Annotated in this window: 97 protein-coding genes and 1 tRNA gene (1 of these 98 running past the window's edge); 56 read left to right on the top strand and 42 right to left on the bottom strand. The window is 64.9% G+C overall.

Annotated features, from left to right (window positions below; all coding sequences use genetic code 11):
- A protein-coding gene (rmuC, locus tag OA2633_RS12580) for a DNA recombination protein RmuC (protein ID WP_009802943.1) crosses the window boundary here: on the top strand, positions 1-350 show its 3' end. 1,138 nt of this gene lie to the left of the window's left edge; the window shows 350 of its 1,488 coding nt (coding positions 1,139-1,488); its start codon lies off the left edge, out of view; its stop codon occupies positions 348-350.
- Here the strand turns inward: rmuC and OA2633_RS12585 are convergent.
- Positions 347-1,252, bottom strand: coding sequence for an alpha/beta hydrolase (locus OA2633_RS12585; protein WP_009802944.1), 906 nt, complete (start codon positions 1,250-1,252; stop codon positions 347-349). The two genes, rmuC and OA2633_RS12585, sit on opposite strands and share 4 nt — an antisense overlap.
- A 125-nt stretch (positions 1,253-1,377) precedes the next feature.
- Between OA2633_RS12585 and def the strand changes: the two genes are divergently transcribed.
- Together def and OA2633_RS12595 are read left to right on the top strand one after the other, a co-directional pair.
- Entirely contained in the window at positions 1,378-1,905 is a 528-nt protein-coding gene (gene def / locus OA2633_RS12590) for a peptide deformylase (RefSeq protein WP_009802945.1), read from the top strand.
- Entirely contained in the window at positions 1,902-2,468 is a 567-nt protein-coding gene (locus OA2633_RS12595) for a hypothetical protein (protein WP_009802946.1), read from the top strand. The genes def and OA2633_RS12595 overlap by 4 nt, the downstream gene beginning before the upstream one ends.
- A 15-nt stretch (positions 2,469-2,483) precedes the next feature.
- Here OA2633_RS12595 and truA read toward each other — a convergent pair whose 3' ends face one another.
- The 3 genes from truA to OA2633_RS12610 all read right to left on the bottom strand — a co-directional run bounded on the left by truA (position 2,484) and on the right by OA2633_RS12610 (position 5,203).
- The gene (truA, locus tag OA2633_RS12600) at positions 2,484-3,245 is read right to left on the bottom strand and encodes a tRNA pseudouridine(38-40) synthase TruA (RefSeq protein ID WP_009802947.1); all 762 of its coding nucleotides are present in this window, start codon (positions 3,243-3,245) and stop codon (positions 2,484-2,486) included.
- 2 nt (positions 3,246-3,247) lie between these two features.
- Positions 3,248-4,177: a methionyl-tRNA formyltransferase gene (gene fmt, locus OA2633_RS12605; protein WP_009802948.1), complete on the bottom strand. Its 930-nt coding sequence runs from the start codon at positions 4,175-4,177 to the stop codon at positions 3,248-3,250.
- Between the two features lie 66 nt (positions 4,178-4,243).
- Positions 4,244-5,203, bottom strand: a complete 960-nt coding sequence (locus OA2633_RS12610) for an oxidoreductase (RefSeq protein WP_009802949.1) — start codon at positions 5,201-5,203, stop codon at positions 4,244-4,246.
- 126 nt (positions 5,204-5,329) lie between these two features.
- On the opposite strand from OA2633_RS12610, the gene OA2633_RS12615 reads away from it, so the two are divergent.
- From OA2633_RS12615 to OA2633_RS12625, 3 genes are all read left to right on the top strand, one after another.
- Complete coding sequence (locus OA2633_RS12615; RefSeq protein ID WP_009802950.1) at positions 5,330-5,701, top strand: Kazal-type serine protease inhibitor family protein; 372 nt, start codon at positions 5,330-5,332, stop codon at positions 5,699-5,701.
- Between the two features lie 71 nt (positions 5,702-5,772).
- Positions 5,773-6,273, top strand: a complete 501-nt coding sequence (locus tag OA2633_RS15565) for a peroxiredoxin (protein WP_009802951.1) — start codon at positions 5,773-5,775, stop codon at positions 6,271-6,273.
- Between the two features lie 92 nt (positions 6,274-6,365).
- Positions 6,366-7,175, top strand: a complete 810-nt coding sequence (locus OA2633_RS12625) for a glucose 1-dehydrogenase (protein WP_009802952.1) — start codon at positions 6,366-6,368, stop codon at positions 7,173-7,175.
- Positions 7,176-7,895: 720 nt separating this feature from the next.
- Here OA2633_RS12625 and OA2633_RS12630 read toward each other — a convergent pair.
- From OA2633_RS12630 to OA2633_RS12680, 11 genes are all read right to left on the bottom strand, one after another.
- A complete protein-coding gene (locus tag OA2633_RS12630; protein WP_009802953.1) occupies positions 7,896-9,605 on the bottom strand; it encodes an amidohydrolase in 1,710 nt (569 codons plus the stop codon).
- Positions 9,606-9,654: 49 nt separating this feature from the next.
- On the bottom strand, positions 9,655-10,227 hold the full coding sequence (locus OA2633_RS12635; protein WP_156776251.1) for a hypothetical protein: 573 nt from the start codon (positions 10,225-10,227) through the stop codon (positions 9,655-9,657).
- Positions 10,224-11,390 carry a succinyl-diaminopimelate desuccinylase gene (gene dapE / locus OA2633_RS12640; RefSeq protein ID WP_009802955.1) on the bottom strand — a complete coding sequence of 389 codons (1,167 nt, stop codon included), beginning with the start codon at positions 11,388-11,390 and terminating at the stop codon, positions 10,224-10,226. The genes OA2633_RS12635 and dapE overlap by 4 nt, the downstream gene beginning before the upstream one ends.
- Positions 11,391-11,448: 58 nt before the next feature.
- Positions 11,449-12,279 carry a 2,3,4,5-tetrahydropyridine-2,6-dicarboxylate N-succinyltransferase gene (gene dapD, locus OA2633_RS12645; RefSeq protein ID WP_009802956.1) on the bottom strand — a complete coding sequence of 277 codons (831 nt, stop codon included), beginning with the start codon at positions 12,277-12,279 and terminating at the stop codon, positions 11,449-11,451.
- On the bottom strand, positions 12,276-12,995 hold the full coding sequence (locus tag OA2633_RS12650) for a pyrimidine 5'-nucleotidase (protein ID WP_009802957.1): 720 nt from the start codon (positions 12,993-12,995) through the stop codon (positions 12,276-12,278). Before OA2633_RS12650 ends, dapD begins: the two co-directional genes overlap by 4 nt.
- A complete protein-coding gene (locus OA2633_RS12655; RefSeq protein WP_009802958.1) occupies positions 12,992-13,969 on the bottom strand; it encodes a DUF1036 domain-containing protein in 978 nt (325 codons plus the stop codon). Before OA2633_RS12655 ends, OA2633_RS12650 begins: the two co-directional genes overlap by 4 nt.
- Positions 13,970-14,011: 42 nt before the next feature.
- Complete coding sequence (gene yihA, locus OA2633_RS12660; RefSeq protein ID WP_009802959.1) at positions 14,012-14,590, bottom strand: ribosome biogenesis GTP-binding protein YihA/YsxC; 579 nt, start codon at positions 14,588-14,590, stop codon at positions 14,012-14,014.
- Between the two features lie 96 nt (positions 14,591-14,686).
- On the bottom strand, positions 14,687-16,705 hold the full coding sequence (gene yidC, locus OA2633_RS12665) for a membrane protein insertase YidC (protein ID WP_009802960.1): 2,019 nt from the start codon (positions 16,703-16,705) through the stop codon (positions 14,687-14,689).
- A gap of 15 nt (positions 16,706-16,720) precedes the next feature.
- Positions 16,721-17,116, bottom strand: coding sequence for a ribonuclease P protein component (gene rnpA / locus OA2633_RS16745; protein WP_009802961.1), 396 nt, complete (start codon positions 17,114-17,116; stop codon positions 16,721-16,723).
- A gap of 23 nt (positions 17,117-17,139) precedes the next feature.
- Positions 17,140-17,274: a 50S ribosomal protein L34 gene (gene rpmH / locus OA2633_RS12675; RefSeq protein ID WP_040612710.1), complete on the bottom strand. Its 135-nt coding sequence runs from the start codon at positions 17,272-17,274 to the stop codon at positions 17,140-17,142.
- Positions 17,275-17,411: 137 nt separating this feature from the next.
- Entirely contained in the window at positions 17,412-18,077 is a 666-nt protein-coding gene (locus OA2633_RS12680; protein WP_009802962.1) for a glutathione S-transferase family protein, read from the bottom strand.
- A gap of 244 nt (positions 18,078-18,321) precedes the next feature.
- Between OA2633_RS12680 and OA2633_RS12685 the strand changes: the two genes are divergently transcribed.
- The 3 genes from OA2633_RS12685 to OA2633_RS12695 are packed head-to-tail and all read left to right on the top strand — an operon-like array spanning position 18,322 to position 21,988.
- The gene (locus OA2633_RS12685; protein WP_009802963.1) at positions 18,322-19,077 is read left to right on the top strand and encodes a TVP38/TMEM64 family protein; all 756 of its coding nucleotides are present in this window, start codon (positions 18,322-18,324) and stop codon (positions 19,075-19,077) included.
- Entirely contained in the window at positions 19,074-20,495 is a 1,422-nt protein-coding gene (locus OA2633_RS12690; protein WP_009802964.1) for an NAD(P)/FAD-dependent oxidoreductase, read from the top strand. Before OA2633_RS12685 ends, OA2633_RS12690 begins: the two co-directional genes overlap by 4 nt.
- A gap of 26 nt (positions 20,496-20,521) precedes the next feature.
- Complete coding sequence (locus OA2633_RS12695) at positions 20,522-21,988, top strand: sensor histidine kinase (protein ID WP_009802965.1); 1,467 nt, start codon at positions 20,522-20,524, stop codon at positions 21,986-21,988.
- Between the two features lie 49 nt (positions 21,989-22,037).
- Here the strand turns inward: OA2633_RS12695 and OA2633_RS16180 are convergent, their stop codons facing one another.
- Together OA2633_RS16180 and OA2633_RS12700 are read right to left on the bottom strand one after the other, a co-directional pair.
- Complete coding sequence (locus tag OA2633_RS16180) at positions 22,038-22,208, bottom strand: hypothetical protein (protein ID WP_009802966.1); 171 nt, start codon at positions 22,206-22,208, stop codon at positions 22,038-22,040.
- 72 nt (positions 22,209-22,280) lie between these two features.
- Positions 22,281-22,466, bottom strand: a complete 186-nt coding sequence (locus tag OA2633_RS12700) for a hypothetical protein (protein WP_009802967.1) — start codon at positions 22,464-22,466, stop codon at positions 22,281-22,283.
- Between the two features lie 263 nt (positions 22,467-22,729).
- Between OA2633_RS12700 and OA2633_RS12705 the strand changes: the two genes are divergently transcribed.
- Positions 22,730-23,209 carry an N-acetyltransferase gene (locus tag OA2633_RS12705; RefSeq protein WP_009802968.1) on the top strand — a complete coding sequence of 160 codons (480 nt, stop codon included), beginning with the start codon at positions 22,730-22,732 and terminating at the stop codon, positions 23,207-23,209.
- Positions 23,206-24,675 (top strand): RimK family protein, encoded by a 1,470-nt coding sequence (locus tag OA2633_RS12710; RefSeq protein ID WP_009802969.1) that lies wholly within the window; start codon positions 23,206-23,208, stop codon positions 24,673-24,675. Before OA2633_RS12705 ends, OA2633_RS12710 begins: the two co-directional genes overlap by 4 nt.
- Positions 24,676-24,729: 54 nt before the next feature.
- Here OA2633_RS12710 and ggt read toward each other — a convergent pair whose 3' ends face one another.
- Together ggt and OA2633_RS12720 are read right to left on the bottom strand one after the other, a co-directional pair.
- A complete protein-coding gene (gene ggt / locus OA2633_RS12715) occupies positions 24,730-26,472 on the bottom strand; it encodes a gamma-glutamyltransferase (RefSeq protein ID WP_009802970.1) in 1,743 nt (580 codons plus the stop codon).
- Positions 26,473-26,516: 44 nt separating this feature from the next.
- Entirely contained in the window at positions 26,517-27,467 is a 951-nt protein-coding gene (locus tag OA2633_RS12720; RefSeq protein ID WP_083783276.1) for a LysR substrate-binding domain-containing protein, read from the bottom strand.
- 174 nt (positions 27,468-27,641) lie between these two features.
- On the opposite strand from OA2633_RS12720, the gene OA2633_RS12725 reads away from it, so the two are divergent.
- The 6 genes from OA2633_RS12725 (at position 27,642) to OA2633_RS12750 (ending at position 36,033) form a co-directional block, all read left to right on the top strand.
- Positions 27,642-30,062 (top strand): TonB-dependent siderophore receptor, encoded by a 2,421-nt coding sequence (locus tag OA2633_RS12725; RefSeq protein ID WP_009802972.1) that lies wholly within the window; start codon positions 27,642-27,644, stop codon positions 30,060-30,062.
- A gap of 151 nt (positions 30,063-30,213) precedes the next feature.
- Positions 30,214-31,254, top strand: coding sequence for a P1 family peptidase (locus tag OA2633_RS12730; RefSeq protein ID WP_241760710.1), 1,041 nt, complete (start codon positions 30,214-30,216; stop codon positions 31,252-31,254).
- Between the two features lie 171 nt (positions 31,255-31,425).
- Entirely contained in the window at positions 31,426-31,929 is a 504-nt protein-coding gene (locus OA2633_RS12735) for a hypothetical protein (RefSeq protein WP_009802974.1), read from the top strand.
- 25 nt (positions 31,930-31,954) lie between these two features.
- Complete coding sequence (locus OA2633_RS12740) at positions 31,955-33,952, top strand: TonB-dependent siderophore receptor (protein ID WP_009802975.1); 1,998 nt, start codon at positions 31,955-31,957, stop codon at positions 33,950-33,952.
- 136 nt (positions 33,953-34,088) lie between these two features.
- Entirely contained in the window at positions 34,089-35,783 is a 1,695-nt protein-coding gene (locus OA2633_RS12745; protein WP_009802976.1) for a methyl-accepting chemotaxis protein, read from the top strand.
- 173 nt (positions 35,784-35,956) lie between these two features.
- A tRNA-Arg gene (locus tag OA2633_RS12750) sits at positions 35,957-36,033 on the top strand.
- Between the two features lie 264 nt (positions 36,034-36,297).
- Here the strand turns inward: OA2633_RS12750 and OA2633_RS12755 are convergent.
- Positions 36,298-37,479 carry a DUF3089 domain-containing protein gene (locus OA2633_RS12755; protein WP_040612715.1) on the bottom strand — a complete coding sequence of 394 codons (1,182 nt, stop codon included), beginning with the start codon at positions 37,477-37,479 and terminating at the stop codon, positions 36,298-36,300.
- A 173-nt stretch (positions 37,480-37,652) separates the two neighbouring features.
- Here OA2633_RS12755 and OA2633_RS12760 point away from each other — a divergent pair, with 173 nt between their 5' ends.
- From OA2633_RS12760 to OA2633_RS12770, 3 genes are read left to right on the top strand one after another with little or no spacing between them, the layout of a single operon-like run.
- Positions 37,653-38,861, top strand: a complete 1,209-nt coding sequence (locus OA2633_RS12760) for an acetyl-CoA C-acyltransferase (protein ID WP_009802978.1) — start codon at positions 37,653-37,655, stop codon at positions 38,859-38,861.
- A gap of 19 nt (positions 38,862-38,880) precedes the next feature.
- Positions 38,881-40,077, top strand: a complete 1,197-nt coding sequence (locus OA2633_RS12765; protein ID WP_040613657.1) for an acyl-CoA dehydrogenase family protein — start codon at positions 38,881-38,883, stop codon at positions 40,075-40,077.
- Between the two features lie 2 nt (positions 40,078-40,079).
- Entirely contained in the window at positions 40,080-41,168 is a 1,089-nt protein-coding gene (locus tag OA2633_RS12770; protein WP_009802980.1) for an acyl-CoA dehydrogenase family protein, read from the top strand.
- A 20-nt stretch (positions 41,169-41,188) separates the two neighbouring features.
- On the opposite strand, the gene OA2633_RS12775 is transcribed toward OA2633_RS12770, so the two are convergent.
- From OA2633_RS12775 to OA2633_RS12790, 4 genes are all read right to left on the bottom strand, one after another.
- Positions 41,189-41,965, bottom strand: a complete 777-nt coding sequence (locus OA2633_RS12775) for an SDR family NAD(P)-dependent oxidoreductase (RefSeq protein WP_009802981.1) — start codon at positions 41,963-41,965, stop codon at positions 41,189-41,191.
- Between the two features lie 78 nt (positions 41,966-42,043).
- Positions 42,044-45,016 carry a TonB-dependent receptor domain-containing protein gene (locus OA2633_RS12780; RefSeq protein WP_009802982.1) on the bottom strand — a complete coding sequence of 991 codons (2,973 nt, stop codon included), beginning with the start codon at positions 45,014-45,016 and terminating at the stop codon, positions 42,044-42,046.
- 369 nt (positions 45,017-45,385) lie between these two features.
- Positions 45,386-46,612 carry a TetR/AcrR family transcriptional regulator gene (locus OA2633_RS12785; RefSeq protein WP_009802984.1) on the bottom strand — a complete coding sequence of 409 codons (1,227 nt, stop codon included), beginning with the start codon at positions 46,610-46,612 and terminating at the stop codon, positions 45,386-45,388.
- A 55-nt stretch (positions 46,613-46,667) separates the two neighbouring features.
- Complete coding sequence (locus tag OA2633_RS12790) at positions 46,668-48,386, bottom strand: class I adenylate-forming enzyme family protein (RefSeq protein WP_009802985.1); 1,719 nt, start codon at positions 48,384-48,386, stop codon at positions 46,668-46,670.
- Between the two features lie 158 nt (positions 48,387-48,544).
- Between OA2633_RS12790 and OA2633_RS12795 the strand changes: the two genes are divergently transcribed.
- The 10 genes from OA2633_RS12795 (at position 48,545) to OA2633_RS12840 (ending at position 61,526) form a co-directional block, all read left to right on the top strand.
- Positions 48,545-50,587, top strand: coding sequence for a 3-hydroxyacyl-CoA dehydrogenase NAD-binding domain-containing protein (locus tag OA2633_RS12795; RefSeq protein WP_009802986.1), 2,043 nt, complete (start codon positions 48,545-48,547; stop codon positions 50,585-50,587).
- A gap of 79 nt (positions 50,588-50,666) precedes the next feature.
- Positions 50,667-52,007 (top strand): MFS transporter, encoded by a 1,341-nt coding sequence (locus OA2633_RS12800; RefSeq protein ID WP_009802987.1) that lies wholly within the window; start codon positions 50,667-50,669, stop codon positions 52,005-52,007.
- 42 nt (positions 52,008-52,049) lie between these two features.
- Entirely contained in the window at positions 52,050-52,391 is a 342-nt protein-coding gene (locus OA2633_RS12805; protein ID WP_156776255.1) for a hypothetical protein, read from the top strand.
- 86 nt (positions 52,392-52,477) lie between these two features.
- A complete protein-coding gene (locus OA2633_RS12810) occupies positions 52,478-53,671 on the top strand; it encodes an efflux RND transporter periplasmic adaptor subunit (RefSeq protein WP_009802989.1) in 1,194 nt (397 codons plus the stop codon).
- On the top strand, positions 53,655-56,774 hold the full coding sequence (locus OA2633_RS12815) for an efflux RND transporter permease subunit (protein ID WP_009802990.1): 3,120 nt from the start codon (positions 53,655-53,657) through the stop codon (positions 56,772-56,774). Before OA2633_RS12810 ends, OA2633_RS12815 begins: the two co-directional genes overlap by 17 nt.
- Before the next feature lie 71 nt (positions 56,775-56,845).
- Positions 56,846-57,508, top strand: a complete 663-nt coding sequence (locus OA2633_RS15570) for a hypothetical protein (protein WP_009802991.1) — start codon at positions 56,846-56,848, stop codon at positions 57,506-57,508.
- Positions 57,505-58,431 (top strand): M23 family metallopeptidase, encoded by a 927-nt coding sequence (locus OA2633_RS12825; RefSeq protein ID WP_009802992.1) that lies wholly within the window; start codon positions 57,505-57,507, stop codon positions 58,429-58,431. The genes OA2633_RS15570 and OA2633_RS12825 overlap by 4 nt, the downstream gene beginning before the upstream one ends.
- A 307-nt stretch (positions 58,432-58,738) precedes the next feature.
- Positions 58,739-59,269: a hypothetical protein gene (locus OA2633_RS12830; RefSeq protein WP_009802993.1), complete on the top strand. Its 531-nt coding sequence runs from the start codon at positions 58,739-58,741 to the stop codon at positions 59,267-59,269.
- Between the two features lie 95 nt (positions 59,270-59,364).
- Positions 59,365-60,288, top strand: a complete 924-nt coding sequence (locus OA2633_RS12835) for an SDR family NAD(P)-dependent oxidoreductase (protein ID WP_009802994.1) — start codon at positions 59,365-59,367, stop codon at positions 60,286-60,288.
- Between the two features lie 35 nt (positions 60,289-60,323).
- The gene (locus tag OA2633_RS12840) at positions 60,324-61,526 is read left to right on the top strand and encodes an acetyl-CoA C-acyltransferase (RefSeq protein WP_009802995.1); all 1,203 of its coding nucleotides are present in this window, start codon (positions 60,324-60,326) and stop codon (positions 61,524-61,526) included.
- A 106-nt stretch (positions 61,527-61,632) separates the two neighbouring features.
- Here OA2633_RS12840 and phoB read toward each other — a convergent pair whose 3' ends face one another.
- The 6 genes from phoB to OA2633_RS12870 all read right to left on the bottom strand — a co-directional run bounded on the left by phoB (position 61,633) and on the right by OA2633_RS12870 (position 68,905).
- The gene (phoB, locus tag OA2633_RS12845) at positions 61,633-62,319 is read right to left on the bottom strand and encodes a phosphate regulon transcriptional regulator PhoB (protein WP_009802996.1); all 687 of its coding nucleotides are present in this window, start codon (positions 62,317-62,319) and stop codon (positions 61,633-61,635) included.
- A 15-nt stretch (positions 62,320-62,334) separates the two neighbouring features.
- Positions 62,335-63,042, bottom strand: a complete 708-nt coding sequence (gene phoU / locus OA2633_RS12850; RefSeq protein ID WP_009802997.1) for a phosphate signaling complex protein PhoU — start codon at positions 63,040-63,042, stop codon at positions 62,335-62,337.
- Between the two features lie 35 nt (positions 63,043-63,077).
- Positions 63,078-63,896: a phosphate ABC transporter ATP-binding protein PstB gene (gene pstB, locus OA2633_RS12855; RefSeq protein WP_156776257.1), complete on the bottom strand. Its 819-nt coding sequence runs from the start codon at positions 63,894-63,896 to the stop codon at positions 63,078-63,080.
- A gap of 10 nt (positions 63,897-63,906) precedes the next feature.
- A complete protein-coding gene (gene pstA, locus OA2633_RS12860; protein WP_009802999.1) occupies positions 63,907-65,652 on the bottom strand; it encodes a phosphate ABC transporter permease PstA in 1,746 nt (581 codons plus the stop codon).
- Positions 65,645-67,336, bottom strand: a complete 1,692-nt coding sequence (gene pstC / locus OA2633_RS12865) for a phosphate ABC transporter permease subunit PstC (protein ID WP_009803000.1) — start codon at positions 67,334-67,336, stop codon at positions 65,645-65,647. Before pstC ends, pstA begins: the two co-directional genes overlap by 8 nt.
- Before the next feature lie 135 nt (positions 67,337-67,471).
- Positions 67,472-68,905, bottom strand: coding sequence for a cell wall metabolism sensor histidine kinase WalK (locus OA2633_RS12870; RefSeq protein WP_241760712.1), 1,434 nt, complete (start codon positions 68,903-68,905; stop codon positions 67,472-67,474).
- A gap of 201 nt (positions 68,906-69,106) precedes the next feature.
- On the opposite strand from OA2633_RS12870, the gene OA2633_RS12875 reads away from it, so the two are divergent.
- The 5 genes from OA2633_RS12875 to OA2633_RS12895 all read left to right on the top strand — a co-directional run bounded on the left by OA2633_RS12875 (position 69,107) and on the right by OA2633_RS12895 (position 79,477).
- On the top strand, positions 69,107-70,489 hold the full coding sequence (locus OA2633_RS12875; RefSeq protein ID WP_162010996.1) for an efflux transporter outer membrane subunit: 1,383 nt from the start codon (positions 69,107-69,109) through the stop codon (positions 70,487-70,489).
- Between the two features lie 48 nt (positions 70,490-70,537).
- Entirely contained in the window at positions 70,538-71,815 is a 1,278-nt protein-coding gene (locus tag OA2633_RS12880; RefSeq protein WP_009803003.1) for an efflux RND transporter periplasmic adaptor subunit, read from the top strand.
- A gap of 21 nt (positions 71,816-71,836) precedes the next feature.
- The gene (locus tag OA2633_RS12885; protein ID WP_009803004.1) at positions 71,837-75,058 is read left to right on the top strand and encodes an efflux RND transporter permease subunit; all 3,222 of its coding nucleotides are present in this window, start codon (positions 71,837-71,839) and stop codon (positions 75,056-75,058) included.
- Between the two features lie 113 nt (positions 75,059-75,171).
- Positions 75,172-77,202: a M13 family metallopeptidase gene (locus OA2633_RS12890; RefSeq protein ID WP_009803005.1), complete on the top strand. Its 2,031-nt coding sequence runs from the start codon at positions 75,172-75,174 to the stop codon at positions 77,200-77,202.
- A gap of 181 nt (positions 77,203-77,383) precedes the next feature.
- Positions 77,384-79,477, top strand: coding sequence for a M13 family metallopeptidase (locus OA2633_RS12895; RefSeq protein WP_009803006.1), 2,094 nt, complete (start codon positions 77,384-77,386; stop codon positions 79,475-79,477).
- A gap of 69 nt (positions 79,478-79,546) precedes the next feature.
- On the opposite strand, the gene OA2633_RS12900 is transcribed toward OA2633_RS12895, so the two are convergent.
- Together OA2633_RS12900 and OA2633_RS12905 are read right to left on the bottom strand one after the other, a co-directional pair.
- Positions 79,547-80,329 carry a metallophosphoesterase gene (locus OA2633_RS12900; RefSeq protein ID WP_009803007.1) on the bottom strand — a complete coding sequence of 261 codons (783 nt, stop codon included), beginning with the start codon at positions 80,327-80,329 and terminating at the stop codon, positions 79,547-79,549.
- A complete protein-coding gene (locus tag OA2633_RS12905) occupies positions 80,326-81,219 on the bottom strand; it encodes a diacylglycerol kinase family protein (protein ID WP_009803008.1) in 894 nt (297 codons plus the stop codon). Before OA2633_RS12905 ends, OA2633_RS12900 begins: the two co-directional genes overlap by 4 nt.
- Positions 81,220-81,339: 120 nt before the next feature.
- Here OA2633_RS12905 and OA2633_RS12910 point away from each other — a divergent pair, with 120 nt between their 5' ends.
- Entirely contained in the window at positions 81,340-82,938 is a 1,599-nt protein-coding gene (locus OA2633_RS12910; protein WP_009803009.1) for an alkaline phosphatase, read from the top strand.
- Between the two features lie 76 nt (positions 82,939-83,014).
- Here the strand turns inward: OA2633_RS12910 and OA2633_RS12915 are convergent, their stop codons facing one another.
- A complete protein-coding gene (locus tag OA2633_RS12915) occupies positions 83,015-85,609 on the bottom strand; it encodes a bifunctional aspartate kinase/diaminopimelate decarboxylase (protein ID WP_009803010.1) in 2,595 nt (864 codons plus the stop codon).
- Positions 85,610-85,755: 146 nt separating this feature from the next.
- Here OA2633_RS12915 and OA2633_RS12920 point away from each other — a divergent pair, with 146 nt between their 5' ends.
- The 3 genes from OA2633_RS12920 (at position 85,756) to OA2633_RS12930 (ending at position 88,883) form a co-directional block, all read left to right on the top strand.
- Complete coding sequence (locus OA2633_RS12920) at positions 85,756-87,057, top strand: ectonucleotide pyrophosphatase/phosphodiesterase (RefSeq protein WP_009803011.1); 1,302 nt, start codon at positions 85,756-85,758, stop codon at positions 87,055-87,057.
- 104 nt (positions 87,058-87,161) lie between these two features.
- Entirely contained in the window at positions 87,162-87,377 is a 216-nt protein-coding gene (locus tag OA2633_RS12925; RefSeq protein WP_009803012.1) for a hypothetical protein, read from the top strand.
- 3 nt (positions 87,378-87,380) lie between these two features.
- Positions 87,381-88,883: an AMP nucleosidase gene (locus tag OA2633_RS12930; protein ID WP_009803013.1), complete on the top strand. Its 1,503-nt coding sequence runs from the start codon at positions 87,381-87,383 to the stop codon at positions 88,881-88,883.
- Between the two features lie 3 nt (positions 88,884-88,886).
- On the opposite strand, the gene OA2633_RS12935 is transcribed toward OA2633_RS12930, so the two are convergent.
- On the bottom strand, positions 88,887-90,947 hold the full coding sequence (locus tag OA2633_RS12935) for a bifunctional diguanylate cyclase/phosphodiesterase (protein ID WP_009803014.1): 2,061 nt from the start codon (positions 90,945-90,947) through the stop codon (positions 88,887-88,889).
- Positions 90,948-91,061: 114 nt separating this feature from the next.
- Between OA2633_RS12935 and OA2633_RS12940 the strand changes: the two genes are divergently transcribed.
- Genes OA2633_RS12940 through OA2633_RS12950 form a run of 3 tightly spaced genes read left to right on the top strand, consistent with a single transcriptional unit; the run spans position 91,062 to position 93,987 of the window.
- Positions 91,062-91,835, top strand: a complete 774-nt coding sequence (locus tag OA2633_RS12940; protein ID WP_009803015.1) for a tyrosine-protein phosphatase — start codon at positions 91,062-91,064, stop codon at positions 91,833-91,835.
- Positions 91,832-93,166, top strand: coding sequence for an aminodeoxychorismate synthase component I (gene pabB, locus OA2633_RS12945; protein WP_009803016.1), 1,335 nt, complete (start codon positions 91,832-91,834; stop codon positions 93,164-93,166). Before OA2633_RS12940 ends, pabB begins: the two co-directional genes overlap by 4 nt.
- Positions 93,163-93,987, top strand: coding sequence for an aminotransferase class IV (locus OA2633_RS12950; protein WP_009803017.1), 825 nt, complete (start codon positions 93,163-93,165; stop codon positions 93,985-93,987). Before pabB ends, OA2633_RS12950 begins: the two co-directional genes overlap by 4 nt.
- Here OA2633_RS12950 and OA2633_RS12955 read toward each other — a convergent pair.
- The 3 genes from OA2633_RS12955 to OA2633_RS12965 form a co-directional block, all read right to left on the bottom strand.
- Positions 93,984-94,520, bottom strand: a complete 537-nt coding sequence (locus OA2633_RS12955) for a TadE/TadG family type IV pilus assembly protein (RefSeq protein ID WP_009803018.1) — start codon at positions 94,518-94,520, stop codon at positions 93,984-93,986. The genes OA2633_RS12950 and OA2633_RS12955 overlap by 4 nt on opposite strands.
- Before the next feature lie 3 nt (positions 94,521-94,523).
- Positions 94,524-95,063, bottom strand: a complete 540-nt coding sequence (locus OA2633_RS12960) for a TadE/TadG family type IV pilus assembly protein (RefSeq protein ID WP_206740509.1) — start codon at positions 95,061-95,063, stop codon at positions 94,524-94,526.
- Positions 95,064-95,125: 62 nt separating this feature from the next.
- Positions 95,126-95,566: a pilus assembly protein N-terminal domain-containing protein gene (locus tag OA2633_RS12965; protein ID WP_009803020.1), complete on the bottom strand. Its 441-nt coding sequence runs from the start codon at positions 95,564-95,566 to the stop codon at positions 95,126-95,128.
- Between the two features lie 339 nt (positions 95,567-95,905).
- On the opposite strand from OA2633_RS12965, the gene OA2633_RS12970 reads away from it, so the two are divergent.
- The 10 genes from OA2633_RS12970 (at position 95,906) to OA2633_RS13015 (ending at position 105,689) form a co-directional block, all read left to right on the top strand.
- On the top strand, positions 95,906-96,115 hold the full coding sequence (locus OA2633_RS12970; protein ID WP_009803021.1) for a Flp family type IVb pilin: 210 nt from the start codon (positions 95,906-95,908) through the stop codon (positions 96,113-96,115).
- Positions 96,116-96,267: 152 nt separating this feature from the next.
- Positions 96,268-96,771 carry a prepilin peptidase gene (locus tag OA2633_RS12975; protein WP_040612724.1) on the top strand — a complete coding sequence of 168 codons (504 nt, stop codon included), beginning with the start codon at positions 96,268-96,270 and terminating at the stop codon, positions 96,769-96,771.
- Between the two features lie 96 nt (positions 96,772-96,867).
- Positions 96,868-97,674 (top strand): Flp pilus assembly protein CpaB, encoded by an 807-nt coding sequence (gene cpaB, locus OA2633_RS12980; protein ID WP_009803023.1) that lies wholly within the window; start codon positions 96,868-96,870, stop codon positions 97,672-97,674.
- Positions 97,674-99,263 carry a type II and III secretion system protein family protein gene (locus OA2633_RS12985; protein ID WP_009803024.1) on the top strand — a complete coding sequence of 530 codons (1,590 nt, stop codon included), beginning with the start codon at positions 97,674-97,676 and terminating at the stop codon, positions 99,261-99,263. Before cpaB ends, OA2633_RS12985 begins: the two co-directional genes overlap by 1 nt.
- A gap of 5 nt (positions 99,264-99,268) precedes the next feature.
- A complete protein-coding gene (locus OA2633_RS12990; protein ID WP_009803025.1) occupies positions 99,269-99,925 on the top strand; it encodes a CpaD family pilus assembly protein in 657 nt (218 codons plus the stop codon).
- A gap of 12 nt (positions 99,926-99,937) precedes the next feature.
- Positions 99,938-101,584 carry an AAA family ATPase gene (locus tag OA2633_RS12995; protein ID WP_009803026.1) on the top strand — a complete coding sequence of 549 codons (1,647 nt, stop codon included), beginning with the start codon at positions 99,938-99,940 and terminating at the stop codon, positions 101,582-101,584.
- Between the two features lie 9 nt (positions 101,585-101,593).
- Complete coding sequence (locus OA2633_RS13000; protein WP_009803027.1) at positions 101,594-103,132, top strand: CpaF family protein; 1,539 nt, start codon at positions 101,594-101,596, stop codon at positions 103,130-103,132.
- Positions 103,133-103,136: 4 nt separating this feature from the next.
- On the top strand, positions 103,137-104,132 hold the full coding sequence (locus tag OA2633_RS13005) for a type II secretion system F family protein (RefSeq protein ID WP_009803028.1): 996 nt from the start codon (positions 103,137-103,139) through the stop codon (positions 104,130-104,132).
- Positions 104,133-104,141: 9 nt separating this feature from the next.
- Positions 104,142-105,122 (top strand): type II secretion system F family protein, encoded by a 981-nt coding sequence (locus tag OA2633_RS13010; protein ID WP_009803029.1) that lies wholly within the window; start codon positions 104,142-104,144, stop codon positions 105,120-105,122.
- 69 nt (positions 105,123-105,191) lie between these two features.
- The gene (locus OA2633_RS13015) at positions 105,192-105,689 is read left to right on the top strand and encodes a hypothetical protein (RefSeq protein WP_009803030.1); all 498 of its coding nucleotides are present in this window, start codon (positions 105,192-105,194) and stop codon (positions 105,687-105,689) included.
- 10 nt (positions 105,690-105,699) lie between these two features.
- On the opposite strand, the gene OA2633_RS13020 is transcribed toward OA2633_RS13015, so the two are convergent.
- A complete protein-coding gene (locus OA2633_RS13020; RefSeq protein WP_040612726.1) occupies positions 105,700-106,533 on the bottom strand; it encodes a tetratricopeptide repeat protein in 834 nt (277 codons plus the stop codon).
- Between the two features lie 159 nt (positions 106,534-106,692).
- Between OA2633_RS13020 and OA2633_RS13025 the strand changes: the two genes are divergently transcribed.
- The 3 genes from OA2633_RS13025 to OA2633_RS13035 all read left to right on the top strand — a co-directional run bounded on the left by OA2633_RS13025 (position 106,693) and on the right by OA2633_RS13035 (position 109,963).
- Positions 106,693-108,063: a M17 family metallopeptidase gene (locus tag OA2633_RS13025; RefSeq protein ID WP_009803032.1), complete on the top strand. Its 1,371-nt coding sequence runs from the start codon at positions 106,693-106,695 to the stop codon at positions 108,061-108,063.
- 9 nt (positions 108,064-108,072) lie between these two features.
- Complete coding sequence (locus OA2633_RS13030) at positions 108,073-108,855, top strand: NlpC/P60 family protein (protein ID WP_009803033.1); 783 nt, start codon at positions 108,073-108,075, stop codon at positions 108,853-108,855.
- Positions 108,856-108,937: 82 nt separating this feature from the next.
- Positions 108,938-109,963, top strand: coding sequence for a sensor domain-containing diguanylate cyclase (locus OA2633_RS13035; RefSeq protein ID WP_009803034.1), 1,026 nt, complete (start codon positions 108,938-108,940; stop codon positions 109,961-109,963).
- Here the strand turns inward: OA2633_RS13035 and OA2633_RS13040 are convergent, their stop codons facing one another.
- Positions 109,964-110,968: an alpha/beta hydrolase family protein gene (locus OA2633_RS13040; protein WP_009803035.1), complete on the bottom strand. Its 1,005-nt coding sequence runs from the start codon at positions 110,966-110,968 to the stop codon at positions 109,964-109,966.
- A gap of 13 nt (positions 110,969-110,981) precedes the next feature.
- Positions 110,982-111,578: a recombination mediator RecR gene (recR, locus tag OA2633_RS13045; RefSeq protein WP_009803036.1), complete on the bottom strand. Its 597-nt coding sequence runs from the start codon at positions 111,576-111,578 to the stop codon at positions 110,982-110,984.
- 170 nt (positions 111,579-111,748) lie between these two features.
- Here recR and OA2633_RS13050 point away from each other — a divergent pair, with 170 nt between their 5' ends.
- Complete coding sequence (locus tag OA2633_RS13050; RefSeq protein ID WP_009803037.1) at positions 111,749-112,783, top strand: hypothetical protein; 1,035 nt, start codon at positions 111,749-111,751, stop codon at positions 112,781-112,783.
- Here OA2633_RS13050 and OA2633_RS13055 read toward each other — a convergent pair.
- On the bottom strand, positions 112,780-113,124 hold the full coding sequence (locus tag OA2633_RS13055; RefSeq protein ID WP_009803038.1) for a YbaB/EbfC family nucleoid-associated protein: 345 nt from the start codon (positions 113,122-113,124) through the stop codon (positions 112,780-112,782). The two genes, OA2633_RS13050 and OA2633_RS13055, sit on opposite strands and share 4 nt — an antisense overlap.
- Positions 113,121-114,881: a DNA polymerase III subunit gamma/tau gene (locus OA2633_RS13060; protein WP_009803039.1), complete on the bottom strand. Its 1,761-nt coding sequence runs from the start codon at positions 114,879-114,881 to the stop codon at positions 113,121-113,123. Before OA2633_RS13060 ends, OA2633_RS13055 begins: the two co-directional genes overlap by 4 nt.
- Positions 114,882-114,957: the final 76 nt, after the last annotated feature.

Consider the following 114,957-nt stretch of genomic DNA (forward strand, 5'->3'; position numbering starts at 1 on the left):
AGGCCAATGTGATCATCACCACGCCCGCCACGCTTCTGGCGCTGGCCAAGGCCGTCGCCTATGGCTTCCGGCAGGAGAAGCTGGAGCAGAACGCCCAGAAGGTCGCCGCCCTGGGCGATGAGCTGTTCACGCGCCTCAATACCTTCTCCGACCATCTGGGGCGTGTGGGGGCGGGCCTGAAATCGGCGACCGCCAATTACAACAAGGCGGTTGGCTCGTTTGACAGCCGGGTGCTGCCCAAGGCGCGCGACATGGCCCAGCTCAATGGCCAGATGAAGCAGATCGAGTCTCCGGCCCAGGTCGATGAAGCGCCAAGGCTCCTGACCGGCCCGGACGAGGAGAAGGCCTAGCCTTCGCTCTCTCCCTCGGCAGGCGGCTCCCCGCCTTCGATCAGATACCAGGGCGCTTCGCCATACTCATAGGGCGGCAGGGCGAACAGGGTGCGGAAGGCATCGAGCGCCGCCGGGTGGAAGATCGTGGAATGGCTCTCGGTGTCTGACCGGTCCACATGGGTCCAGTCGAGGCCTTCAGGCGCATCCTCGCGCAGCGCCGCCAGAAGCCGGTCGAGCCCGGCCTGCATGGTCCCGCCTTCATCGGCCATGGTCAGATAAAGATGGCGTTCGGCGTCATCGTGTTGCGCCAAGAGCGCCGGAGCGGCCTTGCCCGCGGCCTGATCATCCCACCACAGGGACGGGCTGACCGCGATATAGTCGGTGAAGCTCGATGGGGCGTGCAGGAAGGTGTCCGTGACGAACAGGCCCGCCAGGGACTCCCCGATCAGGGCGCGGCGATCCGAAACCGGGTAATGCGCCTCCACATAGGGGATCACTTGCCGGGTCAGGAAGGCGAGAAAGGCTTCCGATCCGCCCTGTTCGGGGAACTGGCTCTGATAGCGCGGGTCTTCCGCAGGACGGGTCAGGTCAAAGAGCCGGGTCCTGGTCTGTACGCCCACCAGCATGAAGGGCTCATACTGCCAGCTCAGCGCGCCCAGCTGGGCAAGGCCGGCCATGTGGACGAAGTCCTGATCCTGCCCGCCATCAACGAGATAGACGACGTTGATCGGCTCTTCGAGCTGATCGAGGAAAGGCGGGACCCAGATATTCACTTCGCGCTGATCATTCAGGCTCGGCGCATCGAGAACCACGCTTACGCCGATGGTCACAGGGCTTTCGGAGACCGGCTCTGGCGTCTGGGCGAAGAGGGGTGTCGAGGCGGTGAACGCCAAAGCGCAGGCGAGCAAGACGGTTTTCATGATATCCCCCCAGACTGGTGTTTGAGGCAGGCTATACGCTTTGCGCGCGGGTTCCAGTCTGATCGCGTCCATGCGCGCAGCGCGATGCGCTTGAACCAAACCCTTTGCGGGATTACCTATCAGGCATGGCTATTCGAGAGATACTCACCGTTCCCGATCCGCGTCTGAAGCTGGTGTCCAAGCCGGTCGACGCGGTGGACGACGCGCTTCGCGCCCTGATGGACGACATGGTCGAGACCATGTACGCCGCCGACGGCATTGGCCTGGCGGCGATCCAGGTGGGCGTGGACAAGCGCGTCATCGTCATGGACCTGTCGGACGAGCGCAATGATCCGCGCTATTACGTCAATCCGGTGATCACCCCGCTGACCGAAGACCTCAAACCCTATCAGGAAGGCTGCCTGTCGGTCCCGGATGTGTTTGACAGCGTCGAGCGGCCCAAGAAGGTGAAGGTCGAGTATCTCGACTATGACGGCGAGAAACGTGAAGAGATCGCCGAAGACCTGTTCGCGGTCTGCATCCAGCACGAGATGGATCACCTCGAAGGCGTGGTCTTCATCGACTATCTGTCGCGCCTGAAGCGGGATCGCGCGGTCAAGAAGGTCCAGAAGCTGGTCAAGCAGCGCGGCGCCCCGACGGAAGCGGCCGAGTGATCGGGTTTCGCTTCGCGCTTCTGAGCGCGCCGCTGGCTCTGGCCGCGTGTGCGCCGACCGCCCAGCCCGAACCGGATCTGTTCGAGCGCCTGAGCGCCTATTGCGGGCAGGCCCTTGAAGGCCGGGTCACCTCTGATGATCCGCGGGACGAAGCGTTCGCCACAGAGCGTTTGGTCATGCATGTGCGTACGTGCGGCGAGACGCAGATGCGTATCCCCTTCCATGTGGGCGAGGACCGCTCACGCACCTGGGTGATCACGCGCCTGCCCGAGGACGGGCTGCGGCTCAAGCATGATCACCGCCATGAGGACGGCTCTGAAGACGTGCTGACCCAGTATGGCGGCGACACCGACGGTCCGGCTGGCCCTGTGCGTGCGGACTTTCCCGCCGATGCCGAGAGCCAGGCCCTGTTCGAGCGCGAGAACATTCCCGCCTCGATGGCGAATGTCTGGTCGATCACGCTCGACGATGACAGCTTCACCTATGCGCTCGATCGCCCGAACCGGCATTTCGCGGTGGAGTTTGATCTGACCGAACCGGTCGAGACCCCGCCTGCGCCCTAGGGCGCGGAGTAGGGCTTACCCCTCCAGCTCGAACCCGTCCGGATACGCCACCAGCGACAGGTAGAGCCCGTCCGGCGGGGCGACAGGGCCGCAGCGGGAGCGGTCGGCGGCGTCAAGCGCCGCCTTGAAATCCTCCGGCGTCCATTTGCCCAGACCCACCTCGACCAGCGAGCCCACAATCGAGCGCACCTGACGGTGCAGGAAGCTGATCGCTTCCACCGTCACATGGATTTCTTCGCCGGAGTGGAACACCGCGATCTTGTCGAGCGATTTGACCGGGCTGTCGGCCTGACACTGGCTGTCGCGGAAGGTCGTGAAATCATGCGTGCCGACCAGATGCTGGGCGGCGGTGTGCATGGCCTCCACATCAAGCGGCTGATAGACGCGCCAGACCTGACCGCGGGTCAGGGTGAGGGGCGCGCGCCTTGCGTGCAGGCGGTAGATATAGCCGCGCCGGTGAGCCTTGAAGCGGGCGTGAAACTCGTCCGTGACGCGCACCGCCTCGACCACCGCAATGGGGTGGGGTTTGAGATGATGATTGATCGCGTCGCGCACCTTGTCGGCGGGGAGATCCTTTTCAAGATCCACATGGGCGACCTGACCGAGGGCATGGACGCCGGAATCGGTCCGCCCTGCGCCATAGACCTCGCGCGGGCCGCCATCGAGCTTGGCGGCGGCGGCTTCCAGCGCGCCCTGCACCGAGGGGCCATTGTCCTGCCGCTGCCAACCCACGAACGGGCCGCCATCATATTCGATGGTGAGCTTGTAGCGCGGCATGGCTAGGCCAGCACCGTGCCCTTGGGCACGTCCACGCCATTGAGGAAGGCCTTCGCGTCCATCACGCCCTTGCCCTCGCGCTGAAGGCGGACCAGGCGCACAGCGCCGCGCCCGCAGGCGATCAGAAGCGAGTCATCGAGCGCTTCGCCCGGCTCGCCTTCGCCGGCTTCCGGCTGGGCGAAGTGGACCTTCACCCGCACGGGCTTGTCGCCGGGCAGTTCAAAGTATGCGCCGGGGAAGGGGGAGAGGCCGCGGATATGGTCCGCCACCTCGCTGGCAGGTTTGGACCAGTTGATGCGCGCTTCCTCACGGGTGATCTTCTTGGCGTAGGTGACGCCCTCTTCGCTCTGGGGTGCGGCGTTGAGCGAGCCGCGCTCAAGCGCGGCGAGGGTGCGCGGCCATAAAAGCGCGCCCGTGCTCATCAGCCGGTCATGCAGGCTGGCGGCGGTGTCGGTCTCGGAAATGGGGACCACTTCGCTCATCAGCACGGGGCCGGTGTCGAGCCCGGCCTCCATCTGCATGATCTGCACGCCGGTCATCTCGTCGCCCGCCATGATGGCGCGCTGGATGGGCGCGGCCCCCCGCCAGCGCGGCAGCAGCGAGGCGTGCAGGTTCAGACAGCCAAGGCGCGGCGCGTCGAGCGCCTGCTGGGGCAGGATCTGGCCGTAGGCGACAACGCAGGCCGCATCGAGATCGAGGCTTTCAAACTGGGCGATGACGTCAGGATCACGAAAGCTCTCGGGCGTGTGGACGGTCAGCCCGAACTGCTCGGCGAGCTGATGGACCGGGGTCTTCACCAGAGTCTGGCCTCGTCCGCGCGGACGTTCGGGCTGGGTGTAGACCGCAACCACCTCATGACCCGCGCCGACAATCTCGGCGAGCGAGGCGGCGGCGAAATCCGGAGTTCCCATGAAGGCGAGGCGTAAGGTCATGGCGGAGCGTCTTGGTTGTTGGAGTCTGGGCTTGGACCTAAACCGAAGCGCGGCTCAGTGAAAGCCTCAGGCGGCCTTCAGCCCTGTAATCTCCTCGCTCAGCGTCCAGAGCGTCCTGGCCGTTTCGGCGTTGCGGATGTGCGGATGCACGCCGTAGAACGCGCCTTCGGGCGGGTTCGGGGCGGCGACGTTGCAATCCTCGCAATAGACGCCGCCGCGCGCATCCAGCAAAGGAGAGGTCGCGGCCCATAGCGTGGTCGATGCGCCTTCCTCCACCGTCTTGAAGACCGGGTTCAACACGCCGTTTTCATCAAACCATCCCAGGGCGCGCATTTCGGCCTCGGGCAGATCGCGCTGCAGTTCGGTCATGATCCCGCCCGGATGGACCGAGAACGCCTTCAGGCCGCGCGGCTCATACCGTCGGTTCAGCTCCAGCGCGAACAGGGCGTTCGCGCTCTTGGACCGGCCATAGGCGGGCCATTTCTCATAGTCCGCATCACGCCAGTTCCAGTCGTCCAGATTCACATCGCTGATGCGGTGGGCGAGAGAGGACAGCGCCACGACCCGCGCGCCCGGGCGCTTGAGCAGGAGATCGCAAATGCGCGCGAACAGGGCGAAATGCCCCAGATGATTGGTGGCGAACTGGCTTTCCCACCCTTTTGAATTGCGCCGCAGGGGCGTCGCCATGATCCCGGCGTTGTTGATGAGGATGTCGATGCCGTCCGGGGTGAGGTTCCTGAGCGCCTGGGCGCCTTCCGCGACGCTGTCAGGCTCCATCAGGTCCAGCTTGACGGTCTCGACCCCGAGCCCGTCCAGGGCGGCTTGCGCCTTGCCTTCAGAGCGTATGGTGACGATCACGCGCGCACCAGCGCTGACAAGGGCGCGGGTGGTTTCAAGTCCGATGCCCGAATAGCCTCCTGTGACGATGACGGTCTTGCCCTTCAGATCGGCCGCCGCGGCGACATCAGCGGCGGTGGAGCGGGCTCCAAACGGGCTGGGTACGGGATGTTGGCGATCATCGGACATTCAGGAACCTCCATGCAGACTGGGCGTTGCAGTGTTGCGCGAACAGGCGCTCGACGCCAGAGTTTGACGGACGCTGATCATGACAGGCGGGCACGGGACGCAAGCCGCAGCTTCAAGGGGACGCAGATGCGAATTTTCTTCATGGTTCTTGGAATGATGGTGCTGGGCGCCTGTAGCGCGACTTCTCCGGGCGATGCGCCGATCAATGGCGGCCCGGACAATGACTGGCGCGTGGTCGGCCTTGGGCAAGCCTGTGGCGGCATGGCCGGGATCATGTGCGAAGGCGAGCAGACCGGCGCCGCCTATTGCGCCTACGCCCCGACCGCCCAGTGCGGTGCGGCGGACCAGATGGGAACCTGCACCGCGCGCCCGCAAATGTGCACCCGGGAATACCGTCCGGTCTGCGGCTGTGACGGCCAGACTTACGGCAATGCCTGCACGGCGGCCGCCGCCGGCGTCAGCGTTGTCAGCTCTGGCGCCTGTGTCGCCGGTCGCTAGTCGCACAGCTGTGTAAAGCCTCTTTCATGACTTCGGGCGCCTCATTCCGATTAGGGAGAGGGGCTGAAGTCATGAAGGTCATACTGGGCCAGCGCATTCCCGACGTTTATGTCGGCCACCTCGACGAGGCGGGCTCGCCCGTTTCGATCAGCTTGCGCGGCATTCTGGATCAGGGGACCCATATCGTTATCGGGGTCCCCGGCGCCTTCACGCCGATCTGCACCAAGCGTCATCTGCCCCGCTTCATCGAGAAGGCGCCTGCGCTGAAGCAGTCAGGATTTGACCAGATCAGCTGCATTGTCTCCAACGACCCCTTCGCGGTGGACCAATGGCGCCGCCAGATCGACCCCGAGGGACGTCTTCAGTTCTATGCAGACGGGCCCATGGCGTTCTCGCGTTGGTTCGGCCTCACCGAAACCCTGCCTGACCATCTGCATATGGGCGAGCGCAGCAAGCGGTATCTGCTGATCGTGCGCAATGGCGTGGTCCAGCGGGTGAATATCGAACGGACCGTCATCGAGTTCACCTGCACCGGCCCGGAGGATCTCGATGCCGACTCGCTGGCGTTCTGAACCCGGTCTGCGCGAAGGCGGGGATTGAGCCCTTCCTGACCTTTTCGGGCCCGCCCGGGGCGCTTATAGCAGCGTCCCAAAGGGAGGCGCACATGGCACGACTTTCAGGCAAGCAGGCATTGGTCACCGGCGCCGCGCGCGGCATAGGCGCAGCGATTGCGGAGCTTTTTGTCCGCGAGGGCGCCGAGGTGCTGCTCACCGATATTGATGGCGCAGGCGTCGAGGCGCTGGCCGCGCGGCTGGGCGAGCGGGCCCATGCGCGCACGCTGGACGTCAGCCATGAGACGCACTGGAGCCAGGCCGCCGAATGGGTCGAGCAGAGCTGGGGTGGTCTGGATGTGCTGGTCAACAATGCCGGCATCACCGGCTTCGCCCAGGCGCCCGGTCTCCATGATCCCGAACATGTCTCGCTTGAAGCCTGGCGCACCGTGCACCGGGTCAATACCGATGGCGTCATGCTGGGCTGTCAGTGGGCGATCCGTTTGATGAAGGCGCGCCAGGGCGGCTCGATCATCAATCTGTCGTCACGCTCGGGCGTGGTGGGCATTCCCGCCGCGGCGGCCTATGCCGCGTCCAAGGCGGCGGTGCTGAACCATACCCGCACCGTGGCGCTTTATTGCGCGCAACAAGGCTACGCCATTCGCTGCAACGCCATCCTGCCCGCCGCGGTCCTGACCCCGATGTGGGAGGACATGCTGGGCGAAGGCGAAATGCGCGACCGCGCCGTCGCAGACGTGGAGGCGGGCATTCCCATGGGCCGGTTCGGACGGCCCGGGGAAGTGGCCGAGACGGCGCTGTTCCTCGCTTCGGAGGCGTCGAGCTACATGACCGGTACGGATTTGCATCTGGATGGCGGCATCCTCGCCGGCGCCGCGTCCTCGCCTAGACGGGCGGAGGAGTAGAGGCTTTTCAGCACCCTTGTCCCCGCCGCAAGACGGCGAGGGTATGAGCAGGGCGCGCGGGAGCCGTCCGGGCGATTATGGGTCTGTTTTATTGTTGTTATGGAGCCCGATAAGGCTCCCGCGCGCGATGGTGTTTTCTGCGGCCTCGACCGGCTTGCTGACGCCATTTCTACGCAGCCTGTCCAAGCTGGACGTTTGTCAGTCGTCCGCCCAAGGGATTCCTGCCCCAGGGGCGCGGCTCCAACAGGATCACCGGAATGTACGAAGTCCCGCCTTTTCGCTGCAGCGCGGTGCGTTAAACCGCGCCCGCTCGGGACACCACCACCCCTCCCGAACCCAACGCGCCGGCCGCCCGCTCTGGAGGAGTAAGCCGAGTATGGGGGAAGAGCGGGAGGGGGAGGATAAACACTCCTCTCATCCCCGGCAGAAGCCGGGGCCCAGAGCCGGATGTGAGAGCGCTTGGTGATCTCTGGGTCCCCGCCTGCGCGGGGAAAGAGAAGAGAGTTTTCAATAACTCAAACCCTGTCATTCCCCGCTTCATGCGGGGGATCCATGCCGGTGGGTCCTATGACAGGTCACGGCATGGATTCATCGGATAAACCGGTGAATGACATGGGGAGAGACGGGTGGTGCATGGGCCTCCGGATCAAGTCCGAAGGCCGAGAGGTTCAGGCTCTACATCTCGGTCCTCGGGCTTGACCCGGGGACCCATGCGGCGGCTCAGCGCTGTTCCGCGCGCCAGACCACCTCGCCCTCGACCACGGTCATGACCGGACGGGCCTCGGCCAGTTCGGCGTCCGGCACGGTCATGAGATCACGGTCAAAGACGGAGAAGTCCGCCAGCTTGCCCACCTCGATCGTGCCCAGATCATCCTCGCGGAAGGTGGCGTAAGCGGGCCAGATGGTGAAGAGCTTGAGCGCGGTCTCCCGATCCAGCGCCTGTTCCAGATGCCAGTGCTCATCGGCGAAGCCATTGAGGTCGCGGCGCACGGCGGCGGCGTAGAACTCGATCCGCGCCTCGCCGCGCTCTACAGGCGCGTCAGACCCGCCTGCAATGATGGCTCCGCTGTCGATGAGCGACCGCCAGGCATAGGCGCCCTCAAGACGATGCAGGCCGATGCGGCTGGCGGCGAAGTGCAGATCGCCAATGGCGTGGCTGGGCTGCATGGAGGCGATGACGTCCATGTCCCCAAAGCGCGGAATGTCGTTGGGATGCAGGATCTGGGCGTGCTCCACGCGCCAGCGCGGCTCGGCGACGGCGCGCTCGGCGGCGGGGACGGCTTCAAGGCTGTCCTGCATCCAGTCGAGCACATTGCGGTTGCCCGCATCGCCGATGGCGTGAATGGCGAGCTGCACGCCGTCCTCCAGGGCGCGCTGCATCATCGCTTCGGCGCGCTCTTCCTCGGACAGGAACAGGCCGGTGGTGTCCGGCGCATCGTCATAGGGTTCAAGAAGCGCCGCGCCGCGAGACCCGAGCGCGCCGTCCATGTAGAACTTTACGCCGCGCGCAATGACCCGGCCATCCGCCTCCATGCGCGGGGCGTGGCTGGCGACCGCGTCATAGTCTTCGGGATTGGCGTAGACCGAGACCCGGATGGGCAGGTCGCCGGCCTCGGCAAGGCCCGCCATGATGTCCACATCCGCGTAGGGCACGCTCATATCGTGCACGCTGGTCCAGCCCTGGGACGCCATGACTTCAGCGCCCAGCCGGTAGAGCGTCTCGCGCTCCTCGCCCGTGGGCTCGCCCGCCAGCGCCGCGAAGGGGGCCATGGCGGCGTCGATGATCATGCCGTTGGGCTGGCCGGTTTCATCCTTCAGGATGGCGCCGCCTTCGGGGTCGGGGGTTGAAGCGGTGATCTGCGCGGCGTTCAGCGCCGCCGTGTTGGCGACGAGGGCATGGCCGTCCGCGCGCACCAGGATCACCGGCCGCACCGATTCGACTTCATCAAGATCCGCAGCGGTCGGGAAGCGACCTTCTGGCCAATGGGTCTCGATCCAGCCGCGACCGGCGATGATCGAGGCGCTGTCGTCAGCCGCCGCTTCGGCGACCCGCGCCTTGAGATCCTCGATCGAGGCCGTGCCTTCAAGGTTCAGAGAGCGTTCGCGTTCGCCCACCCCGATGATATGGGCATGGGCGTCGGTGAAGCCGGGAAAGAGCGTTGCGCCATCCAGGTCCACCGTGCGCGTGTCATCGCCCATATAGGACTGGCCATCGGCCAGGCTGCCGACAAAGACGATCCGCCCGTCATCCACCGCAATCAGCTCGGCGGTGGGCTGGCTTTCAACGCCGGTATAGATCGGACCGCCGGTGAAGACGGTGTCTGCGGCGTTCAGGCCGGCGGCCTGATTGACCGCTTGCGGATCAAAGCAGCCGGTCAGCGCCAGAGCGCCGGCGCCCAGCGAAAGCATGGCGAGTGTTGAACGGATCATGATGGTTCTCCCCGAAGTCGTTGAGGGGGAAACTAGCGCGGCGCGCCCGTCAGGTCACGGACAGGATGAGCCGGTCGATGATCAGGGGGATGCTGGCCGCCGCCGCCGCCATGATGGGGGGCAGTCCCATCGCGCCCTGGGCCACGCGCCAGTGGATGAACAGGCGCAGCAGGCTGTACAGCGTCATCGCCTGTCCGATCGCGCCCGGATCGGCCAGTCCGGCCGGATAGAGCGCCAGCAAGAGCGCCTGGACATGGACCAGCACGAAGACGGTCCAGTTATGCACCACCAGCCAGCTGGCGAAGCGGTCCTTGAGACCCATCACCATCACCACGCCTGCGGCGACGACCGGGAAGAGCAGCCAGAATCGCGCCCAGCTGATCACCGCGTCCACAAGGGTGAAGCGCATGTCCGCGGTGTAGGCGGCGGCGTTCTCGGCATAGAAATAGTTCACGCCGACAATCAGGAAGAAGAAGGCGGGCAGGGCCAGGATGACGCCCGAGAAGGAGCGCGCCACGCCCTCTGCGCTGACGTCGAAATGCTTGCGCCAGTCAGGTCTGAACGTCAGCAGCGCAAAGACGCCCGCAACGCCGGACCGCATGTCTCTGATAGCCTGTCTCATGATGCGAAAGTCTTGAAATACCTCTGCAGCACGTCGGCATAGATGGCGGCGAGACGGGTCACATCGCTGACCGGCACGCGCTCATCCACTTGATGCATGGTCTCGCCCACGAGGCCGAATTCCGCGACCGGGCAATAATCCTTGATGAAGCGCGCGTCCGAGGTGCCGCCGCCCGTGGTCAGCGCCGGATCATGGCCGGTCTGGTCCCTGACCGCGGCGCGCAGCAGATCGGTGAAGGGGCCGGTCTCAGTCAGGAAGGCGTCGCCGGTGACGGTCAGATCAAGATCGATATCGCCGAAAAACCCCTGTTCCGCGGCGACGGCCTGTTCGCGCAGCCAGGTCTTCAGTCCGTCTCCGGTCTGGGCGGTGTTGAAGCGGATGTTGAACTTCGCCGTCGCTTTCGCCGGGATAACGTTATGGGGGGCATTGCCCACATCGATCGTCGTCACCTCGAGATTGGAGGGCTGGAAGTGCGGCGCGCCCTCGTCCAGCGTCCGCAATGTGATCCGGTTGAGAAAGTCGATCAGCACCGGGATCGGGTTCTCGGCCTTTTCCGGATAGGCCACATGACCCTGCTGGCCCGTGACGGTGACGACGCCGTTGAGCGAGCCGCGGCGGCCCACCTTGATGGTGTCGCCCAGATGGTGCGGGTTGGTGGGTTCGCCCACCAGGCAGTGGTCAAAACGCTCGCCCTTCTCCGCCACAGCCTTGAGCAGCTTCTTCGTGCCGTTCACGGCGGGGCCTTCCTCATCGCCGGTGATCAGGAAGGCGATGGATCCGGCCGGCCGCCCCTGAGACTGAAGCAGTCGGGCGACGCCGGCGACCATGGCGGCGATGGCGCCTTTCATGTCCGACGCGCCGCGCCCCCACAGGACGTCATCGGCGATCTCGGCCTCGAACGGACCGCGGCTCCAGGCCGCTTCATCGCCGGGCGGGACCACATCGGTATGGCCGGCGAAGCAGAAGACCGGAGCCGTCTGGCCCAGCCGGGCATAGAGATTGTCCACCTCTTCGAACTTGAAGCGCGTGCATTCAAATCCCAGCGTTTCCAGCGCTTCGGACAGCACATCAAGCGCGCCGGCGTCGGCGGGCGTGACTGACGGCGCCTGGATCAGGCGGCGGGCGAGGGGGATCGGGTCGGTGAGGGCGGACAGATCAAGCATGACGCAGATTTAGGGCGTTTTCGCCACGGGCGCCATGCCTGACTATCGTCTGTCCATTCTAGTCGCGCAGCAGGGCGTTGATGGAGGTCTTGGCGCGGGTCTGGGCGTCGACGCGCTTGACGATGACGGCGCAATAGAGCCCCGGCTTGCCCGCTTCGCCCGGCAGATTGCCCGGCACCACAACGGCGTAGGGCGGCACCTCGCCGCGGAAGATCTCGCCGGTCTCACGATCGACGATCTTGGTGGAGCCGCTCAGGTAAACGCCCATGGCCAGGACCGCGCCCTCGCGCACGATCACGCCTTCGGCGACCTCGGCGCGGGCGCCGATGAAGCAATTGTCCTCGATGATCACCGGATTGGCCTGAAGCGGCTCGAGCACGCCGCCAATCCCGGCGCCGCCGGAAATGTGCACGTTCTTGCCGATCTGCGCGCAGGAGCCGACGGTGGCCCAGGTGTCCACCATCGTGCCCTCATCCACATAGGCGCCGATATTGACGTAGGACGGCATCAGCACCACGCCCTTGCCGATGAAGGCGCCCCGGCGCACGGCGGCGGGCGGCACGGCGCGGAAACCCGCTTCCTGGAATTCCGCCGCGTCCCAGCCTTCGAACTTTGACGCGACCTTGTCCCACCACGGGCCATGATCGGCGCCGCCGGGAATGATGCGGTTCGGGTTCAGACGGAAGGACAGCAGAACCGCTTTCTTCAGCCATTCATGAACGACCCACTGGCCAGACTCGTCCCGACTGGCGACACGGGCTTCGCCGCTGTCGAGCAGGTTGAGCGCGGCGTTCACCGCATCGCGGACATCCCCCTGGGTCTGGGTGGTGAGCTGGTCGCGGTCGTCCCAGGCGGCGTCGATGACGGATTTGAGAGCATCACGGTTCATGGCGTCGTCTTCTTCTTGTTCTCGGCGGCGGCGTGCCAGTCGCCCAGGAAGGTGCGCAGGCAGTCCACGGCGTAATGGATGTGGGGAGGATGTACCAAGGGTTCGGGGCGAGCGCCATCCGCAAGCGCTTCAACGGGCGGATGCACCAGCACGGTGGTGAAGCCCACATCATGGGCGGTCTGCAGGTTCTTGACCGAATCCTCGAACATCACCGTGCTCGGCGGCGTGATCGAGAAATGGCCGGTAAAGCGGTCAAAGCCCTCTCGGTGCGGCTTGGGCGTGAAGGCGGCGGCCTCGATGTCATAGAGGTCTTCAAACAGCCCGTTCAATCCGAGACGGTCGATCACCTTCTCTGCGTGCTTGCGCGAACCATTGGTGTAGACGATGCGTCGGCCGTCCAGCGCTTTGACATGCGCGGCGAGTTCAGGATCAGGCGTGATCACCGAATGATCGACGTCATGGACGAAATCGAGAAAGCTCGCCAGATCCCGCACCTGATTGTTCGCCAGCAATCCGTTCAGCGTGGTGCCGTAGGTCGTGTAGTAATGCTGCTGCATGGCGTGCGCTTCCTCCCGGGTGAGGGAGAATTCGCGCTGGACCCAGTCGGTCATCTTGTCGATGACCTGGCTCATCACGGCGGCGTCGGCGGGGTAGAGCGTCTCATCGAGATCGAACACCCAGGTGTCCACATGATGCAGGTCAGGGGTTCGGGTCACGGAAGCGGTTCCTCAAAGTCATTCAGGTCGAGCCGCATCACGCTGCCGCCGTCTTCGGGGGCGGGCGCAGCGCGGAACAGGGCGGGCTGGAAGCCAGAATTGGTGCATTCGCTCCGGGTCTGGCTCGTAAAGCGCGCCGGGGTGATGCAGAAAGCCTCGGTTCCGCCCGCCAGCGGGCGCAGGGCGTCCGCGTCGATCAGCTGCGCGTAGACATAGGTTTCATTGCTTGTGAGCTGGGCGGAGAGCGTCTGCGCGCAGCCGCCCGGCGCAATGCGCCACCAGCCGCGGGTTTCATATCCATCCCCGGCGGCGCGTGCGACGGCGACGCCCATGGGCAGGTTGGCGTCATTACAGACCTGCAGCCCCAGCCCGGTATTGCGCGCCAGGGCGCGTTCATGCAGCGCCTCGATCAGAGCGGCGCGGTCCGCGCCGAAACTGCGGCCCTGGTCCTCTTCGAAGGCGGCGACCTGGCGGCGGGTGCGCCGCCCGGCATAGCCGTCGATGACATTGATGTCATAGCCCGCCGATTGCAGCAGGCGTTGCAGCCCGGCCTCCTCGGCCCGATCGCCGAAATCGGCGACCTCGACCAAGACCGCGTGATCGCGTTCGGCGTCGGTCAGCTGGCGGAACTTGCGGGTCTCAAGGCCCAGGGTTTCGCAGTCCGCCACGCCTTCAAAGGCGAAGTCGGTCTCGTCCACGCAGATATCCAGGCTGCCGCGCCATTCGCGCACCCCGCCCAGATAGGCGCGGGTGGTGCGGGCGTAGAGATATTGATCAGAGCTGGTGGACGGGCCGATCTCGGCGCAGCCGCCCGGCGCGATCCGCGCCCAGCCCTCCACGGCGAGCCCGGTGGGCGTGCGCCAGGCCTTGGCGGCTTCGACCATGAAGCTGGTCTCGTTGCACACCTGACCGGCCTGGGCCGCACCGCTGAAGCCCAGGGCGATGAAGGCGGCGATCAGGATCCGGTTCAGCATGTCGACAGTCCCGTTTGGCAGGGCGTGTCAGGGCCCCGGTGGCTATTCCCCGGCCGGCAGGGCCAGGGTGGAGATTTCCCCGCGCAGCTCATCCAGCCCGTCACGCTTGGCGCTGGAGGTGGCCGAGATCACCGGGAAGGCGGCGGGCCGCCGGGCGACTTTCGCCTGGGTTTCCTCAAGGCGCTTCTGCGCTTCGGATGGCTTGAGCTTGTCGGTCTTGGTCAGAACGATCTGGTACACCACCGCGGCGCTATCAAGAACCTTCATGATCGCTTCGTCAGAGGGCTTGATGCCGTGCCGGGAGTCGATCAGCAGGAAGACCCGCTTGAGATTGACCCGGCCGCGCAGATAGTTCTGCGTCAGGCGCGTCCAGCGCGCCGCGACCTCCTTGGGGGCCTTGGCGAAGCCATAGCCGGGCAGGTCGACGATGCGCAGCCGGCCATGCATGTCAAAGAAGTTCAGCTCCCGCGTGCGGCCCGGCTCGGTCGAGGCGCGCGCCAGCTGCTTGCGGCCGGTCAGGGCGTTGATCAGCGAGGACTTGCCCACGTTCGAACGGCCGGCGAAGGCCACTTCCGGCACATGGGTGTCGGGCAGGGTGTCCATGGACACCACGCCCAGCATGAAGTCGATCTGGCCCGAGAACAGCTTGCGGCCCGCCGCGAGACGGGCCGCCTGTTCTGCCTGGGCTTCGGGAGAGGGCTCGGTCAGGGCCGCCTCCTATTTCTTCTTGCCGCCGCGCGGTTTTTTCGCTGCGGGGTTGGAGCTGACCCGGCGGCCGGTCGGCGCGGGCTTGGTCTCGGTTGCGGTGTCAGTCGGGGTCTTCCCGTCTGTCGCCGCATCATCGGCGTTGGCGTCCTCGGCCAGGTCGCCGACAGCTTCCTCGACCTTGCCCTCAATCACCTGATTGGTGGCGGTCGGGGTGTCCTCGCCCTGGTATTTGGCGGGCACGGCCTTGCCGGTCAGCTTTGAGCGCAGCTTGAAGAAGTTGCGGTCGAGCTCGGTCACCACGCCCTGACGGCGCATGATCAGGTATTGCTGACCGATGGTCAGGGTGTTGTTCCAGGACCAGTAGATGATCAGGGCGGCCGGGAAGGGCGCCATGATGATGGTGAAGATCACCGGCATGAAGGCGAAGATCTGGCGCTGGATCTTGTCGGCGGGCGGCGGGTTCAGCGATTGCTGGGCCCACATGGTCACGCCCATCAGGAGCGGCCAGACGCCGATCGCCAGGATCGGGCCGACAATCGGCAGGCCGGACGGATCATAGGGCAACAGGCCGAACAGATTGCCGATCATGGTCGGATCGGGCGCGGACATGTCCTGGATCCAGCCGAAGAAGGGCGCATGGCGCGCATCGAGCGAGATGAACACCGTCTTGTAGAGCGCAAAGAAGATCGGGATCTGCGGCAGCATGGGCAGACAGCCCGCCACCGGGTTGATGCGCTCCTTGCGATAGAGCTCCATCATCGCCTTCTGCTGGGCTTGCGGATCATCTTTGTAGCGCTCGCGGATCTCGGTCATTTTCGGCGCGGCCGAGCGCATCTTGGCCATGGAGGCGAAGGCGCGGTTGTTCAGCGGGAACAGCACCAGCTTGATCAGAAGCGTCACGACCATGATGGCGAGGCCGTAATTGCCCAGCACGCCGTAGAAGAAGTGCAGCGCCGCGAAGAAGGGCCGGGTCAGGAACCAGAACATGCCCCAGTCGATCGCCATGGTCAGGCGGTCAATGCCCAGATCGTTTTCATAGGCGGCCAGGATCGGCTGTTTCTTGGCGCCGGCGAAGACATAGCTCGTGGATTCGAGCGTGGCGCCCGGCGCGAGGGTTTCGGCGTCGCTGAGATAGTTGGACTCAAAGACCGGACGGTCGGGACGCGACACGACGCGGAACTGGGCGCGCACATTGGGCTGGCCTTCGGGCGCGACGGCGGCGAGCCAGTACTTGGAGGTGATGCCCATCCAGCCGCCGGGGCCGTTGCGCTCGATCAGGCCTTCATCTTCCCATTTCTTGAACTTGCGATCGAAATGGGTGCCGTCGATGACGCCGACCGCGCCTTCATGGAGCACGAAGAAATTCTGCAGGTCGGCCGGGACGCCATGCTGGCGCACCAGCGCATAGGGGCGAAGGGAGACGGCCGCCGAGCCATTATTGATGACGGTGTCGTTGACGGTGAAGAGATAGTTCTCGTCCACCGAGATCGTCCGGCGGAAGGTCAGGTCGCCCGCGGCGTGCTCCAGCACCACCGGCGTGGTTTCGGTCAGCACATCGCCCTCGACCAGCGTCCAGTTCGTGCTCAGCCCCGGCAGGCCCTGGGGCGCATTGGCGCCGCCCAGCCAGCCGCTGGCGGCGAACTGATAGCCGTCAAAACCTTCAGGGCTCATCAGGGTCACCGGCACGCCGGAATCCACTTCGGTCTCGTAGCGCAGCAGCTGCAGGTCATCGATCCGTGCGCCGGTCAGCGACAGCGAGCCAGACAGGGCCTCGGTGCGGATCTCGATGCGCTGGGAGCGGGCGAGGGCGTCTTCACGGCTCATGCCGTTCTCGCCCAGCCCGGCGGCGAAGCCGGAGTCGGTGGCCTGGGGCGCGTCGTCGCCCGTCTCCTGGACCTGGGTTTCTGCCGTCGCCTGCTCAGCCGCTTCACGGTCTCGCGCCATCGGGTCGAGGATGAAGGCCTGATAGAAGAACAGAATGCCGATCGCTATGACGGCCGCGAGCAGGAAATTGCGGTTCTCACCCATGGGAGGAACGGTCCCTTACGGTTTTGAGGGCGTATGATCGCGCGAACCGCCCGTCGGTCCGCGTTCACGCCGCGCGAGGCTTATCAACGCGGCTTTCACATCGTCAAGCAAGGCCGGCCAGGATCGGGCCGCAGTTTGAGCGCGCGCAATGAACACATAGTCGGTTCCGGGCTGTCCGTGGAGGGGCAGCAACAGGCGGGCGGCTGCGCGCAATCGACGCTTGGCGCGATTGCGCGCCACGGCATTGCCGATTTTCTTGGTCGCCGTAAACCCGGCCCGGGTCGGGCCGTCGCGATCATCCTTGCGGACAAGCATCTGAATGACCACGGAGGGTTTGGCGGAACGCGGCGCTTCTCGCGCGCGTAAAAAATCGCGCCGCTCGGTGATCCGTGCGGCGCGATCTGGATACATCGTCGTGTCGTCTGGCGCCTGAATTAGGCGGACAGGCGCTTACGGCCCTTGGCGCGGCGACGCGCCAGAACCTGACGACCGGCTTTGGTGGCGGCGCGGGCACGGAAACCGTGGCGGCGCTTGCGGACCAGTTTGGACGGCTGGAATGTACGTTTCACGGTTCGGCTCCCATGGGGATCAGCGGCCGGTCTCCCGGCGGCTCAAAATTCGAGCCGCGGTGGATACGGGAGGTGAGCGCATGAGTCAAGCGCCCCACCGCCTCCGATTGCGGCTGTTCGCAGAGCTTATAGCATGGCTAGCGATCATATTCCGCCAGAAAACGCGGCGCCGGGGCGGGCAGCTGCAGTGCGCGCCGGACCGCAGGGCGCGCATCAATGCGCGCGATCCACGCCGCAAGGGCGTCGAGACCGTCAATCGAGACCCCAGCCCAGGAATGGCAGCGCACCCAGGGAAACATAGCCATGTCGGCGATCGAATACGCCTCGCCCGCCAGCCAGTCGCGACCGTGCAGGCGCGTGTTCAGGACTTCAAACAGACGCCGGGATTCGGTGGTGAAGCGCTTGAGGGCGCTCTCGCTGGCCTCCTCCTGATGCGGCGCGAAGCGGCGAAAGAACATGGTCTGGCCCATCATCGGGCCTACCCCGCCCATCTGCAGCATAAGCCATTGCAGGGTTTCAGAACGGAGCTTGGGATCGTCAGACAGGAACAGACCGGATTTTTCGGCCAGATACCACAGCATGGCGCCCGATTCGAAGACGACGAAGTCTGCGGCGGCGTGATCGACCAGCACGGGAATCTTGCCATTGGGGTTGAGCGCCAGAAACGCAGGCGTCTTGTGGGTGCGGGCCGAGAAATCGATGGGTTCGAGCGAATAGTTCAGTCCGCTCTCTTCCAGAAAGATCAGCGGTTTCCAGCCATTCATCGTGGCGGCGGTGTACAGGGTGATGTCTGCTTCGGGCATGGTGGGGCGTCCTTGGTCACAGGGCGCAAGACGCCCGTCGCGCTGTGACTGCCCGCTCCAGTCGCGATGCGATATCGGGTCATGTCCGCACGGGAAACTACCTAGGCAGGCGATAAATCCGTGATTTTGAAATAAAGTTTCACGCCATGGTGAAGATGGCGCAGCGGGATGTGGTTTTCCCCTACTCGACGGCGCGGTCTATATCCGGTCACAACAGTCACACGAATGCTGAAGGGGTATCCGGATGGACGCCGAACCGAACCTGTCTGAAGACGCGCCAGAGACCGCGCCCTCCAAGCCGCTCTGGCGCCGCCTGGCGCCACTGGTGATCCTCGTCGCCGGTCTTGCCGCCTTCTTCGCGCTGGGCGGGCAGCAATATCTCGACGCCGACCGCGCCCAGGCCCTGCTGCGTGACATGGACGGCTGGGTGCAGGACAATCTCCTGCTGGCGCTCCTCGCCTACACTGTCTTCTATGCGCTCGCCGTGGCGATTTCCGTGCCGGGCGCTTTGTGGTTCACCATTGGCTCGGGCTTCCTGTTCGGCGCGTATCTGGGCACAGGGGTCGCGGTGATCGGTTCGACCACCGGCGCGACCATCATCTTCCTTGCGGCGCGCTACGCCTTTGCGGACTGGGTGCGCCAGAAATTCCCCGGCTATGTGCAGAAGCTGCAGGACGGCTTCTCGCGGGACGCCTTCACCTACATCGTCATCCTGCGCCTGATCCCGGTGCTGCCCTTCTTCGGCATCAATATCGCGACGGCGCTTCTGAATGTGCCGGTGCGCGCCTATGCGCTGGGCACGCTGGTGGGGGTCATTCCGGGCGCCTATGTGTATGCGACCGTCGGCGCGACCATCAAACGCGCCGCGGCCGAGGGCGTGCCGAGTTTTGGCGCGCTTCTGACGCCGGAACTGATCTTCGCCATGGTCGCCTTCGCCGTGCTGGCGCTGCTGCCGATGGTTCTGCGCCGGGTGCGCAAGGACAAGGGAGAGGCCGCATGAGCCGCGAACGCATCAAGGCCGATCTCGCCATCATTGGCGCAGGCGCGGCGGGTCTTGTGACCGCTTCAGGCGCAGCGCAGCTGGGCCGCAAGGTGGTCCTGTTCGAAGCCGGCGAGATGGGCGGGGATTGCCTGAACTATGGCTGCGTGCCGTCGAAAGCGATCCTGACCGCCGCGCACAAGGTCCACGCCATCCGAGAGGCGGGGAAATATGGCGTCCGCGTGGGCGAGCCGAGCGTGGACTTCGCGAAGGTGCGCGAGACAATCCAGTCCGCCATCACCACCATCGAACCCAATGACAGCCAGGAGCGGTTTGAGGGCTTCGGCGTCCGGGTTGTGCGTGAATACGCCCACTTCGTCAGCGAGGACACGGTCGCGTCCGACAGCATCGAGGTGAAGGCCAAGCGCATCGTTGTCGCCACCGGCACGCGCGCCTTCATTCCGCCGGTCGAGGGGCTGGCCGAGGCGCCGTATCTGACCAATGAAACCATCTGGTCGCTGGAAACCCTGCCCGAGCATCTGATCGTCATGGGCGCAGGCCCGATCGGCATGGAGCTGGGACAGGCCTTCCGCCGGCTGGGCTCAGAAGTCACGATCATCGAAGCAGGCGAGCCGCTGGCGCGGTTCGAACCCGAGCATGCGGGGCTTGTCATCGACCAGCTGATGGCGGACGGCGTCACCCTGCATACGGGCAAGAGCGCGGCGCGCGTTCAGTCTGGCGATGCGGGGATCACGCTCACCCTGTCTGATGGCGAACAGGTCACGGGCAGCCATCTGCTGGTGGCGACGGGCCGCAAGCCGGTGCTCGACGGTCTGGAGCTTGAAGCGGCGGGCGTTGAAACCGACGCGCGGGGCATTGTCTGCGATGACCGTTTGCGGACGTCCAACAAGCGCGTCCTGGCGGCGGGCGATATCGCCGGCAAGGGCGGGCTGACCCATCTGGCGGGCTGGCATGGCAGCGTCATCCTGCGCAATCTCTATTACGGGCTCAGCACGGCTCAGTCCTCCCAGCCCATTCCGGCGGCGGTCTACACCGATCCGCCCATCGCCCAGATCGGCCTGACCGAAAGCCAGGCCCGCGCCGAGCATGGCGACACGGTGAAGACAGCAAGCTGGGGCTTTGACGACAATGACCGCGCGATCGCCGAGCATGATGTGCGCGGCGGCGTGAAGCTGGTTCTGGGCAAGGGCGGCAAGGTGCTGGGCGCACATGCGGCCGGCACTCGCGCCGATGACCTCATCCAGATCGCGGGCGCGGTGATGGCCAGGGGCGGAACCGTCCGCGACCTCACAAGCCCGGTTGCGCCCTATCCGACGCGCGGCGAGATCTTCAAGCGCGCGGCGGGGTCCTACTATGAACCGGTGGTGTTCGGATCCATGGCGAAACTGCTCGCCCGGATCCTGAGCGCGTTTCACTAGAGCCTAAGTCCGGCTGGGGAGGCGGAGTGGAAATCAGGGCCGACATCCAGACACGCGCCGAACGCCGCGCAGCGCCCCTGGGGGCGATGCAGGCGGTTCGCAAGGCGCTGGTGTCCATGCCGGGCAAGCTCCTGGGCCTGTCCATCGGCTTTGTGCTTCTGGCCGAGATCCTGATCTTCTTCCCTTCCGCGGCCAATTACCGCTCGGACTGGCTCACCGAGCGGACCGACGACGCCTATCTCGCCTCGCTCGCCGTGGAGACGGCGGACGAGATGGGGCTGGGCGACGAGATGATCGCCAATCTTCTCTCCAGCGCCGACGCCGTGATCGTGGGCCGGGTCTATGACGGCATGAACGTGCCATTGCTGGCGCAACCGGGCGGGATCGGCGCGGCCCCCGTGGTTGAGGTGATGCTGGCCGAAGAGAATCTCTTCGAGCGCATCTTCAACACCATTGGCGTGTTCCTGGCCCCGGAGGGGCGGTATCTGCTGATCATCGATGAACCCATGGCGGGCGAGGCGGGGCTGATCAGCGTGGTGGTGCCTGAAGCCGGTCTGAAGCGAGACCTTTACGCCTATTCGGGCCGGGTGCTGTGGCTGTCCATTTTCATCGCGGTGATGACGGGCGGGCTGATCTATCTGTGCCTGATGTTCATGTTCGTCCGCCCCATGCGCAAGCTGGCCCAGGCCATGACCCAGTTCCAGCAGGACCCCGGCAATCCCGCCTGCACCGTGGCGCTGTCGCGCCGGTCGGACGAGATCGGGGAGGCGGAAAGCGCGCTCGCGGCCATGCAGGACGAAGTGCGCACGGCCTTCCGCCAGCGCGAACGTCTGGCGGCGCTGGGCGGGGCGGTGGCGCGCATCAATCATGATCTTCGCAATGTGCTGACCAGCGCCCAGCTGATCTCCGATCGCCTGTCGTCGAACGCGGATGAGCGGGTGGCGGCCATGGGGGCGCGCCTGGTGCGCGCGGTCGATCGCGGCATCCGCCTGTGTGAGGACACGCTGCAATATGGCCGATCCGAAGAGCGTCCGCCCGAGCTGCAGCCGGTCAATCTGCGCGCCGCGCTTGATGATGCGGCGGGGGACGCCTTTGCGGCTACTGGCGCTGCGGACTGGCGCAACGAGGTGGATGAGGGATTGCTCGTCGAGGCGGACCCGGACCATCTGCACCGCATTTTCCTGAACCTGTTCCGCAATGCGCTACAGGCCATGGAGAAGACGCCAACGCCGCTGATCCATGTGCGCGCCCGTCTGATGGGGTCCGGTGAGAGCGTCTGCGTCGAGGTCTGCGATACGGGGCCGGGCGTGCCGGCGCGCATTGCCGAAACCCTGTTCGAGCCTTTCGGACGGACGGGATCCAGAGGCGGGTCGGGGCTGGGCCTGTCCATTGTTCGCGAACTGGCGCGGGTGATGGGCGGCGATGTGCGGCTGCAGTCGAGTTCAGACGCGGGCGCAGTCTTTGAGGTCCGTCTGCGCTACCAGGAGCGCTGACCGGACGAGGCGTCCTCGTCCGGCCCGGCCTTCAAGCCCGGATCAGCGCCTAGCGCTCCTCGTACTCTCCATCATAGCGATGGTTGTCATTGTCCCAGCGATGGGGATGAAAGCGCGAGGCGCGATCACTCGTCTCAAAGGGATAGCTGGGTGTCCAGGGCGCATTGGCGCGCCGTTTCTTGGCTTTCTGGGCGGGGCCCGTCTTCTTCAATCCGGCCATGGCCGTAGATCCTGATGCTGATGGAGTGTGAAGCCGGGCGGCTTGAGGACCGCCCGGAAATGTCCGCCCGGCCTACCGGCCGACGGCGGACAGCATGGCCCACAGATCGCGTGCGCGAACCTTGTTGGGACGCGGTTTGTCCGCGCCGGGATGAAGGTGAGCATCGGAGCTGCTGGGTCTGTAAAGAGAGGCGGCTTCACCACCAAACATGGCCGAACGGGCCGAGCTGGCGATTGAGGACTGATACTGCGTGCGCATCGCGCACACTCTCCATAACAAGATAGGCGCCGGCGAATGCTGGGGCGTCGCGACGCGATACGCGCCGCACGCAATAGATGGCGATTGAATTCTGTTTTCGGCAAGTGGAGTTTTGTCGCAACTGAAAACAAATTGTTACAAACCAGGGTCTGCCCTTGTTTCCGGTTGCAGGCGTCGCCCTTCGGGCGTATTGACCGCAGCGATGACGGACCCCGCGCGAGGGCGCGCGGGGCGGACTGTCAGCCTGTGGAGCTCTCGCTTCCATGACGCATGGCGTCAGCATTCGCCCGGCGACGATTTCGGACATTCTGTTCCTGATGCATCTGGAGACCCGGTTTCCCCCGGGAGACCAGATTTCCATGCGCAGCTGGCGGCGTTTCCTGTCGCGCGAAGGCTGCGTCCAGATCGCGGAATCTGCTGACGGGGCCTTGGGCGCTGTGGTCGTGCTTATCCGGAAGGGCGGGCAGACCGCGCGAATCTACTCTCTCGCCGTGGATGAAACCGCACAGGGCCGTGGAGCAGGCCGCCATCTCGTGGAGGCGGCCATCAACTATGCGGCCCGGGCAGGCTGCTCACGAGTGAGCCTTGAGGTCCGGCCCGACAACGACCCGGCCCGCGCCCTTTATCGCAAGTGCGGTTTTGTGGAACGCGGCGTCAAACCCGAACATTATGCAGACGGTACGTCTGCCTTGATCATGGACAGAGCGGTCCCTCAGGGACCTGCGGAGACTTTGGAAAAATGACGGACTGGCTGATTCTGGTCGAAAGCGATTCCGACCTCAAACAGACCGAAACCCCGCACAAGGTGATGCGGGTGTCAGACTATCTGGCGAACCCGACCCTGTTCGCCGGACGGCGCCCCTATGTGCTCAATCTGGCGCGCTCCTATGCCTATCAGGGCGCAGGCTATTACGCGGCGCTGCTGGCCGAGGCGCGCGGTCACCGGGTCAGTCCGACGGTTCAGACCATGGTCGAGCTGTCGCGCAAGGACCTCTACGCGCACGCCCTGCCGGATTTGAACGCCCGGCTGGCGGACACGCTGGCCAAGGGCGTCGCGCCCGTGGAAGAGGTGTTCATCGCCTTCTCCAAGACGCCGCAGGCCGGCTACGAGCGGCTGGCGCGCGAGGTCAGCGACTGGTTTCGCACGCCCGCGCTGGAGCTGGAGATCAGTCTGGAGCGCACCCCGCGCATCACGCGCATCCGGCCGGTGCCGCTGAACAGGATGAGCGCGGATCAGCGCGCCTTCTTCTTGCAGGCGCTGGCGAGCTATACCCGCACGACCGTGCGCAATCCGAAGGCCAAGGCGCACGCCAAATGGTCGCTGGCGGTGCTGGTCGATCCCAATGAGCACACCCCGCCCTCGCAACCGTCCGACATCAACCGCCTCATCGATGTGGCGGGCAAGATGGGCGTGGATGTGGAAGTGCTCGACACCAATGACCTGCCGAGCCTGGCTGAATTTGACGCGCTCTTCATCCGGGCGACGACCTCGATCGACAATATCACCTACCGCTTCGCCCGCCGCGCCGATCAGGAAGGCATGCCGGTGATTGACGACCCGGTCTCGATGATCCGCTGCACCAATAAGGTTTATCTGAAGGAATTGCTGGAAAAGGCCCATGTGCCGATCCCGCCCACCGAGGTGATCGACAAGAAGTCCGACCTCAAGAAGGTGTTCGAGCGTCTGGGCGCGCCGGTGATCCTGAAGACGCCGGACGGCTCGTTCGGGCTCGACATGGTCAAGGCGCAGACGCTGGAAGAGCTCGAAGCGGGGGCCAAGCGCCTCTTTGCCGAAACCGCGCTTCTGATCGCGCAGGGCTTCGTGCCCACCACCTTCGATTGGCGCATTGGCGTTCTGGGCGGCAAGCCGCTGTTCGCCTGCCGTTATGGCATGGCGAAAGGCCACTGGCAGATCGTCAAGCATGGCGAGAACGGCAAGATGACCGCCGGACGCACCTCCACCCTCGCCATCGAGGACGCGCCGCAGGAGGTGGTGGAGACCGCCGTGCGCGCCGCGCGCCTGATCGGAGATGGGCTGTACGGGGTGGATCTTAAGGAAACCGAGGCGGGGGTCATGGTCATGGAGATCAATGACAACCCCAATCTCGAACACTCCGTCGAGGGCGCGGTCCTCAAGGACGCGCTGTGGAAGGCCATTGTCGACTGGTTCTCGACCCGGCTTGAAAAACGCCTGTCCGCCGGGCGCTAGATGCAAAAAGGGCCGCGCAGTGCGCGGCCCTTGTCATTGGAGTTCGTATCAAGGCTAGGGCCGGGCGGCGGTGCCGTCCCGGCGCGGGTCCGCCGCGCCGATTAGCGTACCGTCTTCCAGCTCGCGCACGATATGGATGCCGGAGTTTTCACCGCGTCCGCCCTGGATGGTGAAGCCGCGATCGCGCAGTTCGGCCATGATGGCTTCATCAAAGCCTTCCTCGATATTCACCGTGTCGCCCCGCGCGACCACATTGGGCAGGGCCGCGGCGTCTTCCGGGCTCAGCCCCCAGTCGAGCATGCCGACCAGGGATTTGGCGGTGTAGGCGATGATCGAATTGCCGCCCGGCGAACCGGTAGCCAGCTCGAAATCCCCATTGGCGTCCAGAACGATGGTCGGGGACATGGACGAGCGCGGGCGCTTGCCCGGCTGCACGGCGTTGGGCAGCAGGCGACCCTCTTCGTCACGCGCAACGAATGAGAAGTCGGTGAGCTGGTTGTTGAGGAAGAAGCCGCCGACCATGCGGCCCGAACCGAACGGGCTTTCCACGGTGGTGGTCATGGAGACCACATCCCCATCCGCATCCACCACCACGAAATGGCTGGTGCCGGGGCGATCATCGGTGGCGTCTTCGGGGCGGTCTTCCGCGCCCGGCGGCGTGCCATGGCTGACCTCTGCGATGGCTTGCTGAGGATTGATCAGCTGGGCGCGCGAGGCGAGATAGTCGCGATCGAGAAGCCCTTCGACCGGCACATCCACAAAGTCCGTATCGCCCACATAATGGTCGCGGTCGGCATAGGCGAGGCGGCTGGCCTCGATGAACAGCGCCCAGCCATCGGCCGTTTCCGGACCGTTCGCGCTCATGTCGAACTGTTCAAGCATGCCCAGGATCGCGCCGACGGCGATGCCGCCGGAAGCAGGCGGCGGCGCCGAGCAGATCTGATGGTCGCGATAGGGCGAGCACAGGGCGCTGACCTTTACCGGCTCGTAAGCGGCGAGGTCCTCTTCGCTCAGATAGCCCGGACGCGGCGCTTCATTGACGGCGGCGACGATCGCGCGGGCGAGATCGCCCTCGTAGAAATTGCGCCAGTCGGCGGCGATCAGGCGCAAGCTGTCGGCATAGTCTGGATTGGTGAGCACATGTCCCACCGGCCAGGCCTCGCCAGTCTCGTCGAACAGGTAACCGGCGGCGACGCCGGTCTCTTCCATGTCGGTGAAGCCCGCCATGCGCTGGGAAATGCTGTTCAGGCGCGGGGCGACCTCAAAGCCGTTCTCGGCGAGTTCGATGGCGAAGCTGAAATTGTCCGCCCAGTCGAGCTGGCCGTGATCGGCGTGGGCCATGTGCAACATGGCGACCGCGCCCGGCGCGCCGGTGGACAGGCCCGAACGCCAGGCTTCCACATAAGGGTAGGGCTGGCCGGTCTCGGGATTGATGAAGAGGTTTTCGTCCGCGCCCATGGGCGCGCGTTCGCGGCCGTTATAGACGTTCACTTCGCCGGTCGAGGCGTCGTAGTGGACCATGAAGGCCCCGCCGCCAATGCCGGAGCTTTGCGGCTCCACAAGGCTGAGCACGGTCTGCACCGCGATGGCGGCGTCCACGGCGTCCCCGCCGGCGCGCAGGGCGGCGAGGCCGGCCTCCACAGCATCCGGATTGGCCGCCGCGACCATGCCGCCCACGGGGGCGGCGGTTTCGGTCGGCTCCGCCGCAGACGGGGCGGGCGTCTCGGTTTCAGACGGCGCATTGCAGCCCGCAAGGGCGAAGGCGGAGGCGGCGGTGAGCAGGGCGATACGGGTCATGCTATCCTTTCACAGCCTTCAAAGGCCGGTTCTCGTCTGGGCCGTTAGAGGCCGGGAGTTTCAAACGGACGGGCTTCATCCATCAAGAAGTCTTTCAAGCGTCGCGCCGCATTGTGCAGCGCACGTCCTTCTGGCCAGAGCAGATGATATCCCCAGCCAAGTGGGGTCACCCCTGCGCCGATCAAGAACACCAGCCGTCCGGCCTTGATGTCCGGTTCGGCGAGACTGCGGCGCGCCAGCGCCAGCCCGCGCCCCTGACAGGCGGCCTCCAGCACATGATCATGACGATTGTACCGGTCCCCGCTCAGCGTGTCCTGACGCCTGACGCCGCGGTGCTCGAGCCATTGCGCCCAGCTGGGTCCGACCGGTTCGCCCCCCGTGCGTTCATGATGAACAAGGGGGAGGGCTTCGACGGCGGCGCGCCAGTTCACCCGTTCGGCGTCCGGATGCAGCAATTGGGGCGCGACCGCCGGGGTCAGGCTCTCGCTGAGCAATTCCAGAGTCTGCACGCCCTGGGGCGGGGCGGGCATGAACCGGATCTCGATATCAAGCTGGAAGCGATGAAGGCTTTCGGGCGTCGGATCGGTGATCAGCTGGACGCGGTATTCGGGATGGTCCGCCTCGAAGCGATTGATGCGCGCAGACAGCCACCGCGCGGCGAAGGCGCCCGGTGCGCCGAGTCGAATCAGGCCGGGATCCTGATGGGCGCTCAGCCTGATGCTGGCTTCGCGCAGGCGCTGGAAGGCGTCATGAACCATTTCGGCTGTGGCCCGGCCCTGGGCGGTCAGGGCGAGTCCGCGTCCGGCGCGGACAGTCAGCTTGGTCCCGATCAGTTCTTCCAGCAATCGGACCTGTTGCGAAACCGCACCACTGGTCACCCCCAACTCAGCCGCCGCCCGGGTCACGCTTCCGTGACGGGCCACGCACTCAAAGGTCCGCAAGGCATTGAGCGGCAAGGAAGAAGCGGTCTCTGCTGTTAGTTTATCTAAATCCATGTTGAGCGCTTCTTAATTGTGTCACGATGCGACATCCGTCAGCGTCCTGCCCGACCCTAGCGTCATATTCACGCCCGAACCTTGAAAAAACGGGTATTTTTTTATGACCGGGGTGAGCGTGCATAGAGGGGTGCACTTGGTTTTGTGTCTTTTCAGCATATGGGGTGTGACACAATGAAGAAACTTCTTGGAGCCGTTTCCTTAGCTGCGCTTACGGCCGCCACGGCTTATGCACAATCAGCAGACAATGATGACGTCATTGTCGTCGTCGGGACCCGGTCAGAAGGGCGAACCGCCCTTGAAACCACCGCGCCCGTCGATGTCGTTGATGTGAGCGCGCTTGAGAACACCGGGATCACGGAACTGAATGCGGCGCTGGCCTACACGCTGCCCTCATTCAACTTTCCGAGCCCGTCCATCACCGACGGGACGGACCATGTGCGTCCGGCCACGCTGCGCGGCCTCGGCCCGGACCAGACGCTGGTCCTCGTGAACTCCCGCCGCCGCCATTCGTCCGCACTCGTCAATCTGGGCGGGTCGGTCGGACGTGGCTCCGCCGCCGTCGATCTGAACACCATTCCCACCTCCGCCGTGGGCTCGGTGCAGGTGCTGCGTGACGGCGCCTCGGCGCAATATGGCTCTGACGCCATTGCCGGCGTCATCGACGTCCAGCTGCGCGAAGCGAGCGAGGGCGGTCAGGTCAGCGCCACCTACGGCCAGTACGCCACCGATATTCCGCTGACCACGGGCGAACGCTCGGCCAGTGACGGCGACACGCTGAACGTGTCGGGCTGGGTCGGCCTCCCGCTGGGACGGGACGGCTTCCTCACCCTGTCGGCGGAGTATCTTGATCGCGAGCCCACCAACCGCGCCGGCCCGGATTCGCGCCAGCAATATCCCAGCCTGCCCGGCGGCGGACTGGATCCGCGCGAACTGAGCTTTGATCGCATCAATCACCGGTTCGGTCTCGCCGAGGCGGAAGCCTTCTCCTTCTTCGCCAATGCCGGTCTGCCGATCAATGCGACGACCGAGCTCTATGGCTGGGCGGGCTATCAGACCCGCGAAGGCGAGGCGGCCGGCTTCTACCGTCGCGCTCAGGACAGCCGCAACACGCCCGCCATCTATCCTGATGGCTTCCTGCCGCTCATCACCACCGATATCGAGGATTTCTCCGCGGTCGGCGGCGCGCGCGGGGAGTGGGCCGGCTGGGACTGGGATGCGTCCCTGGGCTATGGCCGCAACGAGCTGGGCTATGGCGTCGAGAACTCGCTCAACACCTCGCTGGGCGCTTCCAGCCCGACCTCCTTTGATGCGGGCGCGCTGATCTATGACCAGATCACCGCGAATCTCGACTTCGTGCGCTCGTATGATCTCGATGCGTTCGCCGGACCGCTCTCGGTCGCCTTCGGCGCCGAATACCGTCTGGAAGGCTATGAGATCCAGGCCGGGGAAGAGGCGAGCTACATCACCGGCGACCCGACCAAGGCTGGCGGCAGCCAGGTCTTCCCGGGCTTCCAGCCGAGCAATGAGATTGACGAGGATCGCGATTCCATCGGCGTCTATCTCGACCTGGAGGCGGATGTCACCGACCGACTGCTGCTGACCGGCGCGGTGCGGGCGGAAAGCTATTCCGACTTTGGCGAAACCGTGACCGGCCGGGTGTCCGCACGCTATGAGCTGACCCCGTCGCTCGCCCTGCGCGGCGCGATCTCCAACGGCTTCCGCGCCCCGTCGCTGCAACAGGCCTATTTCACCTCGACCTCCACGGTGTTCACCGGCACGCCGCCGACGCCGGTGGAAGTGGGGACCTTCCCCGCCGACAGCCCGGTTGCGGCCGCTCTGGGCGGTGAGCCGCTTGATGCCGAGGAATCGGTGAACTATTCGGGCGGCGTCGTGTTCACCCAGGGCGCCTTCAGCCTGACGGTGGACGCCTACGCCATTGATATCGACAACCGGATCGTGCTGTCCGAGAACCTCTCGGGCGCGACGGTGGAAAACCTGCTGCAAGCCGCCGGGATCAATGGCGTCACCAGCGCGCGCTTCTTCATCAATGGCGTGGAAACCGAGACCCGCGGCATCGATATCGTGGCCACCTATGGCGTGGGTACGGAGCGTTACGGCGATTTCGACTTCACCTTGGGCTATAACCGCAACGACACGGAAGTGACCCAGGCGCCGAGCTCGGAAGTGCTGCCCGGCGTCACCCTGTTCGCACGCCGCGAGATCGCCCGGTTCGAGGAAGGTCAGCCTGATGACAAGCTGATCGCGTCCATGACCTGGAGCCGGGGCGCCTTTGGCGGCGTGCTGCGCGCCACCCGCTTCGGCGAAACCGTGGACCCGGGTTCCGCGGCGGACGGTTCGGGCGATGAGGTTCTGGATCCCAAGACGATCGTGGATGCGGAGTTCTCCGCAGACGTGGTCGAGGGGCTGACCGTGTCGTTTGGCGCGAACAATCTCTTCGACGAGTATCCGGACGCCACGTCGCTGAACCCGAATCTGGCGGGCACGTTCTCGGACATCTTCCCGTTCTCCGGCTTCAGCCCGTTCGGCTTTTCCGGACGCTATGTCTACGGCCGCATCCGCTACACCTGGTAAGCTGAGGCGTTCGTGAAGACCCGACCCCCGCCGGAGCCCTCCGGCGGGGGTCGTTTTTTGTCGGGGTTCCGGGCAAGCTGGGGTAACATGCACGGGTTGCGAACTGAGCGCTCTGGGGGAGCCTGTGCCGCATTTGGATCGACGATCTTTCATGATGCTTGCGCCGACACTGGCGTGCGTCGCTACGACAGGAGCCAGCGCGATGGGCGGACCGGCCAGCCGAAACGATATTACCGACATCGCCGGATTGCGGGTCGGGCGCGCAGAGCATGACGGCGCGAACACCGGGGTGAGCGTCATCCTGTGCGACCAGCCCTTTACGGCGGCGGTGGATGTCCGGGGCGGCGGCGCCTGCACGCGCGAGACCGACGTGATGAATCCGGGCGGTCTTGTGGAGACGGTTGACGCGCTGGTGCTCTCGGGGGGCTCTGTCTACGGGCTGGCCGCTGCGGACGCTGTCACGGCGGCGATCGGGGAAGCCGGCGGGGGTTTTGCGCTCTTTGACATGCCGGGCATTCCCGCTTCGCCCATCGTGCCGGCGGCGTGCCTTTACGATCTCGCCAATGGCGGGGACAAGAACTGGGGGCGCACGCCGCCCTATCGGGAGCTGGGTTTCTCGGCGCTGGAGGATGCGCGACAGGGCGGCCCGGTTCTGATCGGGCGCCATGGGGCCGGATACGGCGCCAGCGCTGGAACCCTGCCGGGCGCTGTCGGTTCGGCCAGCTGGCGCGGGGAGGACGGGGTGACCGTCGCCGCCTTTGTCGCTGTGAACTGCTTCGGCTCCGTGACCATGCCCGGCCAGGACGATGTCTACTGGGCCTGGCCTTTCGAGGTGGGGGATGAATTCGGCGGCCGTCGCCCGGATGTGAGCCGGCTGGCGGATCTCGAGGATTGGGGCGCGGCCAAGTTGAATCCGGGCGTGCGTACGCAAACCACCCTGGCGGTCGTGGCCACGGACGCCGCGCTGTCACGAGATGAGACGCGGAGGATGACAGTCATGGCGCAAGATGGACTTGCGCGGGCGATCCGGCCAGTACACGCACCCGTTGATGGGGATGTGGTGTTCGGACTTTCAAGCGGTGCGCGAGAAATCGAGGAGCCTCGAGCGATCGCTTTGACGCGTCTCGGGAATCTCGCTGCAGATTGCTTAACGCGTTCAATCGCGCGTGCAGTGCATGCCGCACGACCTTGATGAATGCGACAATAACTCCACAAATAAAATAACATAATTATAAACAATTGAAACATATAATGAATATGCGTATTTCTCGCGCCAGGGGAACACTCGATTAAGAGGTCATTCACGGCTTAACCGGCATCTCTCCCATGAACGAGTTCACTATACTTGTGTTGGGGTATGAGAATGATCCGCATTTTAAGCGCAGTCGGTCTGGCCGTTCTGCTCAGCAGCGCGGCTTCCGCGCAAACCACCGAGCGTGATCTGGCCGTCGTTGGTCGCGCGCTCAGCTTCCTGGAAGGCGCGTCCGGCTCGGACCGGACGGTCGCCATAGTCTTCGACCCGGCAAGTGCGGCGGAAGCCGAAGCCCTGAACGCCGCCATGGCCGGCGGGCTCAGCGCGGGTCGCGTCACGCTGAACGGACAGCTTGTGCCAGTTGGCCAGGCGGTCAGCGGCGTGGACGCCGCCCTCTTCGTGGGCGGCGCGGCGTCGAACGCCGGCGCGGTTCAGGCCGCGACCTCGGCGGGCGTGATGACGGTCTCCACGGACATGGCCTGTGTTCAGGCCGGCAATTGCGTGATGGGCGTTCAGAGCGAACCGTCTGTCCGCATCGTGGTGAACAGCGCCGCCGCCAGCTCGGCCTCGGTCAGCTTCTCCACCGCTTTCGCCATGATGGTCGAAGAAATCTAACGCTGCCTCGGAAGGATTCGAGACGATGAAAAATACACTGCTTTATTCCGCGGCGGCGCTGATTGCGACCTCCGCAGCCGCCAACGCCCAGTCCATCGACTATCAGGTGATGAGCGAAATGTTCGGCGAGCCGGTGACCACCGGCGCCACCGGCGCGCCTCAGCGCTCCACCGATGTCCCGGCGACGATGATCATCATCACCCAGGACGATATCGCCAATGCGCCGGAATACGACATCCCCGGCATCCTGCGTCATTACAGCGGCGTGGATGTCGCCCGCTTCTCCATGGGCCAGGGCGAGGTCGGCATCCGCTCCGCCGCAGCGCCTTACACCCCGCGCCTGCTGGTGCTGGTGAATGGCCGCGAAGTGTATCTGGACAGCTATGGCTACACCGCCTGGTCGACCCTGCCGGTCAGCCTGGACGAGATCCAGCAGATCGAAGTGGTCAAGGGCCCGCAATCGGCGCTCTACGGCTTCAACGCGGTCGCCGGCGTGGTCAACATCATCACCCGCAATCCCGCGTTTGGCGACTACGCCAACGCCACCGCGGAAGTCGGCACGAACGGGTATCAGCAATATCGCCTGTCGGGTGGTCGCGCGCTGAATGACCAGATCGCGCTGCGCTTCAGCTATGGCCGCACCGATGGCCGCGATTTTGACGTCGAGCCGGACGCCACCGAGGCGGTGGGGCTGCGCGCCGCCAACCCGGATTTCTCTCGCGAGCATTTCGCGCTGGGCGGCTCGGTGCAGTTCACCGACAAGGTGGGCCTGACCTTTGAATACACCCAGTCTGAAGCTGAAGTGCTCGAGCTGACGTCCGTGTATTCGTCCGCCGCCAACGCCTATGACCTCACGTCCTATCAGGGCGAGCTCGGCGCGGACACGGATTTCGGCTACATCACGCTGAGCGCCTATCGCAACGAATCCCAGATCGCCTACAGCTTCGGCGACCTTGATGGCGAATTGACCTCGTTCAAGCTGCAGGACCTGATCAAGGTCGGGACCAACGACACGCTGCGCTTTGCGGTGGAGTTCCGGACCGCCAAGACCGCGTCCTTCCCCGATACGACCGCCGGTGATCTGAACTACGAGACCCTGGCGTTCTCGGGCATGTGGAACCACAAGTTCTCCAACCGGCTCGAGACCACCCTCGCAGTTCGCTATGACATGGTGGACTGGAGCCGTGACGGTAGCCCGAATCCGGCGCTCTATCCGTATACGCAGTCCGATTACGACGTCAGCTTTGAAGAGTTCAGCTATAACGCGGCTCTGGTCTACAAGCCCGAAGCGGGCGGCACGGTGCGTCTGTCCGCAGCGCGCGGCATCCAGGCGCCGACCATGTTCGACATGGGCTTCCTGCTGCCGGTGGGAACGGCGGTCCTGATCGGCGATCCGGGCATCCAGCCGTCCATCGTGGACAATATCGAACTGGCCTATGATCGCAGCCTGGCCAACGGCGTGCAGCTGCGCACGGCGCTGTTCTGGCAGAACACCGATGACGTGAAGTCCTCTCTGGGCGGCGCCCCGGGGCTTTTCCCGCCGAACGCGCCGCTGCCGGCTTATGTCTTCGGCAACCGCGGTGAATCCCGCCTGTGGGGCTTTGAAGGCTCGCTGGCCGGCATGATCGGCGAGAATGTCGATTGGGATCTGAACTACACCTACAAGTCGGTGGAAGATGATCTCGCGCCGTTCCCGACCAGCACCTTGCTCGATTTCGAAGGCATCACGCCCGAGCATACGGTCAACGCCCATCTGGGCTGGACGTCCGGTCGGATCAGCCTGGACGGCTACGCCAACTATGTGTCCGACACGACCATGCCGTTCCAGCCGGTCTTCGGCGCGGTGGCGTCGCGTGAGATTGACGGCCACATCTCCTTCTCGGGACGAGCCAGCTATGCGCTGAGCGACAATCTGGACCTCAGCCTGACGGCCCAGAACGTGAACTTCGGTGATGGCGAGCTCACCACGCCCGTCTACGAAACCGAGGCCCGCTACTGGGTCAGCCTGCGGGCGAATTTCTAACTGCCTGCCAATTCCGCCGTCCCGCATCAGCGGGGCGGCGGGATACGAGGGCGAGCATGCATAACCTATTAAACAATCAGGCTTAGGTTGGTGATAACCATATGCTCGCGCTGGGATTTAAAGGGGTCGCATAGTGATGTTCAAGCGTCTGAGTTTTAACGACTGGCCATTTTCGCTGAAGTTTGGCGTTGCGCCGGCTTTCGCGGTTCTGGCCCTGATCGGCATCGCCCTGATGGGCGGGTTCGCCCTGAACGGCGTTGCGAACAGCCAGCGGGACACGGTCGAGCGTCTGACCAATGTGATCGCACTGGACTCCCTGCGCACGGAGACCGAATCCCTGAACGCGGATGTCTATCAGACCCTGACCGCTGTGGCGGCGGGCCGACAGGTGGACGTGTTCACGCAATTTGACGGCTATATGGCCCGTGTGGGCGAGCTGCGCGCGAGCTTTGAAGAGATTCATCAGCGCTCCGGCGGCACGAATGAAGAGGTGTTCTCCACTCTGGACGAACAGCTTGAGCTCTATGCGGGCGGCCTCGAGGTTGTCGGTTCCATGCTGGAAATGGATTTCGCCAGCGCCGTGAGCTTCATCGAACCGTTTGACGAAGTCTTCGACCAGATGAACGCCGACATTGTCAGCCTGAGTGAAGCGGCGATCGCCGAGGCGAACGCCCGGGCGGAAGCTGCGAATGCGTCGGCGGCCCGCACCAAATGGATGTTCGGTATTGCGACCCTGATCGTCGCTCTGGGTCTGACGGCGGTGGCCTTCGGCTTTGGCCGTGCGGTCAGCCGCTCCGTGAAGTCCATCGCTGGCGCCACCCAGAAGCTGGCTGCGGGCGATTTCTCGGTGAATGTGGCCCATCTCAAGCGCGCCGATGAGCTCGGCGCCATCGTTGAATCGCTTGAAACCTTCCGCAATAGCGGCGAAGAGGCCGCTCGCTTGCAGCAGGAAAGCCTGCGCGCTAGCGAGGCCGAAGCCGAACGCGCGCGCAAGATCGAACAGCTGGCGGCTGATTTTGACGCCGCCGTGGAGCGCACGCTCGAGGCGGTGACCATGTCCGCCAGCGCCCTGCAGGAAACCGCCGAGGTTCTCGTGGGAGCGTCGGCCAACACCACCAGCCGGGCCGGTGAAGTGTCGGGCGCGGGCGCCGTGGCGTCCGAAGCGGTCGCCACCGTGGCGTCTGCGGCCGAAGAACTGTCCGCCTCCGTTTCCGAGATCGCGGCGCAGGTCGAACGCTCGAGCGATGTGTCGGGGCAGGCGAAGGACCGGATGGAGCGCGCTTCGTCTGAAATGAGCCAGCTCACCGCAGCGGCCAACGAAATCGATCAGGTGGTCAAGCTGATCTCCGACATCGCCGAGCAGACCAATCTTCTGGCGCTCAACGCCACCATCGAGGCGGCCCGTGCGGGCGAAGCCGGCAAGGGCTTCGCCGTGGTCGCCAGCGAGGTGAAGACCCTGGCTGAACAGACCGGCCGGGCGACGGGCCAGATCTCCAACCAGATCACCCAGATCCAGTCCGCCACCGGCGCGGTGGAAAGCGCCATGCAGGAAGTGCGCGGCGTGATCGATGAGATGCTCAATGTGGCGTCGGCCATCAACGCTGCGATCGACGAGCAGCGCGCCGCGTCCACCGAGATCGCCAGCTCGGCCCAGAGCGCCGCGTCGGAAACCCAGCGGGTTTCGGCCAATATCGAACAGGTCAGCCGCTCGGCCGACGAGACCAGCTCCCAGGCCGGCACGGTGCAGGAAACCGCCGCCACGGTCCGCCAGGAAGCGGGCGGTCTGGCGAGCCGCGTGCGCGACTTCCTGTCCGCAGTTCGCGCGGCCTAGGACTTTCGCGACGGGGCCGGATGCGCGCCTGATCCCTTGTGATCCGGCCGTCTCCGGCCCCGCTGCATCAAAGGTGAGAAAAGCGCAGTCAGGACGCTTGCCAAGCCGTCAAGCCTTGGCTAGTTTCCGCGCCTCGCCGACAGGGACCTTAAGGGTTCCGGACGACGAAACAGGCGCCGGTAGCTCAGCTGGATAGAGCACCAGACTACGAATCTGGGGGTCGGGAGTTCGAATCTTCCCCGGCGCGCCATTCTTCCTAAAGAACATCTTGAATACTCAGCTGTTGCGTTTCGCGGCGCAGGGTTCGCTTGTCGGCGCGATCGGTGTCGAGTGTCGCTCGCGACCCGTCGCATCGCCCGTTCCCGACTCTGCTCCTGGCGCTGGACCGATACGCACTGCCGTCGCACCCCGAATTCTGATCAAGCAAACCTGCCCACGCCCGCACAGGCCGCCTGAACGTCAAGACGCGGGCCCGCCGGAGCGGGCCCGCGTCCTGTTCATCTGTCCAAGGCGGTCAGCGGTCCTGATAGGCTTCCGCCTGGCTCTCGGCGAGATCGATCAGATCGCCCATGACCACGTGCATGTCGACCAGATGCAGGCCCCAGTCCGTCAGCACCTGACCGTTGGCGACCACGTCGCCGGTCAGAATATCGGTGCGCGGATCTGACGGGTCGGCATTGACGGTCACCGACAGGTATTGCGCGCCATCACGATTGACGCACTGGCCGCTGAGAAAGCCGGGCAGTTTGACAAAGCGGGCATCCACCTCCTGGGTCTCGGTCCAGCTCTGTGTCGCCATGTCGTACCCGTCCGAGCCATTGCTGAGATAGGAGTCCAGCATGACCGGGCCCTCGCCCGTGAGGCTGGCGGGATTGACGCAGGCGATCTGGTTGGCCGGGTCCGGGCTGCGTCCGAAGCGCGTATTGGGCGGCGGCGGGACATCGTCGCGGAAGGTGACATAGGACACCACGCAGCCGGTCTGGTCCGCCTCGGTGCACAAGGGCAGGGCGCTGAAGTCGCCGCCCACGGTCTCGCCTTCCGGCACCTGGACGTTCCAGCCGATCAGATAGGCGGAAATGACCTGATCCTGGACCGGTTCGCCCTCGATCTCCTGATTGATCAGCGTCTGCAGCATGCGCGCGCCCTGGCTGTGTCCGACCAGGATGACGCCGCGACCCTCATTGTCGTGCTCGAGATAATGACGCCAGGCGTCGCGGACATCGCCATAGGCGAGGGCGCCGCCCGACATGGCGTCGCCATTGCCGGCCATGGCGGCGCGCAGGGCGGTCAGGGTCACCTGCCGGTAGAGCGGTGCAAACGGGCGGCAGACTTCGCTGAAGCGGGCGAACTGGGCGTGCACCACACCGCGCTCTTCCGGGCCGATCTCGAGATCGCTGTTCACGCCTGGATCGACTGAAACCGTCGGATAGACGTAAAAGCAATCCACTGCGGGATCCTGTGCGGGCTGGTGAATATCCATGGTCACCGAGCCATCCGCCTGAACGACGGCAGCGTCCAGATCGACCGCGCACGCATCCTCGCGCCCCGGGCGGCACAGCCAGACCGAACCGTCGCTGTAGTCCGGCGCGGCCCCCGCTTCGCCCTGTGCGTGAGCGGCGCCGGGCAATGCGGTTGTAGCGGACAGCAAAGCCGCCCCTGCCCAAGTGCGAATAAGGCCTCCTGATGTGAGCGCCATGATGTCCTCTCCTGTCAATATTTGTGTATCGGGTATGTAGAACTCTGACGCAGCTGCACTGAAATGTCGACATATAACGCCGTGTTATTGCGATTTCTGTGCGATCGCGGCATAACCGCTTCCTGAAAATAGAAAGAGCGGTATGGGTTGCCCGTCCGCCTGGGGAGAGTGTCATGACACGCGAAGCCGCAATCGTTTCAACAGCGCGCACGCCGATCGGCAAGGCCCATCGCGGCGCCTTCAACGACACCGCGCCGGACCGGCTGGCCGCTCATGTCATGAAGGCGGCGGTCGAGCGCGCGGGCGTCGATCCGCAAAGGCTCGATGATGTGATCTTCGGCGCGGGTAATCAGTACGGTCCTCAATTCTACAACCTTGCCCGCATGAGCCTGTTCACGGCGGGCCTGCCCCAGTCGCTGGGGGCGACCACGCTGGATCGCAAATGCGCCTCCGGCCTTACCGCCGTCGCCCTGGCGGCGCGCTCGATCATGGCGGATGACGCGGACATGATCCTGGCGGGCGGGGTGGAGTCGGTCTCCATGACGCGGCTGCCGGGCCTGCCTGATGAAAGCTGGCGGTCACAAAGCGTTATCGCCGCCGAGCCGGACGCCTATATGGCGATGATCGAGACCGCCGAAGTGGTGGCCGAGCGCTATAGCGTCAGCCGGGAGGCGCAGGACCGCTACGCCGTTGAAAGCCAGCACCGCGCGGCCGCCGCGATTGAAGCGGGGCGGCAGGCGGCGGAAATCGCGCCCTTGCCCACCGAGAAGATCGTGCGCGCCAAGGACGGGTCCGAAACCGGGCGCGAGGAAGTCAATCTGACAGCGGATGAAGGCGTGCGCCCGGACACGAGCTATGCGGCGCTCAGCAGTCTCAAGCCGGTGTGGAGCGGGGGCGAGGCTGTGGCGGAAGGCCGTTTTGTCACGGCGGGCAATGCCAGCCAGCTGTCGGATGGCGCGGCGGCGCAAGTGGTCATGGACCACGCAACCGCCAGGGCCGAAGGTCGCGAGGTGCTGGGCGTGTTCCGGGGCTTTCAGGTCGCCGGCTGCGCGCCGGACGAAATGGGCATCGGCCCGGTGTTCGCCATTCCGAAACTGCTCAAGCGCGCCGGTCTCGGGGTCGGGGATATCGGTCTGTGGGAGATCAACGAGGCCTTCGCCAGCCAGATCGTGTACTGCCGCGACCGGTTGGACCTGCCGTCAGACAGGCTCAATGTGAACGGAGGCGCGATCGCGGTGGGCCACCCCTTCGGTATGACCGGATCGCGCCTCGTGGGGGCGGCGCTGCTGGAAGGCCGGCGCCGGGGTGTTAGATATGTCGTCGTATCCATGTGCGTCGCAGGCGGCATGGGCGCGGCCGGCCTGTTCGAGCTGGTCGACTAGAAAAGCGGAAGAGACCGTCATAGATCTCGATTTCACCGAAAAGAACAAAGCCTTCCGCAAGGAAGTGCGCGAATTCCTGAACGAGAAACTGCCCAAGCGCCTGTCAGACAAGGTGCGCCACGGACAGCGGCTGACCAAGGCCGACATGGAGGAATGGCACGCCATTCTCAATGAGCGCGGCTGGCTGGCGCCGCACTGGCCCGTGGAATGGGGCGGCACGGACTGGAGCGTGGTCCAGCGCTTCATCTTCGAAACCGAAACCGCCATGGCGCATGCGCCGCGGGTCGTGCCCTTCGGCGTGTCCATGCTGGGCCCGGTGCTGATCAAGTTCGGCACCGAAGAGCAGAAGAAACACTGGTTGCCACGCATCCTGGACGGGTCTGACTGGTGGTGTCAGGGCTATTCCGAGCCGGGCGCCGGGTCGGATCTGGCGAGCCTGAAGACCTCCGCCGTGCGCGAGGGCGACCATTACGTCATCAATGGCCAGAAGACCTGGACCACCCTGGCCCAATGCGCCAACAAGATCTTCTGCCTGGTGCGCACCAGCAAGGAAGGCAAGAAGCAGGAAGGCATTTCCTTCCTCCTCGTCGACATGGACACGCCCGGCGTCGAAGTGCGCCCGATCAAGCTGCTTGATGGCGATCACGAGGTGAACGAGGTCTGGTTCTCCGATGTGAAAGTGCCCGTCGAGAACCTGGTGGGTGAAGAGAACAAGGGCTGGACCTGCGCCAAATACCTCTTGAGCTATGAGCGCACCAATATCGCCGGCGTCGGCGCCTCCATGGCGGCGTTCGAGCGGCTCAAGGAAGTGGCGCGCACGACCCGTCGCAACGGGTCCGCGCTGGCCGAGGACCCGCTGTTCGCAGCCCGCATGGCGGAAGTGGAAATCGACCTTGAGAACATGCGCACGACCAATCTGCGCGTTCTCGACAGCGTCGGCCGCGGTCAGACGCCGATGGCGGAATCCTCGATGCTGAAAATTCGCGGCACCGAGATCCGCCAGAAAATCACGGCGCTCATGCGTCGGGCGGCGGGGCGCTACGCCCAGCCCTTCCTGGATGAAGCGCTGGAAGGCGGCTTCAACGGCGAACCGGTCGGTCCGGGCTGGGCCGCGCCTGTGGCGTCGCAGTATTTCAACAATCGCAAGCTTTCGATCTTTGGCGGCTCCAATGAGGTGCAGCGCGAGATCATCGGCAAATCGATGATGGGGCTCTGATCATGGATTTCTCTCTGGGTGATGATCGCCGGATGATGGCGGACTCGCTGTCGCGCTATTTCGCCGACACGCTGGGCTGGGAAGCCCGTCAGGCCGCGGCCGAAAGCGAAGCGGGTTTCAGCCGTGACATGTGGGCGGGCCTCGCTGAACTGGGCGTGCTGGGCATGCTGTTCGGGGAAGAGGCCGGCGGCTATGGCGGGTCGGCCTTTGACGCGGGCGCCGTGTTCGCCGAAGTCGGCAAGGCGCTCGCGACCGGGCCGTTCCTGGCCACGCTGCTCGCTGGCAATATCCTGGAGGCTGCGGGTGAAGCGGACCTTCTGGGCGAGGTGATCGCGGGCTCGAAGATCCTGACCTTCGCCGATGATCCGGCCATGGATGCCAATGGCGTCGTGACCGACCCGGTCAAGGCGGTCAAGGAGGGTGACGCCTGGCGTCTGACCGGCGCGAAAGGCGTGGTGGACTATCTGGGCTCTGCCGACCTGATTGTCGTGACGGCCGAGACCAGCGACGGCTGGGCCAGCTTCCTGGTCGAGGCGGACGCCAAGGGCGTCAAGCGTCGCGCCTATCCCCTGGTGGATGGCGGCGCGGCGGGCGAGCTGTCCCTGGAGGGCGCGTCTGCCCGGCTTCTGGTGTCCGGAGAGGACGCCATCTCTAAGGCGCGCGCGCTGGGGCTGGTCGCCACGGTCTGGGAAGCGGTCGCGATCATGGAAGTCCTGCGCGATGCGACCATCGAGTATCTGGGCACGCGCAAGCAGTTCGGCGTGCCGATCGGCGCCTTCCAGGCGCTCAAGCACCGCATGACCAGCGTGGCGCTGGAAATCGAACAGGCGCGCTCGGCGGCCATCAATGCCGCGGCGTATTTCGCCAAGGACCCGAGAACGCGCGATCGCTATGGCTCTGCGGCGAAATACACCGCGGGCAAGGTGGGCGCCCTGACCGCCGAAGAGGCGATCCAGATGCATGGCGGCATCGGCATGTCCTGGGAAATGCCGCTGTCGCATTTCGCCAAGCGGCTTGTCATGCTTGACCATGTGCTCGGCGATGAAGACGCCCATATGGCGCGGTATCTCAAGCTCGCCAGCGCGGCCTGAGGCACAGACCGTCGGCGTCCTTATTCAAGGACGCCGGCGGTCACCCCGCCATCAATCACCATCATCTGACCGGTCATCCAGGCGCCCGCCTGACCGGCGAGGTAGACGGCTGCGCCCGCAATGTCGTCAGGCTCGCCCAGGCGGCGTAGGGGCGTGCGTCTGGACACCGCCGCCTCGGCCTTGGGGTCTTCCCACAGGGCGCGGGCGAAGTCGGTTTTCACGACGCCGGGCGCGATGGCGTTGACGCGGATATTGTCCGGGCCCGCTTCCAGGGCGTAATTGCGCACGAGCTGGAAGTCCGCGGCCTTGGAAACGTTGTAGGCGCCGATGGTCTGCGAGCCGCGCAAGCCGCCGATGGACGAGATCACGATGATGGCGCCCTCCTTGGCCTTGCGCATGTCCGGCAGCGCCAACTGGATAAGCCAGTGGTTCGAGATGATGTTGTTGTTCAGGACCTTCTGGAACTGCTCGTCCGTGATCCCGTCCATGGAGCCGTAATAGGGATTGCTCGCCGCGTTGCAGACCAGAATGTCCACCGGTCCGAAACCGGCGCGGGTCCTTTCAAACAGGGCTTGCAGTTCGGGCTTGGAGGAAATGCTGGCGGCGATCGCCAGCGCACGGGTTTCGCCATGCTCTTCATTGATGGCGTTCGCCACGTCCTCACAGGCGTCCTGATTGCGGCTGGAGATCACCACGCGGGCGCCGTGGCGGGCAAGCTGTTCAGCGATGGCGCGGCCAATGCCGCGTGAAGAGCCGGTGATCACGGCGGTTTTTCCGGTGAGGTCGAAAAGCGTCATGGAAGGCGCTCCTTGCGCAGAGTTCAAAAAGAAAAGGGCCGGGCTGAGCCCGGCCCACAGAGGGGAGACGTCCCGGACCTAGAAGCGGGCTGTCAGTCCCAGTCGGTACACCCGACCCAGCGGGTTGCCGACATAGGGATCGTAGCTCAACTCCAGACGCGCGGCAGGCGGATCAGTGTCGAAGATGTTCTCAACACCGGCCTGCAATTGCACATCCGCGCCGAAGGCGGCGAGATCCACCGTGCCCAGAAGGTCATGCTGGGTATAGGATTCCACCGTGCGTCCGAAATCGGTCGGGCCGAATTCGGGCGTCTGGGTGCACGCGCCCGTGTCCGGACAGCGATTGTCGTCCACGCCATCGATATAGGTCAGCGAATAGGTCGCGTTGTAGCGGCCATAGGTGAAGCTCGCGAAACCGCTGGCGCGCCAGGGCGAGACCGTGCCCGGGGCGCGGTCATAGTTGGCGAAGCCGGCCGCGTCATAGGAGCCGTCAAAGGTCAGCCCTTCATAGACAAACTCGCCGAACTCGTACTTGGCGGTATAGGTGGCGTTCACCCCGCCGCTAAAGTCGAACGGCCCCACATCGCCGCGATAGTTGAGCGAGAAATCGAGACCGTTCGTGGTGACGTCCGGACCGTTCACGACCTGCACCAGGATGCGGGAGATGTCGTTCGCCGTGGTGCCGGCGGTGCAGCTGCCCCCGGCGAACACCACGAATTCGGTGAACGGGCTGGCGCAATCCACCGCCTGGGTGCCGTCCGTGACCGGGCCAGGCGCGACCGCGCTGGCGATGGCCTGAACCGGCAGTTCGGTGAACCGGCCTTCAAAGTCATAGTTCCAGAAATCGACGCTGGCGCTGAAGCCGCCCGATTCAAACAGAATGCCGAAATTGTAGGTGAAGGCGGTTTCCGGATCGAGATCGGGGTTGCCGGCGATCTGGTTGGCCTTGAAGGCGCCGCCGGCGGCGTCGATGCCCTCGACAAGCGTCAGGCCGTCGCCTTCCAGATCACTGGGCAGCGGCGCGCGGAAGGTGTCGCCGACCGAGGCGCGCAGGGCGACATTGTCGCTGACCTGCCAGCGCGCCGAGATCTTGGGATTGAAGGTGGAGCCGACCGGATTGCCATAGTCCTCGTAACGGACTGCGCCGGTCAGTTCAAAGCCGTCAAACGGTTCGATCTGGGCTTCGGCGAACAGGGCGTAGACATCCTGCTCCACATTCACGGTGGAGTACTGGCCCAGGAAGATGAACGGCCCTGTCGGCAGGTTGTTGTCGTTGGGATCGTCCAGGCAGGAGCGATCCCCTTCAATTGCGCACGGGAAGCCGACCGGGTCGCTGAAGATGTTGGCGGGCAGGGATTCATATTCGGTGCGGCGGTATTGGGCGCCGAACGCGTAGTCGATCTCCTGGCCGAACAGCGTGTCATAGCCGCTGAAGATCAGGTCGACGATGAACTGGTCCTCGGTCTGGTCGGTGCCGCTGGGCTGGTACATCCACTCGATCAGGGCGGGATCGTTCTCGTTGCCGGGCACATAGGCCGGATTGGTCAGCCCCAGGGTCGGATGGCCCGGCGCGGAGTTGATGAACGGATTGAAGTACTGGCACCCGTTCGCGCCGGGCGTGCTGCCTGTGCAGCTGGCGCCGCCAAAGCCGTTGATGGCGCGCTGCAGGCGGTCGCCGACGAAGTCGCGGACCGCATTCTTGCGGTTGGAGTGAATGAGGGTGGCGTAGAGCTGGGCGCTGAAATTGTCCGAGAAGTCATGCTCGAACCCGCCCGAGATGCGCCAGGCCTCGTTTTCCGCACTGCCCAGGCCCGCGCCGCGCTCATCAAGCGGATTGCCGCCAAGCGCGAAGGGGCGGAAGAACAAGATGTTCGACAGCGAGGACAGATAGGCGGGCGAGCCGGCCGGGAAGGTTTGCGCCAGATAGGCCGCATAGCCCGGGTTTGAGGCCGGCACGGAGAACGCATTCGCGCTGCCCGGGCCCAGCGGCCCCTGAACCGGCGGATAGCTGGGCGAACCGGCGTAATCGATCATTTCCATGCCCGCATAGATCGCCTCGGCGTGGAAGGTGGTGTTCGGGCCCAGATCCACATCGATCTGGCCATAGATCTGATAGCGATCCTCTTCCTCAACCAGATTGCTGAAATCCACATAGGAATAGCGGCAGACCGGGAAGGCGCTGGTCGGAGAGGTGGGGAAGGTCCCCTGGATGCCGCCCATGGCGGTGCAGGTGTCCAGCTGTTGGCCGTCAATGCCGATGCCCACGACGCCGAAGCCGGGAATGATCGGCAGATAGGTGCCCGGATTGGACAGGAAGGAATAGCCGGTCGGGTTCACGGCGTATTCGGTCTGGGTGAAGGCGCGCTCGGTATTGGGCAGTTCATTGCGCCGCTGCCAGCCGGCGCCAACCATCACATCCACATTGCCGAAGCGCTCGCCGGCCAGCACGCTGGCCTGGTAATTGCCGTCAGAGCCGTCGATGAAATTGTAGCTGCCGGACACTTCCACGCCTTCAAAGGCGTTGTAGGTCACAAAGTTGGCCACCCCGGCGATGGCGTCGGAGCCATAGGTCGACGCCGCGCCGTCCTTGAGGACTTCCACGCGCTGAACCGCGAAGAAGGGGATGAGGTTGGTGTCGGTCGAGCCGGTGCCGGGGCTGGAGATCGTCCGGCGGCCATTGAACAGCACCAGCGTGCGCTCACGGCCGAGGCTGCGCAGGTTGATCGAGCCCACGCCCTGTTCGGTGCCGGCGGCGAACTGGTTGGAATCGCCCAGGACCGGGCCGACAGACGGCAGGGTTTTCATGAATTCGAGCGGGCTGTCGATGCCGCGATTATCCAGCTCCTGAGCGCCGAACACATCCACCGGCAATGCGCCGTCTTCACCACGTCCGCGGATGTAGGAGCCGGTGATGATCACGCGATCAACCGGCATCGCGGCGTCATCAGATTGTGCAGGGTTGGCGCTCTCCTGAGCGGAGGCGGGCGTGACCGCCATGAAGGCCAGTGGCGCGCAAACCGCCCCCAGCATGAGCTTTGACTTGATCGTCATCGTGTTCTCCTCCCGACCTGTCATGCAGGCCATGTCCCTCGCGGTTGTGACCGCAGTTCGTCGCGCCTTTCCGGCGCTTGTTCTTTCGGGTCGTTGATGCGTTCGCACAGGCCGACCCCGGCCTTCCCTCAGGCGCGGTTCGCGCCGGACGCAGTGCGTTCGAGTGTGAGCCTCCCATCCGCCCCGATCACAAAAACGCTACAGCTTCTACAGTCGCTTTCAAGAAAAAAGAAAAAGCGGTACGTATTAAATTTCTCGCTATTGCGACGTGTTGCGGCGCAATAATGGCGCTTTTTGAATATCGGGTTTGTAGGCGCTCGCGAGCGCAATCCGCCTGTCAGCCTGAAGGGGCGAGGCCGTCCGCAGTGTCTAGCGGTTGGGGATGAGCCCGCGCGTGATGATCGACGCGTAGGTCTTTATGGCCTGCTCGGGCGATTGGACTTCGGCCCAACGCCGCATCTCATAGGCCGTGTTCAGCGTCGCCATGATCATCTGCGCGGCGATCAGCGGATCGATCGCCTTGATCGAGGATTCAGTGATCCCGTCGATCAGGACGCCCGCATAGCGGCGCGCCATCCGGTTAGAGCGTTCAATGACGCCGGCGCGAACATCCGGGGGCAGGGCGTAAAGCGCCGTGGTCCGCAGGAGCGGGGAATCCCCGTAGAACTGCAGCGCCAGCAAGGATGCGACCGAGGCGCACAGCTTGCGGTGATGGTCGCCTTCAATGCGCTCGGCGGCCCTCTGGGCGAGCGAGACCCGGGCATAGCTCAGGTCAAAGCAGGCCAGGACCAAATCGTCCTTGCTCTGCAAATGGTGATAGAAGCTGCCCTTGGTGACGGACAGCTCGGCCGCGATGCGGTCCACGGACGCGCCGCGATAGCCCCAGTCATTGATGGTGATGGCGGCCGCCTTGAGAAAGGCGATATTCATGTCGCCCAGCCCCTTGACGGTTTCGGGCTCTTCAAGGGTCAGCAAGGCCGGATCCCAGTCCCGTCCCGCGCCGGAAACGCCATAGGCCAGTACTTCGCTGAAGCGATGGGCCACGCGTTCGAAATCGCCCAGCGAATAGCGTCGCAACCAGGCCTGGGCCCAGAACAGGTTCTCGAGCAAGACGTGGGTTTGCGCGGTCGCCAGATGCTTGCGTGACCCGTCCTCTTCCTCGAAAAACCGGCGCACGCGGCGGAACATGACGATGTACTGGTCGCTGAGGCGCGTGCGCAGCGGTTCGTTCAGGCTGCGAATGTGGGACAGGTTCGCGACCGGCGGCGCATCGCCCGAGCGGATCTGCGCAAACTGTTCCAGCGTCGCCCAGACCATGCGGTGCAGCTTGTCAAAGGGGGTTGGCTCAAGCTCGGCCTGATCGACGATGCGATTATAGCGCTCGATCGCCGCTTCCAGAATGGCTTCCGCCAGCAATTCCTTGCGCTTGAAGTAATAGGTGATGCTGGTCGTGTTCAGCTCGATGGCCTGGGCCACCTTGGTCAGGGTCATGCCTTTATAGCCGAGCTCGTTGATCAGCTCGGTCGCCGCAGCAATGATCTGGTCGCGCTTGCGGTCATAGCGACTCGCCGCGGCGGAAAGGCCTGTCTCGGTCATGGCGTTAATCTAAAGCGCTTGCTGATAAACGCCACCGCTATAGCGCGTCTCGCCGTCATGCCGAGGCGCGCATGGCAGCGAGTTCCGCCAGAATGCGCCTGACTTCGGTTTTCAGGATCTTGCCGCTGGCGTTGCGCGGCAACGGCCCGTCATGAACGCGCACGAGGACGGGTGTCTTGAAGCTCGCCAGCGCCTCGCGCACGAACGCCTGAAGCTCCGCCTCGTCCGCCTGTGCGCCGGACGCCAGGGTGACAAGGGCGGCCGGCTCCTCTCCCAGGGTGCGATGGGGGATCGCGGCCACGGCGGCGTCCACAATGGCGGGATGCTCATACAGGCGGTTCTCGATCTCCACAGGGTAGATGTTCTCGCCGCCGCGAATGATCACATCCTTCGCGCGATCAACGATGTAGCAAAAACCCTCCTCATCGAGCCGGGCGACGTCACCCGTGCGCACCCAGCCCTCCTTGAAGGTCTCTGCGGTTGCGTCGGGCCGGTTCCAGTATTCGCGAACCACCATCGGACCGCGCGCCCACAATTCGCCCGACTGGCCGGCAGGCAGTTCGGTTTCGCCGTCCAGGCTCATGATCTTGAGTTCCGCCACCGGCACGGGCGGGCCGCAACTGTCGGGCCGGTTCAGATAATCCTCGCCGTCATGGCGGGTGACCGTGCCGCTGGTTTCGGTCATGCCCCAGCCCGTACCCGGCTCGCAGTTCAGATCCTCGGCGATCAGGCGCACCAGCTCGGGCGCAGCGGGCGCGCCGCCATAGGCGACCCCGGTCAGGGAGGAGAGGTCAAACTCCTTGCGGCGCGGATGCTCGATCAGGCTCCAGGCGATGGCGGGCACGCCGCCCGTATGGGTGATCTGCTCGCGTTCGATCAATTGGAGCGCTTCCAGCGGATCCCACTTGTCCATCAGCACGGTCTTGTGGCCCACATGCACGCTCGACAGCATGCGCGCATTGCAGGCGGTGACGTGAAACAGCGGAATGGGCAGAAGCGAGGCGCGCGGTTCCGGCTCGGGCACCGGCTCGCCGCGTCGCAGGGCGGCGAAGGCGCCGGCATAGGCGGTGGACAGCACATTGCTCATCGAGCTGCGATGGGTGCCGAGCGCGCCTTTCGGCTTGCCGGTTGTGCCGGAGGTGTAAAACAGGGTGGCCGGATCGTCCGGGGCGATATGGATTTCGGGCAGGGGGCGAGGGTCGAGCTTCGCCCAGTCCTTCGGCGCTCCGATCAGGTCTTCAAGGCGTTCGGGCGCTGCGCCCGGCGTTGCGCGACAGACCAGGGCGTCACATGCAATCGCCTGACCGGCCAGGACTTGCCAGCGCGCGGCGTCGCAGATCAGGGTGCGCGCGCCGCTGTCCCTTATCGCATACTCGAGCTCGGGCCCGGTCCACCAGGCGTTCAGCGGCACGACGATGGCGCCGATGGCGGTAATGGCGAAATAGGCGATGGGAAATTCAGGCAGGTTGCGCATGGCGATCGCCACCCGGTCGCCCGGCTCGACGCCGCGCGCGAGCAAGGCGTCGGCCAGATGGGCGGTGGCGCGCCGGAAGGCGTCAAAGCTGACCCGCTCATCATTGAGCACCATGAAGTCCCGGTCGCCGTGCGCCTTTGCGGCTTCGACCAGATCGGGCAGGACTTGCGGTCCGTTCTTCCACACCCGAACGGGCGCGCCATTGATCTGTTGTACCGTAAATTCGAAAAGCGCCCCCGGCGCGCACAGCTGCTCCTGAGCGGCTTGCGCCGTAAGCGCGGGCCATTCGCGCGCGCCCATCATGTTTCCTCCAAGGCTTATATATATTGTATTTTCAAACGCTAGATCATGCTTGCGCGAACCGCAAATGATCAAATCTCATCGCACGATCCTTGACCGCCGTGATCAGGCGATAGAAAAATCGGTATGCTGAAGCAAGACGCAAAGAGGCAAACGCAATGACAGTGAAGACTCAGGTGACGGACGGCGTGCTGGTGATCGTCTCGGACAATCCGCCGGTGAACGCGCTTTCCCATGCGGTGCGGTCCGGCCTCATGGACGCTGTCACAGCCGCCGGGTCCGATGCCGCAGTGAAGGCCGTGGTGATCGCCGCTGACGGACGGACCTTCCATGCGGGCGCCGACATCACCGAGTTCGGAAAGCCGCCCCAATCCCCCTCGCTGCCCGAAGTGATCGAAGCGATCGAAGCGCTGGACAAGCCCGTTGTCGCGGCTCTGCACGGCACGACGCTGGGCGGCGGGCTGGAAGTGGCCTTGGGCGCGCATTATCGGGTGGCCGCACGCGGCTCCAAGCTGGGCCTTCCGGAGGTGAAACTCGGCCTGTTGCCGGGCGCAGGCGGCACCCAGCGATTGCCGCGGGTGGTCGGTGTGGAAGCTGCGCTCGAGATGATCGCGAAAGGTGACCCGATCTCGGCGGAAAAGGCGCAAAGCCTTGGTCTGGTGGATGAGCTGGTGGAGGCGGATAAGCTGCGCGACGCAGCCATCGCATTCGCCAGAGCCAGGATTGCCGACGGTCCGCGCCGCACCGGCGCGCGAACGGACAAGCTCTCTGCGGATGCGGAGGTCTTTCATGCCTTCGCCCAGAAAAACGCCCGCCGCTTCCGCGGCATGGACGCGCCGCAGGCCTGTATCGAGGCGGTGAAGGCGGCGACCGAGAAGCCCTTGTCCGAAGGGCTGAAACTGGAACGCGAACTGTTCACCAAGCTGATGACGGGCGACCAGTCCGCCGCGCTGCGGCACCTGTTCTTCGCCGAACGCGCCGCCGCCAAGATTGATGACATCGCCAAGGACACGCCGCGCAAGACTGTGTCCAGTGTCGGCGTGATCGGCGCGGGCACCATGGGCGGCGGGATCACCATGAATTTTCTGTCCGCCGGGATCCCTGTGACCCTTGTGGAGCGCGAACAGGCTGCGCTTGATCGCGGCGTGGCGACCATTCGCAAGAATTACGAGGCCAGCGCCGCCAAGGGACGGTTGAGCCAGGACCAGGTTGAAAAGGCCATGGCGCTTCTCACGCCGACACTGGAGATGGACGCCCTGTCGGACTGTGACCTGATCATCGAGGCGGTCTTCGAGCTGATGCGGATCAAGAAGGAGATCTTCACGGCTCTGGATTCGATCGCCAAGAAGGACGCCATCCTCGCCACCAACACCAGCTATCTGGATGTGAATGAGATTGCGGCGGTGACCCAGCGGCCTGAATCGGTGCTTGGCCTGCACTTCTTCTCGCCGGCCAATATCATGAAATTGCTGGAAATTGTTCGCGGCGCGAAGACTGCCGACACGGTTCTGGCGACCGCCATGGATCTGTCGCGCAGGATCGGCAAGGTGGCTGTGGTCGCCGGGGTCTGCCATGGCTTCATCGGCAATCGCATGCTGGCCCAGCGCCAGGCGGAAGCGAACAGCCTGATCCTTGAGGGCGCCAAGCCCTGGGATGTGGACCGGGTGCTGGTGGAGTTCGGCCTGCCCATGGGGCCGTTCCAGATGGCGGATCTGGCCGGTCTGGACATTGGCTGGGATCCGGACGCCACCTCGTCTTCCACGGTGCGCGAAATCCTGTGCGAACAGGATCGCCGGGGCCAGAAGACCGGCGCAGGCTTTTACGATTACGACCAGAACCGCCGCGGCGCGCCGTCCGAGCACGTCGAGCGCCTGATCGCCGAGTTCGCCGAAAAGGCCGGCTATGAGCAACGCGCGATTGACGATCAGGAGATTCGCGAACGCCTGCTCTATCCCATGGTCAATGAAGGGGCCAAGATCCTCGATGAAGGCATCGCCCAGCGCGCCTCAGACATCGATGTGGTCTGGGTGTATGGCTATGGCTGGCCGACCTATCGCGGCGGGCCGATGTTTTGGGCGGACCAGATCGGCGCGAAAACCGTGCTCGAGGGTCTGGAAAAGCATGCCGACCGCCTCGCGGACAGCTTCGAGATCAGCCCGTTCCTGCGGCGCAAGGCGGAAGAGAACGGGCGGTTCAACTAGGGCCTGCAATCCGGCTCTGGCGCGCAGCCGTTAAACGCGCGCCAACAAAAAACAAAACAAGATTTCCGGGGAGTCCATCATGGCCGAGGCCGCATCCGAACATCCAACCGTTCCGCCCCTGGCGGCGCCCAAGCGGCGTTATGCGCTGACGGTGCTGTTAGTGATCTACATCCTGAACTTTCTTGACCGTCAGGTGGTCAACATCCTGGCCGAGCCGATCAAGCTCGAGCTGGGCCTGGCGGACTGGCAGGTCGGCGTGCTGACCGGCCTGGCCTTCGCCCTGTTCTACACCTTTCTCGGCCTGCCCATCGCGCGGCTCGCAGAACGCGGCAATCGGGTGAAGATCATTTCCGTCGCCGTGGCGATCTGGAGTCTGTTCACCATGGCGTGCGGTCTGGCGACCAATTTCGTCCAACTGCTTCTGGCGCGGATCGGCGTCGGGGTGGGCGAGGCGGGGTGCACGCCGCCCGCGCACTCGCTGATCTCCGATTACGCCCCCAAAGAGAAACGCGCCTCGGCGCTGGCCTTCTATTCGCTCGGCATTCCGCTGGGCTCTCTGGCGGGCATGGCGCTGGGCGGTCTTATCGCGGACGCGTATGGCTGGCGGGCCGCCTTCCTGGTGGCGGGCGCGCCGGGCGTGCTGATGGCGCTGCTTGCCTGGTTCACCCTGCCCGAGCCGCGTGCGGACCGGCCCAAGGAGCCGACCGATACCGGCCCGACCCTTGGCGACGCCGCCCGCGAATTGCGCGGAAAATCCGCCTTCTGGTGGATTGCGTTCGGCGCAGCGATCAATGCCATGGTTTCCTACGGCCATATCGCCTTTTACGGCTCGTTCTACATGCGCAACCACACTGACGGTCTGGCGGCGATTTCCCAGAATCTGGAAAATCTCACCGGTGTGGCGCTGGGCCCGATCGGCTTCATCGGTCTGGTGCTCGGGATCCTGATCGGGATTTTCGGCGCGATCGGCACCTATCTGGGCGGGTTCATTTCCGATCATGTGGGCCGCAAGGATGCACGCGCCTACACCTTGGTGCCCGCCATTGCCTCGGTGTTGTCCGTGCCGCCCTTCCTGTGGGCCATGCTGACCCCTTCGGTGTCGCTGTCTCTGATCCTTCTGACCATTCCGGTGCTGCTGAACGCGGTCTGGTACGGGCCGATCTTCGCAACGGCCCAGGGGCTGGTGCGTCCGCAGACCCGCGCGACCGCTTCGGCGCTTCTGCTGTTCGTGATCAATCTGATCGGTCTGGGGCTTGGGCCGCTGAGTGTCGGCCTGCTCTCTGACAGCTTCTCGGCCAGCGGCATGGATGTGGCTGAAGGCCTGCGCTGGGCCATCATCGTGGTGGCCGTGTTCGGCGCGACCAGCCTGATCGGCTTTGTCATGGCGTCGCGCAAACTGCGTGAGCAGCTGGTCAGCTAGACGTCTTGCGCGCACCAGGCGTGCTTGTCCGGACGGGCGGTGTTGGCTATCGTTGCGACGATGCTGCACCGCCCGTTTCATATGCTGCTGCTGGCGCTGACCGTCCTGATGGTCAGTGCGCAGATGGCGTGTGCGGCGGACGATCTGACAGTCGGCGCAGGCCAGGGGCATTCGGTTCATCATGCCGAGGCTGATCATGACCACCATGAGGTCGACGCGCCGTGCCAGGACGCCTGTGTGACCCACCATCTTGACCTACTGCCCGGACTGGTCGAACCGGCCATGGTGTCTGAAAGCGCCATGAAGCGGGTCCTGCGTCCCCAGTCCTTCAGCACGCGGATCACCGCGCCGCCCTATTCCCCGCCCCGGAGCGTCATCGTCTGAACCTGTTTCCGACGCACTGACCTTCAGGGATACCCATGATTTTCCAGATTGATGGAGGGCGTTTCGCCTTCCCCCTCGCTGCATGTATGGCAGCGATTTCGCTCGCGCTTGCCGGGTGTGACGATGCGCCTTCCAGGCCAGACTCGCACGACCATGATGAAACCGACGCCGATCACGGGAGTGAAAGCGCCCATGATCATGACGACGGTGAAGCGCACGACCTGATCAGCCTTTCGCCCGAGGACCGCCAGGCCCTGGGCATCGCCCTCGGCGCAGTGAGCACCGGCCCGGTTGGCGGCTGGATCGAGCTGCCCGGCGAAGTCCGATTTGACGAGAACCGCATTGCGCTTGTCTCCGCACCGGTGGAAGGCGTGATCCGGGAGGTCCATGCCAGCATGGGCGACAGCGTCGAGGCCGGAGATCTGCTGGCCATTGTTGACAGCCGCGAGCTCGCGGAAGCCAAGGCGGCCTATCTTTCCGCGCTGGCCGCGCTGGAGCTGGTGCGGCCCGAATTCGAGCGTGAACGCGAGCTGTTTGACCGCGGCGTCTCCACCGAGAGCCGGTTCCAGACCGCGCGTCGGGAGCTTGAGGAAGCGCGGATCGCGGTGCGCAGCGCCGAGTTCCAGCTGGATGCGCTGGGTATTGATGAAGCGGCGCGTGACACTCTGGCCGATCCCGAGACCGGCGCGCTGAGCCGATATGCCCTGAGGGCGCCTATGAGCGGGGTGATCACCCAACGCCATGCGGTGCGCGGCGAGTTCGCCGAAGCCGGCGACGTCATGCCGACCTTCACCATCGCCGACGCCTCCCGGGTGTGGGTAGATGCGGCCATCTACGGCCCGGATCTGATGCGGGTCCGCCCCGGCGCCCGCGCGCGCATTCGTCTGAGCGAGAGCGAGATCATCGAGACCGAGGTGAGTTTCGTCGCGCCCCAGATCGGCGCGGAGACGCGTACCGGCCTCGCCCGGCTGATCGTGGACAATGAGACATCCCGGCTGATGCCCGGCGCCTTCGTCACTGTTGAACTGGAGGACGGTCAGGCGGGGCGGCTGCTGCGCGCGCCGGCAAGCGCGGTTCAGACCCTCAATGGAGAGAGCGTGATCTTCGTGCCCGAGGATGACGGCTTCGAGCCCCGACCGGTGCGGCTTGGACGCCGCGGCGCGGATTTTGTCGAGATTGTCTCCGGCCTTCAGGAGGGTGATCCGATTGTCGTGACCGGCGCCTTCGCCCTGAAATCAGAACTTCAGAAGGGGGCGTTCGGCGATGGCCATAACCACTAGCGTCTCAGGGGCGGCCCGCCGGAGCTGGACCGACCGCATCGTCTCCGCCCGCGGTTTCGCCGTGATCGCCTTCGTGGCCGTCTTCCTGGCGGGGGGCTGGTCCTGGCGGACCCTGCCGGTGGACGCCTTTCCCGATATCACGCCGCCCCTGGTTCAGGTGTTCACGGTCACCGACGGGCTCTCCCCGCAGGAGGTGGAGCGCTATGTGACCTTTCCGGTGGAGACCGCGATGAGCGGCCTTCCGGGTCTTGAGCAAGTGCGGTCAAACTCCACCTTCGGCCTGTCCGTGGTGACGGCGTATTTCGAGGACGGGACAGATATCTATCTGGCCCGACAGCTCGTTTCCGAACGCCTGTCGGCGGCGCGGGAGGATATCCCGCAGGGGTTTGGCGAGCCTGAACTCGGGCCGATCACGACCGGGCTGGGTCAGGTGCTCTTTTATTATCTCGACAGTGCGGACGCGGATCTGATCGGCCTGCGCACTTTGCAGGACTGGCTGGTGAAGCTGGACCTCCAGACCGTGCCCGGGGTCACCGAAGTGCTCTCGCTCGGCGGGTATGAGCGGCAATACCAGGTCAATGTCAGGCCTCAGGCGCTGATCCAGTACGACCTCTCCATGGCGGACGTCATCACGGCGCTCGAGCGGGCGAACCTCAACGCGGGCGCGCAGTACATTGTCGAGAATGACGAACAATACACGGTGCGCGCCGAGGGGCTGCTGCACGGCGAGGCGGATTTGCGCCAGGTCGTGGTGAAGGCCGTAAATGGCGTGCCGGTGGTGATGAACGAGATCGCCGACATCGTCGTGGGCGGCGCCCCGCGCCAGGGGCTCGCCACCATGAACGGGGATGGAGAGGTGGTCGCCGGCCTTGTCCTGAAGCTGACCGGCGCCAACACCAACGCGGTCATAGCCGCCGTGACGGAGCGGCTGGAAGCGGTCAACGCCGCTTTGCCTGAAGGCGTCGTCGCGCGCCCCTATTATGACCAGTCAGAACTGGTGAACCAGGCGGTTTCCACAATGACGACGGCCTTATGGCAGGGCGCGCTTCTGGTGGTGGTGCTGCTCATGGCGTTCATGGGCGGCTGGCGGCCCGGCCTGATCGTCGCCGCCTCCATTCCGTTCTCGGTCGCTTTCGCGCTGATCGCCATGCGCTTGCTGGGCGTTTCGGCGAACCTGATGTCTCTGGGCGGCATCGCCATCGCCATCGGCATGATGGTGGATGGCGCGGTCGTGATCGTGGAGAATGCGCGCCGACGTTTGGCGGAGGGCGCGGGCGGCGAGCGGACCTTGCTGCTCGCCTCTTCACTGGCTGAGGTGATCAAGCCTCTCGGCTTCTCGATCGCGATCGTGATGCTGGTCTTCCTGCCCATTGTCACCTTGCAGGGGGTGGAGGGGAAGACCTTCCGCCCGCTGGCCTTCGCCGTGATCCTCGCCATGGCGGGGTCGCTGGTGTTCGCCCTGGTCATCGCGCCGGCCGCCAGCCGCTTGCTCAAAGCGCCCCCGCGTCCTGCCCAGACGGATGCAGCGCCCGGGGCGGGCCATCGTCTGGGCGCCGCCATCGGTTACCTCGTGGCGCGACGGGGGCTGGCTGCCGGGCTCGCCGCCTTGATGCTGGCCACGGGGACGCTCGCCTTCATCCGCCTGGGGTCTGAATTCTCGCCGCGGCTCAATGAAGGCGACATTCTGGTGCGCATGACCATGGCGCCCTCGATTTCGCTCGATGCGGCGCGGGAGACCGTCACCCGCTTTGAACAGGATGTGCTCGAACGTTTCCCGCAGGTCGAGCGCGTCGTCACGCGCGTGGGCCGGGGCGAGGTGGGCGCCCATGCCGACCCGGTCAACAATGCGGAATCCTTTCTGGCCCTGAAACCCCGATCCGAATGGGGGGCTGTGCGCAATCAGGAGGCTCTGCTGGCGCAGATGAGCGAAGCGTTCGAGGACTTTCCCGGCGCCCAGTTCAACTTCACCCAGCCCATCGCCGCGGCGACGGACGAGCTTCTGACCGGCTCGCGCGCCGAGATCGCCATCAAGCTCTTCGGACCCGACACCGAGGTGTTGGCGCAGGAGGCGAGCGAAATCGCCGCGGTTGTCGGAGCCGTCAGGGGCGCGGCGGACGTGCAGGTCGAACAGGTCGGCGGCGCCCCGCAAATCAGCATCGAGGTCGATCGCGCCGCCATCGCCCGCTACGGGCTGCAGGTGGCCGATGTGCTAGAGACGGTGCAGGATGCGATCGGCGGGGCGCACGCGGGTCAGGTGTTTGACGGCGTGCGCCGCTTTGACATCATCGCGCGCTATGCCGAAGGCGACCGGAACACGCCCGAGCGCATTGCCCGAACCCTGATCGAGGGGCCCAATGGCGAACGTCTGCCCCTGGGCGCGCTGGCGCGGGTGGAGCGGATCGAGGGACCGCGTCAGGTCACGCGGGAAAATGGTCGGCGTTTCATCACGATCCAGTCCAATGTGCGCGATCGCGATATCGGCTCCTTTGTTGAAGAGGCGCAGGCCGCGGTTCAGACCGAGCTTGATCTGCCGCCAGGCTATCTTCTGGAATGGGGCGGGCAGTTCGAGCTGCAACAGCAGGCCAATGCCCGCTTCGCCCTGATCGTGCCGGTGACGCTCGGGCTGGTCTTCCTTCTCTTGCTGGCTGCGTTCGGGCGGGTGAAGAGCGCGCTGCTGATCGTGCTGAACATCCCGCTGGCGCTGGTGGGCGGCCTTGTCGCGCTCTGGCTGGCCGGGCTGAACCTGTCCGTGCCGGCGTCGGTGGGCTTCATTGCTCTCTTTGGCATCGCGCTCGGCAACGCCATGGTGCTGGTCTCGTTTCTGGACCGGTTGGCGCTCGGGGGCGGAGATCGTGAGGCCCTGAGCGTTCAGGGCGCGCTCCTGCGGGTGCGGCCCGTGCTCATGACGGCCGCAACCACCATGCTCGGCCTTGCGCCCCTGCTGTTCGCCAGCGGGGTCGGGTCCGAGGTCCAGCGACCATTGGCGGTCGTGGTGATCGGGGGGCTGATCAGCTCGACGCTCGTGACCTTGTTCATCCTGCCGGCGGTCTATGCCTGGTTTGCCCCAGAGCCAGATCAAGTCTCTGAGACCAAAGCCGTTTGACGGGCGCGCTGAAAAGCGTCGTCAGTTGGTTAATAATCGATTAAAATGCGCCCGTGGTCTCGGAGGGGCGCATGCAAGGACGGGCGGCGCGACGCATTGCCATCATTCTGGCCGGAGGGGCTCTGGCGGGGGTGATGGCGTGCGCCGCCAGCGCCCAGCCTGCCCGTCTGGGCGCGGCTCAGCCCATCCGTCCCCAGCCCGACACGCCGATTGCTGTCGACGTGGACTGGCAGGCTGTGCGCCAGGACGTGCTCCAGCGCCAGCGGGCCGGGTTCACGGCGGTTCGCGCCATGCCGCGACCCGTCATCCCGGAAAACGTGACGGTGGAACAGGGGGGTGAGACCGAAGTTCCGATCCTCACGCCAACGCAGGAAGCGCTGCGGTTCAATCCGCTTGCGGGTGCGCGTCTCTACGCGCGGGGCGATTTCTATACGCTCGTCATCCAGGGCGAGGGGCTGTTGATCGAGGTCTTCGGCACGCGCCTCGCGCATGCTGCGCCGCCGGACGCGCTCACCGCACGTCATCTGCGCGGCGCGGGGGCGGAAGGCTATCGCAGCACGCCCACCGCCTATGGCCGGGAAATCACGTTCAACCGCTATAACGCGGCCTATTCCATAACGCTGGAATGCGAGGCGCCCGAGACGGATCCGCGCTGCACCGCGCCGGAGTATGGCGAGGGGCTCTGGGCGTCCTTGCAGCTCATGCCCGGTACGCGTGACAGGGAGGCCCCATGATGCCCCGTCCTGTCGAGCTGGTTCTTGCAGTTCTGGTCGCGATCCTGGGTGGAGCGCTTCTGGTGCTCTGGCCAATTCAGGCGCCGCCGCCGGCGCCTGATGCGCCTATTATGGGCGAAGACCCCTTCATGGAGCCTGAGCCCGAACCTGAGCCCGAACCTGAGCCCGAACCCGAGCCTGAGCCCGAACCCGAGCCCGAACCCGAGCCCGAACCCGAGCCCGAGCCCGAGCCCGAGCGCGAGCCCGAGCCTGAGCCGGAAGGTCCGTTGCTGGATGACGGTCTGGACCCTGTGGCCTTCTTGCCGCCGGGCGATCTGGCGCCCGATAGCGGCGTCGGGCAGGCCTTGCAGATCAATTACGCGCCGCAGATGCGCTTCCCGCTCGAGGCGGGTCAGGCGTATGCGAACTCTCAGGTCTATGGCCATGGCGGGTATCTGGGCCCCGGCGGCGGTCAGTGCGACGCCGAGAATTACAGCTATGCCTGGCGTGACAATTTCTGCGAGACGCGCGGTTACGCCACGCCACTGTGTCCGGCCGGAACGGGGCATCAGGGCCAGGACATTCGTCCGGCCAGCTGTGAGGACGCCCGTCACTGGGCGGTGGCGGCGGGGGACGGCGTGATCACCTCAGTGGGAAGTTACTCGGTCAGGCTGATGAGCCCGGAGGGCGTGCGTTACACCTATCTGCATCTGGACCGGGACAGCCTGCTGATTGCGCCGGGCGATGAGGTTGTGCGGGGACAGCGCCTTGGGCTCGTCTCCAACGAGTTTGGCGGGAATGCGACGACCATCCATCTTCATTTCGAGATCCGGATGGCTGTCGAGACGGGGCAGGGGCTGCAGAACACCCATGTTCCGCCCTATCTGGCGCTGGTGGAGAGTTACCAACGCCTCCTCTCGGAACCGGAGAGTGAGCACGGCTAGACGATCCGGTGCAGCTTGGGCCCGGAGGCGATCGAACGTGTTTATATTGATTTCGGTGAACTGATTCGGCGAATGAAAAGCTCACGCAGCGATTGGCCAGGGTTCCACCAAGGTCTATGTGCCACTTCGGCACGCTGACCGGAGCGGTGCAATAAAATCAGTATTTTGAAAGAGATGATTGAGAGTTATTCGCATATAACTCATGAATTCTCGAAATTGTTCATTAAGACAATTCGACGAATATGTTTATTAGACAAACTCATTATACGCATTCAGAATCACTGAAGCGTGGGCATAGGGGGCTCTTATGGCTGCACTTGCTGAACGGACGGATTTCACCCTGCGGGACCCGGGCGCGCTGGGCGCACTGCTGGTCTATGATTGGCGTCTTCGCAAGCTGCTCACCGATGACGAAGTGATCACCGAAGCGGTGGATCGTCCGGTCTCGACGGGCGTGCTGCGTCACCTTCAGCGGCTGGGCTTCATCAAGGCGGTGCATGGGGTGCGTCCCCATGGCGGCCGGATGCGCCTCTGGCCGATCGAGGAAGTGCTCAAGCTGCAGATCGTCCTCGATCTGCGCCACACGACGGGCGCCCGGCTCTCGGCGTGTGTCGACGCCCTCAATCTTGATCCCCAGGCTGTCGAAGAGGCGCTGGACGACTGGGAGCGTCATGTGGGCGGCATGAGTGATGACCGCAGCCAGATCAAGCCGTCAGCGGATGGCCGACACCCGCTGACCGACCCGGATTTCATTTCCGGCCTTTCGAACGCATCGGTGCAGGCTTTCATCTGCCGCAGCGGGTTCGACAGGGTGGCTGAGCCGGCCTTTCTTTTATAGCTTAAGTACCTTGCGCGGCGCCGCAGCAATTGCTTTCCTGATCAAAACCGGTTCGCATACGCGAAAAGACCGATTGATCAGGGAGGCATTTTGCCATGAGCGATATTCGTTTTGATGGCCGCGTCGCCATTGTAACCGGCGCCGGCGCCGGTCTTGGACGTTCACACGCACTGGAGCTGGCGCGTCGCGGCGCCAAGGTGGTCGTCAACGATCTGGGCGGCGCGGTGGATGGCACCGGTTCGTCCCTGAGCGCGGCGGAAACCGTCGTTGAAGAGATCAAGGCCGCCGGCGGCGAGGCCATCGCCAACGGCGCCAACGTCACCAAGCCTGATGAAGTCACCGCCATGGTCGACGCCGCGCGCGAGACCTGGGGCAAGGTCGACATCCTGGTCAACAATGCCGGGATCCTGCGCGACAAGAGCTTCTCCAAGATGACCCTGGATGACTTCCGCGCCGTGATGGAAGTCCATCTCTGGGGCTCGGTCGTCTGCACCAAGGCGGTCTGGGATCACATGAAGGAGGCCGGATATGGCCGGATCGTGATGACCAGCTCATCTTCTGGAATCTATGGCAATTTCGGCCAGTCCAACTATGGCGCCGCCAAGATGGGGGTTGTGGGCCTGATGAACGTCCTCCATCTGGAAGGGCGCAAGAACAACATCAAGGTCAACACCCTGTCCCCGACCGCCCATACCCGCATGACCGAAGGGCTGATCCCTGAAGAGGCCGCCAAGCTGATGACGCCGGAAAGCGTCACCGCCGGCCTGGTCGCCCTGTGCGCCGAAACCGCGCCCGAGCGCACCATTCTGTGCGCCGGCGCGGGCGGTTACGCCGCCACCAAGATCTATGAAACGCCGGGCATCTATCTGCCGCCGGAAGACCAGACGGCGGAGAACGTGCTCGCCAATATCGACAAGATCACCTCTGATCACGGCCAGGAGGAATTTGAAGAGGGCGCGCGCCAGACCTTCAAGTTCATCCAGTACGCCGCCAAGCATTTCGACCTCGCCCTGGGCTAGGTTCCCATCCTTTAAGCCAGCAAAGGAGCCTCACCATGCGTGAAGCGCTTATCGTCTCCACCGCCCGTACGCCGATCGGCAAGGCCTATCGCGGCGCCTTCAACGACACCCAGGCCCAGGAACTGGGCGGCCACGCCATCAAGCACGCCGTGGAACGCTCCAAGGTCGCCCCCGACGAGATCGAGGACGTGATCATCGGCGCCGCCATGCAGCAGGGTTCGACCTTCCAGAACATTGGCCGCCAGGCGGCCATCCGCGCCGGCCTGCCGACCTCTGTGTCGGGCATGAGCATGGACCGCCAGTGCGCCTCGGGCATGATGGCGATCGCCACCGCCGCCAAGCAGATCATCTCGGACGGCATGAACGTCACCGTGGGCGGGGGCCTTGAGTCGATCTCCCTGGTGCAGAACGAGCACATGAACCTGCACAAGGCGTTTGATCCGTGGATCAATGAGCACCGCCCTGATCTGTACATGTCCATGCTGGAAACCGCCGAGATCGTGGCCGAACGCTACGGCGTCTCGCGCGAGGCCCAGGACGAGTACGCCCTGCAATCGCAACAACGCACCGCTGCGGCGCAGGAAGCGGGCAAGTTCAACGACGAGATCGTGCCGCTGCCCTCCACCATGCTGGTGAAGGACAAGGCGACCGGCGAAATCTCCAAGCAGGAGGTCACGCTGGAGAAGGACGAGGGCAACCGTCCGTCCACCACGCTGGATAACCTGCAATCGCTGAACCCCGTCTTCGCCAATGGTCAGCAGATCAAGGAAGGCAAGTTCATCACGGCGGGCAACGCCTCCCAGCTGTCTGACGGCGCATCCGCAGCCGTGCTGATGGAAGGCAAGGAAGCGGAGAAACGCGGTCTTCAGCCGCTGGGCGCCTATCGCGGCATTGCGGTGGCGGGCCTCGACCCGGATGAGATGGGCATCGGTCCGGTCTACGCCGTGCCGAAGCTTCTCAAGGCCAATGGCCTGACCATGGATGATATCGGTCTGTGGGAACTGAACGAAGCGTTCGCCGTGCAGGTCCTGTACTGCCGTGACAAGCTGGGCATTCCCAACGAGAACCTCAATGTCAATGGCGGCGCGATCTCGGTCGGCCACCCCTATGGCATGTCGGGCGCCCGCATGGTCGGCCACGCCCTGATCGAAGGCAAGCGCCGCGGCGTGAAATACGTCGTCTGCACCATGTGCGTGGGCGGCGGCATGGGCGCTGCGGGCCTGTTTGAAGTCCTCTAGGCGACTTCACAGACCTGAAAAGTTAAAGGCCGGCCTGGCGAACCAGGCCGGCCTTTTTAACGACGCCGCAGGGTCTGCAGCTCCTTAGGCGTCGCATTTCGATGGGTCAGGCGGCGTTCAGGGCATAGCCGGCCGAGCGAACGGTCCGGATCGGATCGTGTTCTCCGCCTGCGCTGAGCGCCTTTCTCAGGCGACCAATATGCACGTCTACCGTGCGCGCCTCCACATAAACATCAGAGCCCCACACCGCATCAAGCAGTTGCTCGCGCGAGAACACGCGCCCGGGGTGCTGCATCAGATAGTCCAGAAGGCGAAACTCGGTCGGACCCAGATGGATTTCAAGGTCGGATCGCACCACCCGGTGGGCGACGCGGTCGATCGTGATGTCCCCGACCGTGACAGAGTCCTCCGCCAGGCCCGGCCGGATGCGGCGCAGGACGGCGCGAACTCGCGCGAACAGCTCCTTCATCAGGAAGGGTTTGACGATGTAGTCGTCCGCCCCGGTGTCGAGGCCGCGGATCCGATCGGCTTCCTCGCCGCGCGCCGTCAGCATGATGATCGGCAGGTTGCGCGTCTCGTGACGGCTTCTGAGCCGACGACAGACCTCGATGCCGGAGATCTTCGGCAGCATCCAGTCGAGCACCACCACATCGGGTTGGCGCTCTTCCACCAGCATCATCGCCTCTTCGCCATCGGCGGCGAGGGAGACCCGGAAGCCTTCCTTCTTGAGATTGTACGAGAGCAGCTCGGACAGAGCGTCTTCGTCTTCTACGACCAGTACATGCGGTTGCATGGCGAACCCCCTTCGCTAGGACGTTTCTGGACGAGGGCCGCGCGGCCGATCAGCCGTCAGCTCTTGCCCGGTAACCAGGTAATGGACCACTTCGGCGACGTTCGTGGCATGGTCGCCGATACGCTCGAGATTCTTCGCGATGAAGAGCAGATGCGCGCCCGGCTCGATCATCGAGCCGTCCTCGCGCATGGCGGTGACGAGGTCGCGGAACAGGGCGTTGTAATGCTCGTCCACATCGTCATCGCGTTCCCAGACGGCGACGGCGCGGCTGGCTTCGCCCGTTGCGTACGCGTCCAGAACCTGGTGCAGATGGCTTTGCACGACGCGGCCCATGCGCTCGACGGCGCCGTTGAGGGCGGTCGGGTCGGAGGCGTTCAGCGTGTGCACGCGCCGGGCGATGGATTTGGCCAGATCGCCCACGCGTTCGAGATCGGAGACGATCTTCAGCGCGGCGATGCAGACCCGCAAATCCTGGGCGATCGGCTGGCGCAGGGCCAGCAGCCGGATGATCTTCTTCTCGATATCGCGCTGCATCTGGTCGACCTGGGCGTCCCGCAGACGCACTTCGTCGGCCAGATCCCCGTCCCGGCTGGACGCAGCCTGAAGCGCGTCGCTGACCATGCTCTCGGCCAGCCCGCCCATGGCCGCCACATCGGCGGTCAATTGTTCAAGCTCTTCGGAGAAGGCTTTGACGATATGCGGCGCGGTGTGCGACGTGTTCATTGCGTAGGCCTTTCAAAGGTCCGATTGCGCGGGGCTTATCCGAAACGTCCGGTGATGTAGTCCTGGGTGCGTTGATCGAGCGGGTTGGTGAAGATCTCCTCGGTCGGCCCGTATTCCACGAGCTTTCCGAGGTGGAAGAAGGCCGTCATCTGGGACACCCGTGCGGCCTGGGCCATGGAGTGGGTCACGATGATCAGCGAATAGTTCTCGCGCAGTTCGTCGATCAGTTCCTCGATGCGTGCGGTGGCGATGGGGTCGAGCGCCGAGCACGGCTCATCCATCAGGATCACTTCGGGGTTCACCGCGATGGCGCGGGCGATGACGAGACGCTGCTGCTGGCCGCCCGAGAGCGAGGTGCCCGGATGATGCAGACGGTCGGCCACTTCCGCCCAGAGGCCCGCCTTGATCAGGCTGGTCTCGACGATGTGGTCAAGCTCGGCCTTGGTTTCGGCCAGACCGTGAATGCGCGGGCCATAGGCGACGTTCTCATAGATCGATTTCGGGAAGGGGTTGGGCTTCTGGAAAACCATGCCCACCCGGGCGCGCAGCACCACCGGGTCCACATCGCGGCCGTTCACTTCCTCGGAATCAATGCGGATCGATCCGCTGACGCGCGCGGTGTCGATGGTGTCGTTCATCCGGTTCAGGCAGCGCAGAAAGGTGGATTTGCCGCAGCCGGACGGACCGATGCAGGCGGTGACCGCCCGATCCGGAATCTCCAGCGAGACATCTTCGAGCGCCAGCTTGTCGCCATAGCGCACGCTGACCGCATCGGTGGCGACCTTGATCGGCAATTGCGTCGTCAGCGGGTGATACCGCGTTGGCGGGTTGTCGACCGGAAAATCGAGACTCATGGACATCTACCTACCATCTCCGTTCGAAGCGGCGCCGCAGATAGATGGCGACGGCGTTGAAGCTGACGAGCAGCGTCAACAGCGCCAGGATCGCTGCGGCGGTGCGCGCTTCGAAGGCGCGCTCTGCGCTTGAAGACCAAATGTAAATCTGAACCGGCATCACGGTGGCCGGTTCGGTGAAGCCCGACAGGCCCAGCGTGGGCGGGTCGGCGATGAAGGCGACCATGCCGATCATCAAAAGCGGGGCCGTCTCGCCCAGGGCTTGCGCCAGACCAATGATGGAGCCGGTCAGGATGCCGGGCATGGCCAGCGGCAGCACGTGGTGGAAGACCGCCTGGGTGCGCGAGGCGCCGACGCCGAGCGCAGCCTCCCGGATAGAGGGTGGCACGGCCTTGAGCGCGGCGCGAGCGGAAATGATCACAGTGGGCAGGGTCATCAGCGCCAGAACCATGCCGCCGACCAGGGGCGCCGAACGCGGCATGCCGAACAGGTTGATAAAGACCGCAAGCCCGAGCAGGCCAAAGACGATCGAGGGGACGGCGGCGAGGTTGTTGATATTGACCTCGATGAAATCGGTCAGCCGGTTCTTGGGCGCGAATTCTTCCAGATAGATCGCGGCGCCGACCCCGATCGGCACGGCCAGCAGCATGGTGACGATCATGGTCAGGATCGACCCGGCAAGGGCGCCCGCAACGCCCGCCAGTTCCGGCTCGCGGCTGTCGGCATTGGTGAACAGCGTCGTGTTCAGGCCGTTGCGGATCAGGCCGCGCTCCTTGAGCGTGCGCGCCCAGACGATCTGGCGGTCGGTGATCCGTCGGGCGATGGACGGGGTCTCGATCACCCAGAGCGACCAGGTCTCTGCGCTGTCCGAGGCGTGATCGGGGCCGATGAGCCAGTCGCCCTGAGCGCTGCGGCCGTCCTGTTGCAATTGGGAAATGCGCAGAACCCCGCCCTGGGCGCGCAGCATGAGGGAGGCCGTCTGGGAATTCAGCTGCACCGGCGCCGTGTCCGAGCGCGCCATCTCAAGCGCCCGGACCAGATCGCGGGCGCGCTGGGCCTCCGCCTCCAGGCTGTTGCGGGTGTCCGTATCGAGTTCTTCGGCGGCCTGGGCGGCGGTCTGTTCGGCCCGGCGCCGCGCCTGCGCGAGGGCGGCGTCCAGGCGCGCCTGCACAAGGTCCAGAAAGCCATCGAAAACGGGCGCACCCGTCCGGGAGCGAAGGATGACCCCGCCATCAGCCGCCGGGGCGAGGCTGAGCGGGGCGGCGCCAGGCAGGAATTCCTCTTCGGTGGTGAGACCTTTCAGATAGAGGTCCGCATCATCGGAGATGGGCAGGGTGAACCGGATGGTCTCACCCAGAACGTCGGGATTGTTCACGACCTCATTGAGCAGGCGTGCGGCGTTCACGGCGCTGTACAGGCCGAAGAGTTCGCGCATTTCGCTGACGGAGCCGGCTTCGGGGAACTGGGCCCAGAGGCTGTTCTGGATCAGCGTATTGTACGAGCCGCGCCGCAGGGAGGCTTCGCTGGCGTCGCCCCGCGGATCCGCGATCTCGGGGCGGATGTCGACATCCAGCACCAGCTTGTGCGCAGTGAAGGCGGGGACCGACTGTATGATCAGCGAGCCGAGCAGGACGGCGAGGAACAGCACGGCCGCGCTGATCGCCGCCAGTCCATAGAACTGGAATCGCTGTTCGGCGCGATGCCGCTTGGCCAGGCGCGCCTGAACCGCGTCGCGTATGGTCGGCGCGTTACTCATAGCGTTCCCGGAAGCGTTGCACCACGCGCAAGGCGATGATGTTCAGGATGAGGGTCATGATGAAGAGCACGAGACCCAGCGCGAAGGCGGAGAGGGTTTTCGGGCTGTCGAATTCCTGGTCGCCGGTCAGCAGCATGACGATCTGCACGGTGATGGTGGTCACCGATTCCAGCGGGTTGGCGGTCAGGTTGGCGCCCTGACCGGCAGCCATGACCACGATCATGGTCTCGCCCACGGCGCGCGAGACCGCCAGCAGCAGCGCGCCGACAATGCCCGGCAGGGCGGCCGGGAAGACCACATGCCGTACGGTCTCGGACTTGGTCGCGCCCATGGCGTAGCTGCCATCGCGCAGGGCCTGGGGCACGGCGTTGATCACATCGTCGGACAGCGAGGAGACGAAGGGGATGATCATCACGCCCATGACCAGGCCCGCCGACAGGGCGGATTGGGTCACCGCATCCTCATAGCCCAGCATCATCGCGACCTGACGCAGGAAGGGCCCCACGGTCAGAAGCGCGAAGAAACCGTAGACCACAGTGGGCACGCCCGCGAGAATCTCGAGCGCCGGCTTGGCCCAGGCGCGCAGGCGCGGGCTCGCGTACTCAGACAGATAGATCGCCGCCATCAGGCCGATGGGCGCAGCCACCAGCATGGCGATCAGGGTGATCAGGGCCGTGCCGGCGAACAGGGGCACCGCGCCGAAGGCGCCGGACTGGCCCACCTGGTCGGCGCGAATGGCGATTTGCGGGCTCCAGTGCAGCCCGAACAGGAATTCATGAATGCGCCAGTCGATCGAGGCGAAGAAGCGGATCGATTCAAACAGGAGCGAGAACACGATCCCCAGCGTGGTGAGGATGGCGATGGCCGAGGTCATCATCAGGGCCAGCCCGATCACGCCCTCCACCCGGTCGCGCGCCCTGAACCCGGCGCGAATGCGGGTGCGGGCGAAGGCGAGGCCGCCGACCGCGAGGGCGAGGGCGACGCCTGCCGCGCTCCAGCGGAACAGGTCTTCCCAGGGGCGCAGGGCCAGGGCGGCCGCGCGGATTTCCTCGGTGTTGCGGCTGGCGAGCCCTTCATTGAAGGCGAGCGCGCGGGCGTCCGAAATGAACAGCTCGCGCCGTTCGCTGGGCGCGCGCCAGTATTCGAAACCGGCCCGGGCGCGGACCCCGGGGACAGTGTGCGGCGCACGGGCCGCCACAGAGACGGCGACGCGATCGCGACGCGCCTGGCGTTCAGCGGCGATTTCATTGCGCTGGGCGGTCAGGGTTCCGAGCGCGCGCAGATAGCGCTCGGCGTCGCCGCCTTCGCGTTCCGCGCGGAACATCTCGTTCCGGGCGGACAGGGCTTCCGCCTCGATCTGAAGCGTCTCCTCAGCCAGCGCCTGGTACTCGGGATCCCGCGCCAGCTGCGCCTCGTATTCCCGGATCAGCGGCGCCGCCTCACGCTCGAGCTCGCCCAGGGCCAGCGTGTTGACGAGGCTGGCGCCGAACAGGCCGTACAGGGCCAGCAGGATGAAGGCCGGCAGGCCGGTCCAGAGCGCCAGATAATACCCGTAATAATTGGGCAGGGAGTGCAGCCAGGACGCACGACCATTGGCCGCCGCGACAGCGCGGCGCCGACCGATCAGAAATCCGACCGCTGTCAGCACCAGTAGGGCGAGGACAGCGAAAAGCGAGGACTGCATGAAACCACCTGGTCAGGGAGCTGAACTCTGCGCCGGGCGCAAAACTCCCCAAAGCTTGATCAGCGGCGGACCATGGTCAGGAACGATCAATCCAATATGTAAGTTTGGTGACAGTTATGTGACGCCGCGCGTCCCTCACTGCGCCACCGAGTCCGATTGATCCCTGAGCTCAGGCGTTTCAAGGGTTTTCATCGCCGCAGCGACCGGGAAGAAGACTGTAAAAACCGAGCCGGTTCCGGGCGCGCTCTCCACCGTGAAGCCGCCCCGGTGACGATTGACGATGTGCTTGACGATGGCGAGGCCCAGACCGGTGCCGGAGGTGGGGCCGCTCTTTTGTCCGTCCACCCGGAAGAAGCGTTCCGCCAGACGCGGCAGATAACGCCGCTCGATCCCGCCGCCCTGATCCTGCACGCGCACAACGCCGAACTTCGCCTCGGGGTCGAGGGCAGGCGCGGTCAGGGTCAGGCGTCCGGAATCAGGGTCGATCCGGGCGCCCAGATGTTCGGCGGCGTCCCGGGAGATCCCGTATCGCACGCTGACCTTCACCTGCGAGCCGTCCGGAGAATACTTGATGGCGTTCTGGACCAGGTTTTCGATGACTTCATAGAGCTGGTCGCGGTCGCCGCGCACCTGCGCGCCGCCCTCGGTTCCTGCTTCATCGATCTCGACACTGATATTCCGGCTCGCGGCCACAGGCGCCAGGGCTTCGGACACATCGGCGGTGAGATTGTCGAGATCCACCGATCCCGTGGGCGGCATGTGCTCGTTCATCTCGACCCGGCTGAGAGACAGCAGGTCATTGATCAGACGGCGCATGCGCTCGGTCTGCACCGTCATGATCTCGAGGAAGCGGTCGCGCGCCTCTTCGTCATCCCGGGCGGGACCGGACAGGGTCTCGATGAAACCCGCCAGCGAGGCGAGGGGCGTGCGCAGCTCGTGGCTGGCGTTGGCGAGGAAGTCCGCCCGCATCCGCTCGGCGCGCTTGGAATTGGTGTCGTCCGCCAGAACCAGCATGGCGCGAAACGGCATGGGGCCGGGCGCTGAGAGGCGGATTGGCTCCACATAGGCGCGCACATGGCTCTCCAGCGGCGCCAGGGTTGAATATTCGACCGTCGCGCCGCGATCCCCGCGCAGCGCGGCGCTGACCGCCTCCAGAACGCGCGGCTGGCGCAGAACCGTGGACAGGAGGCCGCGTTCGGTCCCCAGCCCCAGGAAAGTGCGCGCGGCTGGATTGGCGCGTTCGATTCGTCCGCCTGCGCCGATCAGCAGCACCGGAATGGGCAGGCGCTCCAGCATGGTGACGCTCGCCTCGGCCTCCAGGTCTCGCGGCGCGTTCACCGCCAGCGGGCGCGGATTGGGCTCTGCAGTGGTCAAGGCGGTGAGATAATAGACAAAAGCCAGCGCGATGAAGGCGGCTGCCCCGCCCAGGAACGCGCCGCCGGAGAGCTCGCCGGCCACAGCCAGAACCAGCATCACGACCACGCCGATCGAGGCCGTCAGGGCAATATCACGGCGACGCGGCCGGTCCCCGGTCATGCGTTTCGCAGGGGTGTTACGATCTTCAGTCATACCTTCTCGTAGCATGGGAATGTGACACCTCGGAAACCCTTGTTGTTTTGCGGATTTGTTCGGAGGCCCGGGAAGAATGCCTGTATAAATTTTTTGTAATTCGAGAAACTTTTGTCGTTTTTCGATAAGTTTTGATTGGCTTTCGAGAGCGCCCAAATAGGGTGCAGTTCAGGTTTTGTAATTTTCCCGGGGGGAGGGCCCGTGTCCCTTTTGCGTATTTCACCGTTTTTTGCGCCCTTGCTGTTGAGCGCCTGCGCCAGCGTCGTCACGCCGGGCGCCAGCGATCTTGTCCTGGCGCCGGAGACGTTCTCTGCGGCGCCGGCCGAGCTGGACGCCTCGCCGTCCGACTGGATCGCGGCGTTCGAGGATCCGGTGCTTCAGGTGCTGGTCGCCGAGGCGCTGGACGCCAATCCGACGGTTGCGTCGGCTCTTGCAAGCTATGATGCGGCCCGCGCCGGCGCCCGGTCTGCGGGCGCAGCCCGTCTTCCAACGCTGGACGGCTCTGTGGGCTATACCGACCAGGAGCCGGGCAATACCGGCTTCAGCACCGGTCTTGAAGTCAACTGGCAGGCGGATGTCTGGGGGCGTTTGGGTGACCAGGCGCGCTCTGGCGCCCTGACGGCGGAAGCCGCACGCGCCGACTGGTATGGCGCGCGCCTGTCGATCGCCGCCTCCGTGGCGCGGTCCTGGTATGCCCTGATCGCCGCCAGCCAGCAGGCTGAGCTGGCCCAGGCCGATGTGGAGGCCCGGACCAATCAGCTTGAAATCGTCGAACGACGTTTCCAGCGCGGCGTGGTCCGCTCCTCGGATGTGCGTACGGCGCGTTCGGCCCTGGCCTCTTCCGAAGCCACGCTGGCCTCGCGTCTGCGGGCGCAAGCGAATGCGGCGCGGGTGCTTGAAGTGACGCTGGGTCGGTATCCGTCCGCCTCGATCGCCGCTGGCGCCGAACTGCCAGCGCTGGGCGCACTGCCCAATCCGGGGCGGCCTGAAACGCTTCTGGCGCGTCGTCCGGATGTGGTCGCTGCGCAAGCGCGCCTCGCCGCCGCCGGCTATTCGGCGTCCGCGGCTCAGAAGGCGCTCTATCCGGGGCTTGGCCTGCGCGCCAGCCTGGCCGATGGCGGCGCGGACATCGCCGATGCGCTGGATTTTGACGATCTGGTGAAGACCGTTGTCGGGTCGATCTCGGCTCCGATCTTCCAGGGCGGACGCCTGCGCGCCGAGCGCGACCGGGCCGAGGCCCAGGCGGAACAATTGTCCGCCAATCTGGTGAGCACGGCCCTGACGGCGCTGCGTGAAGCCGAAGATGCGATCGAGGCGGATCGTCGTCTTGCCGAACGGGTCGATGCGTTGACGGTCGCTTCGGATGAAGCCCGCGAAGCGCTGGCTCTCGTGCAGCGTCAGTATGCGTCGGGCCTGTCGACAATCTTCGAGCTGATCGACGCCCAGACGCGTCAGATCTCGGCGCAGTCGGCCCTGATATCAGCGCGCAATGAGCGGGTGGACAACCGCATCGCGCTGCATCTGGCCATAGCTGGCGATTTCAGCGCCGGCGGCGGCGTCACTGCATCCAATATCGAGAACTAGGACATCATAAGACCGGTAAAACCGGTCAGGGGACAAAAGAGGTTGGTCATGAGCAAGTTTTTGGGTCGTTTGTTGATTATAGGGCTGCCGGTTGCGGTGCTCTTTGCGTTCATCGTCGTCTATGTCGTGCTGGCTGCGGCGGCGCCCAAGCCCGAGCGCGCCGAGATCGTCGCGCGTCCGTCTGCGGTCTTCGTCACCGAAGCCGCTCTGAGCCCGGTGCAGCTGTCTGTCACCACACAGGGCGAGGTCACCCCGCTGACCGAGATCGATCTCACCGCCCAGGTGTCGGGTCGGATCACCTATGTGAACCCGAACTTCGTCGATGGCGGCTTCTTTGAAGCGGGCGAAGTGCTGGTGCGTCTCGAGGACGCCGATTATCGCCTGGCGGTCACGCGCGCCGAAGCGCTGGTCGCCCAGAGCCGTCAGGCGCTGGTGCGCGAGCAGGCCGAATCCGAGCTGGCGCGAGAAGAATGGGAATCGCTGGGCGATGGCGAAGCCAGCGCGCTGACCCTGCGCGAACCGCAGATGGCGGAAGCGCGCGCCCAGCTGGCCTCGGCCCAGGCCAGCCTGGACGAAGCCCGTCTCAATCTGAGCCGCACGCGCATTTCCGCGCCGTTTGACGGCCGCGTTCGCGCCAAGTCGGCCGATCTCGGTCAGTATGTCGGCCCCGGCACCCGTCTGGGACGTGTCTTCGCGACCAATCGCGTTCAGGTCCGTCTGCCGCTGACCAATGCCGAGCTCGCGATCCTGAACCTGCCGCTGGCCTTCCAGTCCAGTGACGCCAATCCGGGCCGCCCCGCGCATCTGAGCGCCAGCGTCGCCGGTCAGGAGCGTCATTGGGAAGGTCGCCTTGTGCGCACCGACAGCGCCATCAACCCGCAAACCCGCACCATGAGCGCCATCATCGAGGTCGAGGACCCCTATGGCGCGGCTGCTGAAGAGGCGGGCGCCCCGCTGGCCGTGGGTCTGTTCGTCGCCGCCAACATTGACGGTCGCGAGCTTGAGAACGCCATCGTGCTGCCCCGCAGCGCCCTGCGCGGCTCGAACGAGGTCTATGTGGCCGAACTCGACGGCACCCTGTCGATCCGTCAGGTCAATGTGGTGGACACCAGCGCCGAGCGCGTGGTTCTGACCGCCGGTCTGGAACCGGGCGATCGCGTTGTCACCTCGCCGCTGCGCGGCGCCGCCGAAGGCATGCTGGTGCGGGCGATGGACGCCAATGGCGATCCGCTCGATCCCGAACCGGAAGCCGACGCCGCCAATGATAATGACGCCGAGAGCGAAGCGCTGGTCCAGGAGACCACGACCGCCTCGCGCGCCAACTAGTCAGGATCGGGGAGAACGGACATGGTTCACAATCCTGAACACGACAAGCACAAGGGGTTGCTGGCCTGGTGGGCCAAGAACTCCGTCGCCGCCAACCTCTTGATGCTGATCGCCCTGATCGGCGGCGTGGTCGGCTACTTCTCCATGCAACGGGAGAACAATCCCGGCGCCGTGTTCCCGGGCGCGTCGATCTCGGTCGCCTGGCCGGGCGCGTCGCCCCAGGAGATCGAGGAGCAGATCATTGTCCGCATCGAAGAGGCGCTGAGCGATCTGGACGGCGTGGACGAGCTTGAGGCCGTCGCCCGCGAAGGCTCAGGTTCGGTCTATGTGTCCGGCCTGCCGTCCCAGGAAGCGTCAGCCTTCATCGACGAGATCAAGCTGCGCGTGGACTCCATCAACAACATGCCGCGCGAAGCCTATCGTCCGCAGGTCCAGCGCTGGCAGAACTCTGACCAGATCGCCGGCTTCGCCCTGCACGGCCAGGTGGAGCGCCGCGACCTGCAACGGGTGGCGCGCGAGATCCGGAACGAGATCTCCTCCACCATTCCCGGCGCCTCGCTGGTCGAGGTGATGGGCACGCTGGGCGAGGAAGTCGCCATCGAGGTCTCCGAGGAAGACATGCGCCGCTATGGCGTCAGCTTCGCCGAGATCGCCCAGGCCATCGCCAACTCCTCGATCAACACCTCCGCCGGTTCGGTCCGCACCGATCTCGGGGATGTCCGCATCGCCTCGCGCGAGCTGGCGGACACCGCTTACGAATTCGAGAACATCATCGTGCGCCAGACCTCTGATGGCGGCGTGGTGCGCGTGGGCGATGTCGCCACCGTGATCGACGGTCTCGTGGACGCCAATCTGAACGCCACCTTTGATGGCGAGCAGATGGTGATCATCGCGATCCGCTCCACCGGCAGCTCGGACATCATCGATGTGTCCAACGCCATGAAGGAGTATCTCGAGCGCAAGAACGCCGAACTGCCCTCCACCCTGCAATTGTCGGTGTGGTGGGACGGCGCGGACCAGTTCAACTCGCAGCTGACCGTCATCGGCAGCTCGGCCCTTCTGGGTCTGGCGCTGGTGCTGGGCGTGCTGGTGCTGTTCCTGCGTCCGATCGTGGCGCTGTGGGTGACGGTGGGCATCGCCACCGCCTTCGCCGGCGCCTTCCTGATCCTGCCCATGCTGGGCATCACCCTGAACTTCCTGTCGCTGTTCGCCTTCCTGATCGTGATCGGGGTGGTGGTGGATGACGCCATCATCGTGGGCGAGAACATTCACGCCCGCGTCGAGCGCGGCGAGCAGGGGCTGACGGCGGCGGTCGTGGGCACCCAGATGGTGGCCAAGCCGGTCGTCTTCGCGGTCATCACCACCATGATGGCGTTCGCGCCCTGGATGATGCTGACCGGGCCCGAAGTGCAGTTCACGCGTCAGATCTCTCTGGTCATCATCGCGGCTCTGGCCTTCTCGCTGGTGGAAGCGCTGTTCATCCTGCCTGCGCACCTGGCGCACATCAAACCGCAGAACACGAACGGCTTCTTTGGCCCGTTCATCAAGTTCCAGGCGATGATCGCTGACAGCCTGATCGCCTTCGCGCACCATATCTACGCGCCGGTTCTGGCGACGGCGATCCGCCTGCGCTACGCCACCTTGATGTTCTTCATCGGGGTGTTCGGCCTGGCCATCGCCCTGCAGGCGAACGGCTATGTGAAGTCCGCCTTCATGCCGGAGATCGAGAGCGACCTGATCCGGGTGAACATCCAGCTGGCCGAGGGCACCCCCTGGTCGCGGACCGACGATATCCGCTCGCGTCTGGATGAAGCCGAGCTGGAAGTCCAGCAGGCCTATCGCGAGGAGTTCCCGGGCGAGGACGACATGATCCGCTCGCGCTCCACGCTGGCGACCGACGGTTCGGTCCGGGCCTGGATCAATATCGCGCCGCCGGAGAACCGTCCGGGCCGCACGCCCACCGCCGAGGTGGCGCAACGCCTGCGCGACGCCCTGGGGCCGGTGCCGGATGCGGAGGAAATCCGTTTCGAGGCCACCCTCAATGACAGTGGCCCGGCCATCCAGTTCGCCATCAACCATCCCGATCTGGATGTGTTGCGGGCGGCGGCGGCCGAACTGCGCCAGCATCTGGCGACGTTCGAGACCACCTATGACATCGTGGACAATCTGCAGTCCTCCGCCGACGAGCTGCGCCTGACCCTGCGTCCGGACGCCCAGGCCCTGGGCCTGACGCTGGCGGACGTGACCCGTCAGGTGGGCCAGGCCTTCTATGGCTATGAAGTCCAGCGCCTGCCGCGCGATGGCGAGGATGTCCGGGTGATGGTCCGCTATCCCCGGGAGGCCCGGAACAGCTTGGATGCGGTCAACAATCTGCGCATCCGCACCAATGACGGCCGCGAAGTGCCGCTTGCGGCGGTGGTCGACGCCGAGTTCGCGCCGGGGATCAACCAGATCCGCCGTCGGGAGCGTCAGCGCACCGTCACGGTGAGCGCCGAGCTGACCGACAATGACGCCGCCGCCAACATCCGCCAGGAGCTGGAGGAAGAGTTCTTCCCGCAATGGCGCGAGCGGTATCCGGGCATCTCCACCGGCGCCATCGGCGAAGCCGAAGGCGAGGCGGAATTCCTGTCCGAGGTCATCCGGCTGCAGCTGATGATGGTGGTCATGATGTATGTGCTGCTGGCCGTGGCGTTCCGCTCCTACGCCCAGCCTCTGATGATCATGACGGCCATTCCCTTCGCCTATGCCGGCGCGGTCTTCGGCCACATGATCCTGGGCGAGCCCTTCGCGCTGTTCTCCATGTTCGGCATCGGGGCCGCCGCCGGGATCGTGATCAACGACAACCTGGTGCTGGTGGACTTCGTGAACCGTCTGCGTGAACGCGGCGTCGGGGCCATGCAGGCGCTGGTGGATGCGGGCGTGCAGCGCTTCCGCCCGATCCTTCTGACCACGGTCACCACCTTTATCGGCATCCTGCCGATGATCGCCGAGCGCTCCACCGCGGCCCAGTTCCTGAAGCCGATGGTGATCTCTCTGGGCTTTGCGGTGATCTTCGCCCTGTTCCTGACGCTGCTGATGGTGCCGGCGCTGTATGCGATCGGCGCGGATATCGGCCGCTTCTTCAAGGGGCTGTGGACGGGCGAGAAGCAGCCGCGCGTCGGCGAGAGCTATATCGGCCATGACTCGGGCCCGGACGGGGTTGATGTCGGCCATCCGGATGAGGGAACGGCTCCGGCCGAATAACCCTCACGATCCTGCGGCGCGGGCGACGCCTCACACGCTTCGCGCCGCAGGACCTAACTTCAGCGCCCGCTTTTTCGGCGCCTGCAATGACACGATTACCAAGGGGAAAACGCATGAAAAACCTGTTGTCTGGCGTTGCGTTCATCGCGCTCGCCGCCGCAGCGCCCGCCTTTGCGCAAGATGCGCCGGTTCTGGGTGATTTCGGTTTTGACGTCACCGGCATGAACGCCGAGCTCGATCCGGGCGATGACTTCTTCCAGTTCGCCAACCAGGCCTGGCTTGAGCGCACCGAGATCCCGTCCGACCGCTCCAATTACGGCATGTTCACCAAGCTCGCCATCGAGGCGGAAGACCATGTCCGCGAGATCATTGATGAAGCCGCCGCGGTTGATGCGCCGGACGGCTCCAACACCCAGCTGGTGGGCGATCTGTTCAAGTCCTGGATGGACGCGGACGCCATCAACGCCGCCGGTCTGGCGCCGGCCCAGCCCTATCTTGACCGGATCAACGCTGCGTCGAGCTGGGAGGATGTCGCCTCCCTGTTCGCGACCGTGCATTACGCCTCGCCCTGGGGCGTGGGCGTGATCCCGGATCCGGCCGATACCTCCCGCTACACCCTCTATATGGGCCAGGGCGGTCTGGGCCTGCCCGATCGCGACTATTACCTTGAAGAAGACGAGGCGTCCGAGCGTTATCGCACCGCCTATGTCGCCTATATCGAGCGCATCTTTGACCTGGCCGGCATTGAAGGCGGCGCCGACAAGGCCCAGGCCATCATGGCGCTGGAAACCGCGCTGGCCGAGGTTCACTGGAGCCAGGAGCGCACCCGCGAGATCACCGAGATCTACAATGTGCTGTCGCTCGACGAAGTGGTCGAGCTGGCGCCCGAGTTCGATTTCCGCGCCAATCTCGAGGCTTTCGGCCTTGGCGGTCAGGAAAGCTTCATGGTCGCCACTCCGAGCGCCATCGCGGACGCCGGCGAGATCTTCTCTCAAACCGATCTCGACACGCTGAAGGCCTATCTGACCTTCCACTTCCTGTCCGACCGCGCCAGCTGGCTGGGCGATGACTTCGACCAGGCGAGCTTTGACTTCTTCTCGCGCACCCTTAACGGCGTGGAAGAGCAACGCGAGCGTGAGAAACGCGGCGTGGACCTGATCGGCGGCGCGCTCGGTCACGCCATTGGCCAGATCTATGTGGACCGTCACTTCCCGCCTGAGTCCAAGACCCAGATGGAAGAGCTGGTGGCCGGGCTTCAGTCCGCCTTCCGCGAACGTCTGGAAAATCTCAGCTGGATGGATGACGAAACCCGCGCCCAGGCGCTGGAGAAGCTCTCCACCTTCGAGCCGCGCATCGGTTATCCCGAAGTCTGGGACACCTATGAGGGTCTCGAGATCCGGGCGGATGACTATTTCGGCAACCGCATGCGCATGGCCGAGTTCGCCTGGGCCGAGCAGCTGGAAGACCTCGCGGGTCCGGTGGATCGCCGCGAATGGGACTGGCCGCCGCAGATCGTGAACGCCAGCTATAACCCGCTGCTGAACCAGATCACCTTCCCGGCCGGCATCCTGCAGGCGCCGTTCTTTGACCCGAACGCCGACATGGCGGTCAACTTTGGCGGCATCGGAGCTGTGATCGGCCACGAGATCGGCCACGGCTTTGACGACCAGGGTCGTCGCTTTGACGCTCAGGGCCGCATCCGTGACTGGTGGACTGAAGAGACCAATGAGCGTTTCCTGGAGCGCTCTGACGCGCTGGTCGCCCAGTACGACCAGTACGAGCCGTTGGAAGGCCACACCGTGAACGGTCGCTTCACCCTGGGTGAGAATATCGGCGATCTGGGCGGCATGGAAATGGCGTATTCGGCCTGGCGCGATTATGTCGACGCGCACTATGGCGGCGAGGCTCCGGTCATTGACGGCTTCACCGGCGATCAGCGCTTCTTCCTCGGCTGGGCCCAGGTCTGGCGTCGCCTGTATCGCGAGGACAACCTCATCAGCCGTCTGCGGACCGACCCGCACAGCCCGTCCGAATATCGGGTGAACGGCGTGGTGCGCAATATCGACGCCTGGTACGCCGCCTTCGGCGTGGATGAGAGCGACGATCTCTACCTGCCGCCTGAACAACGCGTTTCGATCTGGTAGACCAACCTCGATCGAAAGCGTTCAAGCCCGGCGCTCAGGCGCCGGGCTTTTTCATGGGTTTAGCCTTGTCTGTCCGCATTTTCACTTGCCATCCATCTTGGCGGGCGTGAGGGTGCGCCACATTTATGACATCATCTCGCACTCCGGGCGGGTGTCGTTTGTGAATGCTAAGGGGAACCCTATGAAACAGATTCTGATGTCGTGCTCGGCGCTGGCCGTGCTCAGCCTGGCCGCGTGCGGACCGACCGACGCGCCCGAGAGCAACACCTCGGCGCAAACCGAGACCGCCGCCCAGACCGAGACCGCGCAATCGGGCGCGCCGGTCTATGGCGAGTTCGGCTTTGACGTCGCCGGCATGAACACCGATGTCGATCCGGGCGACGATTTCAACCAGTACGCCAATGGCGGCTGGATCGACGGCACCGAGCTGCCGGGCGACCGATCGCGCTTCGGCATGTTCACCGTGCTGTCCGAAGAAGCCGAGGAAGACGTTCAGGCGATCATCTTTGAAGCCGGCGAAGCCGACGCCGAAGCCGGTTCGAACAACCAGCTCGTGGGCGATCTCTATGCCAGCTACATGAATGAAGCGGCGATCAGCGAAGCCGGCACGGCGCCGCTTGAGCCGTACCTGGCCGAAATCAACGCCGTCGAGAGCCTGGATGACGCCACGGCCCTGTTCGCCAGCGTGCATCATCAGTCGCCCTATGGCTTCGCCGTCTGGGCCGACCCGGCCGATCCGTCCGTGAACGCGCTGCGCCTGTTCCAGGGCGGCCTGGGCATGGGCAATCGTGACTACTACCTCGATGAAGGCGAGCGCTTCCAGCAATACCGCGACGCCTATGTCGCCTATATTGCGCGCATTTTCGAACTGTCCGGCATTGAAGGCGGTCAGGAGAAAGCCGAAGCGATCCTGGCGTTCGAAACCCGCATCGCGGACGCGCACTGGACCCGTGAAGACAGCCGCGACGTCACCCTGACCTACAACGTGATGTCCGTGGCCGAGCTCGACGAGCTGGCGCCGGCGCTGAACTTCCCCGAAGGCATGGCCAATCTGGGCCTGAACGTGGACGAGCTGATCGTGGTTCAGCCCACCGCCATCGCCCAGACCTCCGCCATTCTGGAAGACACCGACCTTGAGACCATCAAGGACTGGATGGCGTTCAACTTCATCTCCGACCGCGCCGGCTGGCTGCCGACCGAGTTCGAGGACGCCAATTTCGACTTCTTCGGCCGCACCCTGCGTGGTCAGACCGAGCAGCGCCCGCGTGACCGTCGTGCGGTCAACCTGGTGGGCGGCGCCCTGGGCCATGCCGTGGGCCAGATCTATGTGGAGCGTCACTTCCCGCCGAGCTCCAAGACCCAGATGGAAGACCTGGTCGCGCGTCTGACCACGGCCTTTGAATCGCGTCTTGAGAATCTTGAGTGGATGGACGACGAGACCCGCGCCGAAGCGCTGACCAAGCTGGCCGGCTTTGAAGCGCGCATCGGCTATCCGGAAATCTGGGATTCCTATGAGGGCCTGGAAATTTCCGCCGACGACTATTTCGGCAACCGCACCCGCATGGCCGAGTTCAACTGGGCCGAGCAGATCGAGGATCTCAACAGCCCGGTCGACACTCGTGAATGGGGCTGGCCGCCGCAAATCGTCAATGCGTCCTACTCCCCGCTGGCCAACCAGATCACCTTCCCGGCCGGCATCCTGCAGGCGCCCTTCTTTGACCCCAACGCCGACATGGCGGTCAATTTCGGCGGCATTGGCGGCGTGATCGGTCACGAGATCGGCCACGGCTTTGACGATAACGGCCGTCGCTATGACGCCGAAGGCCGTCTGCGCGACTGGTGGACCGAAGAGACCAATGTCCGCTTTGAAGAGCGCGCCGGCGAGCTGGGCGCTCAGTACGAAGCGTTCTGCCCGGTGGAGGGCCAGTGCGTCAGCGGTCGTCTGACCATGGGCGAGAACATCGGCGATCTGGGCGGCCTGCAAATGGCCTACACCGCCTGGCGTCAGTATGTGGACGAAGTCTATGGCGGCGAAGCTCCGGTGATCGACGGCATGACCGGTGACCAGCGCTTCTTCCTGGGCTGGGCCCAGGTGTGGCGCAACCTGATCACAGAGGATGCGCTGCGCGCCCAGCTGCTGGGCGATCCGCACAGCCCGGCGCAGTACCGCATCAACGGCGTGGTCCGGAACCTGGACGCCTGGTACGACGCCTTCGGCGTGACCGAGGAAGACGATCTGTACCTGCCGCCGGAACAGCGCGTGCGCATCTGGTAACAGGGCGATTGCTCGCAAACGGAAAGCCCGGCGCATCGCGCCGGGCTTTTTGTTGGGCGGCAGCCGGTCCTAGCGGTGCAGGGCCTGTGTCTTCTGCGGCGTGAAGCGGTTCTCACCGACCTCGGCCGCGAACACCGTCAGGCTGAGCCCTTCGAGGGTGTGATCAAACAGGTTGAAGCTGGGCGGCTCGCCGCGCGTGCGATGTGACAGCGCCGTGCCCGCGCCGACAAACCAGCATGACCCGCCATCGGGCCGGCGCTGGGGCAGGGCGAAGACCTGGTGCAGATGGCCGGTCACCACAAGGTCCAGGCCCGCCTGCACGAAGATATCCGCCGCCTCGCGGCCGCCGCGGGTCTTGGCCCGGCCTTTCAACCCGCCTGGCGCCATCAGCGGGTGGTGCGCGGCGACGACCTTGAGCCCTCTGAAATCATTCAGGCTCTGGGCGATCCGGGCGGCGTGGCGGGGATTGGCCCGGCCCAGAGACCAGTCGAGCTGGGCCTGCAGCCCGCGTGCGGTCAGATAGGATTCCACCGCCGCCGTGGGGGAGCGCCAGCTGGGTGTGACGCCCTTGCCCAGCCGTTTCTCGAAGCGCGCCCAGGGCGCGGCCACGCGGGCGGCGAGGTTGAGATAGGGGGTGTCGTGATTGCCCGGCGCCGCGATGACCGGCGCGTTGATGGCGCTGAAGAAGTCGCGCGCGGCGTCAAACTCGCGCCGGCGGCCATACTGGGTGAAATCGCCCGAGGCGATGACGGCGTCAGGCGCGAGAGCGTTGAGCGTCTCCAGCAGGGCCTCGGGCAGGCCAGGGGATTCCGCGCCGAAATGAAGGTCCGAGATTTGCGCCAGTCGCGTCATGCGTCAGGCTCCGGGGCTGCGAACAGGGCGGCGTTGGGTCTCAAGGAGATGCGTATCGGGGTCTTCAGGGTCAACACCTCCCCATCCAGCATCACGGTGATCTTCGAGGGCCCGTCGAGCACGGCGCACTCCTGCGAGCGGAGCGGATTGAGCTCGCCCATGTTCAGCATCTCCCCCAGAAAGCCGGTCAGCGCGCCCAGGGCGTCGGAGAGGTCTTCGGTATGGGTGAACACATGCTCGAGCACCTCTTCCCCGGGGCGGGCGCCATGGATCATGGCCGCCGCCCCGCCCGGAAGGGTCATCAGCGCGTTTGCGCGGCGCAGTTTCATCGTCTCGTCCTCATCCACCTTCAGGCGCATGCGGGTCTGTCCAAACGCCTGCATGGCCTTACGCAGATAGGTCAGGGCGCGTCCGGGCTGACGGCCCTCGCCATCCGGTCTCAGGGCTTCGCGCGCCTGTCCGAAGCGGACCGGGAAACCGGCCATGAGCGCGCAGAAGAACAGATGCCCGTCCACCTCGCCTGCGTGCAGCGGCTCAACGGGATATTCCGGCGCCTCGCGCAGGATCGTCTCGATGGACCGGGCGCCATACAGCCGCTTGGGCAGAAGGTTTGCGGTGCCCAGCGGCAGGGGAATGACCGGCGTGCGGCAATTCGTCCGCACCAGCTCGTTCAGCACCGCCGCCGCCGTGCCGTCCCCGCCCGCCACGGCGATATAGTCGGAGGGTTCGGCGCAGGCCTTGCTGACGCGCTCTTTGAAGGTTTCCGAGCAGTCATGCACGATCACCTTCGCCCAGTCCGCGGACCCGTGCACCGCTTCCAGCACTTTTTCCCTGCCCAGCTCGCGCGTGGTTCCGGAATGGGCGTTCAGCACAAGGGACAAGGTTTTCAAGGCGGTGGTCTCCGATGAAGGCGGCGTACTTGTTCTATAACGCATGATTGGCAGGAGGGATGCTTTGATCCGTCACAAAGCCGCGCTAAACCAACGCCAGTGTCAGAGAAGGGATCCATCATGATCTTCCGCGCCGCCCTGTTTTCCGCCAGCGCGCTCGCGCTGTGCGCCTGCCAGAACGTCTCCGTTCAGTCTGATCTGGACTGGTCCGGTCGCAGCGAGGCTCCGGCCCCGACCATCGCCCAGCCGGCCGAGTTCGAGGGGCCTGGCGCGGAATGGCGATCCCGCTCTCAGGACGAGATCCTGGCGCGCCTGAACCGACCGCACCGCGAAGGCCGCGCGCGCAATGTCATCGTCTTTGTCGGCGACGGCATGAGCCTGGGGACCATCGTCGCCAGCCGCATCCTCGACGGTCAGAACCAGGGCATGAGCGGGGAGGAGAACTATCTCCCGTTCGAGCAATGGGGCCACACGGCGCTGATCAAGACCTATTCGGAAAACGCGCAGGTGCCTGACAGCGCCGCCACCGCCTCGGCCATCCATACCGGGGTGAAGACCCATTCGGGCGCGATCTCGGTCTATGCGCGCGACATTCTTGAACCCTGCGAAGGCGGCCCGGTGCCGCAAACGCTGGTGGAGATGGCCGAAGAGCACGGACTGTCCACCGGCATCGTGTCGTCCGCGCGCCTGACGCACGCCACCCCGGCCACCACCTATGCCCACGTTACCGACCGGGGTTGGGAAAGCGATGCAGCGCTGCCCGACTACGCCGTCGCGGCGGGCTGCACCGATATCGCCGCCCAGCTGATCGGCACCCGGACGGGCCCGTATGGTGACGGCCTTGATGTGGCGCTCGGCGGCGGTCGCGCGGCCTTCCTCACCCAGGATCAGGGCGGCCAGCGTCGCGATCGCGACCTCACGGCGGAATGGGTGTCCGAAGGCGGCGTCTATGTGGACGATCTCGCGGGTTTCAACGCGCTCGACGCCGATGACGACAAGCCGGTGCTAGGCCTGTTCAACAACTCCCACCTCAGCTACGCCATCGACCGTGATCCGAACGAAGAGCCGTCGCTCGCTGATCTGACCGAATTCGCCATCAACCGCCTGTCCAATGACGAGGACGGCTTCTACCTGCTGGTGGAGGGCGGCCGGATCGACCACGCCCACCATGGCGCCAACGCTGCGCGCGCGCTCAATGACGCGCTTGCCATGGCCGAAGCCATCGAGACCGCCCAGTCCATGGTGGATCTCGATGAGACGCTGATCATCGTCACCGCCGACCATGGCCATGTCTTCACGATTGCGGGCTATCCGCGTCGCGGCAATCCGATCCTGGGTCTGGTGCGTCCGCCGGCGCCGAACCTGACCGACGCCGAGACGCCGCCCATGCCGGCGGGCGACGGCCGTCCCTACACCACGCTCGGCTATCAGAATGGCGGCCCGCTGCGTCCGCGCGGCGAGGACGCCGAACCGCTGACCGACGAGATCGTCATGGATCCGAACTATCGCCAGCAATCGGCAATGCCGATGGGCGCTGAAACCCATTCGGGCGAAGACGTCATCGCCTTCGCGGTCGGCCCCTGGGCGCATCTGGTGGACGGCACTATGGAGCAGAACACCCTCCACCACGTCATCACCCACGCTTACGGGTGGAGCGCTACAGCCGCGATGGTCGAGGCGGACTATGATGATGATGACGACGAGGATGACGACGACTAGGTCGCGTCACCCCTGAAACGACAAAGCCCCGGTCGATTTGACCGGGGCTTTTTTGTTGGGGGTGGTCCTTAAACTGCTAAATCACCACTTCATCCGCCGGTTCGCGCAGATTGTAGCGGCTGGACATGACCGCGCCATAGGCGCCGGCTTCGGCGATGGCGATGACATCGCCTTCCTTTGTCTCCGGCATCAGGCGGTCCGCGCCCAGAAGGTCCGCGCTTTCGCAGATCGGGCCGACAATGGACGCCATGCCCGTGCCCTCTTCATCATAGCGGCTGAGGTTCACGATCTCATGGCGGGCGCCATAGAGCGCGGGGCGGATCAGCGAGTTCATGCCGGTGCCAAGACCGATAAAGCGCGTGCCGAAGGCGTGCTTGATCTGGGTCACCGCTGAGAGCAGCACGCCGGATTCCGCCACCGGATAGCGGCCCGGCTCCATCCAGATCTCGTAATCGGGCAGGGCCTGTTTGAGCTTGGCGAGCTCGGCGTCCACCAGCGCCAGATCAAGCGCCGGCGCTTCGGCGCTTTCGGGCACCCCGAGGCCGCCGCCCACATTGAGGATGCGGATATCGGAAAAGCCCTCGGCGGCGCGGGCGAGGATCGCGCCGATCTCGCGCCAGTGACCCGCCTCGATCACGCCGGAGCCGGCGTGGGCGTGCAGTCCGATGACCGTGGCGCCGGCCTTGGCCGCGGCGTCGCGCGCCGCGTCAAGCTGATCAAGCGGAATGCCGAACTTGGCCTTGGGACCAGCCGTTTGAACATGCTGGTGGTGGCCGCGCGGACGATCCGGGTTGATGCGCAGGATGACCTCGACGCCCTTGAAGAGTTCGGGCCATTCGGTGAGCGGGTGCAGCCCGTCAATGGTGAGGTTGGTCCCCAGTTCGATCGCGGCGGCGTATTCATGGCGCGCGGCGAAATTGGGGGTGAACAGCACCTTCTTGGGATCAAGACCGGGGAAGGTGTCCTTGAGCCGCATGAGCTCGCCCGGCGAGACGCACTCAAAGCCCAGCCCGGCCTCGAAGATGGTTTTCAGAACGTCCGGGTGCGGGTTGGCCTTCATGGCGTAGAAGGCGCGATTGACGCTCTTGATGTTCGCGACAGCGCTGGCGCGCGCCTTGATGGTCTCAAGGTCATACACATAGCGTCCGCCGGTTTGCGGCGCGATCTTGATGAGCGCGTCGCGCTTGGTCACCCACCACGGATCGGGGCGCTGCGGCTTGCTCGACGCGGTCTCATTGAGCTCTGCCCAGCTCGGTCCGAACACGGGGCCGGACGGGGCGGGCGCGATCAGTTCTTCATGCAGGCGCGCAGCGAGGGCGCGGCCTTCGCTGGCGTCCACCACCACGGTGAAGTTGAGGTCGTTGGCGGCCTGGCTGACCAGCCGGATCGGCTTGTCCTGGAACATTTCCAGCGCCGGGGCGAGCTTGTGCAGGATGCGGCGCACGCCATAACCGACAAGGGACACCGCCGCGCCATCGTCCATGATCTTGACCCGGCAGAAGCGTTCCAGCCGGGCGCGCAGGGCGTCGAGCCGCGCCTGATCAAGGCTGGGATCGGGATCAAGGCTGACGGTGACGTTGGTCTCGGAGGTGGAGACGAGGTCCACCGACACGCCGCACTCCTTGAAGCAGGCGAAGACATCGGCGAGGAAGCCCGCCTGACGCCACATGCCCGCGCCTTCCATGGCGACGATGCGCACGCCGGATTTCACCGACACGGCCTTGAGCTGCGGCGCGTCATCGCCGGGCTTGGCGGTGATCAGCGTGCCAGCGAGTTCGGGGCGCAGGGTGGAGCGCACTTCCACGGGCACGTTGGCGCGGCGGGCCGGGCCGATGCAGCGCGGATGCAGAACCTTGCCGCCCATGGTCGCGATTTCCTGCGCCTCGTCATAGGACAGCGCCTGCAGGAGCCGGGCGCCCTCGGTCAGGCGCGGATCGGCGCTGAACAGGCCCGGCACATCAGTCCAGATCTCGAGCTTGGCGGCATCGAGCTTGTTGGCGAAATAGGCGGCAGACGTGTCCGACCCGCCCCGGCCCAGCAGGACGGTCTCGTCGCGGCTATTGCGGGCGATAAAACCCTGGGTCAGCACCAGCTCGGCGTCCTTGAGGCGCATCTGCAGACGGGCGTCCGCGCCCTCGATCACCGAATTGGACAGATACCCGCCCGCATCCTCGCTGTTGGAGGCGGCTTGCAAGGCGTCGCGCGCATCGAGAAACACCGGGCTCAGCCCTTCCTGGCGCAGGCGCTCCATGCCCAGAACGCTCGCCATCTGTTCCCCAAGCGCCAGAAGTTCGGCGCGCACGCGCGGGCTGGCCTCACGCACCAGCGCAATGCCGGCGGCGAGACGGTCGAGCGTTTCGAAATGGCTGACCAGCAGGGTGGAGCCGTCCAGAAGCGCGGCTTCGGCAAAGTCCAGATGCACCGCCTTGATGGCCGCGATCTCGCTGCTGACATCGCCCAGCAAGGCCTGATCAGGCAGGGCCTCGAGGCGGTTGGACACGCCCGACAGCGCGGAATGGACGATCAGCACCTTCCCGCCCGGTTTGTCCTGTTTGAGCCGGGCCTTCGCAAGCTTTGCGATAACAGCCCAGTTTTCCGGCTTGGCCACGGAGGTGCCGCCGAATTTCAAAACAGTCCAGACACGGTTGGCGAGAGGGGTTTGATCAGTCATCGGATCGTCCAGGATTCAAGAGAGGCCGATCCCATAGCGCGCCATGTTGCAGTGCGAAAGTTTTCATTCGCGATGTTCACTTTACCCCGGTTCGCGCATGGGCTAGGGCGGGCTGGAAATTTCCAGTCATCGCATGGGGATGCGTCATGTTTCGGTCATTTGTCTATACTATAGCGGCGTGCAGTGCGCTGGCTCTGGCGAGCTGCGCCAGCGTGTCTGACACGACGTCCGCGCCGGACGTCGCTGCAAGCGAGCAGCCCGAGCGCGTGCTGATGATCGGGCTCGACGGGTTCCGCGCCGACTTTCTCGATCTCTATGACGCGCCGAACATCGAGGCGCTGGCCGAGCGCGGCGCACGCGCCGAGCGCATGATCCCGGTCATGCCGTCCAAGACCTTCGTGAATTTCTACTCCATCGCTACCGGGCTCTATCCCGAGAACCACGGCATGACCGAGAATGCGCCTTACGACCGCGAGGCGCGCACCGGTTTCGTCAACCCGATGTCGGCCCAGGACCCGTTCTGGTGGCAGGGCGAGCCGATCTGGATCACGGCCGAGAAACAGGGCGTGGAAAGCGCGATCATGTTCTGGCTGGGCTCGGAGGTCGAGCATGATGGCGTGCGTCCGTCCATCTGGACGCCTTATGAGCATGACAAGCCCTATCAGGAACGCGTGGACGAGGTTCTGGCCTGGTTCGACGCGCCCTCTGAAGACATGCCGGGTCTGGCGGCGGTCTATTTTGATCGTGTGGACAGCGTCGCGCACCGCAATGGGCCGGAGAATGACGCCGTGGCCGAAGCGGTCGCCGAAGTGGACGGCTATGTGGGCCAGCTGGTCGAGGGCCTGCGGGCGCGCGGCCTTCTAGAGACGACCGACATCATCATCGTCTCTGACCACGGCATGGCCCAGCTGTCGGACGAGCGCATCGTGGCGGTGGATGAGTGGATCGATTTTGACCGGGTCTATTCCCCGCACATGGAAGGGCGCTGGGGCGCCGGCGCGCAGCCCTATATCTTCCTGTTCTCCGAAGAGGGCGAGGAAGCGGCCATCGACGAGGCCTTCGAGGCCATCAACAATTCGGGCAACGCGCATGTGGTCGCCTACAAGGCCCATGAGATGCCGGCCCATTATCATCTCGATCACCCGACCCGCGGTCCGGACCTGCTGGTGGTGGGGGATGCGGGCTGGTCGCTTGTGGCGCCGAGCCTGGAGCAATCGCCGCGCCGGATCATTCCGGGCAATCACGGCTATGACAATCTCGATCCGATCATGGGCTCGACCTTTGTGGCCGCCGGTCCGCGTTTTGACGGCGTGGGAATGGTCGCTCCGTTCGAGAATGTGAACGTCTATCTGATGATCGCCTGCGCGCTGGGCCTGGAGCCGGCCCGGACCGATGGCGACCCGGCCGAGGTCGCCCGTGTGACCGCAGGTCGCTGCCCGGCGCAGTAAAAGCCTCGCCCCAGACGGTCATCCCGGCTTGGAAGCGCGCGGAGATAGCGGTACGACTTAAAGGACCGCGCTCCGCGCGCATCTAAGTTTCTAAGGAGGCCGCCATGGCAGACGAACCGCATCGCATCACCTTCCTGGCCAAGACGTTTTCGGCGGCGGCGCTCGAATTCCATCGCGGCCGCATGGCCGAACGCGGCTATCGCATGGAAGGCCGCATCGAGCCCACCTCCTTCCAGATGATTGATGAGGAAGGCCGGACCGAGCCGGTCTTTGACGGCGAACCGCTGTTCACGGTCACCTTCATCAAACGCGAGGACTAGATTTTGGGCGATACCGACATCGTGTCTCACGAAGCGGTCGAGAAGACTTTCAAACGCGCCGCCAGCGCCTCTGAAGCGGTGGATCGGCTGTGCCTGTTGTTTGACGCCTCGGTCAAGGCGCTGCGCGACGAGTTGAAGATCTATCTCGATGGCGGACCGCCGCCGTCCGAGGCGGATCGCTTCGCCGGCGCTTTCGCCTATCCCGCCTTGCGCATCATCTATCAGCCGGACGGCGCCGTGCCGCCGATCAGCCGGGCTTTCGGCAAGTTTTCCGAAGCGGGCGTCTATGAGCAGACGATCACCCATCCCGAACAGTTCCGCCGTTATCTGGTGGAGCAGATCGAGCTTCTGTCCGACACCTATCCGGTGAAGATCGAGACGGGTCTGTCGGTGCAGGAGATTCCGTTCTCCTATGTGCTGGACGGCGCGGACGATCTGGATATGGACGCCGCCTCGCCCGCCGAGCTCGTGCGCCATTTCCCCTATGCCGATCTGGCCGGCATTGATGACGCCCTGCCCAATGGCGAGCGTCCCTCCATCCCCGGACGCCCCCGTCCGCTGAGCCTGTTTGACGCGGTGCGCACCGATTACTCGCTGCAACGCATCCGGCACTATACGGGCACGCCCTATGAGGACGTGCAGCCCTTCATCCTGTTCACCAACTATCATCGCTATGTGGATGCGTTCGTGGACTGGGCGGTGGAGCAGGTGAAGGATGACAGCACCGATTATGTCGCGCTGTCGGCTGCGGGTTTCGTCAATGTGGACGCCAATACCGACGATCCGGTGGGCGAGATCAGCGCGGCGCCCTGGCGGCGCTTCCAGATGCCGGCCTATCACCTGAAGGCCAAGGATGGCCGTGGCATCACCCTTGTGAATATCGGGGTGGGTCCGTCGAACGCCAAGAACATCACCGACCATCTCGCGGTGCTGCGCCCCGAATGCTGGATGATGATCGGCCATTGCGGCGGCCTGCGTCACTCCCAGCGTCTGGGCGACTACGTGCTGGCGCACGCCTATCTGCGCTATGACAGCGTGCTCGATCGCGATCTGCCGGTGGAGATTCCGATCCCGCCGATCGCGGAGATCCAGGTCGCCCTGCAGGAGGCGGTTGAAAGCGTCAGCGGCGATGACGCCGGCGAACTCAAGCGCCGTCTGCGGACCGGCACGGTGGTGACTTATGCCGACCGGAACTGGGAGCTGCGCTATAATCAGGAAGCGCGGCGCATCAACCAGTCGCGCTCAATCGCCGTGGATATGGAAAGCGCCACCATCGCCGCGAACGGCTTCCGCCTGCGGGTGCCGTACGGCACGCTGTTGTGCGTGTCCGACAAGCCGCTTCATGGCGAGCTGAAACTGCCCGGCGCGGCCAACCGCTTTTACGCCAAGTCGGTGTCCGAGCACCTGGCGGCGGGCATTGAAGCGGTGGAAATCCTCAAGCGTCAGGGGGCGGACGCCCTGCATTCGCGCAAGCTTCGCAGCTTTGACGAGCCGCCTTTCCGCTAGGGCCTAGCCCGCGTGTCCGGACGCCTGTGTGGCGGCCTGCTCTGCGGGTCGCCACATCACGTCCAGCGCAGCGGGCGGTTGCCCGTTCACGCTGGGCGCCGGGCGACCGATGAGATAGCCCTGAGCCTGCTCGCATCCCATCATGTTCAGAAGGTCCAGCTGGTCGGCGGTCTCCACGCCCTCGGCGAGGACGGGTATGTCGAGATTGTGCGCCAGCGTCACCACGGCGCTGATCACGGCGCGCGACCGGCCGCCATCGGACAGGCCGTCGGTGAACCCCTTGTCGAGCTTGATCTTGTCGAACGGGAAACGCCGCAGCGTCTCGAGCGCCGAATATCCCGTGCCGAAATCGTCCAGCGCCATGGACACGCCCAGCGCCTTGATCCGCCGCAAAACATTCAGCGACTGACCCAGATCATGGATCAGGGCGGTCTCTGTCAGCTCGATCTCGAGCTGGCTGGGGCTGAGCCCGGTCGAGACCATGGCCTGCAGCACCTTGCCCACAAGGTGGGGATCATTGAGCTGTATGGCGGACAGGTTGATCGCCACCTTGGGCGCGCCCGGCCATTGCGCCACTTCCTCGCACGTGGTTTCGAGCACCCAGTCGCCCAGACGCCCGATCAGGCCATTGGCCTCGGCCAGGGGCACGAATTCGGCGGGTGAGATCATCCCTCGCACCGGATGCGGCCAGCGCACCAGCGCTTCATAGCCGCAGACCTCACCGGATTTCAGGTCGATCTGGGGCTGGTAGAACATGCGCAGCTCGCCGGTTTCGAGCGCCGTGCGCAGATCCTGCGCCAGCTCGCGGCGTTGACGGACCGCCTCGCCCAGGGCGTGTTCGTAATGCTGGATGCGGTTCAGCGGATCGGTCTTGGCCTTGTACATGGCCAGGTCCGCGTTGCGCATCAGGGTTTCACAATCGCGTCCGTCCTCGGGGTAGACGGCGACGCCCAGGCTGGCGTTGGTGACGATCTCGAAATCGGCGTGGCGGACCGGCGTCATGAAGAGCGATTCAATCAGCTTCAGCTCTTCGACCAGCTCGGTCTCCCCCTCTACCGGGAAGACGATGCCGAACTCATCCCCGCCCAGTCGGGCGGCGTACCCGCCCGGCCGTTCATGCCCGCGCAAGCGATCGGCGATGTCGCACAGAACGGCATCGCCCGCCTGATGTCCCCAGACATCATTGATTTCCTTGAAGCGGTTCAGGTCAATGACGAGCACGGCGATATTCTTGCCCTTGCGGTTCTCGATCGCCTGTTCGACGAGCGCCGTGAAACAGGCGCGGTTGGGCAGGTCGGTGACGATGTCATGCAGCGCCAGGTGCCGCAGACGCCGATCCGTGCGTTCGCGCAGGCTCGCCTCCACGGCATACCCCGCGCCACCGGCGCCCACGACCACTAGCGTGGTCACGGCGGTGGTCAGCGCCAGGATCTGGAAGGTGACCGGATCCAGCCCTTCGGACACGCCCAGGGAGACCACGGTCATTGCGCCCATGCCGGTGAAGTGCAGCGAGACCACGCCGATGGCGAGCAGACCGCCCGGAATGAGCCGGTGCAGACCCTTGTCGAATTTCTCGGAGGCTTCAAAGGCGAGGGCGCCGAAGAAGACGGCGAACACGACGGACGCGATGACGTAGCGCATGTCCCATGCCACGATCGCATCCAGATTGTACGCCATCATCCCGGCATAGTGCATGCCGGTCACGGACACGCCGATCACGGCGCCGGCCAGGGCTTTGGCGAATGTGAATTTCAAGGTGGCCACATAGCAGCCGATCAACGCGCCGCACATGATGATCAGCGCCGAAAGCGCGGTTTCATCCACTTGCAGGCTGACCGTTGCGGAGGGCCGATAGCCCAGCATGGCGATGAAATGGGTTGACCAGATGCCGGCGCTCAGACAGGTGGCGGTGACCACCAGCCAGGCGACCTGGACGACGCTGTCGCTCTCTTCGCTCCGCCGGAGCAGGCGCATGCTGAGCAGGCAGCTGATCACACAGACCAGCCCCGCCAACAGGACGCTTGGAAGATGATGTTCGAATGCCAGGCAGGTCAGGACGCGCAATGAGTTCTCCTTGAGGATGAACTCTGTAACGTGCCAGTGTTAATTTGCACTTAGCCGCACAGACCTGTTTCGCTTCCCCTTGCTCATAATCCTATTCGGACTTAACTCAGCGCCATGACTGATCGTGTTCTGCCGCTCGCCGGCGTCTACAATTTCCGCCATTTCGGCGCCTATCCGCTCCAGTCGGGGGGGAAGGTGCGAGACCGCCTGTTTCGTTCGGGCCAGTTTTCCAGGGCGACGGAAGACGACGTCCAGACCCTGGCCGGCCTGAATATTCGCTATGTCGCCGATCTGCGCCGACCGCGGGAGCGCGAGGCGGAACCGTCCCACTGGGTGGATCATGACGGGGTGACGATACTCAGCTCCGATCATGCCGGTCACGCCGAGCCGCCGCATCTGGCCTTCCTGCGCGAGTCTGATCTGACGCTCGACAATATTCGCGGCTTCATGATGCAGACCTATCAGCGCTTGCCTTTCGACGCCGGTAACAAGGCGGTGTTCAAGGCCGGCTTTGAGGCGCTGGCCCAGTCCGACGCCGAGGACGGGTTTGTGGTCCATTGTGCGGCGGGCAAGGACCGGACCGGGATTTTCTGCGCCCTGCTTCTGACCGAGCTGGGCGTTGATCCCGAGGCCGTGCGCGAAGACTATCTGATGACCAACACGGCCGTGGACTATGACGAGCTGGCCCCCCGTTTCGCCAAGCGCATTCGCGACACGATGGGCCGGGATGTGGGGGATCGGGAAATCCGCGCCTTCCTGGGCGTCGAGGGTGACTATCTGACCACCGCACTGGACGCGATGGGAGATGTGTCGGGCTATCTTCGCAATGAGCTGGGCTTGAGCGAGACCGTGATCGCGCAATTGCACGAGCGGCTGAAAACCTCGTGAGTCCCGCCCCTGACCGGGCTTCGGCGCTGGGCTGGGTCGAGCCGGTCCAGGCCTTGAACGCCTTCGAGGCCGAGCCCTATACGCTGTTGCTGCACGGCGGCGGCCCACAGCCCTGGGGGCGCAAGAGCTATCTGTGCGCCTATCCGGATTTCATCGTGGAGGATGCCGATCCGGCTCGCGGCTTCGACCGGCTGAAATCCGGATTTCGACCCGCCCGCCAGCCCGACCAGCACGGCTTTGCTGGCGGCTATGCGGGCCTTCTGGGCTATGATCTCGGACAGGCCTTTGAAAAGACGCCCGACAGCCCGCCGGGGCTGGGGCCGTGTCCGGCTGTCGCCATGGGCTGGTATGACGCTGTATTGGAGTTTGACCATCAATCACGTCAGGTGCGTGCGTTGGGGCAGGCGGATGCGGCGCAGCGACTTGTGCGTCAGTTGAAGAACGGTCCTCGACGGCCCCTCCAGGCGCGAGGCCTGACGGGCGAGGCGCTCAGACAGGACTGGCCCGATAAGCGGTATCTGCAAGCGGTGGCGCGCGCCCGCGACTACATCGCCGCAGGGGATGTTTTCCAGGTCAATCTCTCCCATGCCTTCACCGGCCATGTTGACGGCGAGCATGCGCCCCTGTCGGTCTTTGAACGCCTGACGGCGCGCAGCGCCGCGGCTTTCTCCGCCTTTTTCAGGTTGAGCGCGAACCAGGTGATCGTGACCAATTCGCCGGAACGGTTTGTTCAGGTGTCCCGCGACGGCGCAGTGGAGACCCGTCCCATCAAGGGTACGCGGCCGCGCCGCGCCGATCCTGAACAGGACCGGGCCGAAGCCGATGCGCTGGCGGCGTCCCTGAAGGACCGGGCCGAGAACCTCATGATCGTGGATCTGATGCGCAATGATCTGGCGCGGGTCTGTGAAGCGGGCAGTGTGAAGACACCCGAACTGTTCAGCGTTGAGAGCTACGCCAATGTCCATCATCTGGTCTCGACGGTGCAGGGGCGGTTGAGTCCCGGGCGAACAGCATTCGACCTGATCCGGGCCACATTCCCGCCGGGCTCGATCACCGGCGCGCCCAAGGTGCGCGCCATGGAGATCATCGCCGAGCTCGAACAGCAGAGCCGCGGCGCCTATTGCGGCGCGCTGGGGTGGCTGGGGGCGAACGGCGCTTGTGATCTCAATGTGATGATCCGGACCGCAAGCCTGTTTCGAGCGGGCGGCGGCTGGGATGTCGAGGTCCGGTCCGGCGGCGCCATCACTATCGATTCCGATCCCGAGGCCGAGCTTGAGGAGACCCGCCACAAGGCGGCCGCTCTCAGGGGCGCGCTGGAGGGCGGAGCATGAATCTGGTCTGGCTGAACGGGGCGCTGGCGCCGATAGACGCCGCGCGGATCGATCCGCAGGATCGCGGCTTTCTTCTGGGCGATGGCGCCTTCGAGACGATGCGCCTGGAGGCGGGCGAACTGCGGCGCTGGCCCCGGCACAGATTGCGTCTGACCCGGGCGCTCGAAGCGCTTGAGATCACCGCGCCGGACTGGAGCCGGATTGAAACCGGGATCGCCGATCTGGTTCAGGCGGTCGGGCTGGAGGCGGCCGTTGTGCGTCTCACCGTCTCGCGAGGGCCTCTGGGCGGCGGCATGACCGCGCGGTCCGGCGACACGGCGACTGTGCTGGCGACAGCACAGCCTGCCCCCGAGCGCCCGAGCGCCCTGTCTGCGCATCTGGTGGACGAGAGCCGGCGGGATGTTCGCAATCTCTCCAGCCGGCACAAGCTCACAGGTTACGCCGACATGCTGGGAGCGCGCCGTGCGGCGCATCGCGCCGGGGCGGACATCGCAATCGTGCTCTCCGGCGCGGGGCATGTGTCGAGCGCGGATAGCGCGAACCTGTTCTGGGTGAAGCGGGGCGTGGTCTTCACGCCCGCGCTGGCCTGCGGTTGCCTGCCGGGCACGACGCGAGCGGCCCTGATTGAAAGCCTGAAGGCGCGGGGCGTCGCCGTCGAAGAGGGCGCGTATTCTGCTGACCAGCTCGGCGATGCAGACTGGATCTTCGTCACCAATGCCGTGACGGGGCTGACCCCGGTGGCGGAACTGAACGGACGCCGGGCGCCGGCGCCCGGCGCGGATGTCGCGCTGTTTCGGGCGGTCTGCGACAGCGCGCTCTAGCCCCGGCGAACCCAGGGGCCGCGCCTTGGGCGCAGATAGGCGGTATCCGACAGGGTGATCGGCGTCTTCGTCAGCTCGCCCAGATTGGTCGCGAACCGGTAGTTCGCCTCGACCATGATGATCGAGTTCATGGGCGCCAGCAGCCCGTCCGGCAGGTCCGGCAGGCTGTCGGTGTCGAGCGCAGGCATGCCGTCGCCCTCGCTCCAGTCCACAAAGATCTCGCCATCCGCATCCATGCGAACAGACGTGATGCGCAGGCTCAGCGGGGCAGGGGCGAACGGGTTCAGGATGGCGTCCGCAGCGGCGTAGATGTCCAGCAGGTCCGCATCCGTAACGAAATCGTCCTGGGTGACGAGATCCGCCACCGAATTGGCGACCTGGGAGACCTTGCGGTCCGCGGTCAGACCGAGCGTGAGCTGGACCGAACCCAGATACAGCGCGATCATGAAGGGGGCGAGCAGGGCGAACTCCACCGCCGAGACGCCGCGCTCATCACGGTGAAAACCCAGACATTTGCGGATTAGCTGGCGCATGGCTTACTCGAAAGGCTCGTTCCGGAAGACGGCGGTCGCCGAGATCAGGCGCTTGTTTCCGCTCATATTGGTCATGCCGGACACCACGCCGGGCGCCATGAGCTGCCAGTCATAGAAGACGCGCACCACGACCACATCCCCGCCACCGCCGGGATCGAAGGTGAAGTTCGTATCGTCGATCTCGCCATCCGCGTTCAGCGGGCTGGTCATCGAGCTGGAGGAAAAGGAGTCAAAGGTGCGCACATCGAGCTGGATGCGGCTGCAATCCGCCACCGAGCTGATCCGCTCGCAAATGGCGCCGCGAAAGTCTTCGACCGTCTGTCCCGATTGCTGCAGCTGGCCCGTGCGGATGCTGCGCGCGGCTTCGTTGACGCCATTCTCGATGATGGTTGAGCCCAGAAAGAACAGCGCCACTTCCAGCGTGGCGAAGATCAACAGGAAGAACGGCGCGGCGATCAGGGCGAACTCAACCGCTGCGGCGCCCTCGCGCGCACGATGAAACCGCGTGATGCGGTCCCTGATCCTGGCAGATGCTGACATCATTCATCCCTCAAGCAGACGAATAATCTGTCAGACAGCGCTTAATGCCCGGTGAAGCGGCGAGGTTAATTGGAGTTGGCCCCGGTGCGCGTGGTCTCGCGCTGCTGGCTCATTTCGGCAAACCAGTCCGCATCGTCGCCGATTTGCGGGATGGCCTGACAGGTCGGAGCGCAGACAAAGGTTTCCGGGCGGCTCTTGCTGCGGAACACCTGAACCGTCTGGGAGTCAGGCTGGGTCACCACAAGGTCGGAGGTGTAGAGCACCCGACCGGCCTCATCGAGGACAATCAGATTGGTGCGCCCGAAGACCTTGCCGGTCACAAAGAGCGTGCGGGAGTCATAGAGCATGGCGTCCGCAATGCCCGGATTGCCCACGATCACGCCGGAGGCGTCGCCCGGCAGACGGATCAGTCCCGCCTGGTCAGCGGTGACGACAAACTCCCGCGCCTGGGCGACGCCCAGACCCAAAGTCATCACAAGTGCGGCAGCGATCGCTCGAAAACCCATGACAGGCCTCTCTGTATATGGCTGGTCAGAGTATGGGGGCGGGCCGTGAAGGAAACCTAAACAGGCAGAGCATGCAGTCCGTCGCTTGCCAGACGGGTAGGGGAGGCGTAGTAGAGCGCGCTCTTAATGCCGCATTTATTTGTATTGATTTGCGCTGGATAGCGATATCTGGCGTTTACGCTTTATTCACCATGCTCTGCGTTTCGCAGATTTACAAAAAATAAAGCATGGATTTTTACCCGGTTTAAATCGTCTTCGGGTTTTACTCACCGTGCATTCAGGACGGGGCGGGACAAGTCTGCGATCCTGGGTCTGATAAAACCAAACGGAGTGGATGGGATGAAAAACCTGGTTTCGCGCTTTCTGAAAGATGAGTCTGGCGCTACTGCTATCGAATACGGTCTGATCGCCGCGCTGATCGCCGTCGTGATCATCACGGCCGTGACCACGCTGGGCACCAACCTCAGCACCACCTTCACCAATGTCGGGACCCAGCTCTCGACCGCCAACAGCGCCGGCAGCGGCGGTTCTGGCGGCAGCGGCACCTAAGCCGTTGCACTGATCATCTGATCGCATGTCTGAAAAGCCGTCCCGGAAGGGGCGGCTTTTCTGCATTTGCGATCAGGTGCGAGCTGTTTGAAAAGCCTTAAGCATAACGGCCTAGGCTCCGCACATCGAATTGACGGATGCGGGCGCCAGCCATGATTTCAAATATCGCCCTTTTGGGCTTTGCCTTCCTGATGCTGTGCGCTGTCTGGTATGACGTGCGGAGCTTCACCATCCCCAACTGGGTGCCGGGGGCGCTGATTGCAGGCTGGGTCCTGGCGGCGCCATTTCTGGGGCTGAGCTGGATGGATGCGGGCTTTTCGCTCCTGACCGGGCTGGGCGTGCTGGCGCTGGGCATGGCCTTGTGGGCGCCGGGCTGGGTCGGCGGCGGCGACGTCAAGCTGCTGGCGGCGGGCGCGCTCTGGTTCGGCTGGCCGGACGGGCTGGCTTTCGTGCTGATTGCGGTGGCGGCGGGCGGCGTGCTGGCGGTGATCCTCGTGATCCTGCGCCAGATGGCGCATCTGCTGCCCATCTCGTCGGATCGCCTGGGATCCACGGCGCTCGCCCAGGGCGCGCCGGTGCCTTACGCCATCGCCATTGCGGCGGGGGCTTTGCTTGTCTTGCCGCAAGCCCAGATGTTCGCCGTCTACACAGGCTAGTTAACGGTGTAATCACCGTGCATTAACGCGGCCTTGAGAATTATCGGCTCTGATGCCTGCTGACGCCTTGTGCGCAAAAGGGTTTTGGGGTCCGTCATGAATGCTGTCCGCCTGATCGTGCTTGCTGTCGCTGCGCTGGCGGCCGTGTTCGCCGCACTCTTCGTGCGCAGCGCCATGCAGCCTGCCGCCGCGCCGGCTCCCGTCGTGGTCGAACAGGCTGCGGCTCCCGAAGTTGTTCAGGTGCTGGTGGCGGCGCGCGACATGAGCCCGTCCTCACGCGTCAGCGGCGCGGATTTTCGCTGGACCAACTGGCCGGTCGAGGCCGTGATTCCGGCCTTCATCACACGTGAGGCGCGTCCGGACGCCATGGATGAGCTCAGCGGCGCCGTGACGCGCGCCGCCTTTGTGGATGGCGAACCGATCCTTCCGGGCAAGCTGGTTCAGCCGGGCGAGGCGGGCTTCATGGCCGCGGTCATTGATCCGGGCATGCGCGCCGTCGCCGTGCCGATCTCGGCGGAGTCCGGCGCCGGCGGCTTCATTCTGCCCAATGACCGGGTGGATGTGCTGGTCACGACCTCTGCGCGCGATATGGGCTATATCTCTGAAGTTCTTGTTGAAAATGTTCGCGTTCTCGCCATCGACCAGACCTATGTGGATGACGGCGAAGGCGTGGTGCTCGGCTCCACCGCCACGCTGGAACTGACCCCGCAACAGACCAGTTCTGTGGCTCTGGGCGTCGCCGAGGGCGATATCGTTCTGGCGCTGCGCTCGGTCGCTGATCGCGAGGGCGGCCCCCGCTTGCCCAATGGCGCGGACGACGAGGCGGGCGAGCGGCGCGGTCGTGAAGTGCGCATCATCCGCTATGGCGCCGAACAGCGCGTCGCGTTGGGAGGGACGCCGTAATGGCCCGCTTCTCTCAAACCCTCTGCGCGGTCGCCCTGATGGCGGCTGCCTGCGTGTGTCCGGCCGAGGCGCAACTCTCCGGCGGACGCACCGAGGCGAACAACACCCTGCAGGTCCATATTCGCGAACCCGGCGCCGGTCCGGCCTCCGAAAGTCTGCAATTGCCGCTGGGCCAGGCGGCCGTGATCCATCTGCCAGAGGATGCCGCCGACGTCGTCATCGCCAATGACGAGGTGGCCAGCGCCGTGGTCCGCACCACGCGCCGCGCCTTCGTGATGGGCCAGGCCGTGGGGCGCACCAATATCTTCTTCTTCAACGCCGATGGCGGACTGATCCTGGATCTCAATGTCCGGGTCGAACGCGACATCGCCGCCTTGCAGGACGCGCTTGACCGTTTCGTGCCGGAGGGCCGCATCCAGGCCGAAAGCATGAACGCCAATATAGTGCTGTCCGGGCAGGTTCCCTCCGCGGCGGCCGCAGACACGGCGCTTCAGGTCGCCCAGCGCTGGGTGGACACGCCCGAGCAGGTGGTCTCCTTCCTGACAGTGGAAGGACGCGATCAGGTCACGCTGCAGGTTCGCATTGTCGAGATGGAGCGCACGCTGGTGCGCCAGCTGGGCGTCAATCTCAGCGGCGAACAGGCCTTTGGCGAATTCACGCCGACCGTGCGCACCGCCGCCACCAATGATCGCGGCGATCCGTTGTTCGACCAGAATGGCGCGCCAATCTACGAAGTCTATCAGCAAGGCCGCTTCCAGAACTCTGCGGGCTGGGGCACATCGAACGCCTTTGGCGTGGCGGGCGCCGCGCTGGGCGGGCTGACGGGCACTCTGGGCACCCAGAATCTGGTCGACGGTGTGCTGCAGAGCTCGATTTCCGCCACCCTCAATGCCCTCGAACGCGTCGGGCTGGTGCGCACCCTGGCCGAGCCGAACATCACCGCCATTTCCGGCGAGCCGGCGCAATTCCTGGCGGGCGGCGAGTTTCCCGTGCCGGTGGGCCGTGATCGCGACGGCAATGTCACCATCGAGTTCAAACCCTTCGGCGTCGGTCTGGGCTTCACGCCGGTCGTGCTCTCCGAAGGCCGTATTTCTTTGCGGGTCTCGACCGAAGTCTCGGAGCTGTCCAATGAGGGCGCCATCTCGCTGAATTCCCAGGTGATCACCGATGATCAGGGCAATGTCACCGGGACGGTTCAGGGCGTCACCATTCCGGCCCTGTCCGTGAACCGGGCTGAAACCACCGTGGAGTTGCCCTCGGGCGGTTCGATGGTCATCGCCGGCCTGATCCGCGAGGAGACGCGTCAGGCCATGGACAGCGTGCCGGGCATCGAGCGCATGCCGGTCCTCGGCTCGCTCTTCCGGTCGCGTGATTTCGCCAACAATGAGACCGAGCTGGTCGTGGTCGTCACGCCTTATCTGGTCGACCCGCTGAATCCCAATGATGTGGAAAGCCCGGCGGAGGGCTTCGCCGTGTCCTCGCTGGCCGCAGGCGCCTTTCTGGGCCGCCTGAACCGGGTTTACGCCGCGCCGGGCGCGCAGGTCGAGAACCGCGGCTGGTCGGGCCCCATCGGCTTTGTGCTGGAGTAGCTGAGATGAAATCTGTCTTCAAAGGCCTGCTGGCCCTGAGCGCTCTGACACTGGCGGCCTGCGCCGCAACGCCCCAGCCTCTGCCGCGCGCCACTGCAGCGCCGGAAACCGTCCGCGTGAGCATGGATGTGAGTGCGCTCGACAATGGCCTGACCTGGAACCAGATCGATGTGATCGAAGCTGTCGCCGCCGAGTACAAGGCGCGCGGTCACGGTCCGCTGGTGATCTCCTATCCCCAGAACGCCGGCAATGCCGACGCCGCCATTGGCGCAATCGCGGAAGCGCGCACGCGCCTTTATGAAGCCGGTCTGGACTGGCGGCAGATCAGCGGCGGCGCCTATGAGGCCGGCGGGCAAGCCAGCGCGCCTGTGATTTTCTCCTTCACGCGCTACCAGGCCGTTGCGCCTGAGTGTTCCACCGCCTGGAACGATATGGCCCATATGCGCGCCAATCAGGACTGGCCGCGCTTTGGCTGCGCGACGGCGAACAATCTCGCCAACATGGTGGCCGATCCGCGTGATCTCGTGGCGCCGCGGGGCGTGGATGCGCCCGACAGCGCGCGCCGCCAGACCGTTCTAGACAGATACCGGCAGGGCCAGTCCACGGCCAGCCAGCGTTCCGAACGCGAGAGCGGCGCTGTCAGCTCTTCGGTTGGCAATTAACAGGGTATGGCTATGAACCGCACCGCTGACGCCTTTGATGATGACTCCTTTGACGCGGCTGACGAATTTGTCTCCGACGACGCCTTTGCGCCGATGGAGCCTCTGGACGAGGCTCAGGATGACCCGTTCCTGGGCGCCGAGAGCATCGAGCGCCGCCTTCTGGGCGAGGATGACGGCTTCGGGGATGTCAGCGACGCCCCGCTCAATGAATCCCCGGGCGCCCGTCCGTTCGGCGCCCGCCTGGCCGACGCCAACCGTCATTCCGATTACGAGGATGATTTCAGCGGCTATGAGCCTGCCGAACCCATGCGACCGATGGCTTCTGCGCCGAAGCCGGGACCGTCGTCCGCTCCGGCGTCCAATCCGTTTGAAGATGATGAGACCTTGCCCCTGACCACGCCGCTCGGCGCGAGCGGGATCAGTGGGGAGATCTCGGCGGTTTCGGGCCCGGATGACTCGCTGCTCAATCAGCCGGTGCCGCGCATCGCCATCCACGCATTCTGTGAAAGCCCGGAAACCGGTCGTCTGATCCATCATGCGGCGGATGATCGCCGCATGGCGCGCACCCATGTCACCGTCGAGCTGGGCGGGCTCTCCGCGGCCATCGAGCGCTTTCATGACGAAAGCACGCCCGAGCTTCTTATCCTTGAAACCGGCATGCGCGGACGCGAGCTCTTCCAGCAGCTCGAGGATCTGGCGGCGGTCTGTGATGGCGACACCAAGGTGATCATCATCGGAGCCGCCAACGACATTTCGCTCTATCGCGAGCTGATCAAGCGCGGGGTGAGCGAATATCTCGTGCCGCCGATGACGCCGCTTCACCTGATCTCGACGATTTCGGGCCTGTTTCTGGATCCCGAGGCGCCGTTCGCCGGCCGTTCGATCGCCTTCATCGGCGCCAAGGGCGGGGTGGGCTCCTCCACCATTGCTCACAATGTCGCCTGGCAGATGACCGAGGGGTTGCGCTCCGATGCGGTGCTGGTCGATCTCGATCTGTCTTTCGGCACCGCGGGGCTCGATTTCAACCAGGACCCGGCCCAGACCATCGCCATGGCGCTGGAAGAGCCGGACCGACTGGACGACGCCTTGCTGGATCGCCTTCTGGTGCGCTGCACCGAGCGGCTGAGCCTGTTTTCCGCGCCGGCCACGCTCGAGCGTGACTGGGACTTCCAGCCGGACGCCTTCGAGACCGTGCTCGACAAGGTGCGCCGTCAGGCGCCGTTCGTGGCGCTGGATCTGCCCCATGCCTGGAGCCCCTGGGTGCGGCACACGCTCCTGAGCGCGGATCAGGTGGTGGTCACGGTGACCCCGGACCTGGCCAGCCTGCGCAACGCCAAGAACCTGTTCGATCTCGTGCAGAACGCCCGGCCCAATGACGAACCGCCCAAGGTGGTGGTGAACATGGCCGGATGCCCGAAAAAGCCTGATATCCCGCTGAAGGATTTCTCGGATGCGCTGGGCGCGGCGCCGGTTCTGGTGCTGCCGTTCGAACCGGCGCTCTTTGGCAAGGCCGCCAATAACGGCCAGATGATCGCCGAGGTGGATCCCAAGTCCAAGGCCTCTGACGGCTTCGCCCATCTCGCCGCGCAGCTGACGGGCCGGGCGCCGGCTGCGCCGCGCCGCAAATCCCTGTTCGGCTCCCTGTTCGGAAAAGGCTAACGCGCGACGATGTTCGGAAAGCGCCCCACCGGAACGCAGACCCCGCCCCGCCAGTTCGGCGGCGGCGCGACCCGTCCGTCCCAGGACAGCGCAAGCGGTGTTGCGACGAAGCCGCGTCCGGCCGCGCCCAGCCCCGCTCCGGCCAAACCGGCCAGTGCGCCAGCCGCCGCCCCCGTCTTGCCGGCCGCCAGCGCCACCCGGCCTAAAGCGGCGGCCTCTGCGCCCATCAAGGCCAAACCCGCCGCCCAGCTCGCCAATATCGGGGCCGAACGGTCGGCGGAGTACTATGCCGTCAAGACCACGATCTTCAACGCGCTGATCGACACCATCGATCTGGGTCAGCTGGCGCGTCTCGATAATGAAACCGCGCGCGACGAGATCCGCGACATCGTCACCGAGATCATCTCGATCAAGAACGTGGCCATGTCCATCGCCGAGCAGGAGCAGCTGCTTCAGGACATCTGCAATGATGTTCTGGGCTATGGCCCGCTCGAGCCGCTTCTGGAGCGCGACGACATCGCCGACATCATGGTCAATGGCGCGGGCGACGTGTTCATCGAGGTGAAGGGCAAGGTCCAGAAGACCAATATCCGCTTCCGCGACAATGGCCAGCTGATGAACATCTGCCAGCGCATCGTGTCCCAGGTGGGGCGGCGCGTGGATGAAAGCTCGCCGATCTGTGACGCGCGCCTCGCCGACGGCAGCCGGGTGAACGTCATCGCGCCGCCGCTGGCGCTGGACGGGCCGACGCTGACCATCCGGAAGTTCAAGAAGGACAAGCTCAAGCTCCAGAACCTCGTGGAGTTCGGCTCGATCTCGCCTGAAGGCGCGCGCATTCTGGAGATCATCGGCGCCTGCCGCGCGAATGTGCTGATCTCGGGCGGTACGGGCTCGGGCAAGACCACGCTGCTGAACTGTCTGACCGGTTTCATTGGCGAGGATGAGCGCATCATCACCTGTGAGGACGCGGCCGAATTGCAGCTGCAGCAGCCGCATGTGGTGCGTCTTGAAACCCGCCCGCCCAACCTTGAAGGCCAGGGCCAGGTCACCATGCGCGACCTGGTGAAGAACTGTCTGCGGATGCGCCCCGAGCGGATCATCGTGGGCGAGGTGCGCGGCTCGGAGGCGTTTGACCTGCTGCAGGCGATGAACACCGGCCATGACGGCTCGATGGGCACGCTGCACGCCAACTCCCCGCGCGAGGCGCTGAGCCGGATTGAATCCATGATCACCATGGGCGGCTACAACCTGCCCACCAAGACGATCCGCGAGATGATCTCGGGCTCGATCGACGTGATCATTCAGGCCGCCCGCCTGCGCGATGGCTCGCGCAAGATCACCCACATCACCGAAGTGCTGGGCATGGAAGGCGATGTGATCATCACCCAGGACCTGTTCCTGTACGAGATCACCGGCGAGGATCAGAACGGCGACATCACCGGCCGTCACGTCTCCACCGGCATCGCCCGTCCGAACTTCTGGGAGCGGGCGCGCTATTTCGGTCTCGACGCCCAGCTGGCCGCCGCGCTCGACGCGTCGGAGGCCTAGTCCCATGTCGCCTGATCTCGCCCTATTCGTCGCAGCAGCCTGCGCCTTCATGGCGGTCGCCGGCCTTGGCTGGGTCTTTGTGGGCTCCAGTGCGGACAAGGCGCGGAAGGCGCGCCTGGAAGGCGCTGTCGGCGGACCCGTGCAGAGCACGCGTCGCCGGGTGGGCGCGGTGGACGCCGCCGCCCAGAAACGCCGTCAGATCCAGGAAGGCCTCAAAGAGCTTGAGGACAGCCAGAAAGCCGAGCGCAAGAAGTCGCTGACCCTGCGGGCGCGGCTGGATCAGGCGGGTCTGTTCAAGACCGGTCCCACGCAGTTCTGGATTTTCTCCGCCATACTGGGCTTTGTGGCCGCATTCATGGTGGTCGTGACCGGGCTGAACATCCTGTTCGCCGTCGCCGCCGCCATCATCGCCGGTCTGGGCCTGCCGCGCTGGGTGCTGGGCATGATGCGCAAGGGACGGCAGAAGAAGTTCACCGAGAATTTCGCCGATGCGCTCGACATCATTGTGCGCGGCGTGAAGTCCGGCCTGCCGTTGAACGAGACGCTGAAGATCATCGCCCAGGAGGGCGAGGCCCCGGTGAAACAGGAGTTCCAGCTTCTGGTCGAAGGCCTGGCGGTCGGGGTCGATGTCGAGGAAGGCATGCGTCGCATGCATCGTCGCATGCCCTTGCCCGAACTGTCCTTCTTCACGACTGTGCTGGCGATCCAGCAAAAGACCGGCGGTAATCTCGCCGAAGCGCTCAACAACCTGTCCGCGGTCCTGCGTGCGCGCAAGATGATGCGCGAGAAGGTCAGCGCGCTCTCGTCCGAAGCCAAGGCTTCGGCCTGGATCATCGGCTCGCTGCCGCCAGGGGTGGGCGTGATGGTGTCCATCATGTCGCCCGATTACATGACGCCGCTCCTGACCACGCCCATGGGACACTTCCTGCTGCTGGGCGGGGGCGTGTGGATGCTCACTGGTATTCTGGTCATGCGCAGCATGATCAATTTCAAGATGTAGGGGGCGGCCATGGACGATTTCATCCGCTGGATCGTGACCCCGGCCAATCTGTTCGCCGTGATCGCCGCAGGTCTGGTCTTCGCGACGGTCTGGACGCTGTCCGCCCCGGCCATGGGCGGGGACAATCTCAACAAGCGCATGAAGGCGGTCGCCAACCGCCGCGAGGAGCTGCGCCGCAAGGCGCGCGAAGAGCTTGAGAAATCCGCCAATGAGAAAAAGGGCGGGCTGCGCGGCAAGGATACCCGCTCGCTCTATCGCAAGGTGGTGGAGAAACTCAATCTCGCCACGCTTCTGGAAGACGCCAACCTCAAGACCAAGCTCATCCAGGCCGGCTATCGCGGGCAGGGGCCGGTCTACGCCTTCTACTTCGCCCGCTTCGCCATCCCGCCGGTCATGGGTCTTCTGGGCTTTGTCTATCTCTGGGTCGTCAACGATTTCGGCCTGCCGGTGATGCAGCGCCTGACCATCGTCATGGTGCTGGCGGTGCTGGGCTATTATGCGCCGGGCATCTATCTGTCCAACCAGGCCGCCAAGCGGCGCGATTCCATCATGCAGGCATTCCCGGACTCGCTGGATCTCATGCTGATCTGCGTGGAGGCGGGCATGTCCATCGAAGCGGCCCTGCACAAGGTCGCCGCCGAGATCGGGACGAACTCGATGGAGCTGGCCGAAGAGCTGTCGCTGACCAATGCCGAGCTGGCCTATCTTCAGGACCGGCGCGCCGCGTTCGAGAATCTGGGCATGCGCACCAATCTGCCGGGGGTGAAGGCCGTGGCGACGGCGCTGATCCAGGCCGAGCGCTATGGCACGCCGCTGGGGCAGGCGCTCCGGGTCATGGCCAAGGAAAACCGGGACATGCGGATGAGCAACGCCGAGAAAAAGGCCGCCGCCCTGCCGGCGAAGCTGACGGTTCCGATGATCCTGTTCTTCCTGCCGGTGCTGTTCGTCGTGATCATCGGACCCGCCGCGATCAGTTTCCAAAACATGTAAGCCCAGCTAGTCTGGCGCCTTCGCCCTGCACCCGGTTGGGGCGTTGCGTTCTGAGGGAGCCGTCAAGGCATGTTCGGTGGTGAAAAGGCTGTGGCCAAGCGTCGTGAAGCGATCCGCATCGCTGATCAGGCGGCGGAACACGCCCTGGACGCATTGGCGGAAGGTGATCTGGCGCGGGCGCGCCAGGAATTGTCCGCCGTGCCGCGCAAGCTCAAATTCGCTGATGGCGGCTGGAAGCCGGCCCTCGCCCTGGCTGTGGTGGAGCTGGCCAGCGGCAAGCGCCGTTCGGGCAACGCCAAGCTGCTGGAAGTCTGCGCGGGCCTGGATGAGACCTCGCTGAGCAAGGACGACAAGGGCTATCTGCGCCTGTATGCGCTCTATCGCGCGATCGAGGCGTCCAAGGATGGCCGCGCGCCGGCGGAGTTGCGCGAGGAGGCGGAGGATTTCCGCTTTGACCAGATCATGGTCAGCAAATGGCTGAAGACGCGCTTTCCGCTGAAGAAGGTGGAGGAAGTGCAGACTGCGCCTCCCCCGATGGCGCCGCCGCCGGATGTGGACGACGTCTGACCAGTTCCGCCTAACCGCCCAGGGCTTCTGAACGACGCAGCTGGTCCCAGCTGCGCGGGCTGCTCATCAGATTGCGGATGTAATCAAGATTGGCTTCCGCCATTTCCCGCGTGGAATCGATCAAAGCGATTTCCCGCGCCTCGTCGAACCGGCCTTGAAGGGCCAGCGCCATGGCGAGGTTCTGGCGCACTTCCGGGCCGGCGGAGATGTTCTGCATGGCCTGGCGCAGCACCGCTTCGGCGCGTTCAGGTTCGCCCGCCAGCAGATGAGAGAGCGCCAGATTGTTCATGATCGCCGGTTCGCCCGGTTGCATCCCGAGCGCTTCCATGAAGCGCGCCCGCGCCTGATCGGGCCGGCCGCTCTGTTCCAGCGCCACGCCCAGCGTGTTCACCAGTCGCCAGTCAGGCGTTCCGGCGTTCATCGCCCGCATCAGGTATTCCACCGCCTGGGCGCCGCGCCCATCGGCGGTGAGCGCCATGCCGTAGGCGCTGAGCAGGTCCTGATCGTCGGGGTAGAGCGCCAGAGCCTGCCGGGAGACTTCCGCGGCGCGCTGGGTCGATCCCAGCTGCCGCAGGACGCTCGACAGCTCGAACGCCGCTTCGCGGTCGCCGGGGTTGAGTTCATAGGCCTCGGCCCAGAACGCAGCCTGGGTCAGCAGGTCCTGATTGTGAATGGCCTCGCGTTCGGCCGCGGTCGCCGGAGCGATCGAGCGGCCCTGAAGCGTCTCGGTGAGCTCCGCTTCCTGTTCGGTCGGCTGCAAGTCGGCATGGGTGGCGCAGCCCGTCAGGGCCAGCAGGCACGCGCTCATGCTCAGTAGGGCGATTGCAGGAGACGGGGTGGCCATGCTCTACCTTTTTGCTGTCAGGCGCTCTGTATCTATCTGAGTGTCGCGAGAGTGCCTGTGCGCCGGTCAAGAAGTCGTTAACGTTTCCGGGGCGTTCACCGTCCGGGCGTCGACGCGGGGCCGGGCGTCCGCAGCAAGTTCATGAGTGAAAGACGTATTATGACAGACCTGTTTGCTTCACCTTCCGACTTCGCCCGTACTGCGCGCCTTGTGCCATTTGCTGATCTCGATGCCGAGCTTGAGCGACTGAGCGATTCGAGTGCGGCGCACGCCCGGGCCAGCGGATTTGAAGGCGCGCCGGGTCAGGTCGTGATGCTGCCGGGTGAGGCCGGGCTTGATGCGCTGGTCGGCGCCGGGACAGCACAATCCCCGTTCGAGGCGGCCGGCGCGGCTCTGGCCCTGCCCGAAGGCGACTGGAGTTATGACGGGCTGCCCAAGGGCTGGGACGCCACCCAGACCGCCATTGCGTTCGCCCTCGGCGCTTATCAGTTCACCCGCTACAAGACGCCCAAACGGGCGCCGGCGCGTCTTGTGGCGCCGCAGGGCTGTGATGTGGCCGAAGCCGAGCGTGTGGCGCGCGGCGTTTACCTCACCCGTGATCTCATCAATACGCCCGCCGGCGACATGCTGCCCTCCGATCTTGAAGCGGCGGCGCGGGAGCTGGCTGAAGCCCATGGCGCGAGCGTCAGCGTCATCACGGGCGATGAGCTGCTGGAGCAGAACTATCCCATGATCCACGCCGTGGGGCGGGCGGCGGACGACGCCCCGCGCCTGATCGAGTTTGAATGGGGCGATGAGCGCCATCCGCGTCTGGCGCTGGTGGGCAAAGGCGTGTGCTTTGATTCAGGCGGTCTCGACATCAAGCCGGCCGACGGCATGCTCCTGATGAAGAAGGATATGGGCGGTTCCGCCACCGTGCTGGGCCTCGCCTCCATGATCATGGACGCGAAACTGCCCGTGCGTCTGCATGTGCTGATCCCTGCAGTGGAGAACGCCATCTCGGGCAACGCCTTCCGTCCGGGCGATATCCTCAAGAGCCGCAAGGGACTGACGGTCGAGGTCGGCAATACCGATGCGGAAGGACGGCTCGTACTGGCGGACGCCATCACGAAGGCGTGTGAATCCGACCCGGAGCTTCTGATCGACATGGCCACGCTGACCGGCGCCGCACGTGTGGCGATGGGCCCGGATGTTGCGCCCTTCTATACGGATGTGGAGGCGATCGCCGACGGCGTGTTCGAAGCGGGGGGGCGCATTGACGACCCGGTCTGGCGACTGCCGTTGTGGAGCCGATATGACGAGTGGATGGACAGTCCGATCGCGGATCTCAGCTCGACCGGCAATGGCAAGTTCGCCGGCTCCATCACCGCGGCCCTGTTCCTGCGCCGCTTCGGTTCTGACGCGAAGGAATGGGCGCATTTTGACATCTTCGGATGGACGCCGTCGGCTCGTCCGGGCCGACCGCAGGGCGGAGAGATGCTGGCGGGGCGCGCGGTGTTCGACTATCTCAAAACACGCTTCAAGAGTTAGGCTCGGGCCATGAGCGAGACGTCCAGACCCTACCAGGTGATCGCCAGCGTCACGGCCCTGCGCAAATCTCCCTCGCGGGAGGGCGCGCGGGAGACCCAGATGCTGGCGGGCGAAGTCTTCCACGTCCATGACCATGTGGATGGCTGGGCGCAGGGCGTGGCGACGCTCGACGGCTATGAGGGCTGGGTGAAACTGGATGATCTGGCGGAGCCGGCCCTGATCCCGACCCATACCGTCAAGACGCTGCGCACCTATGTCTACGCCCAGCCTGACATGAAGAGCGAACCCCTGGCGCTCATCTCGATGAACGCCAAGATCGTGGGGGCCCGGCGCGAAGGCCGTTTTCTTGAGGCCCAGCGGATGGGCTGGGTCCTCGAGGATCACTTGCGAGCGGTTGGCGAACCGGTCGAGCCCGACTGGGTCGCCGTGGCTGAACGCTTCGAGCATGCGCCCTATCTGTGGGGCGGCAAGGAAAGCCTGGGGCTGGATTGCTCGGGTCTGATCCAGAGCGCCATGGAGGCGGCGGGCCGCTTCATCCCGCGCGATTCCGGTCCTCAGGAAGCCTGGGCTAAACAGCACGGCCGCGCGATTGAAATCACCGAGACCTTCAGCGGACTGCAACGCGGGGATCTGGTCTTCTGGCCGGGCCATGTGGGGGTGATGACCGACCCCGAGACCCTGCTGCACGCCAATGGCCATCACATGCTGGCGGTGAAGGAGAATCTGTCCCGCGCCGCCAAGCGGATCGCGTTCAACTATGCGCCGATCAACGGGATTTACCGTCTGGGCTGACACAATCCGGTTCTCTTGATTAAAGCTTGATCAAACCTGCATCCCCCATTCTTGGCGCTGGCTCTGGCCATGACCGTTGAGGATGGAGGCGCCCTTGCTGGGCAAGGTGAAACTGGGCGACGAGACCGGCCGGCTGGCCGCCTTGCGCCGATACCAGGTGCTGGATACCGAGGTTGAACGCCCGTTCGAGACGGTCGTTTCACTGGTCGAGGATATTCTGGAAGTTCCGATTTGCGCCGTCAGCCTCGTGGATGCGGACCGACAATGGTTCAAGGCCAAGCGCGGACTTGCGGTCTGCGAAACCGAGCGGGATATCGCCTTCTGCAGCTATGCGATCGAGCAGGAAGAGCCGATGGTCGTGCCCGATGCGACCGAGGATCCCCGCTTCAGCGCCAACCCGCTGGTTACTGGCGATCCGCACTTGCGGGCCTATGTCGGGGTGCCGCTGGTCAGTCCGGACGGATACCAAGTGGGCACGCTGTGCGCGATGGATGTCCGGCCCCGAGATTTTTCAGATCACGAACTCAAAATTCTTCGCAAGTTCGCAAGGCTTGTCGTGGATGAACTTGAGCTGCGGATCCAGGCGGGCAGCGATCAGCTGACAGGCGTCATGGCGCGTCGGCACTGGGTCTCGATGGTGAAGGAAGAGATCCAGCGCGCCGCGCGGAACTCCAATCTGCTCTGTATCGCGTTGTTTGATATCGACCGGTTCAAGCGGATCAATGACGCCTATGGTCATGCTGTCGGTGATCAGGTCATTCGCAATGTCATCGCGACCTGCAAGCACGAACTGCGCGCGGGCTCCAAGCTGGGCCGGATTGGCGGCGAGGAATTCGCCATCCTGTTTACCGAGTGTGCGCTGGATCAGGCCGTGGTCGCCGCAGAGCGCTGCCGCAGGGCCATCGAGCGCCTGACGCTGACTGCGCCGGATGGAGAGGATATCGAGATCACCGCCAGCTTTGGGGTGGCCCCGCTGTTTTCCTACGCCCTGTCGCCGGATGAACTGATCGAGCTGGCGGACCGGGCGCTCTATCAGGCGAAGTCCGGCGGACGCAATCGCGTCGAGGTCGGTCAGGTGGTGAACACCTTCTATCCCGGAACGGCCTGATCAGCTCAGCGCCCTGGCCAGCCAGGGCAGGCTGACATCCATGCGGTAGTCGATGCCGGAATGGGTGTCGGGGAATTCCTCATAGCGATGGGGGACGTCCAGCGCCTCAAGGCGTCTGTGCAAGCGACGCGCGCCATAGACCAGGTCGTACTGGTCCACATCGCCGCAATCAATGAATAGCGCCTTCATCCCCTTGAGGCCCTCGAAATGGGTCTCCACCAGCGTTAGCGGATCCCAGGCCAGCCAGTTCGCCCAGAGGTCCTCAAGGCGCTCGCAGGTGTCGAGCGTCACCGGCAGGCGCACGCCGAAAGGCTGGCCGGGATCCGGGTCATAGGTCGCCGCCATGGCCAGCGACATCAGGGCGTGAATATCATCACCCTTGGGTTTGTTGCTGGTCTCGATCTGATCAATGAAGGCTTCGACCGAGCCGTGTTTGGCGATGGCGCGCAGCGCAGCGGGAAAGTCGCGCGCATAGCACAGCTCGAAGGCCATATCGCCCGAATGACACGCCGCCGCGGACCAGAAATCATTATGCTTGAGCGCGTGGACGATCGCGCCATACCCGCCCGAACTCTTGCCGAAGACGCCGCGCCTGCCCCGGCCGCCGCACTGGAATTGCGCTTCCACGGCCGGCACGAACTCGGTGATCAGGATGTCCTCCCACGGACCCATGGCCGAGGAGTTGATGTACTGGTTGCCGCCCAGCCGGGTAAAGCAATCGGGCATGGCCACCACCACCGGCGCCAACACGCCGTCCCCGATCAGCCGGTCCAGCCGTTCGGGCAGGTTCTCGCCGAAATTCTTCCACGCTGAATGGCTCAGCCCCGAGCCGGTATACCCCGCCAGATCGACCAGTAGCGGAAGGCCCGCCCCGTCATGGCCGTGGGGCACATAGACATCGATGACCCGCTCGGTCGGATCACCCAGCAGATTGCCCTCCAACAGCTTGGACTGGACCGTGATGCGTGTGACAGTTCCGGCGGGATGGGTCGTGCGACGGGTCATGAAGGCTCCAGGATCAGGCGGGGCGGCGTGATCTGAACGCCGCAGTCAGCGTGCCGTCATCGAGATAATCGAGCTCCCCGCCGACGGGCACGCCGCGCGCCAGCGAGGTGATGTCCACGCTCGCTTCGGCCAGTTTGTCGGCGAGGAAGTGGGCCGTGGTCTGACCATCGACCGTGGCGTTGAGCGCCAGGATGACCTCCTTGACGTCTTCACGGTTCGCCCGCTCGATCAACTTGGCCACATTCAGGTCTTCCGGCCCCACGCCGTCGAGCGCGGACAGCACGCCGCCCAGCACATGATAGCGGCCCTTGAAGGCCCCGGCGCGTTCGAGCGCCCACAGATCGCCCACGGTTTCGACCACACAGATCACGCTGTCATCGCGGCGATGGTCACGGCAGACCGAGCACGGATCCGTCACGTCCAGATTGCCGCATTCGGCGCAGGCGCTGATCTTGTCCGCGGCGTCCGCCATGGCTTCGGCCAGCGGCTTCATCAACTGATCGCGCTTTTGCAGAAGCGACAGCGAAGCGCGCCTTGCAGAGCGCGGCCCCAGCCCGGGCAGCTTGGACAGGAGCTGGATCAGACGCTCGATTTCAGGACCGGCAGACATGGAAGCCTCGACGCAGGGAATCACGCTGACACCCTAAAGCCATAGGTCCGGAGCGGCTAGCAGACCGCGCGGATCTATCGTGATCAGGCGCGAGAGGATTCAAGCGTGTCGTCTTGACACGCATCAGGTGAGCTGGGCCTATTTCGGGCACACTCATTGGGGGATGAGGGATGTCGAAATCACTCCTGGATACGGCGGTAGACGCGGTTCTCGCCATGCGCGAGGTCGGGTTCCTGGATCGAGCGGCGCTGGAAAACGGGCTGAGCGCGGCTTTGCAAACGGCGGATCACAAGCCGAGCTGGTTTGAAAAACTGCTCAAGGTCTTCGGGCTTCATCGCCCATATGCCCGGAACCTGCCCGAGCAGATCGCGGAATTCATAAGGACTCCGGACACTCTGACCCGGGCCGAGATCAGAGTCGGGCTTGAAGCCCTTCTCTCGCGTGAGACGGTTCGCCAGACAGTCGGGCGCTATCTGCGCCAGGCCGGCTACGCCGAGTACGGGTTCCCCATCCGGGAGCTGAGCGCGCCGGCCTACTCCCGCGTCCTGTCCGGCTTCGCCTATCGCTTCGCCTATGGGGAAGCGGCCGCCGTTCGGTCTGACGAGATGACCAAGGCGTATGAGTATCGGGGATGTTACAAGATGATGGTGCGCGCCCAGGGCGCGGACTGGACTCGCGTCCATCTTCTCTTCGTCTTTGATGTCGGCCACCACAGGATCGAGTGCCTGGAAGTCTTTCCCGTGGGGGATGGACTGACCGCTCGAGCGGGCTTCCTCGTTCCGGCGCATGACGGAATCACAGCGATCCTGTCAGATCAGTATGATGAATCCATGGCCCGCGAGACCCTGTCCCAGTTCATAGGCGACTGGGAGGCCTCTGACCGGCGGGTGGATCTTGATGTCGAGGCGCGCCCTTCCAATCAGATGGATATCGTTCAATCCAGGAACCTGGCCCATCTGGAGCTGGTCTTCACGGCCGATCGTCTCAAGGGCCGGTATCTGACGGGCGAGGAAGCCGGCCGGGTGGCGGGATACCGCCTGACCCAAGACGAGCTGAAAGCCGACGTCTTCCAGTCGCTCCGGGAATTCCCCAAGGACAAGGCGTCAGACCGATTGTCAGAGCGCGAATTGCGCATCTTTGACGAGATGGGATTGTTCAGCCTCAAATCGCCCAAGGGTGAGGCACCGCCTCCGGTCAGCCCCTAGAACGGCCCCGGCTTGGTCCCGAACGGCAGGTCGATGCCCGGCGGCAGGCCCATGCCCTTGGTGGCCTCGCTCATGGCCTCGGCCTGAGCCTGGTCGGCCTTGCGCTTGGCGTCGTTATGGGCGGCCTTGATCAGGTCTTCAAGCATGGCCGGATATTCAGGATCGATCACGGATTTGTCGATCTCCAGCCCGCGCATCTCGCCCTTGGCGGTGAGCGTGAGTTTCACCAGACCCGCGCCAGCCTCGCCGGTGACTTCCAGCGTTTCGAGGCGTTGTTGCGCCTCGGTCATCTTGGCCTGCATTTCCTGGGCTTTTTTCATCAGCCCGCCTAGGTCTTTCATCGGGAGGTCTCCTGCCGCGCAGTGGTGTCGTCTTCGTCTTCAGATGTGGGAAGCGGGGCGGCGTCGTCAACGGTGAGGATTTCCGCGCCCGGAAACAGGGTCAGAGCCTTCACCATGGCCGGATCGCGCCGCACGGCGTCCATGCGTTCTTCGTGCTGACGCTCGCGACGTTCCGCGATCGTCTCCCCGCCCTTGGATTTGGGCTTGGAATCCACCAGCCAGCGCTCGCCGGTCTGCTCCTGCAGGAAGGCGGCGATGCGCCCGCCCAGATTGCTGGGCGCGTTTTGCGTGGGTTCAAAGACGATGGCGCCAGGCTTGATCGAGACCGGGCGGAAGCAGCGCTCGATATCGAGCTTCAGACCGATATCGCGCGCCTCATCGACCAGGGCGATGAGCGCATCAAGATCCTTGGGCCCGTGAAATTCGGGTTCGGGCGCAACGTAACTCGCTTGCGGTCCGGACGGCGCGCCCCCCGGACCGGTGCTAGGGTTTGCCCCACCGCCTGACGGGGCGGCGACCCCGGCGAGCAGGCGAGCGGCGTCTTCGGGACTGGGCAGGCTGGCCGCGGCCATCAGCCGGATCACCGCCATTTCCGCCGCCGAGACCGGATCGGGCGCGTTGCGCACGTCTTCAAGCCCGGTGAGGGCGGTCTTCCACAACCGACCGAGCGAGGCGAGCGAATGGGCCTCGGCCAGCTTCGCCAGCCGCTCCACGGTCTCCTGCGCCTCGCCGAGATCGGCGGACGGGCCCGCCGCCTTGATGCGGCTGACCGCGTGCAGATGATCGAGAAGATCACGCATCAGTACTTGCGGGTCCGCGCCGGTATCATACTGGTGGCGCAGCTCGTCGAGCGCATCCTTGGCGCGGTTTTCGAGCGCGGCTTCGAGAAGGTCGAGCACGCGGGAGCGGTCCGCAAGACCCAGCATGTCGCGGATCTGGTCGGCGGTGACGCTCTGGCCGGCATCGGCCTGAACGATCGCCTGATCCAGAAGCGACAGCGCATCGCGCACCGAGCCTTCGGCGGCGCGGGCGATTGCGGCGAGGCCGTCGCATTCGACGCTGGCGTTCTCCTTCTCGCAGATGCGCGCCAGATGATCGGTGAGCACGTCGCGATCCACACGCTTGAGGTCAAAGCGCTGGCAACGCGACAGCACGGTGACGGGCACCTTGCGGATTTCGGTGGTGGCGAAGATGAACTTCACATGCTCGGGCGGTTCCTCGAGCGTTTTCAGAAGCGCGTTGAAGGCCGAGGTCGACAGCATGTGCACTTCGTCGATGATGTAGACCTTGTAGCGTGCGCTGACCGGCGCATAGCGCACCCCGTCGAGAATCTCGCGGATGTCGGAAATGCCGGTGCGGCTCGCGGCGTCCATCTCCATCACATCCACATGGGCCGAGCGCGCAATGGCGTCGCAATGCCGGCCCGGCGGGGTGAGCCTGATGGAGGGCTGGTGGACCTCGTCGGTCTCGTAATTGAGCGCGCGGGCGATCAGGCGCGCGGTGGTGGTTTTGCCCACCCCGCGCACGCCGGTCATCATGTAGGCATGGGCGATCCGGCCCGAGGCGAACGCATTGGTCAGCGTGCGCACCATCGGCTCCTGGCCGATCAGGTCGTCAAAGGTTTGCGGGCGGTATTTGCGCGCCAGCACCTGATACCCCGAATCCCTGGGCGCTTCAGGCTCGAGACCGGGCAGAGCCGGGCCGTCATAGGCCTCATGGGCGTCAGACTCAGGCGCGTCGGAGTGGGGATCATCCATCACAGGAGCGTGTCCTTCGCGCGGGGCCGCGCGCCCTTGATCGGGGTGCTGCGGGAGATGAACTGACGCGGAAGAC

Origin of the sequence: Oceanicaulis sp. HTCC2633 (genome assembly GCF_000152745.1) — a bacterium.
In the GTDB taxonomy this organism is placed as follows: Bacteria; Pseudomonadota; Alphaproteobacteria; order Caulobacterales; family Maricaulaceae; genus Oceanicaulis.

Excerpts from the sequence above, each read along its gene's own strand:
- OA2633_RS13040 (WP_009803035.1), bottom strand. The coding sequence starts at position 110,968 with ATGACCCGTCGCACGACCCATCCCGCCGGAACTGTCACACGCATCACG.
- yidC (WP_009802960.1), bottom strand. The coding sequence starts at position 16,705 with ATGGGTGAGAACCGCAATTTCCTGCTCGCGGCCGTCATAGCGATCGGC.
- OA2633_RS12895 (WP_009803006.1), top strand. The coding sequence starts at position 77,384 with ATGAAACAGATTCTGATGTCGTGCTCGGCGCTGGCCGTGCTCAGCCTG.
- OA2633_RS12615 (WP_009802950.1), top strand. The coding sequence starts at position 5,330 with ATGCGAATTTTCTTCATGGTTCTTGGAATGATGGTGCTGGGCGCCTGT.
- OA2633_RS13000 (WP_009803027.1), top strand. The coding sequence starts at position 101,594 with ATGTTCGGAAAGCGCCCCACCGGAACGCAGACCCCGCCCCGCCAGTTC.
- pstA (WP_009802999.1), bottom strand. The coding sequence starts at position 65,652 with ATGAGTAACGCGCCGACCATACGCGACGCGGTTCAGGCGCGCCTGGCC.
- OA2633_RS13035 (WP_009803034.1), top strand. The coding sequence starts at position 108,938 with ATGGAGGCGCCCTTGCTGGGCAAGGTGAAACTGGGCGACGAGACCGGC.
- OA2633_RS12965 (WP_009803020.1), bottom strand. The coding sequence starts at position 95,566 with ATGGGTTTTCGAGCGATCGCTGCCGCACTTGTGATGACTTTGGGTCTG.
- recR (WP_009803036.1), bottom strand. The coding sequence starts at position 111,578 with ATGTCTGCCGGTCCTGAAATCGAGCGTCTGATCCAGCTCCTGTCCAAG.
- OA2633_RS12990 (WP_009803025.1), top strand. The coding sequence starts at position 99,269 with ATGAAATCTGTCTTCAAAGGCCTGCTGGCCCTGAGCGCTCTGACACTG.
- truA (WP_009802947.1), bottom strand. The coding sequence starts at position 3,245 with ATGCCGCGCTACAAGCTCACCATCGAATATGATGGCGGCCCGTTCGTG.
- OA2633_RS12710 (WP_009802969.1), top strand. The coding sequence starts at position 23,206 with ATGACGGACTGGCTGATTCTGGTCGAAAGCGATTCCGACCTCAAACAG.
- OA2633_RS12825 (WP_009802992.1), top strand. The coding sequence starts at position 57,505 with ATGATGCCCCGTCCTGTCGAGCTGGTTCTTGCAGTTCTGGTCGCGATC.
- OA2633_RS12630 (WP_009802953.1), bottom strand. The coding sequence starts at position 9,605 with ATGATCCGTTCAACACTCGCCATGCTTTCGCTGGGCGCCGGCGCTCTG.
- OA2633_RS12705 (WP_009802968.1), top strand. The coding sequence starts at position 22,730 with ATGACGCATGGCGTCAGCATTCGCCCGGCGACGATTTCGGACATTCTG.
- OA2633_RS12680 (WP_009802962.1), bottom strand. The coding sequence starts at position 18,077 with ATGCCCGAAGCAGACATCACCCTGTACACCGCCGCCACGATGAATGGC.
- OA2633_RS12950 (WP_009803017.1), top strand. The coding sequence starts at position 93,163 with ATGAATCTGGTCTGGCTGAACGGGGCGCTGGCGCCGATAGACGCCGCG.
- OA2633_RS12890 (WP_009803005.1), top strand. The coding sequence starts at position 75,172 with ATGAAAAACCTGTTGTCTGGCGTTGCGTTCATCGCGCTCGCCGCCGCA.
- OA2633_RS12735 (WP_009802974.1), top strand. The coding sequence starts at position 31,426 with ATGATCCGCATTTTAAGCGCAGTCGGTCTGGCCGTTCTGCTCAGCAGC.
- OA2633_RS13050 (WP_009803037.1), top strand. The coding sequence starts at position 111,749 with ATGTCGAAATCACTCCTGGATACGGCGGTAGACGCGGTTCTCGCCATG.
- OA2633_RS12840 (WP_009802995.1), top strand. The coding sequence starts at position 60,324 with ATGCGTGAAGCGCTTATCGTCTCCACCGCCCGTACGCCGATCGGCAAG.
- OA2633_RS12635 (WP_156776251.1), bottom strand. The coding sequence starts at position 10,227 with ATGAGACAGGCTATCAGAGACATGCGGTCCGGCGTTGCGGGCGTCTTT.
- phoB (WP_009802996.1), bottom strand. The coding sequence starts at position 62,319 with ATGCAACCGCATGTACTGGTCGTAGAAGACGAAGACGCTCTGTCCGAG.
- OA2633_RS12885 (WP_009803004.1), top strand. The coding sequence starts at position 71,837 with ATGGTTCACAATCCTGAACACGACAAGCACAAGGGGTTGCTGGCCTGG.
- OA2633_RS13005 (WP_009803028.1), top strand. The coding sequence starts at position 103,137 with ATGTCGCCTGATCTCGCCCTATTCGTCGCAGCAGCCTGCGCCTTCATG.
- OA2633_RS12970 (WP_009803021.1), top strand. The coding sequence starts at position 95,906 with ATGAAAAACCTGGTTTCGCGCTTTCTGAAAGATGAGTCTGGCGCTACT.
- OA2633_RS12610 (WP_009802949.1), bottom strand. The coding sequence starts at position 5,203 with ATGTCCGATGATCGCCAACATCCCGTACCCAGCCCGTTTGGAGCCCGC.
- OA2633_RS12995 (WP_009803026.1), top strand. The coding sequence starts at position 99,938 with ATGAACCGCACCGCTGACGCCTTTGATGATGACTCCTTTGACGCGGCT.
- OA2633_RS12760 (WP_009802978.1), top strand. The coding sequence starts at position 37,653 with ATGACACGCGAAGCCGCAATCGTTTCAACAGCGCGCACGCCGATCGGC.
- OA2633_RS13015 (WP_009803030.1), top strand. The coding sequence starts at position 105,192 with ATGTTCGGTGGTGAAAAGGCTGTGGCCAAGCGTCGTGAAGCGATCCGC.
- pstC (WP_009803000.1), bottom strand. The coding sequence starts at position 67,336 with ATGCAGTCCTCGCTTTTCGCTGTCCTCGCCCTACTGGTGCTGACAGCG.
- OA2633_RS12740 (WP_009802975.1), top strand. The coding sequence starts at position 31,955 with ATGAAAAATACACTGCTTTATTCCGCGGCGGCGCTGATTGCGACCTCC.
- OA2633_RS12585 (WP_009802944.1), bottom strand. The coding sequence starts at position 1,252 with ATGAAAACCGTCTTGCTCGCCTGCGCTTTGGCGTTCACCGCCTCGACA.
- OA2633_RS12720 (WP_083783276.1), bottom strand. The coding sequence starts at position 27,467 with ATGGATTTAGATAAACTAACAGCAGAGACCGCTTCTTCCTTGCCGCTC.
- OA2633_RS13030 (WP_009803033.1), top strand. The coding sequence starts at position 108,073 with ATGAGCGAGACGTCCAGACCCTACCAGGTGATCGCCAGCGTCACGGCC.
- OA2633_RS13025 (WP_009803032.1), top strand. The coding sequence starts at position 106,693 with ATGACAGACCTGTTTGCTTCACCTTCCGACTTCGCCCGTACTGCGCGC.
- OA2633_RS12925 (WP_009803012.1), top strand. The coding sequence starts at position 87,162 with ATGGCAGACGAACCGCATCGCATCACCTTCCTGGCCAAGACGTTTTCG.
- OA2633_RS12870 (WP_241760712.1), bottom strand. The coding sequence starts at position 68,905 with ATGACTGAAGATCGTAACACCCCTGCGAAACGCATGACCGGGGACCGG.
- OA2633_RS12755 (WP_040612715.1), bottom strand. The coding sequence starts at position 37,479 with ATGGCGCTCACATCAGGAGGCCTTATTCGCACTTGGGCAGGGGCGGCT.
- OA2633_RS12915 (WP_009803010.1), bottom strand. The coding sequence starts at position 85,609 with ATGACTGATCAAACCCCTCTCGCCAACCGTGTCTGGACTGTTTTGAAA.
- OA2633_RS12745 (WP_009802976.1), top strand. The coding sequence starts at position 34,089 with ATGTTCAAGCGTCTGAGTTTTAACGACTGGCCATTTTCGCTGAAGTTT.
- OA2633_RS12685 (WP_009802963.1), top strand. The coding sequence starts at position 18,322 with ATGGACGCCGAACCGAACCTGTCTGAAGACGCGCCAGAGACCGCGCCC.
- OA2633_RS12955 (WP_009803018.1), bottom strand. The coding sequence starts at position 94,520 with ATGCGCCAGCTAATCCGCAAATGTCTGGGTTTTCACCGTGATGAGCGC.
- OA2633_RS16180 (WP_009802966.1), bottom strand. The coding sequence starts at position 22,208 with ATGGCCGGATTGAAGAAGACGGGCCCCGCCCAGAAAGCCAAGAAACGG.
- OA2633_RS12830 (WP_009802993.1), top strand. The coding sequence starts at position 58,739 with ATGGCTGCACTTGCTGAACGGACGGATTTCACCCTGCGGGACCCGGGC.
- dapD (WP_009802956.1), bottom strand. The coding sequence starts at position 12,279 with ATGAACCGTGATGCTCTCAAATCCGTCATCGACGCCGCCTGGGACGAC.
- OA2633_RS12900 (WP_009803007.1), bottom strand. The coding sequence starts at position 80,329 with ATGACGCGACTGGCGCAAATCTCGGACCTTCATTTCGGCGCGGAATCC.
- pstB (WP_156776257.1), bottom strand. The coding sequence starts at position 63,896 with ATGAGTCTCGATTTTCCGGTCGACAACCCGCCAACGCGGTATCACCCG.
- OA2633_RS12730 (WP_241760710.1), top strand. The coding sequence starts at position 30,214 with ATGATGCTTGCGCCGACACTGGCGTGCGTCGCTACGACAGGAGCCAGC.
- OA2633_RS12795 (WP_009802986.1), top strand. The coding sequence starts at position 48,545 with ATGACAGTGAAGACTCAGGTGACGGACGGCGTGCTGGTGATCGTCTCG.
- OA2633_RS15570 (WP_009802991.1), top strand. The coding sequence starts at position 56,846 with ATGCAAGGACGGGCGGCGCGACGCATTGCCATCATTCTGGCCGGAGGG.
- OA2633_RS12785 (WP_009802984.1), bottom strand. The coding sequence starts at position 46,612 with ATGACCGAGACAGGCCTTTCCGCCGCGGCGAGTCGCTATGACCGCAAG.
- ggt (WP_009802970.1), bottom strand. The coding sequence starts at position 26,472 with ATGACCCGTATCGCCCTGCTCACCGCCGCCTCCGCCTTCGCCCTTGCG.
- rnpA (WP_009802961.1), bottom strand. The coding sequence starts at position 17,116 with ATGTATCCAGATCGCGCCGCACGGATCACCGAGCGGCGCGATTTTTTA.
- OA2633_RS12910 (WP_009803009.1), top strand. The coding sequence starts at position 81,340 with ATGATCTTCCGCGCCGCCCTGTTTTCCGCCAGCGCGCTCGCGCTGTGC.
- phoU (WP_009802997.1), bottom strand. The coding sequence starts at position 63,042 with ATGAACACGTCGCACACCGCGCCGCATATCGTCAAAGCCTTCTCCGAA.
- OA2633_RS12960 (WP_206740509.1), bottom strand. The coding sequence starts at position 95,063 with ATGATGTCAGCATCTGCCAGGATCAGGGACCGCATCACGCGGTTTCAT.
- OA2633_RS12810 (WP_009802989.1), top strand. The coding sequence starts at position 52,478 with ATGGCAGCGATTTCGCTCGCGCTTGCCGGGTGTGACGATGCGCCTTCC.
- OA2633_RS13010 (WP_009803029.1), top strand. The coding sequence starts at position 104,142 with ATGGACGATTTCATCCGCTGGATCGTGACCCCGGCCAATCTGTTCGCC.
- OA2633_RS12700 (WP_009802967.1), bottom strand. The coding sequence starts at position 22,466 with ATGCGCACGCAGTATCAGTCCTCAATCGCCAGCTCGGCCCGTTCGGCC.
- OA2633_RS12690 (WP_009802964.1), top strand. The coding sequence starts at position 19,074 with ATGAGCCGCGAACGCATCAAGGCCGATCTCGCCATCATTGGCGCAGGC.
- OA2633_RS13060 (WP_009803039.1), bottom strand. The coding sequence starts at position 114,881 with ATGGATGATCCCCACTCCGACGCGCCTGAGTCTGACGCCCATGAGGCC.
- OA2633_RS12625 (WP_009802952.1), top strand. The coding sequence starts at position 6,366 with ATGGCACGACTTTCAGGCAAGCAGGCATTGGTCACCGGCGCCGCGCGC.
- OA2633_RS12800 (WP_009802987.1), top strand. The coding sequence starts at position 50,667 with ATGGCCGAGGCCGCATCCGAACATCCAACCGTTCCGCCCCTGGCGGCG.
- def (WP_009802945.1), top strand. The coding sequence starts at position 1,378 with ATGGCTATTCGAGAGATACTCACCGTTCCCGATCCGCGTCTGAAGCTG.
- OA2633_RS12780 (WP_009802982.1), bottom strand. The coding sequence starts at position 45,016 with ATGACGATCAAGTCAAAGCTCATGCTGGGGGCGGTTTGCGCGCCACTG.
- OA2633_RS12835 (WP_009802994.1), top strand. The coding sequence starts at position 59,365 with ATGAGCGATATTCGTTTTGATGGCCGCGTCGCCATTGTAACCGGCGCC.
- OA2633_RS12770 (WP_009802980.1), top strand. The coding sequence starts at position 40,080 with ATGGATTTCTCTCTGGGTGATGATCGCCGGATGATGGCGGACTCGCTG.
- OA2633_RS12815 (WP_009802990.1), top strand. The coding sequence starts at position 53,655 with ATGGCCATAACCACTAGCGTCTCAGGGGCGGCCCGCCGGAGCTGGACC.
- OA2633_RS12725 (WP_009802972.1), top strand. The coding sequence starts at position 27,642 with ATGAAGAAACTTCTTGGAGCCGTTTCCTTAGCTGCGCTTACGGCCGCC.
- OA2633_RS12920 (WP_009803011.1), top strand. The coding sequence starts at position 85,756 with ATGTTTCGGTCATTTGTCTATACTATAGCGGCGTGCAGTGCGCTGGCT.
- OA2633_RS12940 (WP_009803015.1), top strand. The coding sequence starts at position 91,062 with ATGACTGATCGTGTTCTGCCGCTCGCCGGCGTCTACAATTTCCGCCAT.
- dapE (WP_009802955.1), bottom strand. The coding sequence starts at position 11,390 with ATGCTTGATCTGTCCGCCCTCACCGACCCGATCCCCCTCGCCCGCCGC.
- OA2633_RS12880 (WP_009803003.1), top strand. The coding sequence starts at position 70,538 with ATGAGCAAGTTTTTGGGTCGTTTGTTGATTATAGGGCTGCCGGTTGCG.
- OA2633_RS12975 (WP_040612724.1), top strand. The coding sequence starts at position 96,268 with ATGATTTCAAATATCGCCCTTTTGGGCTTTGCCTTCCTGATGCTGTGC.
- fmt (WP_009802948.1), bottom strand. The coding sequence starts at position 4,177 with ATGACCTTACGCCTCGCCTTCATGGGAACTCCGGATTTCGCCGCCGCC.
- OA2633_RS12790 (WP_009802985.1), bottom strand. The coding sequence starts at position 48,386 with ATGGGCGCGCGCGAATGGCCCGCGCTTACGGCGCAAGCCGCTCAGGAG.
- OA2633_RS12985 (WP_009803024.1), top strand. The coding sequence starts at position 97,674 with ATGGCCCGCTTCTCTCAAACCCTCTGCGCGGTCGCCCTGATGGCGGCT.
- OA2633_RS13020 (WP_040612726.1), bottom strand. The coding sequence starts at position 106,533 with ATGGCCACCCCGTCTCCTGCAATCGCCCTACTGAGCATGAGCGCGTGC.
- OA2633_RS15565 (WP_009802951.1), top strand. The coding sequence starts at position 5,773 with ATGAAGGTCATACTGGGCCAGCGCATTCCCGACGTTTATGTCGGCCAC.
- yihA (WP_009802959.1), bottom strand. The coding sequence starts at position 14,590 with ATGCTGGGCGTGGTGTCCATGGACACCCTGCCCGACACCCATGTGCCG.
- OA2633_RS12655 (WP_009802958.1), bottom strand. The coding sequence starts at position 13,969 with ATGCTGAACCGGATCCTGATCGCCGCCTTCATCGCCCTGGGCTTCAGC.
- cpaB (WP_009803023.1), top strand. The coding sequence starts at position 96,868 with ATGAATGCTGTCCGCCTGATCGTGCTTGCTGTCGCTGCGCTGGCGGCC.
- OA2633_RS13055 (WP_009803038.1), bottom strand. The coding sequence starts at position 113,124 with ATGAAAGACCTAGGCGGGCTGATGAAAAAAGCCCAGGAAATGCAGGCC.
- OA2633_RS12775 (WP_009802981.1), bottom strand. The coding sequence starts at position 41,965 with ATGACGCTTTTCGACCTCACCGGAAAAACCGCCGTGATCACCGGCTCT.